At 56.4% G+C, this 90,816-nt stretch carries 80 protein-coding genes and 4 tRNA genes (1 of these 84 running past the window's edge); 29 read left to right on the forward strand and 55 right to left on the reverse strand.

The window, feature by feature from the left end; all coding sequences use genetic code 11:
• Together pgl and zwf are read right to left on the reverse strand one after the other, a co-directional pair.
• Nucleotides 1-612, reverse strand: the 5' portion of a protein-coding gene (gene pgl / locus ACN0XM_RS11140) for a 6-phosphogluconolactonase (RefSeq protein ID WP_417567001.1). It extends 108 nt beyond the left edge of the window; only the first 612 of its 720 coding nucleotides appear in the window; the start codon lies at nt 610-612; the stop codon falls past the left edge of the window.
• Nucleotides 599-2,074 (reverse strand): glucose-6-phosphate dehydrogenase, encoded by a 1,476-nt coding sequence (gene zwf / locus ACN0XM_RS11145; RefSeq protein WP_417567002.1) that lies wholly within the window; start codon nt 2,072-2,074, stop codon nt 599-601. The genes pgl and zwf overlap by 14 nt, the downstream gene beginning before the upstream one ends.
• A 211-nt stretch (nt 2,075-2,285) precedes the next feature.
• Here zwf and ACN0XM_RS11150 point away from each other — a divergent pair, with 211 nt between their 5' ends.
• Entirely contained in the window at nt 2,286-3,158 is an 873-nt protein-coding gene (locus ACN0XM_RS11150) for a MurR/RpiR family transcriptional regulator (protein WP_417567003.1), read from the forward strand.
• A gap of 144 nt (nt 3,159-3,302) precedes the next feature.
• On the opposite strand, the gene ACN0XM_RS11155 is transcribed toward ACN0XM_RS11150, so the two are convergent.
• From ACN0XM_RS11155 to ACN0XM_RS11200, 10 genes are all read right to left on the reverse strand, one after another.
• The gene (locus tag ACN0XM_RS11155) at nt 3,303-5,150 is read right to left on the reverse strand and encodes a SurA N-terminal domain-containing protein (protein WP_417567004.1); all 1,848 of its coding nucleotides are present in this window, start codon (nt 5,148-5,150) and stop codon (nt 3,303-3,305) included.
• Nucleotides 5,151-5,306: 156 nt separating this feature from the next.
• On the reverse strand, nt 5,307-5,579 hold the full coding sequence (locus ACN0XM_RS11160) for an HU family DNA-binding protein (protein ID WP_008174603.1): 273 nt from the start codon (nt 5,577-5,579) through the stop codon (nt 5,307-5,309).
• A gap of 238 nt (nt 5,580-5,817) precedes the next feature.
• Complete coding sequence (gene lon, locus ACN0XM_RS11165) at nt 5,818-8,235, reverse strand: endopeptidase La (protein WP_417567005.1); 2,418 nt, start codon at nt 8,233-8,235, stop codon at nt 5,818-5,820.
• A gap of 161 nt (nt 8,236-8,396) precedes the next feature.
• On the reverse strand, nt 8,397-9,680 hold the full coding sequence (clpX, locus tag ACN0XM_RS11170; protein WP_417567006.1) for an ATP-dependent Clp protease ATP-binding subunit ClpX: 1,284 nt from the start codon (nt 9,678-9,680) through the stop codon (nt 8,397-8,399).
• Between the two features lie 76 nt (nt 9,681-9,756).
• On the reverse strand, nt 9,757-10,392 hold the full coding sequence (gene clpP, locus ACN0XM_RS11175) for an ATP-dependent Clp endopeptidase proteolytic subunit ClpP (protein ID WP_417567007.1): 636 nt from the start codon (nt 10,390-10,392) through the stop codon (nt 9,757-9,759).
• Nucleotides 10,393-10,563: 171 nt separating this feature from the next.
• On the reverse strand, nt 10,564-11,868 hold the full coding sequence (gene tig / locus ACN0XM_RS11180) for a trigger factor (RefSeq protein WP_417567008.1): 1,305 nt from the start codon (nt 11,866-11,868) through the stop codon (nt 10,564-10,566).
• 240 nt (nt 11,869-12,108) lie between these two features.
• Nucleotides 12,109-12,193: transfer RNA gene (locus ACN0XM_RS11185), tRNA-Leu, on the reverse strand.
• Between the two features lie 79 nt (nt 12,194-12,272).
• Nucleotides 12,273-12,348: transfer RNA gene (locus ACN0XM_RS11190), tRNA-His, on the reverse strand.
• A gap of 106 nt (nt 12,349-12,454) precedes the next feature.
• A tRNA-Arg gene (locus tag ACN0XM_RS11195) sits at nt 12,455-12,531 on the reverse strand.
• A gap of 32 nt (nt 12,532-12,563) precedes the next feature.
• Nucleotides 12,564-12,640, reverse strand: a tRNA-Pro gene (locus ACN0XM_RS11200).
• Between the two features lie 231 nt (nt 12,641-12,871).
• Between ACN0XM_RS11200 and folD the strand changes: the two genes are divergently transcribed.
• Complete coding sequence (gene folD / locus ACN0XM_RS11205) at nt 12,872-13,729, forward strand: bifunctional methylenetetrahydrofolate dehydrogenase/methenyltetrahydrofolate cyclohydrolase FolD (protein WP_417567009.1); 858 nt, start codon at nt 12,872-12,874, stop codon at nt 13,727-13,729.
• A 140-nt stretch (nt 13,730-13,869) separates the two neighbouring features.
• Here the strand turns inward: folD and ACN0XM_RS11210 are convergent, their stop codons facing one another.
• The 3 genes from ACN0XM_RS11210 to ACN0XM_RS11220 all read right to left on the reverse strand — a co-directional run bounded on the left by ACN0XM_RS11210 (nt 13,870) and on the right by ACN0XM_RS11220 (nt 19,265).
• Nucleotides 13,870-16,050 (reverse strand): malate synthase G, encoded by a 2,181-nt coding sequence (locus tag ACN0XM_RS11210; RefSeq protein WP_417567010.1) that lies wholly within the window; start codon nt 16,048-16,050, stop codon nt 13,870-13,872.
• Between the two features lie 150 nt (nt 16,051-16,200).
• Nucleotides 16,201-17,589 (reverse strand): cysteine--tRNA ligase, encoded by a 1,389-nt coding sequence (gene cysS / locus ACN0XM_RS11215; RefSeq protein WP_417567011.1) that lies wholly within the window; start codon nt 17,587-17,589, stop codon nt 16,201-16,203.
• Nucleotides 17,586-19,265 carry a glutamine--tRNA ligase/YqeY domain fusion protein gene (locus ACN0XM_RS11220; RefSeq protein ID WP_417567012.1) on the reverse strand — a complete coding sequence of 560 codons (1,680 nt, stop codon included), beginning with the start codon at nt 19,263-19,265 and terminating at the stop codon, nt 17,586-17,588. The genes cysS and ACN0XM_RS11220 overlap by 4 nt, the downstream gene beginning before the upstream one ends.
• Nucleotides 19,266-19,403: 138 nt before the next feature.
• Between ACN0XM_RS11220 and ACN0XM_RS11225 the strand changes: the two genes are divergently transcribed.
• Nucleotides 19,404-19,913, forward strand: coding sequence for a peptidylprolyl isomerase (locus ACN0XM_RS11225; protein WP_417567013.1), 510 nt, complete (start codon nt 19,404-19,406; stop codon nt 19,911-19,913).
• Nucleotides 19,910-20,635: a UDP-2,3-diacylglucosamine diphosphatase gene (locus ACN0XM_RS11230; RefSeq protein ID WP_417567014.1), complete on the forward strand. Its 726-nt coding sequence runs from the start codon at nt 19,910-19,912 to the stop codon at nt 20,633-20,635. The genes ACN0XM_RS11225 and ACN0XM_RS11230 overlap by 4 nt, the downstream gene beginning before the upstream one ends.
• A 38-nt stretch (nt 20,636-20,673) precedes the next feature.
• Here ACN0XM_RS11230 and ACN0XM_RS11235 read toward each other — a convergent pair whose 3' ends face one another.
• From ACN0XM_RS11235 to ACN0XM_RS11255, 5 genes are all read right to left on the reverse strand, one after another.
• Nucleotides 20,674-21,471, reverse strand: coding sequence for an amino acid ABC transporter ATP-binding protein (locus ACN0XM_RS11235; protein WP_417567015.1), 798 nt, complete (start codon nt 21,469-21,471; stop codon nt 20,674-20,676).
• Between the two features lie 11 nt (nt 21,472-21,482).
• A complete protein-coding gene (locus tag ACN0XM_RS11240) occupies nt 21,483-22,568 on the reverse strand; it encodes an ABC transporter permease subunit (RefSeq protein WP_417567016.1) in 1,086 nt (361 codons plus the stop codon).
• Nucleotides 22,568-23,755: an amino acid ABC transporter permease gene (locus ACN0XM_RS11245; protein WP_417567017.1), complete on the reverse strand. Its 1,188-nt coding sequence runs from the start codon at nt 23,753-23,755 to the stop codon at nt 22,568-22,570. Before ACN0XM_RS11245 ends, ACN0XM_RS11240 begins: the two co-directional genes overlap by 1 nt.
• 91 nt (nt 23,756-23,846) lie before the next feature.
• A complete protein-coding gene (locus ACN0XM_RS11250; RefSeq protein ID WP_417567018.1) occupies nt 23,847-24,872 on the reverse strand; it encodes an amino acid ABC transporter substrate-binding protein in 1,026 nt (341 codons plus the stop codon).
• A 263-nt stretch (nt 24,873-25,135) separates the two neighbouring features.
• Nucleotides 25,136-26,035 carry a hypothetical protein gene (locus ACN0XM_RS11255; RefSeq protein ID WP_417567019.1) on the reverse strand — a complete coding sequence of 300 codons (900 nt, stop codon included), beginning with the start codon at nt 26,033-26,035 and terminating at the stop codon, nt 25,136-25,138.
• A 447-nt stretch (nt 26,036-26,482) separates the two neighbouring features.
• Here ACN0XM_RS11255 and ACN0XM_RS11260 point away from each other — a divergent pair, with 447 nt between their 5' ends.
• Nucleotides 26,483-27,046, forward strand: a complete 564-nt coding sequence (locus ACN0XM_RS11260) for an outer membrane beta-barrel protein (RefSeq protein ID WP_417567020.1) — start codon at nt 26,483-26,485, stop codon at nt 27,044-27,046.
• Nucleotides 27,047-27,186: 140 nt separating this feature from the next.
• On the opposite strand, the gene ACN0XM_RS11265 is transcribed toward ACN0XM_RS11260, so the two are convergent.
• The 3 genes from ACN0XM_RS11265 to ACN0XM_RS11275 are packed head-to-tail and all read right to left on the reverse strand — an operon-like array spanning nt 27,187 to nt 30,382.
• Nucleotides 27,187-28,395 carry an ABC transporter permease gene (locus tag ACN0XM_RS11265; RefSeq protein ID WP_417567021.1) on the reverse strand — a complete coding sequence of 403 codons (1,209 nt, stop codon included), beginning with the start codon at nt 28,393-28,395 and terminating at the stop codon, nt 27,187-27,189.
• Complete coding sequence (locus tag ACN0XM_RS11270) at nt 28,392-29,135, reverse strand: ABC transporter ATP-binding protein (RefSeq protein ID WP_417567022.1); 744 nt, start codon at nt 29,133-29,135, stop codon at nt 28,392-28,394. Before ACN0XM_RS11270 ends, ACN0XM_RS11265 begins: the two co-directional genes overlap by 4 nt.
• Nucleotides 29,132-30,382, reverse strand: a complete 1,251-nt coding sequence (locus ACN0XM_RS11275; protein ID WP_417567023.1) for an efflux RND transporter periplasmic adaptor subunit — start codon at nt 30,380-30,382, stop codon at nt 29,132-29,134. Before ACN0XM_RS11275 ends, ACN0XM_RS11270 begins: the two co-directional genes overlap by 4 nt.
• A 152-nt stretch (nt 30,383-30,534) precedes the next feature.
• On the opposite strand from ACN0XM_RS11275, the gene ACN0XM_RS11280 reads away from it, so the two are divergent.
• Nucleotides 30,535-31,407 carry an ion transporter gene (locus ACN0XM_RS11280; RefSeq protein WP_417567024.1) on the forward strand — a complete coding sequence of 291 codons (873 nt, stop codon included), beginning with the start codon at nt 30,535-30,537 and terminating at the stop codon, nt 31,405-31,407.
• A gap of 33 nt (nt 31,408-31,440) precedes the next feature.
• Here the strand turns inward: ACN0XM_RS11280 and ACN0XM_RS11285 are convergent, their stop codons facing one another.
• The 3 genes from ACN0XM_RS11285 to ACN0XM_RS11295 form a co-directional block, all read right to left on the reverse strand.
• Entirely contained in the window at nt 31,441-31,833 is a 393-nt protein-coding gene (locus tag ACN0XM_RS11285) for an acyl-CoA thioesterase (protein WP_417567025.1), read from the reverse strand.
• 60 nt (nt 31,834-31,893) lie between these two features.
• On the reverse strand, nt 31,894-33,480 hold the full coding sequence (locus tag ACN0XM_RS11290) for a PQQ-dependent sugar dehydrogenase (protein ID WP_417567026.1): 1,587 nt from the start codon (nt 33,478-33,480) through the stop codon (nt 31,894-31,896).
• Between the two features lie 114 nt (nt 33,481-33,594).
• The gene (locus ACN0XM_RS11295; RefSeq protein WP_417567027.1) at nt 33,595-34,365 is read right to left on the reverse strand and encodes a ferredoxin--NADP reductase; all 771 of its coding nucleotides are present in this window, start codon (nt 34,363-34,365) and stop codon (nt 33,595-33,597) included.
• Nucleotides 34,366-34,509: 144 nt separating this feature from the next.
• Here ACN0XM_RS11295 and ACN0XM_RS11300 point away from each other — a divergent pair, with 144 nt between their 5' ends.
• Entirely contained in the window at nt 34,510-35,394 is an 885-nt protein-coding gene (locus ACN0XM_RS11300; RefSeq protein ID WP_417567028.1) for a LysR substrate-binding domain-containing protein, read from the forward strand.
• A gap of 7 nt (nt 35,395-35,401) precedes the next feature.
• Here the strand turns inward: ACN0XM_RS11300 and ACN0XM_RS11305 are convergent, their stop codons facing one another.
• On the reverse strand, nt 35,402-36,007 hold the full coding sequence (locus tag ACN0XM_RS11305; RefSeq protein ID WP_417567092.1) for a tRNA-(ms[2]io[6]A)-hydroxylase: 606 nt from the start codon (nt 36,005-36,007) through the stop codon (nt 35,402-35,404).
• A 196-nt stretch (nt 36,008-36,203) separates the two neighbouring features.
• Here ACN0XM_RS11305 and ACN0XM_RS11310 point away from each other — a divergent pair, with 196 nt between their 5' ends.
• Complete coding sequence (locus ACN0XM_RS11310; RefSeq protein WP_417567093.1) at nt 36,204-38,798, forward strand: bifunctional aconitate hydratase 2/2-methylisocitrate dehydratase; 2,595 nt, start codon at nt 36,204-36,206, stop codon at nt 38,796-38,798.
• A 198-nt stretch (nt 38,799-38,996) separates the two neighbouring features.
• Here the strand turns inward: ACN0XM_RS11310 and ACN0XM_RS11315 are convergent, their stop codons facing one another.
• The 5 genes from ACN0XM_RS11315 to ACN0XM_RS11335 form a co-directional block, all read right to left on the reverse strand.
• Complete coding sequence (locus tag ACN0XM_RS11315) at nt 38,997-39,491, reverse strand: universal stress protein (protein ID WP_417567029.1); 495 nt, start codon at nt 39,489-39,491, stop codon at nt 38,997-38,999.
• Nucleotides 39,492-39,535: 44 nt separating this feature from the next.
• Nucleotides 39,536-40,864: a TRAP transporter large permease gene (locus ACN0XM_RS11320; protein ID WP_417567030.1), complete on the reverse strand. Its 1,329-nt coding sequence runs from the start codon at nt 40,862-40,864 to the stop codon at nt 39,536-39,538.
• A gap of 23 nt (nt 40,865-40,887) precedes the next feature.
• Nucleotides 40,888-41,403, reverse strand: a complete 516-nt coding sequence (locus tag ACN0XM_RS11325; RefSeq protein WP_417567031.1) for a TRAP transporter small permease — start codon at nt 41,401-41,403, stop codon at nt 40,888-40,890.
• Between the two features lie 4 nt (nt 41,404-41,407).
• A complete protein-coding gene (locus ACN0XM_RS11330; protein WP_417567032.1) occupies nt 41,408-42,445 on the reverse strand; it encodes a TRAP transporter substrate-binding protein in 1,038 nt (345 codons plus the stop codon).
• Nucleotides 42,446-42,568: 123 nt separating this feature from the next.
• Nucleotides 42,569-42,955: a 5-carboxymethyl-2-hydroxymuconate Delta-isomerase gene (locus ACN0XM_RS11335; protein WP_417567033.1), complete on the reverse strand. Its 387-nt coding sequence runs from the start codon at nt 42,953-42,955 to the stop codon at nt 42,569-42,571.
• Between the two features lie 310 nt (nt 42,956-43,265).
• On the opposite strand from ACN0XM_RS11335, the gene hpaH reads away from it, so the two are divergent.
• From hpaH to ACN0XM_RS11385, 10 genes are all read left to right on the forward strand, one after another.
• Complete coding sequence (gene hpaH, locus ACN0XM_RS11340) at nt 43,266-44,069, forward strand: 2-oxo-hept-4-ene-1,7-dioate hydratase (RefSeq protein ID WP_417567034.1); 804 nt, start codon at nt 43,266-43,268, stop codon at nt 44,067-44,069.
• A gap of 24 nt (nt 44,070-44,093) precedes the next feature.
• A complete protein-coding gene (gene hpaI, locus ACN0XM_RS11345) occupies nt 44,094-44,900 on the forward strand; it encodes a 4-hydroxy-2-oxoheptanedioate aldolase (protein WP_417567035.1) in 807 nt (268 codons plus the stop codon).
• A 32-nt stretch (nt 44,901-44,932) separates the two neighbouring features.
• A complete protein-coding gene (locus ACN0XM_RS11350; RefSeq protein WP_417567036.1) occupies nt 44,933-45,601 on the forward strand; it encodes a fumarylacetoacetate hydrolase family protein in 669 nt (222 codons plus the stop codon).
• A 3-nt stretch (nt 45,602-45,604) separates the two neighbouring features.
• On the forward strand, nt 45,605-46,387 hold the full coding sequence (locus ACN0XM_RS11355; protein WP_417567037.1) for a fumarylacetoacetate hydrolase family protein: 783 nt from the start codon (nt 45,605-45,607) through the stop codon (nt 46,385-46,387).
• Nucleotides 46,388-46,405: 18 nt separating this feature from the next.
• Nucleotides 46,406-47,941 (forward strand): 5-carboxymethyl-2-hydroxymuconate semialdehyde dehydrogenase, encoded by a 1,536-nt coding sequence (gene hpaE, locus ACN0XM_RS11360; RefSeq protein ID WP_417567038.1) that lies wholly within the window; start codon nt 46,406-46,408, stop codon nt 47,939-47,941.
• 83 nt (nt 47,942-48,024) lie between these two features.
• Complete coding sequence (hpaA, locus tag ACN0XM_RS11365; RefSeq protein ID WP_417567039.1) at nt 48,025-48,933, forward strand: 4-hydroxyphenylacetate catabolism regulatory protein HpaA; 909 nt, start codon at nt 48,025-48,027, stop codon at nt 48,931-48,933.
• 73 nt (nt 48,934-49,006) lie between these two features.
• Nucleotides 49,007-49,450, forward strand: a complete 444-nt coding sequence (hpaR, locus tag ACN0XM_RS11370; RefSeq protein ID WP_417567040.1) for a homoprotocatechuate degradation operon regulator HpaR — start codon at nt 49,007-49,009, stop codon at nt 49,448-49,450.
• Nucleotides 49,451-49,583: 133 nt separating this feature from the next.
• A complete protein-coding gene (locus ACN0XM_RS11375) occupies nt 49,584-50,816 on the forward strand; it encodes a multidrug effflux MFS transporter (protein ID WP_417567041.1) in 1,233 nt (410 codons plus the stop codon).
• Between the two features lie 144 nt (nt 50,817-50,960).
• Nucleotides 50,961-51,887: a 3,4-dihydroxyphenylacetate 2,3-dioxygenase gene (gene hpaD, locus ACN0XM_RS11380; protein ID WP_417567042.1), complete on the forward strand. Its 927-nt coding sequence runs from the start codon at nt 50,961-50,963 to the stop codon at nt 51,885-51,887.
• A 59-nt stretch (nt 51,888-51,946) separates the two neighbouring features.
• Nucleotides 51,947-53,848: an FAD-binding monooxygenase gene (locus tag ACN0XM_RS11385; RefSeq protein ID WP_417567043.1), complete on the forward strand. Its 1,902-nt coding sequence runs from the start codon at nt 51,947-51,949 to the stop codon at nt 53,846-53,848.
• A gap of 76 nt (nt 53,849-53,924) precedes the next feature.
• On the opposite strand, the gene ACN0XM_RS11390 is transcribed toward ACN0XM_RS11385, so the two are convergent.
• The 15 genes from ACN0XM_RS11390 to ACN0XM_RS11460 all read right to left on the reverse strand — a co-directional run bounded on the left by ACN0XM_RS11390 (nt 53,925) and on the right by ACN0XM_RS11460 (nt 68,742).
• Entirely contained in the window at nt 53,925-54,671 is a 747-nt protein-coding gene (locus ACN0XM_RS11390) for a sulfite exporter TauE/SafE family protein (RefSeq protein WP_417567044.1), read from the reverse strand.
• The gene (locus ACN0XM_RS11395) at nt 54,668-56,800 is read right to left on the reverse strand and encodes a TRAP transporter permease (RefSeq protein ID WP_417567045.1); all 2,133 of its coding nucleotides are present in this window, start codon (nt 56,798-56,800) and stop codon (nt 54,668-54,670) included. Before ACN0XM_RS11395 ends, ACN0XM_RS11390 begins: the two co-directional genes overlap by 4 nt.
• 32 nt (nt 56,801-56,832) lie before the next feature.
• The gene (locus ACN0XM_RS11400; protein WP_417567046.1) at nt 56,833-57,840 is read right to left on the reverse strand and encodes a TAXI family TRAP transporter solute-binding subunit; all 1,008 of its coding nucleotides are present in this window, start codon (nt 57,838-57,840) and stop codon (nt 56,833-56,835) included.
• Nucleotides 57,841-58,086: 246 nt separating this feature from the next.
• Nucleotides 58,087-59,577 (reverse strand): sodium/proline symporter PutP, encoded by a 1,491-nt coding sequence (gene putP, locus ACN0XM_RS11405; RefSeq protein WP_417567047.1) that lies wholly within the window; start codon nt 59,575-59,577, stop codon nt 58,087-58,089.
• A gap of 304 nt (nt 59,578-59,881) precedes the next feature.
• Nucleotides 59,882-60,661: an AraC family transcriptional regulator gene (locus ACN0XM_RS11410; protein WP_417567048.1), complete on the reverse strand. Its 780-nt coding sequence runs from the start codon at nt 60,659-60,661 to the stop codon at nt 59,882-59,884.
• Nucleotides 60,662-60,762: 101 nt separating this feature from the next.
• Complete coding sequence (tmk, locus tag ACN0XM_RS11415) at nt 60,763-61,404, reverse strand: dTMP kinase (protein ID WP_417567049.1); 642 nt, start codon at nt 61,402-61,404, stop codon at nt 60,763-60,765.
• The gene (gene mltG / locus ACN0XM_RS11420; protein WP_417567050.1) at nt 61,401-62,471 is read right to left on the reverse strand and encodes an endolytic transglycosylase MltG; all 1,071 of its coding nucleotides are present in this window, start codon (nt 62,469-62,471) and stop codon (nt 61,401-61,403) included. The genes tmk and mltG overlap by 4 nt, the downstream gene beginning before the upstream one ends.
• Nucleotides 62,472-62,476: 5 nt before the next feature.
• On the reverse strand, nt 62,477-63,301 hold the full coding sequence (pabC, locus tag ACN0XM_RS11425; protein ID WP_417567051.1) for an aminodeoxychorismate lyase: 825 nt from the start codon (nt 63,299-63,301) through the stop codon (nt 62,477-62,479).
• Between the two features lie 2 nt (nt 63,302-63,303).
• Nucleotides 63,304-64,551: a beta-ketoacyl-ACP synthase II gene (gene fabF / locus ACN0XM_RS11430; RefSeq protein ID WP_417567052.1), complete on the reverse strand. Its 1,248-nt coding sequence runs from the start codon at nt 64,549-64,551 to the stop codon at nt 63,304-63,306.
• 130 nt (nt 64,552-64,681) lie between these two features.
• Nucleotides 64,682-64,915, reverse strand: a complete 234-nt coding sequence (gene acpP, locus ACN0XM_RS11435) for an acyl carrier protein (RefSeq protein ID WP_012136033.1) — start codon at nt 64,913-64,915, stop codon at nt 64,682-64,684.
• 134 nt (nt 64,916-65,049) lie between these two features.
• Entirely contained in the window at nt 65,050-65,793 is a 744-nt protein-coding gene (gene fabG, locus ACN0XM_RS11440) for a 3-oxoacyl-ACP reductase FabG (protein WP_417567053.1), read from the reverse strand.
• Nucleotides 65,794-65,811: 18 nt separating this feature from the next.
• Complete coding sequence (gene fabD, locus ACN0XM_RS11445) at nt 65,812-66,750, reverse strand: ACP S-malonyltransferase (RefSeq protein WP_417567054.1); 939 nt, start codon at nt 66,748-66,750, stop codon at nt 65,812-65,814.
• 112 nt (nt 66,751-66,862) lie between these two features.
• Nucleotides 66,863-67,864, reverse strand: coding sequence for a phosphate acyltransferase PlsX (plsX, locus tag ACN0XM_RS11450; protein ID WP_417567094.1), 1,002 nt, complete (start codon nt 67,862-67,864; stop codon nt 66,863-66,865).
• Between the two features lie 43 nt (nt 67,865-67,907).
• A complete protein-coding gene (gene rpmF / locus ACN0XM_RS11455; protein WP_070966024.1) occupies nt 67,908-68,087 on the reverse strand; it encodes a 50S ribosomal protein L32 in 180 nt (59 codons plus the stop codon).
• 100 nt (nt 68,088-68,187) lie between these two features.
• Nucleotides 68,188-68,742: a YceD family protein gene (locus ACN0XM_RS11460; protein WP_417567055.1), complete on the reverse strand. Its 555-nt coding sequence runs from the start codon at nt 68,740-68,742 to the stop codon at nt 68,188-68,190.
• Between the two features lie 138 nt (nt 68,743-68,880).
• Here ACN0XM_RS11460 and ACN0XM_RS11465 point away from each other — a divergent pair, with 138 nt between their 5' ends.
• Nucleotides 68,881-69,498 carry a Maf family protein gene (locus ACN0XM_RS11465; RefSeq protein WP_417567056.1) on the forward strand — a complete coding sequence of 206 codons (618 nt, stop codon included), beginning with the start codon at nt 68,881-68,883 and terminating at the stop codon, nt 69,496-69,498.
• Here ACN0XM_RS11465 and ACN0XM_RS11470 read toward each other — a convergent pair.
• Genes ACN0XM_RS11470 through rluC form a run of 3 tightly spaced genes read right to left on the reverse strand, consistent with a single transcriptional unit; the run spans nt 69,495 to nt 72,292 of the window.
• Complete coding sequence (locus ACN0XM_RS11470) at nt 69,495-70,538, reverse strand: S49 family peptidase (RefSeq protein WP_417567057.1); 1,044 nt, start codon at nt 70,536-70,538, stop codon at nt 69,495-69,497. The two genes, ACN0XM_RS11465 and ACN0XM_RS11470, sit on opposite strands and share 4 nt — an antisense overlap.
• A gap of 48 nt (nt 70,539-70,586) precedes the next feature.
• Nucleotides 70,587-71,234, reverse strand: coding sequence for an HAD family hydrolase (locus tag ACN0XM_RS11475; RefSeq protein WP_417567058.1), 648 nt, complete (start codon nt 71,232-71,234; stop codon nt 70,587-70,589).
• The gene (rluC, locus tag ACN0XM_RS11480) at nt 71,231-72,292 is read right to left on the reverse strand and encodes a 23S rRNA pseudouridine(955/2504/2580) synthase RluC (protein WP_417567059.1); all 1,062 of its coding nucleotides are present in this window, start codon (nt 72,290-72,292) and stop codon (nt 71,231-71,233) included. Before rluC ends, ACN0XM_RS11475 begins: the two co-directional genes overlap by 4 nt.
• A 595-nt stretch (nt 72,293-72,887) precedes the next feature.
• Here rluC and rne point away from each other — a divergent pair.
• Nucleotides 72,888-76,031, forward strand: coding sequence for a ribonuclease E (gene rne / locus ACN0XM_RS11485; protein ID WP_417567060.1), 3,144 nt, complete (start codon nt 72,888-72,890; stop codon nt 76,029-76,031).
• Nucleotides 76,031-76,573 (forward strand): YecA family protein, encoded by a 543-nt coding sequence (locus ACN0XM_RS11490; RefSeq protein ID WP_417567061.1) that lies wholly within the window; start codon nt 76,031-76,033, stop codon nt 76,571-76,573. The genes rne and ACN0XM_RS11490 overlap by 1 nt, the downstream gene beginning before the upstream one ends.
• Here ACN0XM_RS11490 and ACN0XM_RS11495 read toward each other — a convergent pair.
• Nucleotides 76,570-77,448, reverse strand: coding sequence for a PHP domain-containing protein (locus ACN0XM_RS11495; RefSeq protein ID WP_417567062.1), 879 nt, complete (start codon nt 77,446-77,448; stop codon nt 76,570-76,572). The genes ACN0XM_RS11490 and ACN0XM_RS11495 overlap by 4 nt on opposite strands.
• Before the next feature lie 131 nt (nt 77,449-77,579).
• Here ACN0XM_RS11495 and ACN0XM_RS11500 point away from each other — a divergent pair, with 131 nt between their 5' ends.
• The 3 genes from ACN0XM_RS11500 (at nt 77,580) to ACN0XM_RS11510 (ending at nt 78,970) form a co-directional block, all read left to right on the forward strand.
• Complete coding sequence (locus tag ACN0XM_RS11500; protein WP_417567063.1) at nt 77,580-77,879, forward strand: YciI family protein; 300 nt, start codon at nt 77,580-77,582, stop codon at nt 77,877-77,879.
• Between the two features lie 124 nt (nt 77,880-78,003).
• A complete protein-coding gene (locus ACN0XM_RS11505; protein ID WP_417567064.1) occupies nt 78,004-78,675 on the forward strand; it encodes a TIGR04211 family SH3 domain-containing protein in 672 nt (223 codons plus the stop codon).
• Nucleotides 78,676-78,679: 4 nt separating this feature from the next.
• Nucleotides 78,680-78,970, forward strand: a complete 291-nt coding sequence (locus ACN0XM_RS11510) for a PilZ domain-containing protein (RefSeq protein ID WP_417567065.1) — start codon at nt 78,680-78,682, stop codon at nt 78,968-78,970.
• 55 nt (nt 78,971-79,025) lie between these two features.
• Here the strand turns inward: ACN0XM_RS11510 and rraA are convergent, their stop codons facing one another.
• Nucleotides 79,026-79,505, reverse strand: coding sequence for a ribonuclease E activity regulator RraA (gene rraA, locus ACN0XM_RS11515; protein ID WP_417567066.1), 480 nt, complete (start codon nt 79,503-79,505; stop codon nt 79,026-79,028).
• Between the two features lie 32 nt (nt 79,506-79,537).
• Nucleotides 79,538-81,910 carry a phosphoenolpyruvate synthase gene (gene ppsA / locus ACN0XM_RS11520; RefSeq protein ID WP_417567067.1) on the reverse strand — a complete coding sequence of 791 codons (2,373 nt, stop codon included), beginning with the start codon at nt 81,908-81,910 and terminating at the stop codon, nt 79,538-79,540.
• 171 nt (nt 81,911-82,081) lie between these two features.
• Here ppsA and ACN0XM_RS11525 point away from each other — a divergent pair, with 171 nt between their 5' ends.
• The gene (locus ACN0XM_RS11525) at nt 82,082-82,897 is read left to right on the forward strand and encodes a pyruvate, water dikinase regulatory protein (RefSeq protein WP_417567068.1); all 816 of its coding nucleotides are present in this window, start codon (nt 82,082-82,084) and stop codon (nt 82,895-82,897) included.
• Between the two features lie 76 nt (nt 82,898-82,973).
• Here ACN0XM_RS11525 and ACN0XM_RS11530 read toward each other — a convergent pair whose 3' ends face one another.
• A complete protein-coding gene (locus ACN0XM_RS11530; protein WP_417567069.1) occupies nt 82,974-85,898 on the reverse strand; it encodes an insulinase family protein in 2,925 nt (974 codons plus the stop codon).
• Between the two features lie 100 nt (nt 85,899-85,998).
• Between ACN0XM_RS11530 and ACN0XM_RS11535 the strand changes: the two genes are divergently transcribed.
• From ACN0XM_RS11535 to ACN0XM_RS11545, 3 genes are all read left to right on the forward strand, one after another.
• Nucleotides 85,999-86,460 carry a hypothetical protein gene (locus ACN0XM_RS11535; protein ID WP_417567070.1) on the forward strand — a complete coding sequence of 154 codons (462 nt, stop codon included), beginning with the start codon at nt 85,999-86,001 and terminating at the stop codon, nt 86,458-86,460.
• A 114-nt stretch (nt 86,461-86,574) separates the two neighbouring features.
• Complete coding sequence (locus ACN0XM_RS11540; RefSeq protein WP_417567071.1) at nt 86,575-87,894, forward strand: PEGA domain-containing protein; 1,320 nt, start codon at nt 86,575-86,577, stop codon at nt 87,892-87,894.
• Nucleotides 87,895-87,946: 52 nt separating this feature from the next.
• Nucleotides 87,947-89,038 carry a response regulator gene (locus tag ACN0XM_RS11545; RefSeq protein WP_417567072.1) on the forward strand — a complete coding sequence of 364 codons (1,092 nt, stop codon included), beginning with the start codon at nt 87,947-87,949 and terminating at the stop codon, nt 89,036-89,038.
• On the opposite strand, the gene ACN0XM_RS11550 is transcribed toward ACN0XM_RS11545, so the two are convergent.
• A complete protein-coding gene (locus ACN0XM_RS11550; RefSeq protein ID WP_417567095.1) occupies nt 88,998-89,654 on the reverse strand; it encodes a nucleotidyltransferase family protein in 657 nt (218 codons plus the stop codon). The genes ACN0XM_RS11545 and ACN0XM_RS11550 overlap by 41 nt on opposite strands.
• A gap of 111 nt (nt 89,655-89,765) precedes the next feature.
• Here ACN0XM_RS11550 and ACN0XM_RS11555 point away from each other — a divergent pair, with 111 nt between their 5' ends.
• Nucleotides 89,766-90,617, forward strand: coding sequence for a 6-pyruvoyl trahydropterin synthase family protein (locus tag ACN0XM_RS11555; protein WP_417567073.1), 852 nt, complete (start codon nt 89,766-89,768; stop codon nt 90,615-90,617).
• Nucleotides 90,618-90,816: the final 199 nt, after the last annotated feature.

Below are 90,816 nucleotides of genomic sequence, written 5' to 3' on the forward strand. Positions count from 1 at the left end.
CTCACCCTTGAGATGCAAAGCAATGAATCGGGCCTCCCTCAGGGGTGGCAAGGTCAGGGTTATGCGCTTCTGGGGCTGGGACGCAGGCGTCGCAGCAGAAACCATTTCCTGGCATTCCGGATTCATGGCGTGGACCAGTTCTGGGGCGTCCGGAAACAGGGAGGCGGTGTGGCCGTCGTTTCCCATGCCCAGAACCAGCACGTCCAGTGGCAGGGCCAGGCCTGCCAACTCGGCCTTCACTGCTTCAAGCCCCTCTGCAGGCGTCGCGCCGGGTTGTTTTAGTGACAGGAAATGCGCCGAGGCCGCGTGGCTCTGAAGCAGATTGTCCTTCACCAGACGGGCATTGCTCGCAGGGTCGTCTTCGTCTACCCAGCGCTCGTCCGCCAGCAAGACGTCTACCCTGCTCCAATCAAGGCCCTTTTCAGACAAAGCCTTGAAAAACAGCAGGGGCGTAGAGCCCCCGGAAACAACAAGACTTGCCCGGGGCGCATCTTTCAGGCGGATAACGAGAAAGTCAGCAACAGCGTCAGCAAGATCAATAGCAACTTCCTCCGGGGTTTCACCGAACCGCGCCTGAACGCCTTCAGGCAACCGCAGATCAGACGTCCTCATACCAACTCCTTCCATCCCGTGTGATCATGGCGATGGAGGCGACGGGCCCCCAGGTTCCGGCAGCGTAGCGCTTGGGTGGTTCGCCACCGTCTCTCCAGTTCTTGATAATCTGATCCACCCAGCGCCAGGCGTACTCCACTTCGTCCCGGCGCACAAACAGGTACTGGTTACCTTTCATAACCTCCCAAAGCAGACGCTCATAGGCATCAGGAATGCGGTCTGTATCGAAGGTTTCGGAGAAGGTCAGCTCCAGCGGGCCCTGGCGCAGGCGCATGCCCTTGTCCAACCCCTGGTCCTTGGTGAGAATCTTCAGGGACATGCCCTCATCCGGCTGCAGGCGGATAATCAGCTTATTGTTAGCCAGGTGCTTCTGGTCCGGATCAAAAATATAGTGCGGCGCCGGCTTGAAGTGGATGATGATTTGCGAAAGCTTCTCGGGCAGGCGCTTACCGGTCCGAATATAAAAAGGCACCCCGGACCAACGCCAGTTATCAATCTCGGCTTTCAGGGCTACGAAGGTTTCCGTGGCGCTGCCCTTGTTCGCGCCCTCCTCTTCCAGGTACCCGGGAACAGGTTTTCCGTTACTGGTCCCCGCGGTGTATTGGCCGCGGACCACGTAACTTTCCATCATGTCCGGGGTAATCTGGCGCAGTGCTTTGAGGACTTTTACTTTTTCATCCCGGATGCTGTCCGCAGACAGATCCGAAGGCGGGTCCATGGCAATCAGACATAGCAGCTGCAGCAGGTGATTCTGGATCATATCGCGAATCTGGCCGGCCTTGTCGAAATAGCCCCAGCGGCCCTCGATGCCGACACTTTCCGCTACCGTTATTTCCACGTGAGAAATGTGGTTTTGGTCCCATTGGGATGCAAACAGGTTGTTGGCAAACCGCAGGGCAATCAGGTTCTGAACCGTTTCCTTGCCCAGATAATGGTCAATCCGGAACAACTGATTCTCGTTGTAGACCTCACCCAGCTCATCGTTGATCACTTTTGATGACTCAAGGTCATGCCCGATTGGCTTCTCGACCACTACCCGGGTCTTTTCGGTGCAGCAGCTGGCTGACCGAAGGTTCCTGGCGATAACGCCGTACATGGAGGGCGGCGTCGCCATGTAGACGATGAGTTCATTGTTGGCGTCATCACGCCACTCGTTAAGCACACTGAAACCCTCAGGATCAGCGAAGTCCAGAATCTGGTAATCGACCCGCTTTAGAAAGGTTTCTGCTACTGTTGCGTCGAACTCTGCCGGTTTCACATGCTGCTTCAGCTTTTCGAGCAACTGTTTGCGCACGGTTTCGGTATCCGCATCGCTACGGGCAATTGCAAGCACCCGACTGCCATCCGCCAGCAGGTTCGCACGCTCGAGCTGGTACAGCGCAGGAAACAGTTTGCGCTGGGCGAGGTCGCCCAGCGCTCCAAATAGCATCAGGTCACAACGGGTAGTAATCTTGTTGACCATTGGTTCCTTCTCTTTGGTGGGCAGCCCGGGGAACAATCGGCCGGGCAGAGTTTAATGTAGTAATTTTAAACAAATAATGACATTCAAAAACGGTTTTTCCAAGAAAAAACTGAGATTCGTGATACTTTTACTACCCCAAATGCCGCAAAAAAGCGGTATAATCAGCGCGCTTTTACGATAACGACCGCCCAAGATTCAGGGAGTACCATTGATGGCCGCGAACCAGGCGCACCGTGACGACAACCTGCTTGAGGACATCCAGTCCCGGCTGGACAGCCTTAACAAATCCGAGCGAAAAGTGGCAGAGGCCATTCTCCGGGACCCAAGTGCGGCAACCCGTTACAGCATAGCCGCCCTGGCCAGGGCGGCGGATGTCAGCGAGCCCACAGTTAATCGTTTCTGCCGGGGCTTCTCGGCCACCGGGTTCCCGGACTTCAAGATCCGCCTGGCACAGAGCATTGCTACTGGTACCCCTTACATCGGTCAGAATATCGAACCCGATGATACGGTTACTGAATTCGCCGACAAAATCATGCTCAGCACCATTGCCAGCCTGGATAAGGCGCGGCAAGCACTGGATCCGAAAGCGTTGGCCACCACCATCGACTATCTGATCCAGGCCAAGCAGATAAATTTCTTCGGCATGGGCGGCTCGGCGTCTGTGGCACTGGACGCCCAGCACAAGTTCTTCCGCTTTAATATTCCCGTGATGTCCTACGATGACGCGCTGATGCAACGTATGGTTGCCGCGGGCTCCAACGTCGGTGATGTTATCGTGCTGATCTCCTACACCGGCCGGACCCGGGAAACGGTCGAGATTGCCCAGCTGGCGCGCGCCAACGGCGCTACTGTAATCGGCATCACAAACCCGGATTCACCCCTGGCGGAAATATGTACGGTGGTATTGGGTGTTACCGCGCCGGAGGACACCGAGGTCTACATGCCAATGTCGTCACGCATCATTCACCTGACCGTTATCGATATTCTGGCAACCGGCGTAACCCTCAAGCGCGGCGCGGATTTCCTCGGCCATCTGAAGAAAATCAAAGAAAGTCTCAAGCCCACCCGATTCCCGCCAAACTAGTCCTCAGCGGCGACAAATAAAGGCCTGGCCCCGAAAAGGCAACCGGTCCACCCAAAAAACAAAAAGGCCCGGGCAGGATGCGCCGGGCCTTTTGTTTCATGCGAGGCGCCAGACGGCACCCTTTCTTGCCACTGACACTGAACCCTACGGGCGCTCTACTTCGGCACGATTCCTCAGGAACTGCTGATAGGAGGCATACTCCCTCTGCCCCTCAAGCGATGCCAGGAAATCTCGAAGCTGGTTTAGTTCCGTGCTGTCCTCAGCGACTTCGCCGTCTTTGACCGCTTCGAGTGCAATGACGGAGGCCGCATTCGACGCCACCGTTTTGCCGTACCGGGCTTCTCCTTCATCCGGACGCGGCAGCGAAAACGCTTGCTGAATAACAGCCGGGGCTGCGTCGGAGGAATTTCTGGCCAGGTTCTCGAAGCTGGACCATTCCTCCTCGCTCTCAATCGGCTCTCCCGCCTCAAGACTCGCTATGATGGCATCCGCTCTTTCCACCAGGGCCTCACGGGTCTTGCGCTGTTCCAGCGTCGCACGGATGCTCTCACGAACCTCTGCCAGAGGCAGCTGCTCCGCCTCATGGTATTCGCGAACCCGTGCCACCACGGACGCATCGTCGCCCACATCAATCAGCTCGGTATTGTAACCAGCCTTCAGCACATCCTCAGAGAACAGCTGCCGGACCAGGCCCTGGTGATCAAAGGGTGGTTGACCGCCCTCCCGCGTGATGGCTTTGGCTTCACGCACTTCCAGTCCAAGTTCCTTTGCAGGCCCTTCCAGATCGTCCGCCGCATAGGCCGAATCCGCAAGCTGGGCTCGAACCTCGGCAAAACGCTCTCGCGCCTTGTCACGGGCCAGCTCGCGACGCAGCTGATCTTCAATCTCCGACAGTGGCGGTACCTCGGACTGACGGACATCCTCCAGACGGATCAGATGGACCCCGAATGAGGTACGAACCGGATCGGAGATTTCACCCTCCTCAAGTGCAAACAGTGCTTCTTCAAAGGCTTTATCGTAAATGCCCCGACCGGCATAGCCCAGGTCCCCACCTTGTTGCGCCGAGACGGTATCGATGGAGAATTCCTTCGCCAGGTCAGAAAAAGCCTCCCCGTCCCCCAGACGCTCCTTGATGGTTGCCATGGTCTGGTCGGCCTCGCTGCCCTCCTCGATCAGGATATGGGAAGCACGGCGCTCCTCACTGGCCAGATCGGCGGCACGTTGTTCGTAGTAGGCCTGGAGTTCCTCGTCGCTGATATCTATATTCTCAGCCAAGGCCCCGAGGGAAAGCGTGATGTACGCCGCATCCACCCGTTCAGGCTGCTGGAACGCACTTGCGTTCTGCTGGTAGAACTCCTCAACATCAGAATCGGTCACTGAAACGTTGCTTGCAACCGCACTGGCAGGAATGTCTAAAACCCTGAAACTCCGGGTCTGATTCTGGATACGTAAAAGCTGGCCTGCATTCTCATCCGCGACAACTGCGCTCTGGATAATGCCTGTCCTGATCTGGTTGAGAACATATTGCTTCCGCATTGCCTCACGGAACTCTGCGACACCCATCCCCATGTTGCGAACCGTGGCAACGAACCGATCACGATTGAACTGACCATCTACCTGAAACTGGGGCATCTGGGTAATCAGCGCGTCAATGTCAGCGTCGTTGAGCGCAAGACCCTGAGCATTGGCATCCTGAATCAGGACCTGCTCCCGGATCAGGGAATCGAGAACGTCTTTACGAATCTGGTCTTCATTGAGCAAGGACGGATCGGGGCTTTCCATTGCGGACAGCCGGCGCTGGCTTTCCATCTGGACCACGCGGAGAAACTCCCGCTCAGTAATATCCTCGCCATTGACGGTTGCCACTTCAGGCTCGCCAGAGAATCCGCCGATAATGGCGTCCATTCCCCAGATGGATAGCGACAAAATCAAAAGACCAACAATGATCTTGGCAATCGTGCCCTGGGCATTTTCCCGAATATCTTGAAGCATGTTTCTCCCGAATCCCTGTTCAAGGTCGTGCAGTGTTGTTGGTTTCAGCGTGCTGTTACGGGCCGGCTTAACGTAAAAAGGCGCACCCGGTTCGGAATGCGCCTTAAATTCTTCTTGGGCGGCTCCCTGTGACAGGAACCACCGGCGAAAGAACCGTTACTTAACGGCGTCTTTCAGGGCCTTGCCTGCTTTGAACCCAGGCACTTTGGAGGCCGGAATCTTGATCTCGGCACCAGTCTGCGGGTTACGACCGGTACGAGCAGCACGCTCTTTAACTGAGAAGGTACCAAAACCGATCAGAGTTACTTGATCGCCTTTCTTCAAGGCACCAGTGATGGAGTTGGTCATTGCGTCCAGAGCACGGCCAGCGGCGGCTTTGGAGATATCTGCGGACTCTGCAATTGCATCGATAAGTTCGGACTTGTTCACACTAAACCCCTTCGATTTCAGGTTGAAGATGTTATAGGTTGGTTTGTTTTTTCTCGGACGTTCTCGACTATCGCATAAGCGGTCAGAGAATTCCATTCTTCAGTTTTCTTATTCCTTGCGGCATTAAACCGGTGATTGGAATAGGCACTTACTGCGCGGGAGCCCTTGGTATTGGCTGCTTCACGGCGAAACAGTTATACCAATGGGCTCTCTGGCGTGTCAACAACTCATCAAGGCTTTAATGTGTATTTATGCGTTCGGACGCATCGCCTTCTTCATCGCGCGGCTTGCCTGAACCGGTTTCCGGTGATGAATCCTCGACCCGCGGCTCCGGCGGATAAGCCAGTGCAATGTCCAGAACTTCATCAATCCATTTCACCGGGCGAATCTCGAGAGATTCCTTGATATTATCAGGTATCTCCTTGAGATCCCTGACATTTTCATCCGGAATAATAACCGTCTTGATGCCTCCTCGATGCGCTGCCAGAAGCTTTTCCTTAAGCCCGCCAATGGCCAGTACGCGCCCCCTCAGGGTAATCTCACCGGTCATGGCAACGTCGGCTCGAACCGGAATTTTGGTCAACGCAGAAACCAGTGCCGTACACATGCCAATACCAGCACTCGGGCCGTCTTTTGGCGTTGCGCCCTCGGGAACATGGACATGAAGATCATGTTTTTCATGGAAGTCATCGGCAATTCCAAGGCCCGGCGCCCGGCTACGAACCACCGTCAACGCAGTCTGAATCGACTCCTGCATGACATCGCCAAGGGAACCGGTTTTGACCACACGGCCCTTGCCCGGGGTCAGCGCGCACTCAATATGAAGAAGCTCACCGCCCACCTGGGTCCAGGCCAGACCGGTCACCTGGCCGATCTCGTTTTTCTCCTCCGCCAGGCCGTACTTGAACTTCTTGACCCCTGAGTAGTCCTCAAGCATCTCTGGCGTAACCTCAACAGAGGCCTTGTCGCCACTCTCAACGTGATTACGCACCACCTTTCGACAGATCTTGGCGATCTCGCGCTCCAGGCCGCGAACGCCTGCTTCCCGAGTGTAGTAGCGAATCAGGTCCCGAAGCGTTTCCTCCGGCAATTCCAACTCGCCCTTACGCAGCCCATTGGCCTTGATCTGCTTGGGCAGAAGGTAACGCAGAGCGATGTTAACCTTCTCGTCCTCGGTATAACCCGGAATACGGATAATCTCCATCCGGTCCAGCAAAGCCGGCGGAATGTCCATGGAGTTGGAGGTACACACAAACATCACATCGGAAAGGTCGTAGTCTACCTCCAGGTAGTGATCGTTGAACGTGTGATTCTGCTCCGGATCAAGCACCTCAAGCAGAGCAGACGCCGGATCACCTCGGTGATCCATGCCCATCTTGTCAATTTCATCAAAGAGGAACAGCGGGTTCTTCACACCGACCTTCGACAGTTTCTGCAGGAGCTTGCCCGGCAGCGCGCCAATGTAGGTTTTTCTGTGGCCGCGAATCTCCGCTTCATCACGCACACCACCCAACGCCATACGGGTGTATTTACGGTTAGTAGCACGGGCAATGGACTGTCCGAGTGAGGTTTTACCGACACCGGGAGGGCCGACCAGACAAAGTACTGGGCCTTTCACCTTTTTCACACGGCTCTGAACGGCCAGGTATTCCAGGATGCGCTTCTTCACCTCATCCAGGCCGTAATGATCCCTGTCCAGAATCTCGCGGGCTTTCTCGATGTCGTGACGAACACGGCTGCGCTTTTTCCAGGGCACCGCCAGCATCCAATCGATGTACCCCCTGACCACGGTGGCTTCCGCAGACATGGGTGACATCATCTTCAGCTTGCTCAGCTCTGTTTCTGTTTTCTTGCGAGCCTCCTCAGGCAGACCAGCCTCTTCCAACTTCTGCTCAAGCTCTTCGAAATCGTTATTACCCTCACCCAGGTTACCCATTTCCTTTTGGATAGCCTTCATCTGTTCGTTCAGGTAGTACTCGCGCTGACTGCGCTCCATCTGCTTTTTCACACGGCCACGAATACGCTTTTCAACCTCAATCAGGTCGATCTCGCCATCAAGCTTGCCAAGCAACAGATCTACTCGCTTACGGATATCCAGCGCCTCCAGGAGCTCCTGTTTCTCCGGAATACGCATCTCCAGATGAGCGGCCATGGTATCGGCCAGGCGCTCAAGTTCCTCTATGCCGGTCAGGGCATTGGACACCTCTGAAGGTACTTTTTTGGAGAGCTTCACGTATTTCTCGAACTCGTCCATCAAGGTCTTGATGAGGACCTCTTCCTCACGCTCCGGCAGACTCTCTTCATCCATCAGAACGGCGGCGCCTGCAAGGTACTCGCCTTCAGTGATGTCACTGATGGTAGCGCGGGCGTTACCCTCAACCAGCACCTTTACGGTGCCATCCGGCAGCCTGAGCATCTGCAGAACGGTGGCCAGGGTACCCATATCAAATACATCCCTGGGGCCCGGCTCATCGGTGGAAGCATCCTTCTGGGCAACCAGAAGAATTTCCTTGCTTCCCTCCATCGCGGCTTCCAACGCCTGGATGGATTTTTCTCGGCCCACAAACAGGGGGACCACCATGTGCGGAAACACCACTACATCTCGCAGCGGGAGCAGCGGGTATTCGTGCACAACATTTTCGGGTATCCGGGTCATAGGAAATCCTCTGACAATATTTCTTTCAGCATATCACTCTTCATTGGGGCGACCGTGGAAATTGCAATCTTTTTACCAAACGACACAGGGCAGGAATATCTGGAAACAAAACGCGAAAAGGGGCGTTATCGCCCCTTTTCCGTTCGATCGCTGAGCAAAGTTCAATCTTCTGGAACTGCCTTGGCGTGATCGCTGCTCGCGTAGATCTTGAAGGGTTCGGAATCCCCGTTTATCACGCTCTCGTCAATCACAACCTTGATCACGTCGTGCTCAGACGGGATCTGGTACATGGTATCCAGAAGCGTCGCTTCCATGATCGACCGCAATCCTCGGGCACCGGTTTTCCGCACCATCGCCTTCTTGGCAACCGCCCGCAACGCATCGTCCCGGAAATCCAGCTCGACTCCTTCCATATCAAACAGCTTCTGATACTGCTTGGTCAGGGAGTTCTTGGGCTCGGTCAAGATCTGAATCAATGCTTCCTCATCAAGCTCGTTTAGCGTTGCAACCACCGGCAGACGGCCAACGAACTCCGGAATCAGGCCGTATTTGACCAGATCCTCGGTCTCCACGTCCTTGATGATATCGCCGGTGTTCTTGGCATCGTCCTGGCTGGCCACGGAGGCGGAGAAGCCAATGCTGTTCTTCTCAGTCCGCTCACGAATAACCTTGTCCAGCCCGGCAAAGGCACCGCCACAGATGAACAGCATGTTGCCGGTATCGACCTGCAGGAATTCTTGCTGCGGATGCTTGCGACCTCCCTGGGGCGGAACCGAGGCAACGGTGCCTTCGATCAGCTTCAGCAACGCCTGCTGCACACCTTCGCCGGAAACATCCCGGGTAATAGAAGGGTTATCAGACTTGCGGGAAATCTTGTCGATCTCATCAATGTAGACAATACCCCGCTGGGCCTTGTCGACATCGTAATCGCATTTTTGCAGAAGCTTCTGGATGATGTTCTCAACATCCTCACCCACATAACCTGCCTCGGTCAGCGTTGTCGCATCGGCAATCGTGAAAGGAACATTAAGCATGCGCGCGAGAGTTTCTGCCAGCAGGGTCTTACCGCTACCGGTCGGACCAATCAGCAGAATGTTGCTCTTTCCGAGCTCGACATCACCCTTGCCTTCCCCATAACGAAGGCGTTTGTAGTGGTTGTAAACCGCAACCGATAGCACCACTTTGGCACGATCCTGACCAATCACATACTCGTCGAGGGTAATGCGGATCTCGGCCGGTGTAGGAAGGCGATCGCTCGGCTCTTCCTGCGCATTCTCCTGGATTTCTTCCCGGATAATGTCATTGCACAGGTCGACGCACTCGTCGCAGATGAACACCGAAGGCCCTGCAATGAGCTTACGGACTTCATGCTGGCTCTTTCCACAAAACGAGCAGTAAAGCAACTTGCCGTTATCGTCGCCTCTGCCGTTTCTTTCATCTGCCATTGAAATACCTCTGATCTCGTTTTGCCAGCGTTACAGCCTGATACGCCGGCCAAGTATGATGCGATTACTTCCAGTATTATTTATTCGGTACGCGCTTATCAAGTATAGAATCAATCAGCCCATACTCTTTCGCCTGCGTCGGATCCATGAAGTAATCACGGTCAGTGTCCTTGGCAATAGTCTCCAGATCCTGCCCGGTATGATGGGCCAGGATTGAATTTAGTGTATGCCGGATCTTGAGAATCTCGCGAGTGTGAATCTCGATATCGGTCGCCTGCCCCTGGTAGCCGCCCAGCGGCTGGTGGATCATCACCCGGGAGTTGGGCAGGCACGCACGCTTGCCAGCAGCGCCACCGGCGAGCAGGAACGCGCCCATGCTGGCTGCCTGACCAACGCAAAGTGTAGCCACATCCGGCTTGATGAACTGCATGGTGTCATAGATGGACATCCCCGCAGTCACAGAACCACCCGGGCTGTTGATATAAAGGTGAATGTCCTTGTCCGGATTTTCTGATTCAAGGAACAGGAGCTGCGCCACAATCAGGTTCGCCATGTGATCCTCTACCGGACCTACCATGAAGATCACCCGCTCTTTGAGCAGACGGGAATAAATATCGAACGACCGCTCTCCGCGAGCCGTCTGCTCGATAACAATCGGTACCAGTCCGGAACTGGTGACCATTGCGGGACCATCAATTGGTTTCTGCGTCATGATGCGCCTGAACTCCTTATGGACTATAGGTCGTGGACTCGTGCCACGGCAGTTTCAGTAATGTTGTACCCCGTACTTTGCCAGCAGCAGCCCCAGATGAAAACAGCCGGGCATGCCGGCTGTTTGTGGGATCGGCCAACCGGGCCGGAATTGATCCGACCCACGGTCAAATCAGCGCTGGGGTTGACCAGCCTGCACGGCCTCTTCGTACTTGACCTTCTTCTCTTTCACGTCGGCTTGTTCAAGCACGTGGTCAACAACAGCATCCTCCAAAACAGAGGACTCAATCTGGGATTTCTGCTCCGGACTGCTGTTGAAGTGTGCAACAACCTCTTCAGGCTGCTCATACGTAGACGCGATTTCCTGGATCTTTTCATCCACTTTCGCCGGGTCTGCTTTCAGGTCATTCTTCTTGACCACTTCCTGGAACAGGAGCCCGGTCTTCACGCGGCGCTCAGCCTGCTCTTGAAAAATTTCCTTCGGCAGTTGCTGGAAATCAACCTGGCCACCGAAACGCTGGACCGCGTCCTGGCGCAGACGATCAATCTCCTGGTCCACCAGGGCAGCCGGGATGTCCAGCTGAGTGGTTTCAAGCAGTCCGTCAACAACGTCGTTCTTAACCTTGTTCGCGACCGCCTGTTTGAGCTCCCGCTCCATGTTCTTTTTGACTTCTTCACGGAACGCCGCTTCGTCTTCGGCATCAATACCGAATTTCTTGAAGAACTCGGCATCCATTTCCGGCAGCTGGGGCTCTTCTACCTTATGGATCTTGATTTCAAACTTTGCCGGCTTACCTGCCAGATCCTCGTTGTGATAGTCCTCCGGGAAGGTCACTTCGATTTCCAGGTCTTCACCGGCCTTGCCGCCGATGATGGCCTTTTCGAAGCCAGGAATCATCTGACCAGAACCGAGAGTCAGGCGATGGCCTTCAGCCGAGCCACCCTCGAACTCTTCACCGTCAATAGTTCCTTTGAAATCGATGGTCAGCACGTCCTTGTTCTTGGACTTGCGCCCGACTTCTTTCATGGTGGCCTGCTGACGTCGCAGGTTGTCGATCATGTTGTCGACGTCTTTATCGGTGATCTCCGAGGTCAGCTTTTCAACTGGAATCTTGCTCAGATCACCCAGTTCGATTTCCGGAAGAACTTCGAAAATGGCGACGAACTCAAGGTCCTTGCCCTCTTCCATTGTCTTCGGCTCAAACTTCGGCCAGCCTGCCGGATTGATATCCTGCTCCTGCAGTGCCTTGATGTAGTTGTCGCGCATTACCTCGCCGACGATTTCCTGGCGGACGCTGTCACCGAAACGACGCTTGACCACGCTCATGGGCACCTTACCCGGACGGAAACCATTAAGGCGCACGGTACGCGCGGTTTCCTGCAGGCGTTTCTGGACCGCCTGGTCGATTTCCTGGGCGGGCACACCAATCGTCATGCGACGCTCGATGTTGGAGGTCGTTTCAACAGACACTTGCATGGAAGATCCTCAAATTACAGGTTCGGTATGTGAATGAAATTAAACCTAATAGTCCGGTTTGGGGGAAATTCCCGCAAAGGACCGAAAATTAAAAGCCGGTAGTTTATCATGCTTTGCCCCGCCGAGAGAATCACCTGACAAAGCACTTTGAACTGCATCTCTGATAAGACCGGAAAACCACTAAAGATCAGAGTTGGGGACGAAACCGGAAAAAGAAAGGCGAAATGACAAAAGAAAGGGTGGTGCGCGAGGAGAGACTCGAACTCTCACGGGTTGCCCCACTGGAACCTAAATCCAGCGCGTCTACCAGTTCCGCCACTCGCGCACAACGGGATGAAGAATCACCGACGGCTAGACTGCCACCAATACATTCAACAAACGCGGAAACAAACCAAAAAGAAAAGTGGGGTGGACGAAGGGGATCGAACCCTCGACCGCAGGAGTCACAATCCTGAGCTCTACCAACTGAGCTACGTCCACCACATAGGGACATACCTTTCGGTACCTTCCTTCTGACGACTGAGTCGTCAACATTTCAACTTTGCCGGTTACGGTCGCTCCGGCGCGGACCAAGCCGACGACTTGATGGCGCGCCCGGCAGGACTCGAACCTGCGACCACCCGCTTAGAAGGCGGGTGCTCTATCCAGCTGAGCTACGGGCGCTTGACCGTTCGCCCACCTGAACATTCAGAAAATGGTCGGGGTAGAGAGATTCGAACTCCCGACATCCTGCTCCCAAAGCAGGCGCGCTACCAGACTGCGCTATACCCCGATTAAACTGAACAACAAGTGCTTCAGCAAAGTTGGCGCGCATATTACCGGCGCGGGCGGGTCCCGTCAACACGGAATTTTAAATTCCCCGAGACAACAACTCCCAAGCGGAAAAATACCGCCACAAAAGCGCCCCCTGCGCAGGCCACGCGCGCCCCAATTGGAGTTCTGACGGAAGCATGAGACAATGCCCGGCCTCCAATTTACCGATGCCCAAGCGACAAGACGAGACATGACCGCCAAACTGATCAACGGAAAAGAAATTGCCGCCGAAGTAAGACAGCAGGTCGCCATTGGCGTGGAAGCCCGCAGACAGCAGGGACTTCGAGCCCCGGGACTTGCCGTGGTCCTGGTTGGCGACGATCCCGCCTCTCATGTATACGTAGGCAACAAACGCAAGGCCTGTGATGAAGCCGGGATCCTCTCCCTGTCCTATGACCTGCCGGCAGACACCTCCCAAGAAGCTCTGGAGGCACTGATAGACGAACTGAACGAGAATCCGACCGTAGACGGGATTCTGGTGCAACTCCCCCTCCCCGACCATCTGGACGCCGACCCCATTCTGGTCAAGATCCGGCCAGACAAGGATGTGGACGGCTTTCACCCCTACAACATTGGCCGGCTGATGCAGCGCAAACCTACCTTGCGCCCCTGCACTCCTGCGGGCGTCATCACCCTGCTCGACAGCATCGGCACGCCTTACAAGGGCCAGCACGCCGTGATTGTGGGCGCCTCCAACATTGTCGGGCGGCCAATGAGCATGGAACTGCTTCTTAAGGGCGCCACCACAACCGTTTGCCACCGGTTCACACCGGATCTGGAAAAGTTTGTCCGGGAAGCGGACATTCTGGTGGCAGCCGTTGGCAAACCCGGCCTGATCAAGGGAGAGTGGGTGAAGCCAGGCGCAACAGTGATTGACGTGGGCATCAATCGGATGGAAGACGGCAAACTGCATGGCGACGTGGATTTCAAGGCTGCATCTGAGAGGGCCGCCTACATCACGCCGGTTCCGGGCGGTGTCGGACCCATGACCATTGCAACCTTGCTGCAGAACACCCTGTACGCGGCGGACGTGCTACACAGGGACTGAAGGTCCCAACTGCCCGATTACAGCTTCGCCTGATCTAACTTACTAAGAGCACAGACATTGGGGTAGGTCGGATTAGGCAAAGCCGTAATCCGACAAGCCACAAAAAACCCCGCCGCAGCGGGGTTTTTTGTGGCCAGAGCTTACTGTCCGTATTTGGCCTTCGCCTTGAGACGGTAGGCGTGGAGGAGCGGCTCGGTATAACCGTTCGGCTGCTCGCGACCCTTGAGAACCAGATCCAGTGCTGCCTGGAAGGCCACACTGTCATCAAAGTTACCGGCCATCGGGCGATATGCAGGATCTCCGGCGTTCTGCTTGTCGACCACTGCTGCCATCCGCTTCATGGTTTCCATGATCTGGTCTTCTGAGCAGACACCATGGTGCAGCCAGTTGGCGAGCAACTGGGATGCAATCCGGAGGGTGGCACGGTCTTCCATCAGGCCCACATCATTGATATCGGGCACTTTGGAACAGCCAACACCCTGATCAATCCAGCGCACAACATAACCGAGAATACCCTGGGCATTGTTGTCCAGCTCCTGCTGGATGTCTTCGGCGCTCAGCGCAGATGGATCTTCCATCACCGGCACCGTCAGGATGTCATCCAGGGCAGCGCGGGGGCGGCTTTCCAGCTCTTTTTGAACATCAGCCACACTGACTTGATGGTAATGGGTGGCATGCAGGGTCGCGGCAGTGGGAGACGGAACCCAGGCGGTGTTGGCGCCAGCTTTCGGGTGACCGATCTTGGCTTCCAGCATGCCCGCCATCAGATCCGGCATGGCCCACATGCCCTTGCCAATCTGGGCAACGCCACGGAAACCGGTCTCCAAACCGATGTCGACGTTCCATTGCTCGTAGGCATTGATCCAGGTTGCCTGCTTCATCGCGCCTTTGCGAATGAATGGACCCAACTCCATAGAGGTGTGAATCTCGTCACCAGTGCGGTCCAGGAAGCCGGTGTTGATGAACACAGCGCGCTCCCTTGCGGCATGGATACAGGCCTTCAGGTTAACCGTGGTACGGCGCTCCTCGTCCATAATGCCGACTTTCAGGGTAAAGCGCGGCATACCGAGAGCGTCTTCAACGCGACCAAAGAATTCGTTGGTGAAAGCAACTTCTTCAGGGCCGTGCATCTTCGGCTTCACGATGTACATGGAGCCCTTGGTGCTGTTCTGGAACTTGCCACTGCTCTTCATGTCGTGAATGGCAATCAGCGAGGTGATCAGGCCATCCATCAGACCTTCCGGCACTTCGCTACCGTCTTTCAGCAGGATGGCCGGGTTGGTCATCAGGTGGCCGACGTTACGGATAAACATCAGGCTGCGACCCTTCAGGCTCAGCTCACCGCCATCCGGTGCGTTATAGATACGGTCCGGATTCATCTTGCGGGTCAGCTGCTGACCACCCTTCTCGAAGGTTTCCTGCAGGTCGCCCTTCATCAGTCCCAGCCAGTTGCGGTACGCCAGTGCCTTGTCGTCAGCATCCACGGCGGCTACCGAGTCTTCGCAGTCCATGATGGTGGTCAGTGCAGATTCCATCAGTACGTCTTTGACGTTAGCGCCGTCGTCTTTGCCGATCGGATGGCTGGCGTCAATCTGGATCTCGAAGTGCATGCCGTTCTTGACCAGCAGCACGCCGGTGGGCGCATCCGCGGCACCGGTGTATCCAACAAAGCCGGCCTCGTCTTTCAGACCAGTGGACTCACCGTTCTGCAGCTTGACAACCAGCTTGCCGCCTTCAACCAGGTACCTGGCCGCGTCCTTGTGACTGCCAGTGGCCAACGGCGCTGAGCTGTCGAGCAGGTTGCGGGCCCATTCGATGACCTTGGCACCACGCACCGGGTTGTAACCACGGCCTTTCTCAGCGCCGTCTTCCTCGGAAATTGCGTCGGTGCCGTAGAGGGCATCGTAGAGGCTTCCCCAACGCGCGTTCGCGGCGTTGAGAGCAAAGCGGGCATTCATGATCGGAACCACCAGCTGCGGGCCGGCCATGGTGGCCACTTCCGGGTCCACGTTGGAGGTGGAGATCTTGAACTCGGAGGGCTCGTCTACCAGGTAGCCAATGTCTTTCAGGAACGACTTGTACTCGGCCATGTCCAGCTTCTGGCCCTTGTGGTCGCGGTTCCAGCTGTCCATTTTCTCCTGGATCGAATCGCGCTTGGCCAGCAATTCACGGTTGCGCGGCGCCAGCTCGTTCACGATCGTGTCAAATTCTGCCCAGAATTTATCGGCATCGATTCCGGTGCCCGGAATCGCTTCGTTGTTTACGAAATCATACAGATTCTTTGCGACCTGAATGCCGCCGACTTGTACGCGTTCTGTCATTGTTGTCTGCCTCAGTGGGTTACATTTCCCGACTCCCCCTTCGCCTTGAGGGGGCATTCTAATTTGTGCGCCGCATTGTAAGGGAAAATCCTTACAAGATCATTCCTGCAAGCGCAAAACTGGTCTGACCAATCACCGTTAATTCGAAACTCAAACCCGCCGCCAACTCGTGCCCTCGCGGGAGTCATCCAGAATAATGCCTTTTCCCGCCAGCTCGTCGCGAATTCTGTCAGCCTCGGCAAAATCCTTTGCCTTACGGGCATCCGCCCGGGCCTGGATCAAGGCCTCAATGCTTTCAGCGCTGAGCTCACCTCCGCCGCCCCCCTGGAAAAAGGCCTCGGGATCCTGCTGCAGCAGGCCAAGCACACCACCCAGCCTGACCAGCACCGTGGCACTGCGCTTCGCTTCCTCTTCACGCCCGTCCCGGCGATGCTGATTGATCTCGTTGGCGACAGCGTGCAGCACAGCAATAGCGCCTGCGGTATTGAAATCATCATCCATCGCTTCGGCAAACCGCTGGTCATGCTCTGTTTCCGGCACATCCGCCGCTTTCGCGGGCACAATGCCACGCAGCGCATGATAAAGCCGGGTAAGCGTTCGACCGGCCTCGGCCAGGTTTTCCTCAGAATAGTCCACCTGGCTCCGGTAATGACTGGAAACCAGGAAGTAGCGAACCACTTCCGCAGGGTATTTTTCCATAATCTCGCGGATGGTGAAGAAATTACCCAGAGATTTGGACATCTTCTCCTTGTTTACCCGAATGGCACCCGCGTGCATCCAGGTATTTACGAAGGCATGGCCGGTGGCGCATTCGGATTGGGCAATCTCGTTTTCATGGTGCGGGAACAACAGATCGGGGCCGCCGCCATGAATATCGAAAGTGTCCCCCAGGCAGGAGGTGGACATGGCCGAACACTCAATGTGCCAACCGGGTCGGCCATCACCCCAGGGTGAAGGCCAGCTGACTTCCCCTGCTTTGGCCGCTTTCCAAAGGGCGAAATCCGCCGGGCTACGCTTGGCTTCCTGAACATCGACCCGGGCACCCGCCAGCAGATCTTCCAACTTCTTCTTGCTGAGCTTGCCGTACCCATCAAAGGAATCAACGGAAAAATACACATCACCGTTAGCAGCGGCATAGGCATGCCCGCCAGAGATCAGCTTGTGGATCATCGCGATGATTTCGTCGATGTACGCGGTGGCCCGGGGCTCCTCATTGGGAGACAGCACACCCAGGCGTGCCTCGTCTTCGTGCATGGCCTGAATCATGCGTCCCGTAAGTTCATTGTAGGGCTCACCGTTTTCATCCGCCCGGCGCAGAATCTTGTCGTCGATATCGGTGATATTGCGAACGTAATCCACCTCATAACCGCGATGGCGCAGGTAACGGGTGACCACATCAAATGCCACCAGAACCCTTGCGTGGCCCAAGTGGCAGTAGTCGTAGACCGTCATGCCACAGACGTAGATCCGCACCTTCCAGGGCTCAATGGGCCGGAACTCTTCCTTCTGCTGGGTCAACGTGTTGTAGATGCGGATCACTTGCCCCCCTTACCCCAGGAATCCCTGAGCGTTACGGTTCGGTTGAAAACCGGCCGGCCGGCGCTGGCGGTGTGATCCTGGTCACAGAAGAAATAACCCTCCCGTTCGAACTGGTATGGCAGCACGGTAAGAGGCTCTAGCAAACTCTTCTCAACCCGGGCACCCTTGAGAACGACCAGAGATTCAGGGTTCAGATGATCCATCAGATCACCGTCCTTATCGCTGTCCGGCGATTCATGGTTGAAGAGGCGGTCGTACAGGTTGATATCCGCTTCCACACTGTCCGTCGCAGACACCCAGTGAACAACGCCGTTCGGCTTGTAGCCTTCAGGATTCACACCCAGGGTATTTGGATCGTATTCGCACTTGAGCTCAACAATCTCGCCACTGTCGTCTCGAATAACTTCCCGACACGTCATCACGTAGCCGCCCCGCAAGCGTACCGCCTGATCCGGTGCCAGCCGCTTCCATTTGCGCGGAGGCTCCATTTCGAAATCCTCGCGGTCAATAAAAAGGGTCTGGGTCCAGGGCACTTCGCGCTCGCCCATTTCCGGATTTTGAGGGTGCACCGGGAGCGTCAGGGTCTCACTCTGATCGGCCGGGTAATTAGTCAGCGTCACCTTCAGTGGACGCATCACACACATGGCGCGCGGGGCCCGATTGTTCAGGTCTTCCCGGATGGCATGCTCCAGCATGCCCACATCCACGGTGCCGCCAGCCTTGTTCACGCCGATCATGTCGCAGAAGGTGCGAATGGATTCGGGTGTATAACCGCGCCGGCGCATACCGGAAATAGTGGGCATCCGCGGATCATCCCATGAGTCGACAACACCTTCGTCCACCAGACGCTTGAGCTTGCGCTTGGAAGTAATGGTGTAATTCAGGTTCAACCGCGCAAATTCGATCTGGCGCGGATGGCACGGGGCGGAGATGTTATCGAGAACCCAGTCATACAGCGGCCGGTGGTCTTCAAATTCCAGGGTGCACAGGGAGTGGGTGATCCCCTCCATGGCATCGGAAATCGGGTGGGTGAAATCGTACATCGGGTAGATGCACCATTTGTTACCGGTCTGATGGTGCTCAGCGTAACGGATACGGTAAAGAATCGGATCCCGCAGGTTAATGTTCGGCGACGCCATATCAATCTTGGCACGCAGAACCAGCTCTCCATTCTGATATTTGCCGTCACGCATGTCGCGGAACAACTTCAGGCTCTCTTCAACGGGACGGTCCCGGTACGGGCTGTTTCTGCCCGGCTCTTTAAGGCTACCCCGGTACTCGGCCATTTCGTCGGCCGACAATGCGCACACGTACGCCTTGTCCCGGGTGATCAACTCTTCAGCGAAATTATAAAGGGCGTCAAAGTAATCCGAGGCGTAATGCACGTCTCCGGCCCATTCGTAGCCAAGCCACTCCACATCCTGCTTGATGGCATCAATGTATTCCTGGTTTTCTTTTTCCGGATTAGTGTCGTCAAACCGCAGGTTGCATTCGCCGGAAAAGGTTTCGGCGATACCAAAGTTCAGGCAGATCGATTTGGCGTGACCAATGTGCAGGTAGCCATTCGGCTCAGGCGGGAAACGGGTAACCACCTTCCCGGTGTGTTCGCCGCTGGCGATGGCGTCTTCGATCAGGCTCTGGATAAAGTTGTGGGCTTTCTTCGACTCGGCGCTCATACAATCTCTGTTAAAGGGGAGTGAATCTTAAACCGCGTATTATACTCACAAATCCTCGCCGGACTCATGCATAGCGGGAAACTCTTGAGTACAATGGGGGCCTTTAACGCAATCAACCTCTCTGAACAGGAAACCCTGATGATTCTGCTGACAACCAACTACGGTGACATCAAGCTGGAACTTGATTACGACAAGGCTCCGGAAACCGCCAAAAACTTTGAACAGTACGTTCGCGATGGCTTTTACGATGGCCTTGTCTTTCACCGTGTGATCAGCAACTTCATGATTCAGGGTGGCGGCTTTGAGCCGGGAATGACTCCGCGCAAAACCCGGGACTCGATTCAGAACGAAGCAGACAACGGGCTGAGCAACATGCAGGGAACCGTTGCCATGGCCCGCACCATGGACCCCCATTCGGCCACCGCACAGTTCTTCATCAATGTTGAAAACAACGGCTTCCTGGACCACACCGCCAAGAACGCGGAAGGCTGGGGTTACTGCGTGTTCGGCAAAGTGGTTGAAGGCATGGAAACGGTGAATGCCATTCGTGCGGTGCGGACCACCATGCGCGCTGGCCATCAGGACGTTCCGGCGGATGACGTGGTCATCGAGAAAGCGAAAGTTCTGGAGGACGGGGGCGCAGCGTGACCACGCTGTTTATCTCGGATCTTCACCTGGAAGAGTCACGCCCGGACATCACTGAGGCGTTTCTGGCTTTTCTCGATGAAAAAGCGGCTGGGGTAGAGCAACTCTACATCCTTGGCGACTTTTTCGAGGCCTGGATCGGTGACGATGAACGCACCCCGCTGCAGGAACAAGTTGCTGCCGCCCTCCGCACAGTAAACGAGAGCGGCACCAAGATCTTCCTGATGCATGGCAACCGGGATTTCCTTATCGGAGAGGATTTCTGTAATCGTGCCGGAGCCACTCTGCTGAACGACCCTTCCGTGATCGATCTCTATGGCACCCCCACCCTGCTGATGCACGGCGATAGCCTTTGCACCGCCGATGTGGAGTACCAGAAGTTCCGTGCCAACATGCGCAATCCCCAGTGGCAGCAGATGATTCTTCAGCGGCCCCTGAAAGACCGCCAGCAGATGGCCCGCCAGCTGCGGGAAATCAGTATGGCGAAAAATCAGGGCAAGGAAGAGTTCATCATGGACGTAACGCCAGGCGAAGTGATCCGGGAAATGGAGGTCCACGGTGTGCAGCGCCTGATCCACGGGCACACCCACCGACCTGCCGTGCACGAATTAACCGCCAGTGGCGAACCGGCAAAACGAATTGTTCTGGGGGACTGGGACAAAAACGTCTGGTGGCTCGAAGTCCGGCCCGGCGAGGAACCGGCGCTGCAGAAACACCCGTTGTGATAAGCGTAAGGCCGGACCGTAATCCGGCCTTACTGGCTTCAGTGCTGCAATATCTGTTCGAGGAATTTCCGGGTTCGCGGCTCTTTCGGGTTCGAGAAGAACTCCTCCGGCGGTGCCTCCTCCACAATCTCGCCCCCGTCCATGAAGATCACCCGGTCTGCCACGGTTTTGGCGAAGCCCATTTCATGGGTAACACAAATCATGGTCATGCCACTTTCCGCCAACTCCACCATGACATCGAGCACCTCCTTAATCATTTCCGGATCCAGCGCCGACGTGGGCTCATCGAACAGCATGATCTTTGGCTTCATACACAAAGCCCGGGCAATGGCCACACGCTGCTGCTGACCGCCTGACAGCTGGCCGGGGTATTTGTTGGCCTGGTCCGGTATTTTCACCCGCTCCAGATATTCCATCGCTGATGCCTCCGCCTCCCTGCGCGGAATTTTCCTGACCCAGATGGGAGAGAGACAACAGTTCTCCAGAACCGTGAGATGCGGGAACAGGTTGAAGTGCTGAAACACCATTCCAACTTCCCTGCGAACGCTGTCGATCTGTCGGACATCGTCTGTCAGTTCCACATCATCGACAATAATCTTGCCCTTCTGGTGCTCTTCCAGGCGGTTGATACAACGGATAAAGGTCGATTTCCCGGAGCCGGAAGGGCCACAAATAACAATCCGCTCACCCTGTTTAACGGTAAGGTTGAGGTTCTGGAGAACATGAAATTCCCCGTACCATTTGTGCATTCCTTCGACCCGGATGATATCGGGCTTCTGACCGGCCTGCCCGGCAGATGAGGTTTGCGCTTCGGAATTCTGAGTTTGTTCTGTCATAGGGTTACCCATCAGGATTTATGACCGGTGTCGAGTTTGCGTTCAAGCTTCTGACTGTATCTCGATATTCCGAAACAGAAGATCCAGAAACAGAAGGCCACGAAGACGTAACCTTCCACGGCAACGTTCTGCCAGGCGGGATCTGTCACCGTGGATTGCACCGTCCCGAGAATATCGAAAAGGCCGATAATCAGCACCAGAGTGGTGTCCTTGAACAACGCTATAAACGTGTTAACGATGCCGGGTATGACCATCTTCAGCGCCTGGGGCAGAATTACCAGTCCCATCCTGCGCCAATACCCGAGCCCCAGCGCACTGGCCGCCTCATACTGCCCCCTCGGGATTGCCTGCAAGCCGCCTCGTATGACTTCTGCCATGTAAGCGGACTGCCAGAGCGTAATGCCGATCAGCGCCCTTGCAAGCTTTTCAAAATTGACACCCTCGGGAAGAAACAGCGGCAACATCACCGACGCCATGAACAGCACGGTAATCAGCGGAACGGCCCGCCAGACTTCAATGAAAACGACACATAGGCCGCGAATGATAGGCATCTCGGAGCGACGCCCCAAGGCCAGAAGAATACCGATGGGCAGCGAGGCGATAATCCCGATGTACGCGAGAATAAGCGTTAGCATCAGGCCGCCCCATTTCGTGCTCTGAACCTCCTCAAGTCCGAACGACCCTCCCGGTATCAGGAAATACCCAACGAAAGGCAGGCCAAAGATACCGAACAGCCCCAGCCACTTCCGGCCCGGAAATCCCTCGATAAACTGAGGGACAAAGGCAATGGCAAGCAGCAGGAACATGACATCTACCCGCCATTGCAAGACGTCCGGATAAAACCCGTAGATAAAGAAGTTCAGGCGCTGGCTGATGAACAGCCAGCAAGCTCCAGCGCCGGTACAGTCTTTCGCATCACTTCCAACAAAGGTCGCATCGAGGAAGAACCAGTTGAGCAAAGGCCCGACGCTCGTCACGATCAGATAGGCCACCGCCACAGTCAGTATCGTGTTGTACCAACCGGAAAACAGATTCTCTCGCATCCATTTGACGGGCCTGAGCGCTTTTTTGGGTGCCTTCATGGTTGACTCGGTCATCATCGCTCCTTAATGGCCACAGCCCGGTTGTATATATTCATGAACAGCGAGATCAGCAGACTGATCGTGAGATACACCGCCATCGTCATTGCGACAACTTCCACGGCCTGTCCGGTCTGGTTCAGTGTCGTACCCATAAATACAGCAACCAGATCGGGATAGCCGATAGCTGTAGCGAGCGAGGAGTTTTTGACAAGATTCAGGTACTGGCTGGTCAATGGCGGAATGATGACTCGCATGGCTTGCGGGATAACGACCAGCCGCAGGGTCAGTCCGCTCGGCAGCCCAAGAGCTTTGGAGGCTTCTGTCTGCCCCTTGCTGACAGACAGGATGCCGGACCGCACGATTTCAGCAATGAAACTGGCTGTGTAAAGAGAAAGCGCAATCCAGAGCGCAGCCAACTCTGGAATAATGGTCACCCCGCCGCCGAAGTTAAAACCCTTGAGCGCAGGCAGTTCCCATTCGAGGGGGCGACCAGCCACCAGGAAAGCAATCAGTGGGACAAGTACCAGAATCGCGACACTTACCTTGAACGTCGGAAAGATCTGGCCAGTGGCCAATTGTCTTCTCTTGGCCCATGCCCGGATACCGACCACGGATGCGATGGCAACGACAATGCCCCCCCATACAAGTCCGAAACCATCCTGGGTGAGCGGCTCCGGCAAATAAAGCCCCCGGTTATTGAGAAACAGTGTTCCGCCAACGTCAATGCTCTGTCGGGGGCCGGGCAAATTGCTGAGAACGGCGAAGTACCAGAAGAAAATCTGCAGCAGCAACGGGATATTCCGAATGACCTCGATATAGACGAGCGCCATCTTGGCTACCAGCCAGTTGCTAGATAGCCGAGCAACGCCAATCACAAAGCCGAGAATCGTTGCGGCGATCACACCCATCGCTGAAACAAGTAGTGTATTGGTCAGGCCGACCCAGAAGGTCCTGCCGTACGACATGGTCGCATCGTAAGGCACCAAATGCATGATGATACCAAAGCCGGCGGTTTCCTTGAGAAAACCGAAACCGGTACTGATACCACGGCTTTCCATATTGGAAAGTGTGTTGTCGACAAGTACCCATCCACCCCAGAAAACCAGGCCAATGGCGATGACCTGAAAGAAAATCGAGCGGACTCGTGGGTCGTACCAGGGCTTTGGCCCTGAAGGTCTGGTGTCAATTGTTTGTTTTTTCATGAAGTTTCCTGAAGAGCTTCCCTGCGGATTACAGCATCAGAGATCACAGCGGAGCCTCCTCACCAGAGGCCCCGCTGCATGCTTTCAGGTTTTAACGAACGGGCGGCGCGTAAAGGATACCGCCATCGGTCCACAGCGCGTTGATACCACGATCCAGGGCAAGCGGAGTATCCGGTCCGACGTTGCGATCATACATTTCGCCATAGTTGCCCACTGTTTTTACCACCTTGTGGCCAAAATCATCAGGCAGTCCCAGTTTGGCCCCCATATCCCCATCCGTGCCCAGCAGGCGCTGAATGTTCGGGTTGTCGGATTTGAGCATATCATCAGCATTGGCGCTGCTAACACCAAGTTCCTCGGCGTTGATCTGAACAGCAAGCACCCACTTCACGATATTGAACCATTGGTCGTCGCCTTGGCGCACAACCGGGCCCAGCGGCTCCTTGGAGATAGTGTTCGGCAGGATCTTTGCGGAATTCGGGTCGGACAGCTTCGAACGCAAGGCTGCCAACTGGGAACGGTCCGAGGTCAAGACGTCGCAGCGACCGGCGGCGAAGCCCTGAACGGTCTGCTCTGAGGTATCGAACACGATCGGCTTGAACTCCATGCCTTTGGCACGGAAGTAGTCTGACAGGTTCAGCTCGGTCGTGGTGCCGGCCTGGATACAGACAGTGGCGCCGTCGAGCTGTGTGGCATCATCCACCCCGATTCCTTTGTTGATCAGGAAGCCCTGGCCATCGTAGTAGTTGACGCCCGCAAAGTTCAGGCCCAGCGATGCGTCCCGTGTCAGTGTCCAGGTGGTGTTTCGTGAGAGCATATCGATCTCACCCGACTGCAGCGCAGTGAAGCGCTCTTTGGCGGTCAGCGGTGTGAATTGAACGGCACTTGAATCACCGAAGATGGCCGCTGCAACTGCGCGACATGTATCTACGTCAATGCCGGTCCAGTTGCCTTTCTCGTCAGGCTGGGAAAATCCCGGCAGGCCACTGGTTACTCCACACTGGAGGTGGCCTTTTTCTTTCACACTTTCCAGCGTGGTGGCCGCCATGGCACCTGTGGTTACAAACGTGCCCATTGCCAGAGCAATACCCAGGGCAATCGATTTCGTCTTTCTCATTGTCTTAGTCTCCGAACATCTGTTGGTTTTGTCGCAACGAGTCTGCCCAGCAAGTTGTGAGCCATGCACTACAAACCAATGATTTATATTGTTTTTATCCACCACCAGAGCGCTTCCGACCAATCTGGTTAGCGGTGATGGTGTTTCATGCACTACTACAGTGCCGTCGTTGCGGCCCCATGCGCCAAGAAAAGGCAACATTAGAGACCGTGCTCTATAAAAGTAGAACAATGTTTGGGAAATTAACTAATTTTTATAAGAAATTAATTGGATATTTTGAAGTCGGCAGGCTCTTTGTACGTTTCGAGGCGCTTCAACCAGCCCGGCAGCCAACGTTCGCGCTCAATGGAATCTTCAGCGTTCTGTGCCCTGCGAGTCAGTACCTGCCGGGCCGCCTCCTGAAATTGCTTAATGGCCGGTTCTTCCGGGTTGCCAGACATGGCCATCAGCACCTGTAACAGGCCCCAGCCTTCGCCTTTATAGCGTTCCGTCTGCGCAAGTCCCTCTCCTTTAAAATTGACGTAATCCATGAGGGCGTACACCCCGCCCGGTGTCTGACTGAGGGCTTCAAGGCGGGCGGCAATGTCATCCTTCCGTTCTGCGGGGGCTGCATCGATCACATCCGCCAACGATTTTCTGGCCCGGCGAAATATGAACTCCGCCTGAAGACCCTGGGTGCCTGCCAGAAACTCCCTCAGCTCTGCCATTTCAGGCGAATCAAGGACTGCGAGAAAAGATTGCCTGTTTGCCCAGGGGGCATCAAATGGCTCGACGACTCTCAGCCACTCGGGAATGCTCACCTGGCGCTGCCGCATGTACTCAATCAGGGCCGGAAAGCTTTCAACGAATCTCCCATCAACACCCTGCGGATACCAGATAAAGTGCCCGATCCCCAGAGATGGGAAAGCCTCACCCTCGTTCCAGTGGACAAGACACTCGAAACGCCCCGCGCACTCGTTTAGAAATATTTGCTGACCGACCCAATCCATCTGAGCGGGCTTGAGGACGAGGGAAACATCTGCACGCGATGCCGACGCGGCAGTTTCAGTCTCTTCTGCTAACTGACTGAATTCAGGAGACTCATCCTTTTCGGGACCCGAATCGCAACCGGTCAGAATGACGGAAGAGAGAAACAGAATCAGCGGGAAGCATTTTTTAACCAATCAATCACCTCATAGACATGATCGTCCGGCGCAAACACCGGACAGAATAACTCCTGAATTTCGCATCCTTGGCAATAATCGAAACGCACCCGTTCAGCTCACGCCCTCAAGGTTAAACAGGGGAGGCTCCGACGACCGGTGTCGGGGTATCTCCCGGGATCCTTGTGGCGATTATTTTCTCCTTAGACTTGCACGGTTGTACCACGATGACCGGCTAGTGGTTCGGCGAAGTCAATTATGGATCATTTCCGCTTCTCGATAATGACTGTTCACTTAACGATCTTTAAGACTTCTTGAAACTGGTCCATCAGCCGAACGCCGAGTTTTCGAATTATTTCAAATTATTACAAAGTAGTTACCGAGTAATGCATTTCAATTATATAGAGTCACGCACCGGACTGTGCATTGCCCGGTCCTGCAGTCAAAAAACTGAAAAAAGGATGTTTTATGAAAAACGCATTGATTTGCTCAGCTCTGTGCGCCGCACTGGCGTCCGGCACTGCCCACGCGGATAACCAGGGTACCTCCAGCTCCAACGGTCTGACCACTAACGATCTGGTCGCAAATGGCTATGCGGAAGCACGCCTGGGTTTTGCCGATATGGGTCTGAGCGATGATGCCATTGTTGTCGCAGGTACATTCGGCACGGCTCTGGACCAGGTTTTGCCAGGCCTGGGTGCTGAGGCAGAACTGACGCTGACTGCCGCGGATGCCGAAGCCAGCTATTTTGGAGAAACCTTCGAAGCCAGCTACTTCGGCCTCGGAGGCTACGCCACCTATACTCTGAGCCTGGATGAGCAGATCAGGGGGCTGGAACTTCTGGGTAGGGCCGGCCTGGTTTACGTGGATGCTGAAGTTGACACCGCATTCGGCTCGGCTGGCGATTCCAACATCGAACTCGGCGTGGGCATTGGCGCCCGCTACAACCTGCAAAACAACCTGGCCATTGTCGGCCGCTTCGACACCTACGACATTGATGTCCTGAGCATTGGTGCCACCTACCGGTTCTGATTATTCTCCAGAACTGTCGGGCCCTGTTTCAGACAGGGCCCTGAAAACCCCGTCAATTCATAACGTGCATTTATCGCTGAATCCGGGTTCAATTTCGAATTTGAACACTCTCGTTTCAGTTAGTTGCATCTCTGGGCGGGCTATTCATGCCGCAGCGCATCAATGGGGTTGAGCATGGCAGCTTTCCGCGCCGGGAAGTATCCGAAGATAACGCCAATCGCCACGGAAAAAGTAAACCCGACCGCCATAACCGCCGGCGAGACGACAAAGGGCATATCCAGCCGCCAGGTAACCAGCCAGGTTCCCCCTACGCCCAGAACGAGGCCTATGATGCCGCCGAGCGTCGAGAGCGCAATGGACTCTACTAGAAACTGGGTCAACACATCACGGGCCTGCGCACCGATGGCAAGGCGAATGCCGATCTCCCGCGTACGCTCTGTGACCGATACCAGCATGATATTCATGATGCCGATTCCGCCAACCAGCAGGCTGACCGCCGCAATCGCACCGAGCAGAACCGTCAGGGTGTTGGTGGTACTTTCCAGGGCCTGGGCGATGTCCTGGGTATCCCGGACATAGAAGTCATCGGCGGCGTCAGCAGAGGCACTGCGGCGCTGTCTCAGCAGGGATTCAATCCGTGTCTGGACCACGCCGGTCGAGCCATCCACCTGGGCAGACACGTAAATCGCATCAACATCGAGCTCGCCTACCAGCCGTCGCTGTACCGCCTTGACCGGCATCAAGATGGTTTTGTCCCGATCCTGACCCATGGTCTCACCCTTCTCTTCCAGCACGCCAATTACCCGGCAGGCCGTCCGCCCTACCCGAATATTTGACCCTAATGGTTCCTGACCCAGGAACATTTCCTCGATCAGTGTTTTGCCGATAATGCACACGGCAGCGCCGGAAGACAGCTCGCTGGGCTCAAACCCTCGACCGTAATCCAGGTAATGGTTGCGTACGGCAAAATACTCGTTGGTGGTGCCGATTATTGGGACCGTGTCATTAACATTACCTATGACAACAGTGGCGCGGGTATTAAGCGCGGGAGCCACAAGTACGCCGTCTACCTCGTTGCTGATGGCCTCTGCATCGGCCAATTCGAAGTTCTCCGCACTGGTTCGGACTCCACCGGGGCCCCGCTGGGCGGAGCCCGGCATAACAAACAGCAGGTTGGAACCGATGCTGGCGATCTGTTCAGTGACACTGCGGGTGGCTGACTGTCCCAAGTGTACCATAGCGACCACGCTCGCAACCCCGATAATGATGCCGAGGGTGGTCAGGAACGAACGCAGCTTGTTGCGGGCAATGGCCTGCACCGACATACCCAGGGTGTCCAGAGCCCTCACGGGATAACCTCCGCAGGCGCGCCATCCCTGACCAGCTTGCCATCGGTGAAAAACAGCACCCGGTCGGCATACCTGGCGATTTCAGGCTCATGGGTCACCATGAGGATGGTAATTCCACGTTGTTCACGGATGGAAACCAACTCCTTCATGATCTCTCCGGCCATCACAGTATCCAGGTTGCCCGTGGGCTCATCCGCCAACAGTACCGGCGGTTCGGTTACCAGAGCCCGGGCGATCGCCACCCGCTGCTGCTGGCCGCCGGAGAGCTGGGCAGAGGTCGCATTGACCCGCTCGGAAAGGCCAACGTTCGTCAGTGCCTGCATCGCCAACTGACGGCGCCGGGCCGGCCGCACCCCTTCATAGATCAGTGGCAGCTCGACATTGCCCAAGGCACTGACCCTGGGCAACAGGTTAAAACTCTGAAACACGAAACCCATGAAATGGCGACGTAACAGGGCCAGCTCGTCCTGGTCCAGGCGACCGACTTCCACGCCCCGGAACCAGTATTCACCAAAGGACGGTACATCGAGGCAACCGAGGATATTCATGCAGGTGGACTTCCCGGAACCCGAGGGCCCCATGATGGCGACGAACTCCCCGGCGCGGATAGTCAGGCTCACACCATCCAGGGCGCGAACTTCCGTAGGGCCACTACCGTAAATCTTGAAGATGTCGTGCATCTGCACTACAACAGGTGCCTGTCCCGCCTGAAGAACTCCTGATGAACTCTGATCATTCATGGCGCTGCCGTCTGTATTCCGGTGACCACTGTGTCTCCCTCGGCCAACTCATCACCGGTCAGTTCCGTAAACCGGCCATCAGATGCCCCCGTCCGCACCACCATCCGGGTGGGCTGCCCATCACGCATTACCCACACAGTGTTTGAAGGCCCGAGTCGATTACCGCCGGCCCGGGCGCCGGGGTGACTGAACAGCCCTCCGCCACCGGCATCGGCCTCAGGTGGTGTGAAACGGAATGCCATGTTGGGAACCCGGAGAACATCCTCACGCCGTCCGGTTTCGACGGTGGCGGTTGCTGTCATGCCCGGTCTGAGAAGCCCTTCGCTGTTATTGACGGACAGCACAGTGGTGTAGGTGACCACATTGTTCTCAACGGCAGGGTACAGATGAACCTTGAGCACTTTGGCGGAAAACTCCCTTCCGGACCAGGCATCGACAGTAAAGGTCGCGTTTTGCCCCGCCTCCACCAATCCGACATCCGCCTCATCCATAGAGACATGCAGTTCCATTTCTTTCAGGTCCTCCGCCAGCAGAAACAGGACCGGTGTCTGGAAGCTGGCCGCCACGGTATTGCCGGGCTCGATACTGCGCTGTAGAACAACACCGTCGATGGGCGAACTGATCACAGCTTTTTCAAGCCGGGTCCGAGCCTGGGACACAGATGCGTCAGCCTGCCGCACTGATGCCCGTGCATAAGCCAGCTTGGCTTCTGCGCGTTTGCGAGCTGCCATGGCAGCATCCAGTTCCGCCTGGGCGGAAGTGCCCCGCTCACGCAATGCATTGACCCGGCGCTCATCTACCCTGGATTCCTGAAGCGTGGCCTCAGCCTCCGCCACGGATGCCTGGGCCAGCGCAAGCTGCGCCTCGGCCTGTTCCAGGGCAACTTCCAGTTCATCGGTATCAAACAGAGCAAGCACCTGACCTTCGGTAACCTGGTCATTCTCATCGACCAGGACCCGGGTAATCAGGCCCGAAATCTCGGCACCCACCGAAACCTCGCTTTTGGGCTCAAGACTTCCGGTTGCGGTGGCCGTCAGCACCATGTTGCCCCGGTCCAGTCGGTGGGTCTGCCACAGCACTTCTTTGTCATCCGGCCACAGCCACCAGCCAGAGAGGGCTAAAAGTACCAAGAGCACAATCAGCCAGGCCAACCTGCTTGCCCTTCCCCGCTTACGCTCCGATCGGATAATACGATTGACCTCGACAGCCATTTCTTGCTGTCGGCTTGAGTCCTTTCCCTCTTGCATCAACCGATCCCCCAAACCGGAATAACACGCGTCACTGAGTTGAGTCCCTTCATGGTGCCTCCTTCGCAGAAAGTATGTTGACGGGGAAACCCACCGCTCTCTAGAGTTTAGAGGAGTTCAGACACCGTTTGGTGAAATGGAGACCTAAAAGAATGCCAAGCCTTGAACCCGCACAGCTGGGGCTGCGCACCCGGCTTTTCAAATTGCTTTTCGAATCCGAAAGCCGCGCGGCCAAGGCTTTTGATATTGGTTTGGTCCTACTGATTTTCATCAGTGTCGGGATTGTCATGCTCGACAGCATAGACAGCTACCACCAACGTTATGGGGACCTGTTTTTCTACACGGAATGGGGCATCACCATTCTCTTTACGATTGAGCTGGCTCTGAGAATCTACTGTTTGCAGAAGCCCTGGCTCTACCTGAAAAGCTTCTATGGCATCATCGACCTTCTGGCGATCTTGCCGTCATGGCTGACCCTGATCGTGCCCGGTTCCCACACCCTGATTATCGTCCGAATGCTCCGGGCATTGAGGCTGTTCCGGGTGCTTGACATGATGATTCTGGAGGGAGAGAAGAGGCTCCTGCTCGACGCCATGATACGGAGCCGGCATCAGATCCTTCTGTTCCTGTTTACCGTATTGATGGTTGTGACTATCTTTTCCTCCATTCTTTATCTGATCGAGCCCGCCGAAGCCGGGTTTACCAACATTCCGACCGCGATTTACTGGGGCATTGTCACGCTGACGACGGTCGGCTACGGAGACATAACACCGGTTACACCCCTGGGACAGTTTATATCGGTAGCGATAATGCTCACCGGCTATTCGATCATTGCACTGCCTGTGGGCGTCTTCTCCGCCGAAGTGATCCGGGCCTTGCGTGAAGAGCGCTATTCCCGTGAATCCTGCCCCGGATGCGGAAGGGATCGACATGAACGGGACGCTCGTTATTGCAAATTCTGCGGTACCTGGCTCGATGAAGATACGATTGATCCGCGCAAAAAGGCAGAAAGTCCCGCAACCTGAGGCTCCGGGCTTCCGTGCATCGGCTTGCATGCCTCAATCCATCAGATGCTCGGACAGTGCTGACCTGATCTCATCAGGAATAGGCAAGGCTTTTTCTGCGGCGTAATCAAAATGAATCAGGACGGCCACACCACGGGCAACCTGTTTGCCATTCTGCCAGGCCTCCTGAACCACGTGGCAGGAGCTGTTGCCGATTTTGCCAATCCCGGTGCGAATTTCCACCGGCATATGCCAGTAACTCTGTGCCTTCAGGTCAATCTCCAGCCGAGCGAGGATCAGCGGCCAGGTGTCAGTTTCCAGGGTGGGATGAAAAATCTGGAAAATCGGCGTTCTGGCCTGTTCAAACCAGACTGGCAAGGCGGTGTTGCTGATGTGCCCAAGGGCATCGGTATCGCTGAAACGTGGTTCCAGTTCAAGATGAAACATCGTGACTCCCCTATTTCCAAAACCACGTACTATACACTGATGGAGGAGCGGGGCCCGACTCTAAGACTGAGGCAAGATGCGCAACACCCGGCCCTCGGGGCTGTCTGTCAGCAGATACACCGCACCCTCCGGGCCGCTGACCACATCGCGAATTCGTTCGTTCAGTTCTTTGAACAAGGTTTCTGAATCCTTTGCCCGTAACCCATCCAGCTCAACCCTGTGCACGCTCCGGTCCGCAAGCGCCCCTACCAGAAGACTTCCTCGCCATGCCGGAAACAGATCGCCCCAATAGCGGGTCATTCCGGACGGTGCGATGGAAGGCGACCAGTAGAGCAGGGGCTGCTCCATGCCTTCGCGTTCGGTAAACGGACTAACCAGGGCGCCGGTATAATCAATCCCATGGGTAATTACCGGCCAGCCATAGTTATTTCCGGGCTTGATCAGGTTGATTTCATCGCCGCCCCGGGGGCCGTGCTCATGGGCAATCAGCCTGTCCTCAACCGGATCATAGAGAAGCCCCTGAACGTTGCGATGACCGTAACTGTAGATTTCCGGCAGCACTCCTTCGCGGCCGAAGAAGGGATTATCACCCGGGACGATTCCGTCAGGATTCAACCGGACAATCTTACCCAGATGACTGGACAGGTCCTGGGCCCGCTCGCGGAAATCAAACCCGTCACCCAGAGTAACCACCAGAGTGCTGTCCGGAAGCCAGGCCATCCGGCCACCGTAGTGCGCGTTTCCGTATTTGGCTGGGGTGGCCCGGAAAATCTCGGTGACACCCTCCAGCGCTTCTCCTTCGAGCCTGCCCTTCGCAACACACAGATGATTAGCGGAACGCGTACCACAAGCGTAGCTCAGGAAAATCATCCGGTTCTCTGAAAACTCCGGGGACAGCACCACCTCGAAAAGCCCTGCCTGACCGTCGTTGAACACAGCGGGCACTCCGGTTATCGGGGCTTCCAGCAAACGGCCTGCGTCAGAGATTCTCCTGAGCCGGCCGGGCCTTTCTGTGACCAGGGCGCCGCCCGCCGGCAGGAAAGCCAGGGACCAGGGGCGCTCGAGGCCGGAAGCGACCGTCTCGACGGAGTAGTTCATCTCCGACTGGGCTTTGGCGGAACCATAGGGCCATGCCACCCCGACTACCAGACAACACAGCGCCATCGACGTGGCCGAATGGCTACCCTCAGAACGAAGCCGGGATGCCGATAGTCGGGCAAACAGCCAACCGGCCAAAGCTGCGGTGCCGAGCATGGCAGCCAATCCAGCCTGGGAACGGGTTGCCGCGATCAACGTCGGCATGGGTGCAAGGGCGTCGGCAGCCGCCAGGGCGGCCCAAAGCCCGGCGGCCGCAGCCAGGGCGAACACCAGTCCGCGAACGTGCGGTCCGGTAACCCGCAATACTCCGGCGGCCACAGCCTGTGAGGGCAGGAACGCCGCCCCGAAAAGAATCGCGTAGACCGGGCCGAAATTGAGCAGGTCATGGGCGGTTGCAAACAGGCGAGTAGCCATATCGATCGGTATCCCCAACTCCTGAAGAGCAAGCATGTTCAGCTGGGTCTGGACTACCGATCCAAGGATCACTCCGGCCATCAGGGCGGCCAGAAAACCCAGTAAAATTCGCCCTATTCCCTGTCTGCCTTTCATTGGAAGTCTCTCCGAAAGCTTTCCCGTTTCTACGACTGATCCTGTTAGATACAAGCATAAAAAAACCGGAGCATCACGCTCCGGCTTCATTCAGGGACTGAGTAGTGGCGTTATTTACTGCTCCACAAACGCCCGTTCGATAACGTAATGCCCCATGTCGCCACCCCGAGCTTCCTTGAAGCCCATTTTGTTCAGGATGGCGCAGGTATCCTTGAGCATGCTTGGGCTGCCACAAATCATGAACCGGTCGTTTTCCGGATCGAAATCCGGCAGGCCCAGATCACGGGTAATCTTCCCGGTTTCCATGGCATCCGTCAGCCGGCCACGGTTGCGGAAATCCTCACGGGTGACAGTCGGATAATAGACCAGCTTGCCTTCGACCATCTCACCGAAAAACTCGTTCTCCGGAAGCTCCTCGATTTCCTTCTGGTAAGCAAGTTCTGACTGGTAGCGCACGCCGTGAGTCAGGATCACTTTGTCGAATGCCTCATAGACTTCCGGATCCTTGATGATACTCATGAACGGGGCGAGCCCGGTACCGGTGCTGATCAACCAAAGATTCTTGCCCGGCAGAAGATTATCCAGAATCAAGGTGCCGGTAGGCTTTCGGCTCACCAGAATTTCGTCTCCCACCTGGATCTTCTGAAGGCGGGAAGTCAGTGGGCCATCCTCAACCTTGATTGAGAAGAACTCCAGCTCTTCCTCATAATTGGCGCTGGCAATACTGTAGGCACGCATCAAGGGCTTACCTTCGGTTTCCAGACCAATCATGACGAAATGCCCGTTCTTGAAACGAAACCCTGGATCCCGGCTTGTGGTGAAGCTGAACAGGGTATCGTTCCAATGATGGACGCTGGTAACTTTCTCTTTAATCAGGTTGCTCATGTAAACCTCTTGCCTGTTCGTTCCGCGTGTTACGGCCGATTTTTCAATTTTGGATTGCCCTAAGTGTAACCCGGCACTAACCTATCGGGAAAATGGGATATTCTCATAACCTTATTCGAGCAGGTCGATTTAGAGCGAAATGTCATGAAATACAGTTTTCGACAACTGGAAGTCTTTCTGGCTGCGGCCCATTTCCAGAACATCACCCGCGCTGCCGAGTCCCTCGCCATGTCTCAGTCCGCAGCCAGCAGTGCGCTTAAGGAGCTGGAAAACCAGTTTGATATCCAGCTGTTTGACCGCGTTGGCAAACGCCTTCAACTGAACGAGCTCGGTCGACTCTACCGGCCAAAGGTTGAAGCCGTCCTCGCCCAGTCCAATGAGCTGGAGCAGGCGCTCAGCAAACACACGGAAGTCGGTGCCTTGAAAGTGGGCGCGACACTTACCATTGGAAACTATCTGGCCGTAGGTGTCATGGCCCAATACATGAATACCCCTACCCGTCCGCGAGTCGCCCTGGAGGTTGCCAACACGAGCACGATCGCCAGAAGGGTCAAGGATTTCGAGCTGGATATCGGGCTGATCGAGGGGGAACTTCAGTCGTCGGAACTGGACGTCATTCCATGGCGAGGCGATGAACTGGTCGTTTTCTGCTCACCCAGCCACCCTCTGGCCAGCAAACATTCGCTGACCGATAACGATCTTCGCGATGCCACCTGGATCATGCGAGAACAGGGCTCCGGCACACGGCAGAGTTTCGAAAGAGGGATGCACGGTCTATTACCGGACCTGAACGTACTTCTGGAACTGGAACATACAGAAGCCATCAAGCGCGCGGTTGAAGCAGACCTTGGCATTGGTTGCCTGTCCGACGTTGTTTTGGCCGACGCCTTCAAACGTGGAAGTCTGGTTCCTCTGGCTGTGCCGGAGCACCGCCGTTTTGACCGGCAGTTCTACTTCATCCTGCACAAGCAGAAATACCGCAGTGCTGGGATTGACGCCTGGATCGAACTTTGTCGGAAGCTTGAATGAAAACGGGTCAGCTCACCGGCCCGCTGTGAAACCGGAACTCGGTGTCCGGCTCTTCAATCAGCACCTTTTCCAGCGCCAAAAACTCAGCGACGCGTTCGTCCACTGGGCCGGAGGCCGCCTGCTCAGCAAGCTTGAGATAATCCTGAAAGTGCCGCGCCTCGGATTTCAGGAGGCTGGTGTAGAAGTCTTCCAGCTTCTCATCGAGAAATGGCGCCAGTGCCGCAAACCGTTCACAGGAGCGCGCTTCGATAATAGCGCCCACTATGAGAACATCCACAAGGCGGCCGGGATCTTCTGAGCGAACTTCCTGTCTTAGACCGGCAGCATAGCGAGCCGGTGTCAGGTGGCAATACTCCACGCCTCGTTTGTTCATAATCGCAAGTACCTGCTCAAAATGCCTTAGCTCCTCGCGGGCCAGCCGCGACATTTTGTTCAGCAACTCAGTGTTGTCCACATACCGGTACATCAGGCTGAGCGCGGTCGATGCGGCCTTTTTCTCACAATGGGCATGATCGATGAGCATCACGTCCTGGTTGGCCAGGGCGTTGTCGATCCATCCTCGTGGGGTCCGGCACGGCAGAAAGTCGTGAATATCTTGCAGGGCGTTATTCATGGCGTCATTACGGTGGTTGCTTTGCGGCCCGGGAGTATAACGCATCTAACAGATCGCTCCGACCTCTGTCCAACTTAACTTTATAAGGGGTTTCCTATAGAATGCTGCGCCAGTTTACGGCCTTTTCCGCCATAAAACTCCCGCCGGGCATTGACGCCCACGGCGCGGGACATTCCAACTGATGAGGGTCCATATCGTGTTAGAAGCCTACCGTGAACACGTTGCCGAACGTGAAGCCTTGGGTATTCCTCCCAAGCCACTGAACGCAGAGCAGACTGCCGCTCTGGTTGAGCTGCTGAAAACCCCGCCAGCGGGTGAGGAAGAAACCCTGGTTTACCTCCTGGAAAACCGCGTTCCGCCGGGTGTGGACGAAGCGGCTTATGTAAAAGCCGCTTTCCTGTCTGCCATTGTCAAAGGCGAAGCCGCTTCTCCGCTGATCGACAAAAAGAAGGCCGTTCAGCTGCTGGGCATGATGCAGGGTGGCTACAACATTGCCACTCTGGTTGACCTTCTGGACGACAGCGAACTGGCCGAGCTGGCCGGAAAAGAACTCAAGCACACGCTGCTGATGTTTGACGCGTTCAACGACGTTAAGGAAAAGATGGACGCCGGCAACGCCGTCGCCAAATCCGTGGTTGAGTCCTGGGCCAATGCCGAGTGGTTCACCAACCGGAAAAAGGTTCCCGAAAGCACCAAAATGGTGGTGTTCAAGGTTACCGGCGAAACCAACACCGACGACCTGTCTCCGGCTCCGGACGCCTGGTCCCGCCCGGATATCCCGCTGCACGCCCGCGCTGCCTATAAAATGGAACGCGACGGCCTGAAGCCGGAGGAGCCCGGCGTCACTGGACCCATGAGCCAGATCGATGAAATCAAAGCCAAGGGCCTGCCGGTTGCCTTCGTAGGTGACGTCGTCGGTACTGGTTCCTCGCGGAAGTCCGCCACCAACTCGGTGCTGTGGTTCTTCGGTGACGACATCCCGGGCGTGCCTAACAAGCGTGCCGGCGGTATCTGTATCGGTAACAAGGTTGCCCCGATCTTCTTTAACACCATGGAAGACGCCGGCGCCCTGGTATTCGAAGCGCCGGTCGACAACATGAACATGGGCGACGTCATTGAAGTCCGTCCTTACGACGGAAAGATCCTGAACGAAGCCGGCGAGACCATCTCCGAATTCGATTTCAAATCCGACGTGATTCTGGACGAAGTTCAGGCCGGCGGCCGTATCCCGCTGATCATCGGCCGCGGCCTGACCGCCAAGGCCCGTACCGCACTGGGTCTGGGTGCAACGGATATCTTCCGTCTGCCGAACGACCCGGAAGCAGGCACCAAGGGCTTCACGCTCGGCCAGAAGATGGTCGGCAAGGCCTGCGGCCTGGAAGAAGGCACAGGCGTTCGTCCTGGCACATACTGCGAGCCGCACATGACCACCGTCGGCTCCCAGGACACCACTGGTCCGATGACCCGTGATGAATTGAAAGACCTGGCGTGTCTGGGTTTCCAGGCGGATCTGGTAATGCAGTCTTTCTGCCACACAGCAGCCTATCCGAAGCCGGTTGATGTGGAAATGCAGCACACCATGCCGGACTTCATTCGCACCCGAGGCGGCGTTTCCCTGCGCCCGGGCGACGGCATCATCCATTCCTGGCTGAACCGCATGCTGCTGCCGGACACCGTGGGTACCGGCGGTGATTCCCACACCCGTTTCCCGATGGGCATTTCCTTCCCGGCCGGTTCCGGCCTGGTGGCGTTTGCCGCTGCTACCGGCGTTATGCCGCTGGATATGCCGGAATCGGTTCTGGTCCGTTTCAAGGGTGAAATGCAGCCGGGCATCACGCTGCGTGATCTGGTGCATGCCATTCCGCTGTATGGCATCAAGCAGGGCATGCTGACCGTTGAGAAGAAAGGCAAGATCAACGAATTCTCCGGCCGCATCCTGGAAATCGAAGGGCTTGAGCACCTGACCGTTGAGCAGGCATTCGAGCTTTCCGATGCTTCCGCCGAGCGCTCCGCAGCCGGTTGCACCATCAACCTGTCTGAAGAGTCCGTGGCTGAGTACCTGCGTTCCAACATCACGATGCTGCGCTGGATGATTGCCGAAGGTTACGGCGATCCGCGTACCCTGGAGCGTCGCGCCCAGCAAATGGAAGAGTGGATTGCGGATCCCAAGCTGATGCGTGCCGACAAGGACGCCGAGTACGCCCACGTGGTAGAAATCGATCTCGCCGAGATCAAAGAACCCATCGTGTGCTGCCCGAACGATCCGGACGACGCCCGCACCCTGTCCGAAGTGGCTGGCGACAAGGTCGACGAAGTTTTCATCGGTTCCTGCATGACCAACATTGGTCATTTCCGCGCCGCCGGTAAGCTGCTGGCACAGAACAAGGAGCCCCTGAAAACCCGTCTGTGGATGTCCCCTCCCACCAAGATGGACCAGGCCCAGCTGATGGAAGAAGGTTACTTCAACATCTACGGCACCGCCGGTGTTCGTACCGAAATGCCGGGCTGTTCTCTGTGCATGGGTAACCAGGCCCGCGTGGCAGCCAAGAGTACCGTGCTGTCCACCTCCACCCGTAACTTCCCGAACCGCCTGGGTGATGGTGCCAACGTGTACCTGACCTCTGCGGAACTGGCAGCGGTTGGTGCGGTCCTGGGCAAACTCCCCTCCGCCGCGGAGTACATGGAGTACGCCAAGGACCTGAACAGCATGTCGAAAGAGATCTACAAGTATCTCAACTTCGACCAGATGGAGAACTACACCAAGAAGGCCGCCGAAGCGAACGTTGCCTAAGCACTGACCTTTTCGGTTCAGCTCCACGAAAAACGCCAGCCTCCGGGCTGGCGTTTTTTGTCGACTAATACAGTACAAGTCTTATCAGAATTGCAGCCACGATAGGCAGGGCAACCCACTTCATCCACTTTGCGCTCTACTCGCCCATATTTACCCTTGCCGCAATAAAGGCTACCGAGACATTACTAACGGCCAGCATCAGCCCCCCACCAGCGGCACGATCAGCACCGGACGCTTGGAGTGAGTCAGCGTCTTGGTCGCGGTAGAGCCGATCAGAGCCTGCCCCAGCGCGCTGTGCTTGCGGGTACCCATAACGATCACATCGGCATTCATCTCGTCGCCGACTTCAAGGATTTTACGCCAGGGCGTGCCTTCCTCAATGCGCGCCTCAATGTTCTTCAGGCCTAACACTTCGTGCTCTTCCAGCTCTTCCTCGCAGAAGCACTCTATCCGCCCGCGGATCTTGGCGGTCAGCGCCTCAACGCCCTTGTGCAGCATCTCGTCGAGCTCTTCTTCTTCCATCATGTTACTCAGTACACTACGTGCGGTACCCGACAGGGACTCGATCACATAAAGGTAAGTGATCTGAGCGCCGGAGTAGTGACCACACAGGCTGACCGCTGCACGGAATGCCGGACGTGAACCTTGCTCAAGATCGGAGACATATAAAATCTTTTTAACATCATGGAACATTGTTCTTCTCCTCTATCCATCCGGGACAGGTATGGCTGTACCGCTCAGTGGTACAGCAGCTCCGGCAAAAACAGTGCTATCTGAGCAATGAACACAATCAGTGCCAAACGCACAATATCGGCACACCAGAACGGAGTAACACCCTTGAAGATAGTGCCCGTTTTGACATCTCTCAAAACGGCACTGAGCACAAAGACGTTCATACCCACGGGCGGCGTGATCAGACTGATCTCAGTCACGACAACGACAACTATGCCGAACCACACCAGATCGAAGCCCATACTCGCCACCAGCGGATAAAATACCGGCACTGTCAACAGGATCATCGACAGGCTCTCAAACACCATCCCAAGCACAATGTAGATACCCAAGATTGCCAGAATCACGACAATCGGCGCCACATCCAGCACAGTCACGAACCCCAGCAGCATGTCAGGAAGCCCGGCCCGGTTAATAAAGTCCGAGAAAATCAGCGCCCCTATCACCACGGCAAACAGCATTGCAGAAGTACGCGCTGTATCCGCCAGTGTTTCGAATAGCGTGGACCAAGTGAGGCTGCGTCGGGCGAGGGCAATCAGAAAAGCGCCACCGGCACCAATGCCCGCCGCTTCCGTCGGCGTGAAGACACCCAGATAGATACCGCCCATGACGACAGTAAACAACAGCAATACGCCCCAAACTCCTTTCAGCGCGCGCAAACGTTCCGGCCATTGGGCTTTCTCACCTGCGGGTCCGGCGCTGGGGTCACGCCAAACCACATAACGGACCGCGACCATATACATGACCATGCCGAGGATGCCCGGAATGAAACCGGCGGCGAACAGCTCACGGATCGAGGACTCGGTCAGCAGACCGTAAATTATCAGAATCACGCTCGGCGGAATCAGGATGCCCAGAGTGCCGCCAGCAGCTATAGAAGCGGTGGCCAAAGAGTCGGCATAACCGTATTTGCGCATCGGTGGCATGGCCACCTTGCCCATGGTCGCGGACGTTGCCAGACTGGAGCCACAGATCGCCGAGAAACCACCACAGGCTACCACCGTTGCCATTGACAGTCCGCCTTTGCGATGACCGAGAAAGGCATTGGAAACATGGTAAAGTTCCTGGGCCAGGCCCGAACGGGTCACCAGGTTACCCATCAGCACGAACAACGGAATTACCGACAGGCCATAATTCTGGACCGTATCGATCACCCGGTTCGACGCCATCGACAGGGCGCCCCGCCAGCGGAAATCCATGAAGTTGTTCAGGTCCAGCCCCATCAGAAAAGCGAAGCCAAAGAAACCGACCAGACCCATGGCAAAGGCAATCGGCACCCTCAGAACCAAAATCATGAAAAGGAGAACGGCAAAGCCGGTCAGCACGACGGTCATAGAATTTTCCGTAACTGATTGGTTTATTTTTTAGGAGTGAACAGGATGCGATAAACGCCGAGCGTTATCACCGCTGCGGCGGTCAACCAACTCATAATGGCGATGTACTCGGCCATATAACCACTGGGCAGGCCAAGAAATTCCGTCACAACACCACGCCGGATCGACCTCTCGCCAAGCTCAAAGATACGTACCGCAAGGAAGTACATCGAAGAGGAAATAATCAGGGCCGAAACCAGTCCAAGAACCTTCAACACCGTTTGCCCCAGCACATTGTCCAGCAGATCCACTACGATATGCCCGCCCCGATAAGTGATAACCGGCATCGCCGCGAATACCATCAGGGCAAGACCGAGTCTGGTGAGCTCTGTGGCCCCGGGAACGGGACTGTTGAAAAGATAGCGACCGGCCACGTCCAGGCAGGTAGTCAACATAAGCAGGAAGAGAACTGACGCTGCTACAACCTCCAGAAGGAAGACCAGCCACTTGGCTGGCCCCTTCTCCCTATAATGCCTGTTAACCCATTTAGCGAGAGACATGCATTTACTCCTGGTGCTCACGCTCATACTCACGGGCAACGGTCCGCAGCTCTTTTAGCGCTTGCCCGGCCTTCGGGGCACGATCAGACACGCTCTGGATCCACTGTTCATCCATGCCCTGAATCAGCTTCTGGAAGTCCTGCGCCATCTGATCGCCTTCCTTAACCCGGATGATGTTGACACCAGCTTCCTCCGCAGCCTTCAGGCCCTCGTCATCAATACGATCCCAGGCGCGTCCGGCCAGGGCGGACAGTTTTTCACCCGATACGCTCATGATCGCCTCGCGATCCTTGGGGTCCAGCTTTTCCAGGAAGTATGGATCGATGAACATGGAAAAACTGCCGAGGTACATGCCTCCAGGGAGCATGGTGACGTTGGGCGCCACCTCCTTGAGGCGCAGGGTCTTCTGCTCGCCCATGGGGAGGAAGGCACCATCGATCACCCCCTGCTGCATCATTTGATAGACTTTTGGGGCTGGCGCTGAAACCGGAGTCACGTCCATTCGCTTGCCAAGCTCGGTCTGGACGCCACCGCCAATGCGAATCTTCTTGTCCTTGATCTGGTCGAAGGACGTGATTGGCTCAATGGACTGGATATAGCCCGGACCGTGGGTAAACATGCCCAGGAGGGTCAGGCCTTCAAACTCGCCGGAGTCCATGAAGTACTTGTTATACACCCGCCAGAGTGCCACGGAACCCGCCTCGGCTCCTACACCAAGGCCCGGCAATTCCACGATCTGGGGCAACTTGAAACGGCCCGGAACGTAACCGTGGTAACTGAATCCGGCGTTGACGACACCGTCCTCTACCAGCTGGAACATGGTTTTCGGGTGGCCCAGATCGTTTTCGATTTCAACCTTAACCCGTCCTTCCGTTGCCTCTTCGACCCATTTGGCCCATGTCGGCCAGACTACGGCGTTTTGTGGGTTGGTCGGCGGCAACCAGGTCCCGACGTGCAACGTCGTGGCGGCGAAAGCACTGCCGGATATCGCCAGCCCCAATGAAAGGATGGCGGCTTTGGTAAAGAGCTTTGTTGTTGTCATAACGGCCTATCTCCTGATTATTTTGTAGTTATCGCTTGCATTGCCGCGGCCCGGGGAGCCCTCACGAACGTTCCAGATGTTGCCACTGCTGGCCTCATGGCATTCGCCCGCTTCGGACTCCCCTCAGGTATCCGCGAACAGTGGATGAATGTTGTTCTTGTTGAATTTGAGAACGGGATCCAGCTCCGTCATCTCGAATGAAATCTGGCAGTAGCTGGTATCAGTGACCGGCTTCATCCAATCGCACAGAATGTCGAACACCCGCCTGGCGACTTCCTTTTTCAGCACCATATCCCGGCCATGGCCAATTTTCAGAGTCAGGTTGAGGAAGGAGAAATCTTCCCTGCCATCTGCGACCCGGAAGTCGTCGCAACGAATAGCACGACTACGAACGCCACCAATGGGGAAAGCCCCGGTAGAGACAACGTATTCGTGTAAACGTGAGAACAGCGACTGGAATTCCAGACGGTCGTGCAGGTTTCCTGAATACTCGACGATGAAATGAGGCATAGGATGAGTCCCGGATAGTAGGTTCATCGTTGTTACTGGACATCCCCGGCAACATCTGCAACACAGGGACTACCCAGAATCTAATTAACATATTAAGTTTTGTCAAATCGGCTCCGAAAATGAAATCAGGCCGGGAAATCGGCGTCCAGCAACCTAAACCGGACTCTTGACTTAGTTAATATGTTAACTAAAATATCAGAATCATCGGCAGGACCCAGCGCTCGTTCCGGTCTCTGGACTCGAGCTACTGCAACCCGTGACGGACCACCGCCCGTTCATCCATCCGACAACAAAAAGGTGCATTACACGCATGTTGACGAAAGATCAGATCGAAACGGCTGCTGACCGCCTATACCAGGCTGAGACCAACCGCAAACAGATCCCGGCCCTCACGCTTGAGCATCCGGACATGACTATGGAAGAGGCCTATGCCATCCAGAAGGCCTGGGTAGACAGGAAGGTGGCCGAAGGCCGAAAGGTAATGGGCTACAAGATTGGCCTGACCTCTCGTGCGATGCAGATGTCCTCCAATATTGATGAGCCGGACTATGGCGTTTTGCTTGATGACATGCTGTTCGAAGACGGCGCCACCATCAAGGCATCCGACTTCCTTGATCCTCGCATAGAGGTCGAACTGGCCTTTGTGCTGAAAAAGCCACTGTTCGGCGATAACGTCACGATTTTCGATGTGATCAACGCAACCGACTACATCATCCCGTCACTCGAGCTGATCGCGGCCCGCTGCCTGCGCACCGATCCGGAAACCGGCTACACACGCAAGGTCTACGACACTATTTCGGATAATGCCGCCAACGCTGGCATCGTTATGGGGGGCCGCCCCATTCGCCCGATGGACATCGACCTGCGCTGGGCCGGCTGCATGCTGTACCTGAACGGCCAGATCGAAGAAACCGGCCTGGCCGGTGGCGTTCTGGGAAATCCCCTCAAAGGCATAACCTGGGTCTGCAAGCGCTTCGCGCCTCACGATGTTGGCCTCGAACCGGGTCAGGTCATACTGTCCGGCTCGTTCACCCGCCCCGTTCCGGTAAAGGCCGGCGATACTGTGCATGCAGATTTCGGCTCTCTGGGTGGCGTCACCCTGAACTTCGAATAACCAGGCCGCACAGAGGGAACAAACATGGAACTACCCAAAAACCGGTTCAAACAGGGCTTGGCCACCGGGGAAACCCAATATGGGCTCTGGCTGGGCCTGCCGGACAACAGCGCGGCCGAAATCGCAGCCGTCGCCGGCTTTGATTGGCTGCTGATCGATGGAGAGCATGCTCCGTTCGACTTGCGCACCATCATGTCTCATCTTCAGGTGATGGCACCCTACGACGTCGCCCCTATCGTACGCTGTGTTGAAGGCAATACCGCATTGATCAAGCAACTGTTGGATATCGGTGTACAGACGCTGCTGGTACCAATGGTAGAAGACGCCGAGCAAGCGAAACAGTTGGTTCAGGCGGTTCGTTATCCGCCGGACGGCATTCGCGGCCTGGGCACCTCGCTGGCTCGCGCGGCCCGCTGGAATCAGATACCAGGCTACCTGAAGAAGGCCAATGACGAGATCTGCCTGATCGTACAGGTGGAAACCGCCAGTGCCATGGAACACCTCGATGAAATTCTCGCCATTGAAGGTGTCGACGGCGTTTTCATAGGACCATCCGACCTGTCCGCATCCATGGGCTTCATAGGCGACGCAGGCAATCGGGAGGTGGTAGACGCCGTCAACCAGGGCCTCAGCAGGATACGTGCTGCGGGCAAATATGCCGGTCTGCTCTGCCTCGACCCATCCCTGGCGGAAAGCTACGTCCGGCAAGGAGCCGATTTCGTCGGTGTGGGCGTCGACACTATGATCCTAGCCAATGAAACCCGAAAGCTGGCGCAGCGCTTCAAACAAGGCGCCCCGGTTCAAGACGACAAGCCTCAGGCCGGCTATTGATCAATCGCGACCACCACAAGAAAAGGTTAATCATGACAGCAAACACCCTGGTTCACAGCAAGCTGGTCTGCGTCGCACTGAACGACAAATCCCAGTTGACTGCTCTGGAGGGGATCTTCAGCGAAGCCCCCTACAACAAACCACCAACCCACCCGGTGCTGTATTACAAGCCTCGCAACACCTGGAATGTTGATGGCGCTGAGGTGGAATGGCCCAAGGATTTCGACGGCAAAGAGGTTCCAGCCATGGCAGTTGGCGCCAGCCTGGGCGTGGTCATTGGCCACGAAGCCTGCCGCGTCAGTCAGGCGGAAGCGCTGGATTATGTCCGTGGCTACACCATCGTCAGCGATTTTTCGCTGCCGGAGGAAAACTACTTCCGTCCCGACATCAAGGGCAAATGCCGGGACACTTCCGCGCCGGTTGGCCCGGAGATTGTCCCGGCCGACACCATCGCCAACCCGGATGCGCTCACGGTCACCATCCGCATAAACGGCGAACAGAAGAGCACATTTGCACTGGCTGACATGGAGCGCAGCGTTGCCGAGCTGATCAGCACGATCTCTTGGATTATGACCGTGCAACCGGGTGAGGTCATCGCCGTCGGCTTTGCCGGTGACCGTGTTCCAGTCAACAGGGGTGACAGAGTGGAAGCAACCATTGAGGGTATCGGCACCCTGACCAACACACTGGGAGGTGCCTGAGCCATGAGACACGCACGTATCATTTTTGAAGGCCGCGAGCTGGATATCGACATTGACGCCAGCGATCGCATTACTACCACCGACGGCCAGGAGCTGAACGTGGCTCTGGATTCTGCCGACATCACCTGGCTCCCGCCGGTAAAGGAGCCGGGCACCATCTTCGCACTGGGTCTGAACTACGCCGACCACGCCACCGAGCTGGCGTTCGAACCTCCCAAGGAACCGCTGGTATTCATCAAGCATGCCAACACCCTTACTGGGCACAAACAGGTCAGCTACCGCCCCGACAACATCAAGTTCCAGCATTACGAGTGCGAACTGGTGGCGGTGATCGGCAAATCCGGCAAGAACATCAGGCGCGAAGATGCGATGGACTTCGTCGCCGGCTACACAGTATGCAACGACTTCGCTATCCGCGACTATCTGGAGAACTATTACCGCCCCAACCTGCGGGTAAAGAGTCGAGATTCCCTGTTGCCAATGGGACCGTGGATTGTCGACCGGGAGGACGTGAAAGACGCCAGCAACCTGCGTCTGACCACCAAGGTCAACGGCAAGATCACCCAGGACGGCTCCACCAGGGATATGATCTTCGACGTTCCCTTTCTGGTCGAGTACCTGAGCAAGATCATGACCCTGAACCCGGGTGACATGATCGCCACCGGCACCCCGCATGGTGTGGTCGACATGCAACCTGGCGACACCGTCGTCTGCACTATTGAAAACATCTGCTCACTGGAGACACGCATCGTCTCCGAAAAAGAGTACTACGGTGATAAATACTGAGCCTTCAGGAGAATGATCATGAGCGATACTAAAGCGACCAACCTGGAACGTGCCCAGCGCTACCTGGAACGTTTCAGGAACCACACCACCGGCCACTACATCAACGGTGAGTTCACGCTTGGCAATGGCGGCAAGGAATACGACAACATCACGCCCACCGACAACACATCCATCGGCAAGATCATGGCCGGTTCCACCGACGATATGGATGCCGCCTGCAAGGCCGCCGAAAATGCCTTTGAAGCCTGGGCCGCTACACCGGGCGCCGAACGCAAGCGGCTGCTGAACAAATTCGCCGACCGACTTGTAGAGCGTGCCGACGAAATCGCCCTGGTCGAATCCATGGACTGCGGCCAGGCGATCCGTTTCATGAAAAAGGCAGCCGAACGCGGTGCTGCCAACTTCCGATTCTTCGCTGACAAGGCGCCGGAAGCCCAGGACGGTCTCGCCCTCCAGCAGCAGGAACACACTAATTTTACCGTACGCAACGCGATTGGCCCGGTGGGCATCATCACGCCCTGGAATACGCCGTTCATGCTGTCTACCTGGAAGATCGCTCCGGCCCTGGCGGCAGGCTGTACCGTTGTCCACAAGCCGGCTGAGTTGACGCCCCTGAGTGCCTACATCCTGGCAGAGATCGCCGATGAAGTTCTGCCGAAGGGAGTCTGGAACATGGTCAACGGCTTCGGCGAGAGCGTTGGCAAGCGAATGACCGAACACCCGGCAATCAAGGCCGTGGCCCTGGTAGGAGAGTCCGCCACTGGCTCCCATGTTATGCGTCAGGGTGCCGACACCCTCAAGCGCATGCATTTCGAACTGGGAGGAAAGAACCCGGTCATCGTGTTTGACGACGCCCACTTCGATCGAGCGCTGGACGCAGTTGTGTTCATGATCTACAGCCTCAACGGCCAGCGCTGTACCTCGTCCAGCCGTTTGCTGATCCAGAGTGGCATTCGTGACAAGTTCATGGCCGCACTGGAGCAGCGGGTTCGCAACCTGAAGGTCGGTCACCCGCTGGACCCGAACACCGAAGTCGGCCCCCTGGTACACAAAGAACACTACGACAAAGTCCTGAGCTATTTCGATATCGCTAGTGAAGATGGAGCCAACATCGCCGTCGGCGGCAAGCGCATCACCGAGGCGAACGGCGATCTGGACCCGGCCGGCAACTACCTGGAGCCGACTCTGTTCACCGACGCAACCAGCAAGATGCGCATCGCGCAGGAAGAGATTTTTGGACCGGTACTGACCACGATTACCTTTGATACCGAAGAAGAAGCTATCGCGATCGCCAACGATACGGAATACGGTCTGTCCGGCTACATCTGGACCGAAAACACCGGTCGGGCCATGCGCATGGCCCGACACGTCGAAGCTGGCATGCTTTGGGTGAACTCCGAGAACAACCGCAACCTGCCGTCTCCGTTCGGGGGCACCAAGATGTCCGGTATCGGCCGTGACGGCGGTGACTGGAGCTTCGACTTCTACATGGAAACCAAGAACGTCTGCATCGCGCACGGCACTCATCGTGTGCCGCAGCTTGGCAAGGGCTGAATGCGGAGCCCTGGCCAAACCAACCGAACCCCGTGTCGATTCACGGGGCTCTGGTTCCGTAAAGCTTTTGCGATATTCGCCCCATGAGCGACGCCAATGATACCGAATGGATTCCCAACATCATCCTGGGACAGGACTACGACAGGCGCTATCTTGATGCGCCTATTCATTATGATGTGCTGGAAAACCTGGCCGCTTTCTATGGCCGCGACATGCCGGTGCACCGCCACGCTCAATATGTTCAGATCCACTATGTCGATCATGGCACGATCGATTTTCTTATTGACCACAAAGTCTATGAAGTCATTGGGCCCAGCTGTTTCTATACGCCAGCGTCCACTCCCCATTCGTTCCGCACCGATCCCGGCGCCCGCGGGCACGTTCTGACGATTCATCAGTCCCTGGTATGGCAACTGATGCAAGACAATGCCAGTCCCGAAATCAATACCAGCCTCACTCAGGCAATCTGTCTGGAGCACGACCGGCTTCCTGACGAACAGAAAGCCCTGTGGAGGCGGCTCGCCCGCGTCCTGGAAGATATCCAGCTGGAATGGTCCGGGAATCAGGCAGCAAAGGACCTGGCGCTGATGAGCCTGGTGCGGCTGTTACTGGTCAACCTGGCCAGGCTCTCTTCCAAACGGTCGGCCAGCAGAACCGTCAATAATGAGAACCTGCGACTGTTCCATCGTTTCACCGAAATGATTGAGGAACACTACCAGGAGCAGTGGCATCTGCCCCGCTACACCGCGGAAATGGCGATTTCAGAAAGCCGGTTGAACCAGACCTGTCAGCGGATTGCCAACAGGCCCCCGAAGAAGCTGATTCACGACAGAGTGATTCAGGAAAGCAAGCGGCTGCTCATCTTCAGCAATTTTTCCAGCAACGAGATCTGCTACCAGCTTGGCTTCTCCGATCCTGCCTACTTCTCACGCTTCTTCAAGAAGCACACCGGTATGACCACCCAGCAATTCCGCAAGCAGACGGGATACTAGACATTCCTTAACACATTAATAAAATAGCCTATTACTCCTTTTGGCAACGACTAGCCGAATTCCCAGAGACCGGATGACTAAGGTTACCTATTTCATGCGCAAGTTTGATGACTCGCTTCCCCTCCGGCTACTCAAGGCCCGCGAGGCCGCCATGGGCTTTTTCCGCCCCCTGCTCCAGGAAATCCCACTTACCGAACAGCAGTGGCGTGTCATCCGGGCGCTCAATGAATTCGAGGAACTGGAATCGAAGCAGCTGGCGGAACTGTGCTGTATTCTCAGCCCGAGCCTCACCGGAATCATAAACCGGCTTGAACAGCTGGGTTACATCAACCGCCGCAAGTCAACGGAGGATCAGCGCCGAACTCTGATCAGCCTGACCGACAAGGCCAAGGAAATGTTCGCGACTATGAGTCCTCGCCTTGAGGCACGCTACCAGGAAATGACGGAGCGTTTCTCCCAAGAGGACATGGAAAAGCTGGAGGATTTGCTGATCAAGTTCTGTGATGTGAAGCCCTGAAGGCTCTTCCTCCGCCACCGATCTCCAGACATGAAGGCGTTGACATTAGATAATATATTAACTAAATTATTATTTAATATGTTAACTAAATCAGGGCGGCCGGACACGTTCGCCCTCTGAGACAGTGTCGAAAATGATTGCTGATAACCCGGTGCGTACACCGTCCATCGCCCTGATGACGCTGATTGCAATGGCGAGTCCTCTGGCACTCAACCTGTTCGTGCCAGCCATGCCGGACGCGGCCCGGGAGCTGCAGACCGATGTAAGCGTGATTCAGCTGACCTTTACGGCTTACCTGTTCACGCTGGCATTCGGCCAGTTATTGTCCGGCCCGCTGGCCGACCACTTCGGCCGTCGCCCGATCCTGCTCGGGGGACTGGTCTTCCACACACTCGGGAGCCTGCTGGCTGCACTTGCACCCGATGTAATGCTCCTGATCGCCGGCCGCGTACTGCAAGCACTCGGTGGCAGTGCCGCTATGGTAATGGCACGCACGATTATCATCGACATCTATGGTCGCGAGGGAGCCTCCGCCCGAATGGGTTATGTCGTCATGGCAATTGCTTCTGCCCAGACAATCGCCCCGACAGTCGGCGGCTTTCTGAACCTCTGGGCGGGATGGAATTCCATTTTCTATGTTTCCCTGGGCATGGGCGGCGTCGCGCTACTTGTCGCCACGCTGAAGTTGCCGGAAACCTGCCGTGTGAGAAGCGAAAGTCTGCGGTTGGGGCCGGTCATCCAGCGTTACGCCAGTGTCTTCAACTCGGGGGGGTATATTGGCTATGCACTCTCCACCACCTGCATCGCCGCGGCATTCTATATCTTCGTTGGCACCGCACCCTATATCGTCGACGGCCTCGGTGGTAACTCCGCGCTGTTTGGCTCCTGGTTCCTGGCTGTTTCGCTGGCATTTATGGCAGGCAGTTTCTTGTCGACCCGGTTGGCCATGCACGCCAGTATCGATCAGGTGCTGTGGTTAGGTAATGTGCTCTCGCTGACCGGCGCGCTGACACTGCTGGGCTTCACGCTTGGTAATACTCTGACCTATGCCACGCTGTTTCTTCCGATGGCGCTGGTAACTTTCGGCCGCGGATTGAGCCAACCCAATGCCCAGTCCGCTGCGATCAGCTGTTCGCCAACATCCGCAGCCACCGCCTCTGGACTGATGGGGTTCATCCAACTGTTGGCGGGCGCCATGATTGCCCAGCTGATGCCGTTGCTGCTGGGCGAAGGCGTGCTACCGATTGCCGCTTGCATCTTCCTGGCAACTGTGGCTGCTCTCGGTGCCCACTATTACGCGATAAGTCGCCATCGCAGCCCGGAAGCAGCGCTTGAGGTAGGAAAAACCGAAAAATGCAATTTTTAAGGTGAATACTGCATTTCCTGTTACGGAGGAGCCGAGAATAATTGAGTTACAGAAGCTGGAACCAAGCGCTGTCACTCAATATCAACAGAATGACACTGTTTAACCCGATGCACCCGAAGCTTTCAACAACAAAAGGAAACTGTCATGGGAAAACTCGCGCTTGCCGCTAAAATCACGCATGTACCATCCATGTATCTATCCGAGCTGGACGGTCCGCAGAAGGGCTTTCGCCAAGCGGCCATTGACGGTCATATCGAGATCGGCCGCCGCTGCCGTGAGCTGGGCGTGGACACCATTGTCGTATTCGATACCCACTGGCTGGTGAACGCCAACTACCACATCAATTGTGGCGCCCACTTCAAAGGGAATTATACCAGTGGTGAACTGCCCCACTTCATCTCCAATATGAAGTTTGAATATGACGGGAACCCTGAGCTGGGCAAACTCCTGGCCGCCGAATGCAATGCTCAGGGCGTGGAAACACTGGCCCACGACAAGACCACCCTCGATCCTGAGTACGGCACTCTGGTGCCGATGCGCTATATGAACGAAGACCGCCATTTCAAAGTGATCTCGGTCTCCGCGCTGTGTACCGTGCACTACCTGAATGACAGTGCCCGTCTGGGCTGGGCAATGCGCAAGGCAATCGAAGAGCACTACGATGGCACCGTGGCCATTTTTGCCAGCGGCTCCCTGTCTCATCGCTTTGCCCAAAACGGTCAGGCTCCGAAGTTCGCCACCAGGACCTGGTCACCATTCCTGGAACGCCTGGATCACGATGTGGTTCGGATGTGGGAAAACGGCGAGTGGCAAGACTTCTGCGAAATGCTACCCGAATACGCCGTAAAAGGTCACGGTGAAGGCTTTATGCACGACACCGCCATGCTGCTGGGCGCACTGGGCTGGTCGGAGTATGACCAGAAAGCGGAAGTACTGACACCTTACTTCGGCAGCTCAGGGACTGGCCAGATTAACGCCGTATTCCCGGTATCTCAAGTCAGCGGCGACAAGGTTCCTGCTCCGCAGGCCTCAGTCACCGAGTCTTTTATTCCCGGTTCAAGCCGGATCTGACGGTAAACCGGTCTCAGTATTAGCCGGCCGGACCCAGAAAACAAAAAGGAGAAGTAACAATGCAGTTTCACCATCACGGCTACGTATCCAGCGACCCGAGAATCGAGGAGGCGTCCGGTACGGGTATTGATCGTCCCGAAACGCTGCCGGATCTTGTGGATGTTCTTATCGTCGGCAGCGGGCCAGCTGGCATGATTGCCGCCGCTCAGTTGGCGAAGTTCCCGAACATCACTACCCGTATCGTCGAGAGGCGCTCCGGACGACTGGAAATCGGCCAGGCCGACGGGATTCAGGCACGCAGTGTAGAGACATTCCAGGCGTTCGGTTTTGCCGAAGGAATCACCTCCGAGGCCTACCGTATTACCGAGATGGCCTTTTGGGCCCCAGACGCCGATAATCCGTCGCACATTACCCGTTCCTCGGTGGCGCAGGATGACCCCACCGGTGAAATCAGCGAGTTTCCCCATATAATCGTCAACCAGGCCAGGGTTCTCGATTACTTCGCCGAGTTCGCAAGAAACGCTCCTGCCCGGCTGGCCGTCGACCACGGTCTGGAATTCGTGGGGCTGGCGATTCACGATGGCGAGGACTACCCCGTCGAAGTAACATTGCGCCATACCGCGGGCGATAAAGAAGGCCAGGAGTGCACGGTGAAAGCCAAATACGTCGTCGGTTGCGATGGAGCGCACAGTCGCGTTCGTGAATCGATTGGCCGCAAGCATATCGGCGCGGTCTCGAATCATGCCTGGGGTGTCATGGATGTGCTGGCCAGCACGGACTTCCCGGACATTCGCACCAAGTGTGCCATTCAGTCATCAACCGGTGGCAGTATTTTGCACATTCCCCGGGAAGGCGGTCACCTGTTCCGGATGTACGTCGACCTCGGTGAAGTCGCCAAGGATGATAACCACCAGGTACGCCAGACTACCCTGGAAACCACCATCGCCAAGGCCAACCAGATCCTGCACCCGTATACCCTGGAAGTGAAACACTGTGCCTGGTACACCGTCTATGAGGTTGGCCACCGAGTCACCGACAAATTCGATGACGTCCCCCCCGGCGAAGAGGGCTCCCGGAGTCCGCGGGTCTTCATCACCGGTGACGCCTGCCACACCCATAGCGCCAAAGCTGGTCAGGGCATGAATGTGTCCATGCAGGACGGTTGGAACATCGCCTGGAAGTTGGGCCATGTACTTTCCGGCATCGCGCCCGAATCTCTGCTCGATACCTATTCGAGTGAGCGTCAGGTTGTCGCGCAGAACCTGATTGATTTTGATCGGGAATGGTCGACCTTGATGGCCAAGCCCGCCGAGGAGTTTGACGATCCACAAGAACTGGCGGATTTTTATGTCAAAACCGCTGAATTCCCGGCGGGCTTCATGACCGAGTACCAGACGTCGATGATCACTGGCACAACAGAACACCAGAACCTGGCCACCGGCTTCCCGGTTGGCAAGCGATTCAAATCGGAGCGGGTAATTCGGGTTTGTGATGGCAATGATGTCCACCTGGGTCACCATGCCACCGCTGACGGTCGTTGGCGGATTTACGCCTTCGCCGATAGCGCCCGCCCAGGGGAGGACTCCCGTTTGTCCGCTTGGGCGGAGTGGCTATTCAGCTCACCCGACTCACCGGTTGTGAAGTACACTCCGGAGGACTCTGACCTTGACAGCCTCTTCGACGTAAAGGTGATCTACCAACAACCCCATGGCGAGGTCGAATTCGGCCCGAAAATCCCCGCCATTTTCGCGCCGAAGGTGGGGCCCTTCCAAGTAACTGACTATGAAAAAGTCTACTCCATCGACCCGGAGGTCCACATTTTCGAAACGCGCGGTATCGACAGAGACGGGGCCGTTATCGTCGTTCGACCTGACCATTATGTTTCGCAGGTGCTCTCATTGAGTGACGTTGATGAGCTTGCCAGTTTCTTTGACGGGACCCTGCACCGCCGTTCCCGGTGATGATAGGCATTGAATGGTATAGCAAAACGGTGAAGCTGGGCCAGTTTGGTCCAGCTTCACCGGGCCGGGCTGTAAACTAGTAAGCGATAAGCCGGACCAGAATAGCCGCCACCATCACCAGGGTGATCCACTTGACCCACTGCGCACCCTTTTCGCTCAGATTGACCCGCACCGCAATGAAAGCACCGGTGATATTGCCAAGCGCCAGCGTCAGCCCCATGCCCCATCGAACTTGATCACTGATCGCAAAGATCACCAGAGCCGGCAAGGTATAGAGCAGCACAATAGCGACCTTGAAGACGTTTACCTGGCGCAGATCAATCCTCAACATGCGGTACAGGACCACCAGGAACAGCGCACCGACACCGACCTGGATGAAGCCACCATAGACACCGATCAGGAACATGGCCAGGTAGATTACCGGACCAAGCCGTTCCGGCGTCAGCGGACGGGTGTCCAGTTTCGGCTGTGGCAGCAGCATGAAGATGGATGCGCCGATCATGGCGACCACAAGCACGAACTCGAAAACCGCGTCGGCAACCCAGGTCGCCACCCATGCTCCCAACAGCGAGCCCAGCACCGCCGGCACCGCCAGATGCAGACTCACCACCAGGTTGCCATGCCCCATTCGATGAAAGCTACCTACCGCCGTGATGCTCTGGAGGGTAATGGCAACCCGGTTTGTGCCGTTTGCCACCTGGGGTGGCAAACCGAGAAACATGAGCAGCGGCAGGGTCAGCATTGACCCGCCGGCAGACAATACGTTGATGAATCCGGCAAGACCACCTAGAGCAAGGAGGGCCAGAACCTCTACAACTGTCATAAATCCGCCCGGGCAGTCTGAACCAATGCCGACGAAGCTTTGCCTCGACGAGCGCTCCAGACCAGAACCGCCACAAAGATGACCAAGCCGGCGCCATCGAGCAGAATCTGGCCGTGGGGCCAGAGCATGAGCGCACCGATCGGGAACATCACCAAGCGGACCAACAGAGGGAGTTGATGTTCAAGGTAGCCCTCAAGGCCTGCGATGATGGCGTAGATGCCAAAGAGAGCAAAGCAGAACACCCGGACCATTTCGGTAAAATCCCCGGTGATCAGCGGCGAATAGGCAAACAGCAGCGGCACGATGTAGAGCCCTTTGGCCAGCTTCCAGGCGGTAAATCCGGTACGCATCTGCGGGGTTCCGGCAATCGCTGCTGCTGCGAACGCGGTCAGGCATACCGGCGGTGTCACGTTGGAATCCTGAGACAGCCAGAAAATGATCATGTGCGCTGCTACCAACACCATCGACAAGGTAGCGGGAGACAGCGCCTGCTCCAGCAACTGGGTGCTGAAGGTGTCTGGCACCACTGCCAGAAGTTGCTGGGCAGTAGCGAGGTCCATGGGAGCGTTCAGCAAAGCCATTTTATCCGGGGCTGCCAGCATGAAGATGGCTTTCGCCTGCTCCGGCAGATTGCCGTTCATCAGCAGTTCCAGTAACTGACTCTGGGCAATCAGGCTATAGATTGCAGGCGCTGACAAAGTCGCCAGTACGATGTAGGCGGCTGTGACCGGCAAGCCCATACCCAGGATCAGTGATGCCAGGGCCACCAGCAAAATGGTGATCACCAGGCTGCCACCGGCCCATTCGGTAATCATCAGAGAGAAGGTATTACCTATGCCGGTGGTAGAGACAACCATCACAATCAGGCCAACGGTGATCAGGAGAATCGCCGTCGTGGTTATGTTCCTGGCTCCCATGACCAGTGCGTCCAGGATGTCCCTGACGCCCATCGGGTGCCTGGACAGCCGTGAGGCAACAATAACCGACAGAATGGCGATACCGGCGGCGTAGGTGGGCGTGTACCCGTAAATGAGAGCGGCGATCAAAACGACCAGGGGCAACAAAAAGTGCCAGCCGTCTTTCATGACGTCTTTCAGGGAGGGCGCCTCTTCGTCTTCCAATTTCACCGCGTGACTGCGCTTGGCCTCAATCCGGACGAACATGCCGACCGAAATGAAGTACAGCAGAGCGGGCAACGCTGCCACACCGATAATGGTCAGGTAGGACACCTGAGTGTACGACGCCATAATAAACGCCCCCGCCCCCATCACCGGAGGCATCAGCTGCCCCCCGGTGGATGCCGCCGCCTCAACGCCAGCAGCAAAACGGGCCGGAAAGCCTGCCTTGCGCATCAGCGGGATGGTGATCACCCCGGTCGACACCGTATTCGCCACGCTGGAACCGGAAACCGACCCCATCAACCCGGATGCGAAGACAGCCACGAAGCCCGGACCACCAACAAACCGGCCGGCGGCGCAGCGGGCCAGCTCAATAATAAAGTCACCTGCGCCGGACTTGACCAGAAAGGCACCGAACAGGATAAACATGAACACGTAAGTCCAGGAAATCCGGGCGATCGAGCCAAGCATGCCCTGCCCCCCGAGATAGGAGCGGAACAGTACCGTTTCCCAGGACAGACCAGGGAAATTGAAGATGCCATCGATATACTGGCCCCACCAGGCCACATAGGACAGGGCGACCATACACAGCAGTGGGATGAACCAACCCACAGTCCTGCGGGCAAACTCCAGAATCAGAGCCACAGCGGCGATGGAGACGATCCAGTCCGCTGTATTGAAATTAACCCCGCGCTGGTAAAGATCATCCTCAAACAGAATGAGATAAAAGGCGCAGGCCAAGGCGACCAGGCCAAGCACCACATCCACACCAAGAACAAGGCGCTGGCCGGTGGCCGACCTGGCCTTCAGCATGGGTGTGGTCAAGGTGCAGATCAGACCGAACAGGCCAAAGTGCAACGCCGATGTCCACAACTCAGAAAGTGTGGACAGGGTATTGAAATACAGGTGGATCAACGAAGCGCCAATGGCAAGCCAGAAAATCACCGGCCCGATCAGCCGGTGATCCAGTCTTTCAGCTGCTTCACTAACGCTTTCGTCGCGAACCTCCACCGGAGATCCGCTCGTTTTCCCCTCCGCCACGGTTACTTGGCGATCAGTCGATCAGGAATTGTCAGCCCCTGTTCCTGATAAAACCGTGCTGCGCCCGGATGCAGCGGCATGGGTAGCCCGGCAATGGCTTTTTCCAACGCCATCGCCTTGGTAGCAGGATGGATATTGTTCAGGAACGGCAGGTTGGCGTAGATGGTTTTCGTGATCTGGTAAACGTCCTCCTCGGAAACGTCTGCCCGTACCGCAAGGATGTTGGGCTGGGCAATCGTTTCAATTGCCTCGTCCTGATTCGGGTAGGTACCCGCCGGGATGGTGTACGGAGTCCACAGCTCGAAATCACTGTTCACCTCGGCCAGCTGTTCGGCGGTGAACTTTAGGGTGGTAATCTCGCTACCCATGTTGGCATAGGCTCGGGTAACGGCGGATGCCGGGACACCGGCCGGGATGTTCATGCCATCAATGTTGCCGTTCTGAAGCGCATCTGCACTGGGGCCATAGCCGAGATAGGCCAGGTCAATCTTTTCAAGATCAATACCCACATTGCCCAGGATAAAACGCCCGGATCCCTCAGTGCCGGAGTTCCGGGCTCCGATGGAAAAGCTTTCGTCGTAAAGATTGGTCATATCGGCAATGGTGCCGGTTTCCGCCAATTCTTTCGAAACCACAAAGTGTTCAACGTTTTGCCAGAGCATGGACACCGAGCGGAGGTTCTTGTAGGCCTTAGGAACCGGACCGGTACCGTTCCAGGCGTATGCGCCATAAAGCCCCTGGAGAATACCAAACTGTATCTGATCCTCGTCCATCAGTTTGAGATTCTCGCCGGAACCGGCCGAACTGATGGCAGACACGGAAATATTGGTCTTGGGCTCCAGCTTTACCTTGATCAGTGTGGAAAGGGCAACGCCCACGGGGTAATAGGTGCCCCCGGTTGTCGCGGTTCCCATCACGTAGTTGCCTTCCGCCTGCACCCCGGAAGAAAAAGAAAAGATGGCGGCTGCGAGCACGCCCACGGAGGATTTCAAAAATCGGTTCTTGGTCATAACCCTATGTCCTTTCGTCATTTTTATTGTCCGCAACTGAGATGTAACCATACTAAGGTAGCGGTTTGAACAGGGATCTACCAGTTCATGCAGCCAATTCTAGACCTTGGTATTAGTCTCAATCTGCTCCGCTGATCATTGAAACTCCAAATGCAACAAACCCCCGCCGGTGGGCGAGGGTTTGTTAGCAGTAACAGGGCTCCTTTCGGAACGCTGTCGTTTTTGTTGGCGCTCTACGCCTTTGGATTAACGGGTGATGTGTTGGTACTCATTAGCATCGGAAGTAGCGAGACTCACCACCATGATAGCGATCCAGGAAGCAATGAATCCAGGAATGATCTCGTATACGCCCGGACCACCCATGAACTCTCCGTTCCAGCCCAGAGAGATCCAGATCATAACGGTGGCGGCACCCACAACCATACCCGCGATGGCACCAGCGCCGTTCGCGCGCGGCCACATCAGCGACAGGATAATCAGGGGGCCAAACGCCGCACCAAAGCCTGCCCATGCATTACTAACCAGAGCCAGAACCTGTGAGTTCGGGTCAGACGCAATTACAGCTGCAACCAGACCAACCAGTACAACACAAATCCGGCCAACAAATACGCACTCCTTGTCGGCGGCTTCCTTACGCAGGAACAGGCGATAGAAGTCTTCAGTCAGTGACGATGAAGACACCAGAAGCTGACTGGAAATGGTGCTCATCACGGCTGCAAGCAGGGCCGCATAGAGGAAACCAGTGATCAGCGGATGGAATAGCAGGTTCGACAGAATGATGAAGATGGTTTCGGGATCTTCTACATCCAATCCATTGCGAATTGCATAAGCCCGGCCGAACACACCAAGAGAGATTGCGCCAATCAGGGAGATAGTCATCCAGCCCATACCAATGTTACGAGCGATAGGCACATCTTTCAGAGTACGGATTGCCATAAACCGCACGATGATGTGGGGCTGACCGAAATAACCCAGGCCCCAGGTAACCGCAGACAGCCAACCTATAAAGGTCAGCCCCTCTGTCCACGACAGCAGCGCGGGATCAACTTCATTCAGGGTCTGGGAGGCCTGGGCGTAGCCGCCGCCGCCTTCACCAAAGAGTACAACCGCCGGCATGATCACCAGCGCCAGCATCATGATGCAACCCTGCACAAAATCCGTCATGCTCACGGCCAGGAAGCCACCAACAACGGTGTAAGCCAATACAACACCCAGCGTGATAACGATACCCACTGCGTAGTCGCTCAAACCACCGAAATTGAAGATTCCGGCAAACGCGCTTTCAAACAGCTTGCCGCCAGCTACCAGGCCGGACGCCGTGTAAACCGCAAAGAAGATAACGATAACGATGGCCGACACCGTGCGCAGTGAAAGCGCCTGTGTCGGAAACCGGTTAGCCAGAAAAGACGGAATGGTTATCGCATTGCCGTAGTGAACTGTCTGTTCACGAAGACGTGGCGCCACCAGCGTCCAGTTAAAGAACGCCCCCACCAGCAGGCCGATACCAATCCAGGCCGAACCCAGGCCCGACGCAAACAGAGCCCCGGGTAACCCCAGAAGCAACCAGCCACTCATGTCCGAAGCGCCGGCCGAAAGCGCGGCCACCTTTGGACTGAGCGCTCGCCCACCCAACATGTAATCTTCAGATGAAGACGTAGCTCTGCGCATCGCATAAACGCCGATGGCGATCATGAGCGCAAAATAAAGAAATAGACTTATCCAGACACCAATAGCCATAAGGCTCCTCCGGTTTAATGAGTCGGATTAGATCCGCTCGCGAAGCACAGAGCCGACCGAACGCCGGCGTGCTGTACCGTTCTTCTTGTACACCCGAATCCCATCCTGATTGGAGCAAGGCAATACACTGAGAAGGCACTCCATAAATATAGTTAACCATCCAGGGTTTGCGACAGCTGCCTTGAGCAATTGCGCCAGACGGGCCTCCAGCTGCTGTAAGTTAGTATTACTACGGATCCAAGGCTTACGAAATCCTACGATTCTTTTACAGAATCCTACGGTACTATCCTAAACACGGGCCATGTCAGGCCACTTCCTCTCGGAATTGCAATCTGGAAGGTGTCGTACCCTTATACTTTCGCAAAGCATTGGTCAGTGCGCTCTGGGAAGAAAAGCCGGTTCGATAACTGATTTCGGACACCGAGAGAGAGGTGGAGGCCAACAAGTCAGCCGCCTGCTCCAGGCGGGTCCGCAACAGAAACTGGTGGGGTGTAATGCCAGCCGCTTCCTTGAAGACCTCATGGAACCGGCTGACACTCAGGCAGGCTTCTCCAGCCATGTCTTCAACCGTAATCTTGCGGTGGAGATTTTTGAGGATATAACGCCGAACGGCTTCAGGGCTGATGTTGTATCGATTCGGGAATCTGGCATGCCGGTCATTGATCCGGTCAGCCATGCAGTAAAGAATACTTGCTGCCAGATGCTGTTGAAGGGTGATGTTGTCTGGTGCGCGATCAAACTCGCCAGCAGCAAACTGGACCAGCCCCTGAAGGCGGCTATCCATCTGCAGGGTTCGCGGCTTTTCAAACACCCGCATCATCCGTTCGTAATCAGCATGAGCTGGTGTATTGATCGCCGGAGTCAGCGGGTCAAGATTAATGACCAGGACATGATTCTTATCATCACCACAATAATCATGTCTGGCCTCAGTCGGAACGAAACAGGCCTTCCAAGTGTCGAGATGAGACCCAGCCCCATCGACGCTCAGTTCAGCTTCTCCCCGCACACCGACAACAATCTGATGATGTTCATGTTTGTGCTGATGAGCGGCTATCGGAAGTTTCAGAAGTTTCGTATTGAGCATTAAAACTGCCGGCTTTTAATTGAGAATGTGCATCAATTAAAGCAGATCGTTACAAGAAGTGCACGAATGGCGGGGAGAGCTTCCGTCAATCCCGGCACATCTCAGAGCGAGCCGGATGCCCTGAACAGCCCCGTTAACACTTTGGAAACGCTCTCAGACACCTCCTCCAACGGAAGTGCCGCATTAATCACATGATATCTGGATGGCTGTGCAACAGCTCTCTCCAGATAGGCTTCCCGGATTCTCTGGAAGAATTCCAAGTCTTCCTGTTCAAAACGGTCCAGCTCTCCTCGCTTTCGAGCCCTGGCCATTCCGGTTTCAACGGGGGCGTCCAGAAGCACAACATGATCAGGGCGTATCTCACCCTGCACCAGGGTTTCCAGAAGGGCGATCCGTTCAACCGGTACCCCTCTGCCACCACCTTGGTAGGCAAATGTCGCGTCTGTAAAGCGGTCACACAGGACCCATTGGCCCTGAGCCAGAGCCGGCAGTATGCGATTGTGAAGATGCTGAGCGCGCGCTGCGAACATCAGGAGAAGTTCCGTGGTTTCGTTAACCGGTTCATCCCTGGGCGACAGCAACAACTCTCGAATGGCCTCTGCCATGGGCGTCCCACCAGGTTCCCGAGTCACGATAAAGTCTACACCCAGGCACTTCAGCGTTGTTGCGGCATTGGCGAGCTGTGTCGACTTACCAACCCCTTCGGTGCCTTCAAATGTGATGAACTTTCCCCGACCGCTCATCCCGCCCCCCCATCATTACCAGATGAGCCGTCTTCCGGCGCCGGCGAAGACCGGTAATCCTGGCGACGGTTGAGCTGAAACGCCCGCACCGCCTTCTGGTGTTCGGTGAGTGTACGGGAAAATTTGTGGGAGCCATCGCCACGAGCGACAAAATACAGTGCATCGCCGTCATCCGGGTGCAGCGCTGCATGAATCGAGTCTCGTCCCGGCAAGGCAATCGGCGTGGGAGGGAGACCATCAATACGGTAGGTGTTATAAGGCGTATGGGTACGCAGGTCTTTCCGCCCGATCCGGCCCTTGTAGCTGTCGCCCATGCCGTAAATGACGGTGGGATCGGTCTGGAGCCGCATTCCCTTTTGCAAACGGCGAACAAACACACCCGCAACCTGGTCCCGCTCGCCGGGTGCGCCGGTTTCCCGCTCCACAATGGAAGCCATGATCAGGGCTTCATAGGGGTTATCGTAGGGTAAACCCTCCTCGCGGGCCTCCCATTCCTCCGCCAGAACGGTTTCCATCTTGCTGAAGGCCCTCTTCAGAACATCCAGATCCGTCTCATTACCTGTAAAGGCATAGGTGTCTGGGAAGAACCGGCCCTCAGGATGTTCTCCTTCCGCTCCGACGGCAGACATGATCTGCTCGTCAGTCCAATCGCCTGTTACCTGCTGCAACCGCTCAGCGCGCGCTAGCGCTTCACGCATCTCCCGAAACGTCCAGCCCTCAATGAACTGCACATACCAATGCTTGATGTCCCCGGACACCATGAGGCTCACCATGGCTTTCGGGCTCATGCCATCGAGAAACTCATAGTCGCCGGCCTTGATATGGGCCTGATCCGGGAAGAGGCGGCCGTAGAGCCTTAACCACAAGCTTTGCCCGACCAGCCCCTGCGACTCCAGTCTTTGAGCCACGGCGGTGAATGAGGCCCCCTGGGGAACGTTAAAAAGCACCGGCTCTTCTAGCGCCACGGGTTCTTCAAGACCCTGAAGGCCCTGCCAGACCCACAGCCCGGTTCCAGCCGAGATCAGCATGGCAAGACAAATACACGCAAGCAATAACTTCTTGAGCAAACGATTTATTCCAGTGTTTCGAGAGGATTGAAGATTGTCGCAAGTCCGCTATCGACAGGCAAATCATGGCCGGCAATAGTGCGAACCGGAACAATACCGAGAACGCTGTTCAGGAGGAACAGGCCCTGACATTCCGGGCCCAGCACGTCTTCGACCGTTATCGGCTTCTCAGCCACCGCCTCCCCTCTTTGCCTCAGGCGCTCCAACAGCCACTGGCGAAGAACTCCGGCAACGGCCAGACTGGCAGCCGGCGGCGTCACCCAGACATTTTTCTTTCGAAGCAGAAGGTTGGTCCGGGTACCCTCCACGAGGTTGCCGTCGCTGTCAGACATGATAACTTCGAATAAGGACTGACCAAGCTCGGCGGCAGCCATCACCTGCTCAAGCCGGTTCAGAGATTTGATGCCGGCAAGCAAAGGATTGACCGTCACAGGCACTCTTGAGAAATCAACCACAACTCCAGAGGCATCAGGTGCGGGAGGCCGTGGCGACGCCGACACAAGCAGGTTAGGCACCATTCCTGGCTCCGGACGGTAACCACGTCCGCCCCCACCACGGGTTAGGGTAAGCTTGAGAATCCAGCCATCATCCGTGAATCGTTCAGAGAACCTTTGGCCCGCCTGGGTACAGACGGACGCTAGCTCACCGCGCGAAACGTTAATGCCAAGTCTTCTGGCATCCCTCACCATGCGCTCAAGGTGTCGGGAAAGAAGAACACCTTTGTGCCCGACCATGCGGATGGTTTCGAACAGACCGTCGCCATAGGCCAGTCCACGATCATCCGCCGGCAGTCCCCCCTCTTCTGCCCAAAACAGGCGAAAAACGGCCATGGTCAGTCTTCGAAGCGACGGAAAATCAGGGTTCCGTTAGTACCACCGAATCCGAAGGAGTTGGACAAAGCCACCCGCACGTCCGCCTTACGGCTGTGGTGGGAAACGAAATCCAGATCGCAGCCGTCATCGGGATTGTCGAGATTGATGGTCGGGGGTAACACCCCATCGCGGATCGCCAACACCGAAAAGATCGCCTCGACCGCCCCTGCGGCACCAAGCAGGTGCCCGGTCATGGATTTCGTGCTGCTCATGGCAAGTTTGTCGGCATGGCCTTCGAATACCCGTCGGACAGCAGCCACTTCCGCCACATCCCCGACCAGGGTTGAAGTGCCGTGGGCATTGATATAATCGATTTCATCCGCCTTCAGGCCGGCATCCCGGATCGCATTCACCATAGAGCGGGCCGCACCTTCGCCAGTCTCCGGCGGTGCGGTAATGTGGTGGGCGTCGTCACTCATGCCAAAGCCGACAACCTCACCATAAATTGTGGCGCCTCGTTGCTTCGCGTGTTCGAGCTCTTCCAGAACGACGACACCCGCACCGTCACTCAGTACAAACCCGTCCCGATTTTTGTCCCAGGGCCGGCTTGCCCTGGTGGGTTCGTCGTTGCGGGTAGAAAGTGCCCGGGCGGCAGAGAATGCCGCCATTCCGGTGCGCGTTGTTGCCATTTCGGAGCCACCGGCCAGCATCACGTCGGCATCCCCGTAAGCAATGGTACGGGCCGCGTAGCCGATATTGTGGGTGCCAGTGGTACAAGCGGTAACGATAGCGATATTGGGACCACGGTAGCCGAAACGAATCGCCGCATTACCGGAAATCATGTTGATCACAGAGGCGGGCACGAAAAAAGGCGAGACTTTGCGAGGGCCGGATTTGTCCATGGTCAGAACGCTTTTCTCGATGTACTCGAGACCACCGATTCCGGATCCGATGGCGATCCCCACTCTTTCTCGATCAAGTTCCTCAAAGGCCTCAAGACCACTGTCATCTACCGCTTGCTGGGCGGCAATGAGGCCATAATGAATAAAGGCATCAAGCTTTCTGGCGTCTTTGACCGAGAAGTAAGGGTCCATATCCAATTCGCGGATAGCACCCCCGATCCGGGTGTTGTAACCAGACGCATCAAAACGGTCGATCATTCCGATCCCGCTGCGCCCTGCCCGGATACCTTCCCAGGATGACTCCACGTCATTTCCCAGAGGAGACAGCATGCCCACGCCTGTGATAACAACTCGCCGTTTAGTCATAACCCCTTGCACCTGATCTTGTCCGTATAAATCCAAACCCGAATTGAATCTGATTTACAGCCAATAAAAAAGCCGTCCCCTGATGTTTCACAAGGACGGCTTTTTGCCTGGCGTTCTTAAATGCAGAGTATCAGGTGTGGGCGACGATGTAGTCGATCGCGTCCTGAACACTCGCCAGCTTCTCAGCTTCCTCGTCCGGAATCTCGGTTTCAAATTCCTCTTCCAGGGCCATAACCAGCTCAACGGTGTCCAGTGAGTCAGCGCCAAGATCCTCTACAAAAGAAGATGAGTTCTGAACCTCGGACTCTTTTACGCCCAACTGCTCACAAACGATCTTCTTAACGCGCTCTTCAACTGTACTCATAATGTCCTCACTTTGTGTGTCAACCAAGCAACTCAAGTGCTGCCAGTTTAGTTTAAACCCTACCTGCAAACAAGCAGGGATTCTGTCAAACATGTTGTGCGACAAGGAGTTGCGCACAGGCTCCGGAACGAAGCTTATCCCATGTACATTCCGCCGTTTACGTTGATGGTTTCACCCGTCACGTATCCGGCGGCATCTGACGCCAGGAAGGCAACCACGGCTGCCACTTCTTCCGGCTCACCCAGACGACCCGCGGGTATGATTTCCAGCATAGCCTCGCGCTGCTTGTCGTCCAGTTTTTTCGTCATATCCGTGTCAATAAATCCCGGCGCCACGCAATTTGCGGTAATACCCCGGTTCGACATTTCCTTCGCCAGACTTCGGGTAAAACCCTCCACCCCGGCCTTGGCGGCGCAGTAGTTACCCTGCCCGGGATTCCCCATACCTGCAACCACTGAACTGATATTTACAATCCGACCCCATCTCGCTTTCGCCATTCCACGAAGCACCGCTTTGCTGGTGCGATAAACGCTGGACAGGTTGGTTTCCAGAACCGATGCCCAGTCCTCGTCTTTCAGGCGCATCAGCAGGTTATCGCGGGTAATGCCAGCATTGTTGACGAGAATCAGCGGCGCACCGGATCTTTCGGTCAGCTCCTTCAGTCCTGCCTCGATACTGGCGGGGTCCGCCACATTCATAACCATGCCGTAGCCCTTTAGCCCGGCCGACTGGAGATCGTTGGTGATGGATTCGGCACCGCTGGCACTGGTGGCGGTTCCTATGACTTCGGCGCCTTGCTCGGCTAGTGCACGGGCAATCGCCTGGCCAATTCCGCGGGTCGCACCGGTTACCAGTGCAATTTTACCTTCCAGAGACATGAATCACTCCCTTTCGTTTCAGGATTGGCCGAAGGCGTCGAGCGCCTTCGCCAGCGAGTCCGGATCTTCAATACTGTGAACCGCCAGAGTCCGGTCAATACGCTTTGCCAGTCCGGCCAGAACCTTACCGGTACCGCACTCGACCGTCACTTCCACACCGTTACTCACAAGGACACGAACGGAATCCGTCCACAGGACCGGCGAATAGAGCTGCTTCAGAAGATTGGCTTTCAGCTTAGCGGATTCCGTCTCGGCCGTGGCATTAACATTTTGGATAACCGGGATGACAGCATCATTAAAGCGCACATCCTCCAGTGCTTTCGCCAGCTCCTCCGACGCACCCTTCATGAGGGCACAATGGGACGGAACGCTGACCGGCAACGGCATCGCCTTGCGTGCGCCTTTTTCCTTACATGCCTCAATGGCCCGCTCGACGGCAGCGGCCGAACCGGCTATCACCACCTGCCCGGGCGCGTTGAAGTTCACCGCCGAGACCACGTCGCCCTCAGCGGCGCTTTCACAGGCAGCGACGACGTCATCATCCTCAAGACCGAGGATCGCCGCCATCTTGCCTTCCCCTGCCGGCACCGCATCCTGCATGAGCTCACCACGAAGGCGAACCAGCTTTACGGCCTCAATGAAGTCAAGGCTCTCCGAGGCGACCAGAGCACTGTACTCACCCAGACTGTGACCGGCGAGGTAATCCGGCTTGCTGCCGCCTGCCACAAGCCACTGGCGCCACAGGGCGACACTGGCCGTCAGCAGTGCAGGCTGGGTGATCGTGGTTTTGTTGAGCTCCTCCGCCGGCCCTTTCTGGCACAACTGCCAGAGATCATAGCCCAGGGCATTGGAAGCCTCAGCAAAGGTCCTGTTGATAATAGGCCAAGCTTCAGCAGCCGCCGAAAGCATGCCAACGGATTGTGACCCTTGTCCGGGGAAAATAAAGGCTGATTTCATAAGCGGGATCTTATCGTCATTAGGGGGTTACGGGAGATTAGCCAATAGTACAAGTTAAGCCGATTTTCCGCGAATGCGTGGTCGGATTTGGACAGACTTTAGTCTCAGGCGATCAAAGCATGAGATCGTCAAGGCGCTCATTGATGCGGCGGGGCACTTCCAGTTCAACTTCCCGGACCGCCTGACGAATGGCCGAAAGCATGGCCCGCTCGTTGGCGTTACCATGGCTCTTGATAACGACGCCCTGCAACCCGAGCAAACTTGCGCCATTGTGGCGGGAGGGATCCATCAACTGCAGTAGGCGGCCAATAATCGGCCTGGCCAGCAGACCCACCACCCTTCCGTAAAGGTTCCGGGTGAAAGCCTGCTCCATCAACTCAATCAGGAGGCCAGCAACGCCTTCCCCGGTTTTGAGGGCGATATTCCCGACAAACCCGTCACAGACCACCACATCCGCCACATCCCGGAACAGGTCGCTGCCCTCCACGTATCCGATGTAATTGATGGTGTCACACTGGGCCAGCATGTGAGAAGCCAGACGGACCTGCTCATTACCCTTGATTTCTTCTTCCCCGACATTCAGCAAGGCCACCCGGGGCTCCGCCTGCTGGCAGATAGCCGAGGCCATCAGGGAGCCCATCAAGGCGTACTGGTAAAGGTTTTCCGCAGTTGAATCGACATTGGCACCGAGATCGAGGACGTGACAGCGCCCGCGGAGAGAGGGAATCAGTTTGGCGATGGCCGGCCGCTCAATGCCCGGATACATGCGAATTATGGAACGGCCAAACGCCATCAGGGCTCCGGTGTTCCCGGCACTGACACAGCCCTGGGCCTCACCGTCACGAACCAGGCCAAGGGCAATGGCCATGGATGAGTTCTTCTTGTGCCGAAGGGCATGGGAAGGGCGCTCATTCATGCGTACCACATCTGCCGCCTCCACAATACGGATTCTGGCATGCCCCTCACGCAACAAAGCCTCAAGCTCGCTCCGGATTCCCACCAGAACGATGCTCAAGGCTTCGTTTTCGCGCACCGCTCGTAACGACGCAGCAACCACTACAGTGGCTCCTCGGTCGCCACCCATGGCGTCAATCGCGATGGTGACCGGCTTCACCGCCCTGCCATCCGATTCTGTGCGATTCATAGCGACGACGGGATTACTCGTCGCGCGCTTCGATTACCTGCTTGCCACGGTAGAAACCGTCTGGAGACACGTGGTGGCGAAGATGAACTTCGCCAGTGGTCGCGTCGGTGCTCAGAGCAGCAGTACTCAGAGCGTCGTGTGAACGGCGCATGCCACGCTTGGAACGGGTTTTACGGTTTTTCTGTACAGCCATGATTATGCTCCTGACCTGTTAACGTAAACTTTAAATTACCTTGAAAGTAACGTGTGTTCGTTTGATGCGCGCCGACCTCCCGAAGGAAACCCGCGCCCGGCTAATGCTTTGTCTTCTTGAGATCCGCCAGTACGCTGAACGGGTTCTCGCCTGGCTTTCTCACCGGCTTTGCCGCAGAGCCGTCGGGCTCGTAAGCCTCCAGATCTTCCCGAGCCGGACATTCATTCCGATCGTGAAGCGGGAACGCTGGCAGAACAAGCAATAGCTCGTCTTCTGCCATTGACCAAAGATCTGCGCTGAAATCATCGGTCAGGTAAGGCTCAAGCTCATTTGGCAGCTGTTTCGCCTGTTCATCGCTCGTTACCAACCCCAGCTCGAACCGGGAAACCAGCGTCACTCCCATGGAGCCCATACAACGCTGGCACTCCAGCTCTACCGGAGCCTCCAGTTCACCTGAGACAACGCGACGACGTTCACTGTCCATATAAAAGGACAACGTCACCCGACACGCAGCATTCTCCGAAAACCCCAGAACAGCTTCTCGGAAACGGCTAAGCCCGCTGAGGGGAATGATTCCCTCCAGAGTGCTGTTTTGTTCCGCCAACCGGTAAGGATCGACAGATTTTGGTAACTCGGCGTTTGACGCTTTTGACATAGGCGCGCAATTTTAGGGGCGCAGCCCTCTACTGTCAAAGACTTCATTGCTTTTTGGACAGGGGTTCCCGTGCAGATAGGGGTAATTTACGATAAACGGACGCCAGTTCTTCCTCCCGACCCTCCAAGGACAATACACATGATGCCAAAACCCCTGCTGCTAGCCTCGTCGTCCCCCTACCGCAGGGTGCTGCTGGAACGACTCGGCCTACCCTTCAGTTGCGCCAGCCCCGATATCGATGAAGCGCCCATTCAGGGCGAAACCGGGGAGGCGCTGGCAACTCGCCTGGCGGAGACCAAGGCCAGAGCCCTTACAGAGCACTTTCCCGGCCACTGGATTATCGGATCGGACCAGGTGGCCTGTCTGCCGGATGGCTCCGTACTTAGCAAGCCCGGCAATCACAAACAGGCAACGAACCAGCTACGCCAGAGCAGTGGCCACCGAGTCCTTTTCCTGACGGGCCTCGCACTGCTGGACGCGGACTCAGGAAAACTGGAACGTCACTGCGAGCCTTTCACAGTTCACTTCCGACACCTGGCCGACGAAGAAATCGAAGCCTATTTGCGACGGGAACAACCCTACGACTGCGCCGGTAGCTTCAAGATGGAGGGCCTGGGCATCACCCTGTTCGAAGCATTGGAAGGCCGAGACCCGAACAGCCTCATCGGGCTACCCCTGATCGCCCTGAACGAAATGCTGCGCCGCTGGGGCCGGAATCCCCTGCTGGAAAATCAGCCGGATGTAGCCCCTCATTAACGAAGCTCCAGACGGGACTCCACCAGCTGGCTGGCGAAGCCCGCGCCGAAGGCAACGCCCAACTGGTCAATGATGTCCTGGAAGGGCGATTTGTGGCGACTGTAGTCCACAAGCTTTTCCTGACCGACAACCTGCCTGGCAACATGGGAAGCACTACCCAGACCATCCACCAGGCCAAGCTCTAACGCCTGGTCGCCACTCCAGACCAGACCACTGAATAGACGCTCGTCATCGGCCAGTCGCGCCCCTCTTCCCCTCTTTACCGCCTCAATGAACTGCTGGTGAGTATTTTCCAGCACGCTCTGCCAGAAAACCACTTCTTCTTCCTGCTCTGGAGAAAAAGGATCAAGGAAGGCTTTATTCTCGCCCGCCGTGTACAGGCGCCTATCAACGCCAATCTTTTCCATCACCCCGGTAAAGCCGAACCCACCGGCGACAACACCAATGGAACCGACAAGGCTGGCGCGATTCGCGTAAATCTCATCGGCAGCCGCGGCGATATAATAAGCCCCGGAAGCGCCGATGTCGGAGATCACCGCATACACTTTCTTTTCCGGGTATTCGCCGCGCAGGCGCTTTATTTCATCGTATACGTACCCCGCTTGAACCGGGCTTCCGCCGGGGCTATTAATCCGAAGAATCACCGCCACCGAGTTTGGCTCCTCAAAAGCGGAACGAAGCGAGCCAACAATGTTGTCAGCGCTCGCCAGTTCATCTGCCGCTATCGGGCCGTTGATCTCTACCAGGGCGGTATGCCTACCCGAAACACTTTCCAGTGTGTCCCCAAACGGAACCTTCAGCATGAAAAGCAAAGCAATCAGATAACCGAAGGTAAGAAACTTGAAAAAAATCCCCCACCGGCGGCTTCGACGCTGCTCGGCCTGGAGCGACATCACCAACTTCTCAATCAACCTCCAATCCCGACCGGACTCCGGCGGCAGTTTTGGCGATTTGCGGCCAAATAACGGCTTACCTTCCTTTTCAGGCTCTGCCGGCTCATCTCCCCACTCAGGGGGCTTATCGGAATCCCAGTCGCTCATTTGCTCATCCTGTCAGCAACATCCATTAAATTGGCCAATCTGGCTTGCTCAGAGCCCCAGCACCCGGCGCAGGTCGGGAACGGTATCAACTATGGCATGGGGCGAATAGTCACCCAGAACATCGCGCTTGTGTACGCCCCACTCGACACCAACGGAAGGCATTCCGATACGCTGAGCCATTTCAAGGTCATAGCGGGTGTCGCCGATCATTACCGCCTCGGCCGGCTCAATTCCGTAGAAATTCAGTATCTGCTCGAGCATTGCCGGATCTGGCTTTGACCGGGTTTCGTCCGCACATCGAGTTATCTCGAAGTGACCGCCAAGACCACTGGAAACCAGGGCCGAATCCAACCCCCTACGGCTCTTTCCCGTCGCCACGGAACACCGGCGACCAGAACGGCGAAGGTCAGCAACCACATCCGCCATTCCCGCAAACACATCCTGGGGCGTAGTGGTCTTGCTGAAGAAGTAACCTGCATAGCCCTCCCGAATGCTATTCATCTCGTCGCGACTAATGCCCGGATAAAGTTTCTCCAGCGCTTCGACCATACCAAGACCAATTATATCCCGGTAGGCCTCACGCTCCAGAGCCGGGTAACCCAGTTCGGTTGCCGCCTGATAAAGGCTGTCCGCGATGTGCTCGACAGAATCCACCAGCGTTCCGTCCCAGTCGAAAATAACCACACTGACCTTCATTGACCTGTCCCTTTAAGGCGTGCCTCAAGCTTTATAAGCACATCGTTGAATGCATCGTCGTAGGGCGCCTCAAGGCGCATAGCCTCTCCCGACACCGGCAAGGTAAATTCGAGAGCCCTGGCATGAAGCATAAGCCGCTGCCCGCCAATCGCCCTGAACGCTTTAAGGCTGACATCATCCATATACTTGTCGTCGCCTGCAATCGGATGACCCGCCCACGCACTGTGAACCCTGATTTGGTGGGTTCGCCCCGTTATCGGTGAGGCCTCCACCAGGCTGTAGCCCTGGTATCGCCTGAGACAACGGAAGGTAGTCAACGAAGCCTTCCCCGTTTCGTCAACCCTGACCCGACGCTCACCATTGGGCATCTCATAACGCAAAAGGGGGGCGTCAACCCGGTCAACACCGGCCTGCCAGTCACCGACCACCAACGCGTGGTAGTGCTTTCTGATCCGTTTCTGGCGAAGTTCGTCCTGCAGATAACGCAGCGCAGACCGCTTCTTGGCCACCATGACCAGTCCGGAGGTGTCGCGATCCAGCCGGTGCACAAGTTCCAGGAACTTTGCCGTCGGCCGGGCCGAACGCAAGACTTCAATCAAACCGAAACTGAGGCCGCTGCCGCCATGAACGGCAATCCCGGAGGGCTTGTTGACCACCAACATCTGTTCATTCTCGAAAATGACCGCAGCCTCGATGACCCCCTGCACCCGGGAGCCGGGTGCGACCTGATCCGGCTTTTCCTTGCGAGTCACAGGCGGAATCCTCACCTGATCACCGGCTTTCAGCCGGGTGTCTGGCTTTACTCGACCCTTATTAACCCGAACCTCGCCCTTTCTGACTACCCGGTAGATGATACTTTTCGGCAGGCCCCGAAGCTGAGCCAGAAGAAAATTATCCACCCTTTGGCCTTCATTATCCTCATCCACAGTGACCCACTGCACACCCTGGCGAACCTCTCCGCGGGGAACCGCCTTTTCGCCACCCTCTGTCCTGGGTGATGGTGCCGCCCTGTCGGGCCGGGCTTTGGCTGGCTTCTTGTTCGCGAGCTTGCGGGACATGAACTTCCTATCATAGCGACATGAATGCAGGATTGAACGGCAACCTGAATACTGTTATATTCCGGCGTGCTCTGTCGTTTGTCTACGGCCTGACCAACTCAAGTCAGAAGCCGGAGCGGCAGAAGTATACCGACACTATTCGAGAGTTTGAACGCCGTGCACCCAATCACTACCGGGAACGGCGAAGTAAATGCTCCCGGAGTACCAGGCCAGATCTTCGAAAGACTGAAACCTGTCCTCGGGAGAAGTAAAAACCGCGCAGAAAACCGCGGGCGACATCGCGAAGAATCATTGCCACGCAGGGCCGGGCCGTCCAGCTTACGAATACGACGTGAGACCCAGGCACCTGAGTGAACTTGAAAACGGATAACATGCGTCAACAGACACGAACCTTACACGACCTCTCCCTGCCTTCAGGCAGCCGGATCGTCGGCGTTGGTCTCAGACCGAAAGGATCACACCCCAGAAGGGTCTGATTCGTCTGGCCGCCGGTCCGCCCTTGATGTAACAGGGCCCACGGCACGCACATCCTGCTTCGCTGATGCGATCCCCTCTGGTTTTCTGTCAAACTAAACGACAGGAACTCTTTCTTTCCATGAAAAGAATGCTTATCAATGCAACTCACCCTGAGGAGTTGCGCGTAGCTCTGGTTGACGGCCAGCGTCTGTTCGATCTCGATATCGAATCCAGCTCCCGCGAGCAGAAAAAGGCTAACGTATACAAGGGTCGCATTACCCGCGTTGAGCCCAGCCTCGAAGCAGCCTTCGTTGATTTCGGAGCTGATCGCCACGGATTTCTGCCCCTGAAGGAAATCTCCAAGGAGTACTTCAAAAAATCTCCGGGTCAGATTGAAGGCAAGGTCAACATCAAGGATGTGGTCTCCGAGGGTCAGGAAGTAATCGTCCAGGTTGACAAGGAAGAACGCGGTAACAAGGGCGCGGCCCTGACGACCTTTATTTCCCTGGCCGGACGCTACCTGGTGCTCATGCCCAATAATCCCCGTGCCGGCGGCATTTCCCGCCGCATTGAGGGTGACGAGCGGGCCCAGCTCAAGGACGCCATGAACGATGTCCAGGTGCCGAAATCCATGGGCATCATTGTGCGCACCGCCGGCATTGGACGAACCACCGAAGAACTCCAGTGGGATCTGGATTACCTGGTTCAGTTCTGGGAAGCCATTTCCCAGGCCGCTGGCGAACGCAAGGCGCCATTCCTGATTCACCAGGAAAGCAACGTTATTATCCGTGCCGTACGTGACTACCTCCGCCAGGATATTGGCGAGGTTCTGATCGACTCTGACAGCGTATATGAGGACGTACTGAACTTCGTCCGCGCAGTAATGCCAACGTTCGAGAACAAGATCAAGCTGTACAAGGATGAAATTCCGCTGTTCAGCCGTTATCAGATCGAAGGCCAGATCGAGACTGCATTCCAACGGGAAGTGAAGCTGCCTTCCGGCGGCTCAATTGTTATCGATCCGACGGAAGCACTGGTATCCATCGACATCAACTCCTCCCGTGCCACCAAAGGCCACGACATTGAGGAAACTGCCCTTCAAACCAACCTGGAAGCGGCCGAAGAAATCGCCCGCCAGCTACGCCTGCGTGATATGGGCGGCCTGATTGTCATCGATTTCATCGATATGACCCCGGCCAAGCACCAGCGGGAAGTCGAACAAAAGATGCGTGAAGCCCTGGAAATTGACCGGGCTCGGGTTCAGGTTGGCAAGATCTCGCGATTTGGTCTGCTTGAGATGTCCCGTCAGCGTCTGCGCCCCTCCCTCGGGGAGACGCGCAGTGAGGTTTGCCCTCGCTGCGAAGGCCAGGGCACCATCCGGGGCATTGAATCCCTTGCCCTGAGCATCATGCGCCTGATCTATGAAGAATCCTCGAAAGACAAGACCGGCGAAGTGCGGGCCATTGTGCCTGTGTCTGTTGCCACCTTCCTCTTGAACGAAAAGCGCAAGCAGTTGGCCGATATTGAAGCTCTGCAGGAAGTCAGCATCGTCGTAGTTCCTGTGCCTCACATGGAAACACCGCACTTCGAAATCGTTCGGATGCGCGACGATGAAACAACGCCTGAGCATATTTCCAGTCACCAGGTGGCGCAGGAATACAGCGAGCGCGAGGAGGAAATCTTCGAAGCTCCGGCTGCAGAAAAACCGGTTCGTGAACAGGCAGCGGTAAGGGCGATTCGCCCCAGCGCACCCGTACCTACGCCGGCACCAAAGGCAGCTGAAGCCGCCGAGCAGGATGAAGGCCTTTTCCGCCGCCTCGGACGCAAGATTGCCTGCTTATTCAGTGGAGAAGAAGAACAGCAAACCGAGACCAGCGAAAAAAGCAGGACTCAGCGCGAAGATCACCGCAATCAGGGCCGCCAGGATCGTCGCAAATCCCGCGTTGCCCGTGGTGACGACCAGCGCTCCGGTAGCAACCGCAGCGGCAACGAACGTCGTCAGAGCGGTCCCCAAAGTCGTGGCGAGGATAACCGTGGGCGCAATCGCAATCGCAGCGATGATCAGAACCGCGGAAACCAGAATCGCCAGAGCCCGGAGAACAAGGACACTGACAACAAAGCCGACACCAAGGGCACTGACAACCGCCGGGATAGCCGCCGGGACAATCAGGGCCGCGGGCGCAACAAACCACAGCGGGACCAGAAGGATAACCGGGACCAGAAGGACAGCAGCCCACAGGAAAGCGCCGCCAAACCAGCCGGAGGCGAAAAACCCGCATCCGACGAAAAGCGCCGCAAGCCCCGCCGTCAGCGCAGTCGCGACGGTTCTCCGGCAGAAAATCCGGCCTCCACGCCGGCAGACCGCAAGGCTGCCCGCAGCGAAAAACACCAGAAGGATACCCAACCGGAAGTCAGCTCTGAAGGCGACAAGCCTGAGGTAAAACCCGAGCAACCACGGGATAACCGTGAAAAGGCTGCGACAAAACCTGAAAGCAAGGCAGCCGCGCCAATTCAGAAGGACGAGCCGAAGCAAGATCAAAAGCAGGGTCCGGCGGACCAGCCCGCTGTTTCCGAAGCGCCTTCTGACAGCAAGGTCCCAGAGCAGCCAAAAGAAGCAGCGAAGGCCGTTGACCAGCCAACCGGGAAGTCCGGCGGCGCTGCCGAGGCCGAGACGAACGTCGAGACACCTGAAAAGACAGACGACAAGAGCGGCAAGCCTTCAGCTGCGGACCAAAAGGCCTCCGTTGCCGATGAAGAGCCATCAGCGCGTAGAGAGCCATCAGCGGCCAATAAAAAGCCCTCTGCTCCGGAGAGAAAACCGGCAGCTGAAAGCGCTGACCAGGCCCCGAAAGTCGAGTCAGAAAAGAAGGCCGAAGCTGAAACAAAGCAGCCTGCTAAATCTGCAAGGAGCTCAGAAGCATCGGCCGCCAAAGAAGCGCCTGCGGCTAAAAGGGCACCTTCGACCAAAGAGGCAACGGCTGCCAAAGAAACGCCAGCCGCAGAGCAAGCCCCGGCTCCTGGTGAACAGCAGCAAGCGCCTGAAGAGCCGGCGCCACAACCTGCCGCTCCGAAGGCAACCCCGGAAGATCAGTCCGAACTGAAGTCGGCTCCGGTCACCGACGAGCAGCCTGGGGCTGAATCCGCGAAGAAGGACGAAACTCCTGACACGACAGCAACCAAGGCTCCTGTCACGCCAGGACGTGCCTACAACGATCCAAGAGAAGTCCGTAAGCGCCAGAAGGCAGCGGAAGAGGCCAAAAAGGCCGGGAGTGACACTAACTGATGTTATCGAACTCTGACATTGAAGCGCTGGAAGACATCCTTTTTGCCGAACCCTGGGGCGATGATGCCCTGGATTTCTTCGGCTTCCACGGAGTAGTCTGCGCCAGCGTCGTCGGCCCGGTTGAATTGAGCGCGGAAGACATCTTCCGCCTCGCCACGGGTATCGACGAGGCACCCGATGGCGGGATCCCTGAGGTATTCATGCGCTGTGCCAAGCAGCTGGCCGGAGATATGGTCAAGGCCCTGGATATGGGTCAGGCTCTGGAATTACCGGAACCAGAAGATGGCGATCCCATGAACGCACTGGAGAACTGGTGTGCCGGGTTCGTGGACACCTTCCTTGAACACGAGGAAAAGTGGCTGGACGCTGCGAGCGAAGAGGAAACCGCCGATCTGATGGTTCCCATGTTGACGCTGTCAGGGCTGTTTGATGACGAGGATTTTCAGAACGTTCGCAACAGCGACATGCTGTCCCGGCAAATGGCCGATGCCATTCCAGATTCGCTGACCGATCTGTATCTCCTGTTCCACGCGCCGGATTAAACCGGCGCAGGGTTCAGAATTGGTTGTCTGAAAGAATGCCAGACCGGCTCAAGCCCGTCTGGCATTTTTGTAATGCGGCCTAGCTCACACCAGGGCGCTCCAGGAAAGTGAAAATCACTGCCCTGAGACGCCAGTAATCCTTCCCGTCGGCACAGCTCCGCAAGAAATCCCAGGTCTCCGCTGGACTGCCCCGACGTGGAAACCTCAATCGCCCGCCCTTCGGCCCTCCGGAAATCGGCCGTCAAATCCCGGAGCTTGGTAGCCGTTAACTGGTATTTCCGTGGATGGGCGAGAACGGCAATTCCGCCTGCCTCGTTAATCCAGCGAACCACTTCCGGCAGTTCCGGCCAGTAAGCTTTTACGTCACCGGCCTTGCCGTTACCCAGGTAACGCTTGAACGCCTGCGCGGCGTTACGCACTAAACCTTCGCTGGTCAGGACCTCGGCAAAATGGGGGCGGCCCGGAACGTCGCCGCCTGCAGCAGCTGTTGCCTGCTCAAGCAGATCATCAATACCAAGCTTGCCCAGGCGTTCGGCAATCATCCTTGCCCGGGCCCAGCGATTCTCGTTCTGCTGCCCCAGAGCGGCACGAAATCCGGCGTCGTCCGGGTCGAAGTCCAGCCCAACAATATGAATGTTTCGACTTTTCCAGATACAGGACAGTTCCACCCCTGGAATCAGGGTAACACCGTGCTTCGCTGCCGCGTGGCAGGCTTCGGCGAACCCGCCAATGGTGTCATGATCCGTCAATGCAAGGTGAGTGACACCACGCTCAGCCGCACGTTCAAGCAGCGCTGACGGTGAAAGCGCACCATCTGATGCGGTACTGTGGCAATGCAGATCAATGCACAAAACCGGGTCTTGCGGTATAGTCACGAAACATCCTGAATCAGCGGGTAACGGGCGATATGCCATGGCCGGACAGTGTACCAGCCATCCTTGGCGCTACACGACTGCTGATTATTTATCAGCCAGAAACGTTTAAGAACTTCAATCCGGAGAGCTGAATGTACTACGCCATTATCAGTGAAGATGTCGAAAGCAGCCTGTCCCTGCGCCAATCTGCGCGACCCGCGCATATTGAGCGCCTGCAAGCACTTAAGGCGGAAGGCAGGTTGCTTGTTGCAGGCCCGCACCCTGCTCTGGACACACCGGAGCCGGGTGACGCCGGCTTTACCGGCAGCCTGGTAATTGCAGAGTTCGACTCCCTGGAGGCAGCCCAGTCATGGGCCGATACCGACCCCTACATTGAGGCCGGCGTATACGAGAAGGTTATTGTGAAGCCGTTCAAGGCCGTTTTGCCGTGACCACTTTCGTTGGAGCATGAGTTTATTGTAATGATGGCTCGCTTGCACAGCCGGGCATCTGTGACAGAATTGCGCTTTTAATCATGCACAGACTTCATCCAGAGAATTTCAGGGAACGTAACCAGTGACGCTTTTTCGTCTCGCGATCAGTATGTTGTTTGTAGTGTCGTCAATTGCCGTTGCCCAGGCGAAAACGGTCTGGGTGGACGATCAGTTGTACCTTCCGGTGAGGTCTGGCGCAGGAACCCAGTACCGTATTATCGAGAATGCTGTGCCTAGTGGAACGCCCTTGGAAGTGCTTGATGCCTCCGATTCGGCGTATACCAAGGTCCGCACCCCAAAAGGTACAGAGGGCTGGGTCTCCAGCCAATATCTGAGCGAAACACCCATCGCCGCCGACCGTCTCAGGACCGTCAACCAACAACTCGAGAACACTCGAGCGGAGCTCGCCCAAGCAAAAGAGCAGCTCACCCAGGTTACCAACGAGCGGGACGCTCTCGAAAACTCAGAATCGACGCTCTCCAATCGCTCCCAGGAACTCCAGGAAGAGCTTCAGCGTATCAAGAGCATCGCCTCCGACTCGATCAACCTGGCTCGCCGGAACCGCGAACTCCTTGAGGAAAACCAGAAGATCCGCAACGACCTTGAGGTCCTTACCGCGGAAAATGAACGTCTCGAAGCCAGCAAGGAGTATGACTTCATGCTACTCGGCGCCGGCCTGGTCCTCGGCGGCGTGATGCTGGCACTGATTATTCCGATGCTCAAACCAACAAGAAAAACTGACAACTGGGCCTGATGCCATGAAGGATTACTCGGAAAAGCGCGACTTTCACCGTATGCAGGTGAACTCGGAAATCGAAATTACCGACAGCCACGGCAACAGGTTCACCGGCGTCTGCCGCGACCTGAGCGCGGCCGGCATGCAACTCTATGTCGGTCGAGAGGTAACCGTTGGCGAGGAGCTGCAAACCGTCCTCCATCCCACAAGCGATCAGTTTCCTCCACTGGAGACGGTATGCGAAGTCGTTCGGTGCGAGCCGGACGGTGACGGCTTCCTGCTCGGAACGAACATAAGTGAAGTGACTCGCTGAATGCAAAACGGCGGCCATTGGCCGCCGTTTCTCTTGTTGCGAGATCGCTTCTAGCTCAGACCAGAGGCTTCTCCGAAACAATAATGCCGTTATTATCGGCATAGACGTAATGACCGGGGTGAAAGGTTACGCCGTGGAAGGTAACCGGCACATTCAGGTCCCCAAGGCCACGTTTTTCACTTTTCCGGGGATGAGTTCCCAGGGCCTGAACGCCCAGCGCGGTGTTACCTATCTCGTCTACGTCCCGAACGCAGCCGTAGATAATCAGGCCGGCCCAGCCGTTGCTGGCTGCTTTCTCCGCCAGCATGTCACCCAGCAGTGCATGGCGCTTTGAGGCACCACCGTCCACCACCATGACCCGACCATTGCCGGGCTGGCCAACCTGCTCCTTCACCACGGAATTGTCTTCAAAGCATTTTACGGTAACTATCTCACCGCCAAAGGCCTTGTTGCCGCCGTAGTTGTTAAAGCCGGGCTCTACAACCTGCACTTCCGGAAATTCATCGCACAGGTCCGGGGTAATAATCTGCGTCACTTTGTCGCTCTCCTCTATCCTGGAAAATGAACTCAGTCGATCTTTTCGTCGGCCAGGAAGAACCAGGTATCCAGCACCGAATCCGGATTCAGGGAAACGGAATCGATACCCTGATCCATCAGCCACTTGGCCAGATCCGGGTGATCAGAAGGACCCTGCCCGCAAATACCGATGTATTTATCGGCCTTCTTGCAGGCCTGAATGGCACTGGCCAGCAGTGCCTTGACTGCGTCGTTACGTTCATCAAACAGGTGGGCAATGATGCCGGAGTCCCGGTCCAGCCCCAGGGTAAGCTGGGTCAGATCGTTGGAGCCGATGGAGAAGCCATCAAAATGCTCCAGGAACTGATCGGCCAGAATCGCATTGGCCGGCAACTCACACATCATGATGACACGAAGGCCGTTCTCACCCCGCTTCAGACCATTCTCCGCCAGCAGGCTAACCACTTGTTCTGCTTCACCAACGGTGCGGACGAACGGTACCATCACCTCAACATTGGTCAGGCCCATCTCGTTGCGGACCTTTTTCAGGGCGCGGCATTCCAGCTCAAAGCAATCGCGGAAGGTTTCGGAGATGTAGCGGGATGCGCCCCGGAAACCCAGCATCGGATTTTCCTCGTCCGGCTCATACAGGGTGCCTCCAATCAGGTTGGCGTACTCGTTGGACTTGAAGTCCGACAGCCGCACAATGACTTTTTTCGGCGCGAACGCGGCGGCCAGGGTTGAAATGCCTTCCACCAGCTTGTCGACGTAAAAATCGACCGGTGACGAATAGCCCGAAATGCGCTTTTCCACGGTCTGCTTGATGTCCCGGGGCAACCCGTCAAAATTCAGCAGGGCCTTGGGGTGCACGCCAATCATCCGGTTAATGATGAACTCCAGGCGAGCCAGGCCAACGCCTTCGTTGGGCAGCGCCTGGAAATCAAAGGCTCGGTCCGGGTTGCCGACGTTCATCATGATCTTGAACGGGATATTGGGCATGGAATCGACGGTATTTTCCCTCAGCTCGAAGTCCAGGGAGCCTTCGTAAATCAGTCCCGTGTCGCCCTCGGCACAGGAAACCGTCACTTCCTGGCCATCGTTTAAGATCTCAGTTGCATCACCGCAACCGACCACCGCCGGGATACCCAGCTCACGGGCAATAATGGCGGCGTGACAGGTACGTCCGCCCCTATCCGTCACAATGGCGGAAGCCCGCTTCATAACCGGCTCCCAGTCCGGATCGGTCATGTCAGTCACCAGCACGTCACCGGCCTGCACACGGTCCATTTCCTTGATGCTGGTAATGATCTTCACCGGGCCGCTGCCGATCTTATGGCCGATACTGCGACCTTCGACCAGCACGTTGCCGGTTTCGTTCAACAGGTACCGTTCCATCACGTTGGCGGAGGTGCGGCTCTTGACGGTTTCAGGGCGGGCCTGAACGATGTAGATCTTGCCGTCGTCACCATCCTTCGCCCACTCGATATCCATGGGTCGCTGGTAGTGTTTCTCGATAATCACCGCCTGTCGGGCCAGGTCTTCCACCTCGGCATCGGTAATGCAGAAGCGATTGCGCTCGCCCGGCTCCACCTTCACTGTTTCCACAAGCTGACCCTCGCCGGGGCTGGTGTGGTAAATCATCTTGATGGCTTTGCTGCCCAGATTGCGGCGCAATACCGCCGGGCGGCCGGCCTCCAGTGTCGGCTTGTGAACATAGAATTCATCGGGGTTCACGGCCCCCTGTACGATGGTTTCACCGAGGCCGTAAGAGGCCGTCACAAACACCACATCCCGGAACCCGGATTCGGTGTCCAGTGTAAACATAACGCCACTGGCGGCGGTCTCACTGCGCACCATTTTCTGGATGCCCGCTGAGAGGGCGACCAGCTTATGATCGAAGCCATGGTGAACACGGTAAGAAATGGCCCGGTCGTTGAACAGAGAAGCAAACACTTCCTTAACTGAGGTGCGCACCTGCTGCAGCCCAACCACGTTCAGGAAGGTCTCCTGCTGGCCGGCGAACGAAGCGTCGGGCAGATCTTCTGCGGTCGCTGACGAACGCACAGCAACGGCCATATTTTCGTTGCCGTCCTGCAAGGCCGCGAACGCCTCTTTCAATGCGTTTTCCAGAACATCCGGGAACGGGGTATCAATAATCCACTGGCGAATCTTCGCACCTACCCGGGCCAGCTCGTTGACGTCGTTGATGTCCAGGGCATCCAGAACATTGTCGATCCGATCTTTCAGGCCGTCTTTGGCAAGAAATTCGCGATAGGCATGCGCGGTCGTGGCAAAGCCACCGGGAACGGTGACACCGGCGTTGGCGAGATTACTGATCATTTCGCCGAGAGAGGCGTTCTTCCCGCCCACCCGGTCGACATCCGACATTCCCAGGTGATCAAACCAGATAATGTAATCTTCCAAAGCACGTCTCCCTTGAGTCTGTGAAGCAAAGAGCAAAACCGGGTCAGCGGTATCAGGCAGTAAAAGCAGGCAATATCCACTGCGGGGTCTCGAACTTGGCGTGTATGATACTGTAACCTGCGGAAATTACCTAGGGAACCACCCGCTGAATACGGAACCGGACGATACACCATGAGACGCACTGCTTTTTTCATTTCCGACGGCACCGGCCTGACCGCCGAAGCATTGGGGCACAGTCTTCTGGCCCAGTTTGAGAAGATCGAGTTTGAACGGGTGACCGTCCCCTACATTGCTGACGAAGAAAAAGCCCGGGAAATGGTCACTCGCATCAACAAGGCAGCCGAGACAGACGGTGCCCGCCCACTGGTCTTTGACACCATCGTGAACAGCGACATTCGGGATATCATCTCCACAGCCGAAGGTTTCATGGTGGATATTTTCGGAACCTTTCTCAATCCCCTGGAGCAGGAACTTCAGTCCTCCTCCTCCTACACCGTCGGGAAATCCCATTCCATCAATAACGAGGGCAGTTACGAGCGACGGATCAAGGCGGTCAATTTTGCGCTGGATAACGACGACGGTGCCAGGACAAGACATTACGATGAAGCGGACCTGATTCTGGTCGGAGCCTCTCGAAGCGGAAAAACCCCGACCTGCCTGTATCTGGCGCTGCAATACGGGGTCAAGGCGGCAAACTACCCGATTACCGAAGAAGATCTGGAGGATCAGCAGATCCCGCCCGCCCTGAAACCCCACAAGGAGAAAATCTTCGGCCTGACCATCGATCCCGAGCGCCTCGCCACCATACGCAATGAGCGCCGCCCCAACTCGCGCTACTCGTCGATCAAGCAGTGCATGCACGAGATTGAGGAAATCGAGCTGATGTACCGGCGGGAACGCATCCCCTATCTGAATACCACGGCGTATTCAGTGGAAGAGATTTCGACGCGGATCATGGTGAGCACAGGGCTGAAGCGGAATCGCTGAAGGGACTGGAACGACGAGGCAGATGAAAAGGTCGTCTGCCCCACTTTCCATCGGACCCCGGCGTTGCACTTAGACTCTACAGTTCCTGAACACCCAGACCGAGCTTCTCGACCCGAGCCCTGTTCTCAGGACTGGTCACAACCGCAATACTCGCGTTTTCGGGCACCAACCAGGTCTTGGCGACCCGCTTGATATCGTCCAGGGTGACCGCCAGAACACGCTCTCGGAACCGGGCCCTCTGCTCAGGCGTGCGACCAAACAGCTTGTTGTGGAATGCATGGCGGGCTGCGCCGGCGGGAGAGCGGGGCCGGTCAAGCTGGCCGATGACTCCGAGGATGGACTCCTCAAGCTCCTGGTATTCGTGATCGGTCTCCTGCAACCAGGTTAGCGCCTTGTCGAAATCCTCCAGCGTTTCTTCAAGGCGGGGATCCCGGTAAGAGAAGAACCGGAAGGCTCCGTTCACGCTGTCCTGCCCGGCACCGCCACCGTATGCACCCCCCTTCTCTCGGATTGTACGGTGCAGGTAGCCGTTACGCAGGAAACCACCGAGCACCGTCAGCGCCGCTGCATCGGGATGGTCCACCGGCACGGTGCTGTAGGCCTTGGCACAGAAGTTCACTTGCGTAGACGTCAGCCAGGCCTCACGGGTGGTATAGCTGACCGGTTTCATCTTCCAGTCAGAGTTGGCGGCCGCAGATGCACTCTGCCAGCAGGATTTAAGATCGTCGACCATGGCAGGAAGCTGCTCTTCCTCGCCAATTACCAGGAACTCCCGCCCCTGATCAGTGATTTTCTTATGGAGGGCTGCCAGCTTCTCGCACAGAGACACAAGTTCTTGCGGATCTTTCAGGGCCTGATCCAGCTCCTTGGTACCCCGAATACCGGCCAGCCCCCCGAGCCGGAATGACAGCCAGGCACCTGGGCTCATGCCCTGTGACGCAGCGCCCATTGCCAGTGCATGACCACTGCCGGTGACTGCCTGCTCGCGACGGGCACGAACCTGGGCAATGATTTCCCGAATCCGCTCTTTCTCGTCAAAGCGGGCATCGCTGTAGACGTCACGGAGCAGACGGGTCAATGCGGCACGGTTCCGGGACAGAGCCTTGCCATTGAATATGATGTAACCGGACAGATCCTGCACATCGTCGATACGGCCCTTGGCACTGAACGAAGCGCCAATGCCACCGGATTCCGCGGAAATGCGGTCCTGCATCTGCAAATAGTCCAGCTCCCCACAACCCACTTCGGAGATCAGCGTGGTGTAATACGGCACCAGAAGCAGCTCTTCTTCAGTGAGCGCCGGCACCGGCACCACCACCTGCTCATAGATCAGCCCATTGGTCCCACGGGCATAGACCGTAGCAGAAATATCGCCGTCGTAACGGCCTTCGGGCTCCGGCATCTGCAGGGGCACATCGGACAAGTCAACCTTTGGAAGAATGGAATCGTCGTCCTTGTGCATCTGCCGCTCTTCAAGGGCATTTGCCCGCTCGACAATCATTTGCACTTCATCCTCGGTCAGCTCTTCCTTGCGACGGGCCAGCGCCTCCCGGATGGCTTCCTGACGACGGCTTTCCAGCTTTTCGTCCGGTCGCAGGGTGAGCGTCACCCTGTGTGGATTGTCCAGCAGCTTTTTGCGAATCAGGCCGGGCACATACCCGGGATCCTGGATTTTCTCCCGGAGTGTCGCCAGCACCGGCTCCAGGTCGAGCAGTTCCACAGGGTCGCCGCCATGGACCATGGGAGCAATTGCGCTCATGATCAGCTGCAGCCCATAAGGAGCATGATCGCCAGCGATCTCACGCTGATGCAGCTCCAACTGATGCAGGATGGCTTCCAGCCGTTCCTGACTGACACCTTCCTCGGCCACTTTGAGCAGCGTGGCCTCAATCAGTGCCTCCAGCTCCCTGTGTTTTTCAGGCTCGCTGCCTTCAATTCCGCACACGAACGTCATCTCGCGGTTAGAATCCTCCAGGCCACACATGGGCGAAGGCGCATGGCCCAGATCGGTGGTTTCCAAGGCACGCATCAGGGGCGAGGCACTGTTTTCCAGAAGCACCGCAGATAGAAGCTGGCCTTCCAGGTTCTCCTGCAGGTCAAAGCTCTGCCCCAGCAGCCAGCCAACAACGATGTGTGTCTTGTTGTCTGTACCTTCGCCTTCGTTGACCGCATAGCCCTGCTCGACTCGTACCGGCGAAAACATGCGCTTTTCATCACGAACTGGCAGATCGATGTCGAGCCGGTCAAAGCGCTTTAGCGCCAGCTCCTCGAACTTTTCGTGGTGCTCCCGGGCGGGAATATCTCCGTAGGTGGCAAAAATCGCGTTGCTGGGGTGATAGTGGTGACGATAGAACTTCGTGAGGTCATCGTAGGTCAGGTCGACAATATGGTCCGGTTCACCACCGCTATTGTAATGATAGGTGGTGGTCGGAAAGAGGTGACTGCTCAGATTCTGCCATAACTGGGACGTAGGCGAACTCATGGCGCCCTTCATTTCATTGTAGACAACGCCCCGGTAGACCAGATCGGTGGAGGGATCGTCCGGTTTATCGAACTCCAGGCGGTGGCCTTCCTGGGCGAAATCCAGCGGATCCAGCTTGGAGAAAAACACGCAGTCCAGGTACACCGTCAACAGGTTATCAAAGTCTTTCCGATTCATGCTGGCAAAGGGATACGCGGTCCAGTCGCTGCTGGTAAAGGCATTCATAAAGGTATTCAGCGACCTCCGGATCATCATGAAGAACGGATCGCGCACCGGAAAACGTTCGCTGCCACAGAGTGCGGTATGCTCCAGAATATGGGCGACACCGGTCGAATCCATTGGAAAGGTACGTAGCGCCACGAAGAAGACGTTCTCGTCGTTATCTGCTGCCAGATGCAGGTGCCGAGCCCCGGTTTTCTTGTGGCGGTACTCCTCGACATCAATATTGAGCGTGTCGATCCGGTGACTGCGAAGCTTCTCAAAGGCCGGATGGGTTGCGTTGTCGATCACTGCAGCCATTCAAACTATCCTGTCTTTAAACAATTGGAGAATTGTAGGGTAACACGTAGTATCGATTATCATGCATCACTCCCGTAGCGATAAGGTATCCCGCTAATCCATGACGACACCTGCATTTAAAACCAAGGCTGTTGATGCCCCCGAAGTCGCTGCCTACTGGGTAGAACGACGCCGTTACCTCGACCGCATACGGAAAGTGCCGGAAATCAGGCAGCGTTTCTGGCGGGAAGTGGCCATCTACCTGCTCCGCAGGCTGCTCTGGTCATTCGGATTTTTCCCGATATTCCTGACGTTCTGGATTCCGTTCGTGATGGCCAGCTTCAACCCTGTCGTCCTGGCATCCGATCTGATTCCGCTGCTGGAGGAATTTGTTAACTCCAACCCTGAAGTCCAGGCAACCACCCTCAGCACCCTTTTGATTGCCTGGGCGTCGGTCGGGTTTTTCTTCCTGGTATTTGATTTTGTGCTTACCCCGTTCAAATCGCCCTATGAATACGAAGCCGATGTGTACATGAGATCATGGGAACAGCTCAACCATGACCAGCTTCCGGATAAAGTGTGATTTGGCCTGCATTCTCGTTAACTCCAGACACTTTCTGTTACATAACGTTGCACTCACTGGTTAAGATGAAGCGGTAGACAGAATTTCGAGAATGCAGGATTAAGAGGTTCCGCCATGGTCGATTTCAGACCACTTCTGTTCATAAATGCCCTGGCACTTATGTTGCTGGTCACCGCCGGATTCGCATCGGTCCGGGGCGAACTGCAGATAACAGAAACCTTCGAACCGCCCACTGTGGACCAAGCCGCCGCCACCGAAGCTGCCTCCGCCGGCGCGCCGCCAGCAAAAGCACCGGTTGAACCGGAACCCCAAAGTACAGTGCAACGCGACACAGAAGCCCGCCAGCCCATTGTCGATACCACTCCGTTTACCGTGGAACCCATGCCGGAGAAGCCCACGGTTCTGGCGGTCGCCGAACCGCCCTCGGCCATGGCAACCCGCACGGACACCGCTCCGGCGGCACAAAGGCAGGCGCGCACCAAGCCCGGGAAGCAACCGGCAACCACAGGCACGCTGGTACTCCGCTCCAACGTTGTGGGTGACCAGGTCACCGTCAATGGCAAGGATTACGGTGCAACCCGCCTGGACCTGGAACTGGAACCGGGCCGATACGACGTCACCATCAGTAAGACCGGCTTTAAACCCTGGATCCGGTCCGTTGCGCTGGAAGCCGGACGCGAAATGACGCTGGTCGGCGAGCTGAAGGCCTACACGACCGTGAATTACCGCAACGGCACCTGGATCGGCGGCGTGCGCACCGGCGACGGCACCTATGAAGGCTCTGATGGCCTGCGCTATGAAGGGCATTTCGTGAATAGCGAGTTTGATGGTCCGGGCACCGCCTGGTACCCGGATGGCAGCCGGTACGAAGGCGAATGGTCGGGTGGCAAACGCAACGGCGAAGGCGTATGGCGCAGCGCCGATGGCGCCCGCTACTCCGGGGAGTTCAGAGACAATGAGTTCAATGGCAAAGGCACACTGACGCTGGCTAACGGGAATATCCTTACCGGCCACTGGCAACAGGGGCAACTCAATGGCCACGGTTCTCTGACCACTGCCGACGGCATGCTCTATGTCGGCGGGTTCCGTAACGATGAGTTCCATGGCACTGGCACCCTCACCTATCCGGACGGACGCCATTATGAGGGCGAATTTTCCAACGGCTCCTTCCACGGCTCCGGCTCCGAGGTCTTTGCCAATGGCAAGAAATATGAGGGCCAGTACATCGAAGGAAAGTTTCACGGCAACGGGCTGTTAAAGAACCCCAACGGCAGCTCCATCGAAGCCACTTTCCGTCATGGCGAGCCCTACGGACAGGTTCGCCTGACCACGGCGGCAGGGGAAATATTCACTGCCCGTACAACTGAACCCGGTGTTTGTTATCGGGACAAGAGCTACCGGGCCACCGAGTGCCCGAAACTGGAAGGCTGGTAATCACGTCGGCCTGACAACAAATGCGTTTGCAGTACACGATTGAGGTAGTGACATGGCGATCAAGAACGCTCTGCTGGTAGACGACTCCAAAGTTGCACGATTTGCCCTGAGCAAATTGCTGGAAAGTCGTGATATGGAAGTCAACATGGCTGGCTCGGCGGAAGAGGCCCTGGATTTCCTGAACAGTCATGGCCGCCCTGATGTCATCTTCATGGATCACCTGATGCCGGGCATGAACGGCGTGGAGGCCACCAAGGCCATCAAGGGCAATCCTGAGACAGCGGGCATACCGATCATCATGTGTACATCAAAGAAATCCCTGTCCTTCATGGAGGAAGCAAAGACCTTTGGCGTCTACAACATCCTGACCAAGCCGCCCCAGACCGATGGCCTCAGTCAGGTTCTGGATCAGCTGGCCAGTGATGTCACCAGGGGCACTCTGCCCGAACCACCGGCCGAGACGGCAGCCCCAACGGAAGAGGACGGCCTGCCGAATGTGCCTGCGGATGCCTCGGTTGAGCTGTCACCGAAAACCGGGGATTCCGCAAATCGGGGCAGCGCCCAAGCCAATGTTGTACCACTAACCAGCGACCTCATTGAACAGATTGCTCGCTCCGCTGTTAAAACGCATATCAACAACCGGCTACATGAACTGCTCAGTTCCCTGTTTGATGAGCAGTTTGACCACCTCAAACGGGTGCTGGACGAATCCCGCAGCAAACAGGAGACTGCGATTGAGGAGCGCCTCAATGCCGTTTCCAAAATGGTCGAGGAGCGCACGAAAAATCTGCGGGATGACGTCGTCGCCGAAGTCAATCTGAACGTCGGCAGCGAGCTTGCGGTGCTGAAGAATGAGCTAAAAAGGAACTCAGGGTTTACCGGCGAGCACATGGCGGAACTGAAGGATCACATCACCAGTGTCCAGACCATCGATACGGAGTTCTGGCAGACACTGCAGTCCGAGGCGATTCAGCAGGCCCACGAGATCTCCCGGGAAACTGCGGAAGACATTGCCCAGCGCACGATTGACCTGTTCGTTGCCCAACAGCGGTCGGCGTCGTCCCGGGTCTATACCACAGGCCTTGCCGTCAGCCTCGGCATCTTCAGCGTGGGGATTGCCTGGCTGACCGGCCTGTTTGGCTGAGGAACCTTCTGATTCTGTGCCAGTCTGCCGGGGTGTCCACATCATCATGGACCCCCGGTATGTCCACCCGGGTTGCCCTCACCTCCGCCAGCAGCCGCCCGGCTCCACAGTCACCTTCCAGGTCGAGCACCAGGGGCCACAACCAACGAGGCAGGTAGGCTGGAACACCGGGCCGGCTGCCGTAATCCGCTGCGATAGGTTGCTCAGGAACATAGCGTGCGGCATTCCCGAACGCCTTCAGGGCATTCAGGTCCAGCAGTGGCTGGTCTGCCAGCAGAACAAAGACGCCCTTTACTGTTGGTCCCAGACTGCGAATTCCGGCCGCGAGCGATGCCGACAATCCCTCATGCCAGTCTGGCGCTTTCAGCCATAGCGAAGGTTGTCTGTGGCACCGGAAACGAATCAACGGGTACCAGGCGCCGTAAACTACCCGGACATCACGACTTAATAGCCGGCCCTGGGCAATGGCGGCGTCCAGCAGGATTTGTTTGCCCTCATTGCCACCAGCGCCGAGGGGCAGCAGCACCTTGGGCCGGCCAAATCGGCTTGAAGCACCGGCAGCCAGTATCAGTGCCGGAAATTCCTGATCGTTGATTGGTCTGCGGAAGTTTATGATGGTGTGCCCGTTATCGAGAAGTTATGGTGCCTGGCACTTAGCCAGACTGCTGTAACCGGGGATTTTTGCTAGAATCCGCTCATCAATCAACCATACCCGTCCGGAAATTTGATGAACCATCTGTTTGTAGACAACCTGACCGTTATTGATTTCGCGTATCTGGACCCGACAAGGGGGCTGGTGGGCGAAAGCTGGATTGCGGATGTGGTGCTTGGCGGTGAACTGGATGACCAGGGCATGGTGTTCGATTTCAGCAACGTGAAACGCACCATCAAGCGGGTGATCGATGAGCGCGTCGACCATCGCCTGGTGATACCCCGGGGCTATCAGGGCCTGTCCTGGCGCGAGGAACAACCAGACACCTTCACCTGGGCGCTGACGGATGGCAGCCAGATTGTTCACCGCTCACCCGACGAAGCCATCGTCTGGCTGTCGGCAGAACGGATCGTACCTTCTGCGGTGGCTGGCCTGCTGGAACAGGAAATCAAGGCCGTGCTTCCGGCGAATGTAACCTCCGTGGAGATCCATCTTCGGGAAGAGGAAATCGACGGCGCCTACTATCACTATGTGCATGGCCTGAAAAAGCATCTTGGTAACTGCCAGCGCATCGCCCATGGCCATCGCTCTCCCATTCGTATTGATCGCAACGGGCACCGGGATTATGACCTCGAGCGGCGATGGGCGAAGCTCTGGCGGGATATTTACGTGGGCTCAGAGGAAGATGTGGTGCGACGCCATGTGGGCGATGACGGGGTCCGGTACGTTACTTTCGAATATGAGGCCAATCAGGGAGAGTTTGCGCTGACGCTGCCGGAGGAGCGGGTTTACATGCTGGACACCGATACCACGGTGGAGCTTATTGCCGCGCATATTGCCGACAAGCTGAAGGTGGAGTTTGCTAGCGATGCTATTCGGGTCAAGGCCTATGAAGGTGTGGGCAAGGGGGCGATTGCCTCCCGCTAGCAATGGTAGCCTGCCCAGTTTGGCGAGGTGCAACCGGTGCCCAGATTTCCCTTAAGACACAAAAAAACCGCCCGAAGGCGGTTTTTTTGATGGCTTTCCGGTGGACTAAACCGTTAAGCCGTATTGGCGTCCCCTAGGGGGTTCGAACCCCTGTTGCCGCCGTGAAAGGGCGGAGTCCTAGGCCACTAGACGAAGGGGA

This window comes from Marinobacter sp. (assembly GCF_048269445.1).
Lineage (GTDB): Bacteria > Pseudomonadota > Gammaproteobacteria > Pseudomonadales > Oleiphilaceae > Marinobacter.

What these genes read in the sequence shown, in the direction of transcription:
- zwf (WP_417567002.1), bottom strand. Translation starts at nt 2,074, where the DNA reads ATGGTCAACAAGATTACTACCCGTTGTGACCTGATGCTATTTGGAGCG.
- ACN0XM_RS11150 (WP_417567003.1), top strand. Translation starts at nt 2,286, where the DNA reads ATGGCCGCGAACCAGGCGCACCGTGACGACAACCTGCTTGAGGACATC.
- ACN0XM_RS11155 (WP_417567004.1), bottom strand. Translation starts at nt 5,150, where the DNA reads ATGCTTCAAGATATTCGGGAAAATGCCCAGGGCACGATTGCCAAGATC.
- lon (WP_417567005.1), bottom strand. Translation starts at nt 8,235, where the DNA reads ATGACCCGGATACCCGAAAATGTTGTGCACGAATACCCGCTGCTCCCG.
- clpX (WP_417567006.1), bottom strand. Translation starts at nt 9,680, where the DNA reads ATGGCAGATGAAAGAAACGGCAGAGGCGACGATAACGGCAAGTTGCTT.
- clpP (WP_417567007.1), bottom strand. Translation starts at nt 10,392, where the DNA reads ATGACGCAGAAACCAATTGATGGTCCCGCAATGGTCACCAGTTCCGGA.
- tig (WP_417567008.1), bottom strand. Translation starts at nt 11,868, where the DNA reads ATGCAAGTGTCTGTTGAAACGACCTCCAACATCGAGCGTCGCATGACG.
- folD (WP_417567009.1), top strand. Translation starts at nt 12,872, where the DNA reads ATGACCGCCAAACTGATCAACGGAAAAGAAATTGCCGCCGAAGTAAGA.
- ACN0XM_RS11210 (WP_417567010.1), bottom strand. Translation starts at nt 16,050, where the DNA reads ATGACAGAACGCGTACAAGTCGGCGGCATTCAGGTCGCAAAGAATCTG.
- ACN0XM_RS11220 (WP_417567012.1), bottom strand. Translation starts at nt 19,265, where the DNA reads ATGAGCGCCGAGTCGAAGAAAGCCCACAACTTTATCCAGAGCCTGATC.
- ACN0XM_RS11225 (WP_417567013.1), top strand. Translation starts at nt 19,404, where the DNA reads ATGATTCTGCTGACAACCAACTACGGTGACATCAAGCTGGAACTTGAT.
- ACN0XM_RS11235 (WP_417567015.1), bottom strand. Translation starts at nt 21,471, where the DNA reads ATGACAGAACAAACTCAGAATTCCGAAGCGCAAACCTCATCTGCCGGG.
- ACN0XM_RS11240 (WP_417567016.1), bottom strand. Translation starts at nt 22,568, where the DNA reads ATGACCGAGTCAACCATGAAGGCACCCAAAAAAGCGCTCAGGCCCGTC.
- ACN0XM_RS11245 (WP_417567017.1), bottom strand. Translation starts at nt 23,755, where the DNA reads ATGAAAAAACAAACAATTGACACCAGACCTTCAGGGCCAAAGCCCTGG.
- ACN0XM_RS11250 (WP_417567018.1), bottom strand. Translation starts at nt 24,872, where the DNA reads ATGAGAAAGACGAAATCGATTGCCCTGGGTATTGCTCTGGCAATGGGC.
- ACN0XM_RS11260 (WP_417567020.1), top strand. Translation starts at nt 26,483, where the DNA reads ATGAAAAACGCATTGATTTGCTCAGCTCTGTGCGCCGCACTGGCGTCC.
- ACN0XM_RS11270 (WP_417567022.1), bottom strand. Translation starts at nt 29,135, where the DNA reads ATGAATGATCAGAGTTCATCAGGAGTTCTTCAGGCGGGACAGGCACCT.
- ACN0XM_RS11275 (WP_417567023.1), bottom strand. Translation starts at nt 30,382, where the DNA reads ATGCAAGAGGGAAAGGACTCAAGCCGACAGCAAGAAATGGCTGTCGAG.
- ACN0XM_RS11280 (WP_417567024.1), top strand. Translation starts at nt 30,535, where the DNA reads ATGCCAAGCCTTGAACCCGCACAGCTGGGGCTGCGCACCCGGCTTTTC.
- ACN0XM_RS11285 (WP_417567025.1), bottom strand. Translation starts at nt 31,833, where the DNA reads ATGTTTCATCTTGAACTGGAACCACGTTTCAGCGATACCGATGCCCTT.
- ACN0XM_RS11290 (WP_417567026.1), bottom strand. Translation starts at nt 33,480, where the DNA reads ATGAAAGGCAGACAGGGAATAGGGCGAATTTTACTGGGTTTTCTGGCC.
- ACN0XM_RS11295 (WP_417567027.1), bottom strand. Translation starts at nt 34,365, where the DNA reads ATGAGCAACCTGATTAAAGAGAAAGTTACCAGCGTCCATCATTGGAAC.
- ACN0XM_RS11300 (WP_417567028.1), top strand. Translation starts at nt 34,510, where the DNA reads ATGAAATACAGTTTTCGACAACTGGAAGTCTTTCTGGCTGCGGCCCAT.
- ACN0XM_RS11305 (WP_417567092.1), bottom strand. Translation starts at nt 36,007, where the DNA reads ATGAATAACGCCCTGCAAGATATTCACGACTTTCTGCCGTGCCGGACC.
- ACN0XM_RS11315 (WP_417567029.1), bottom strand. Translation starts at nt 39,491, where the DNA reads ATGTTCCATGATGTTAAAAAGATTTTATATGTCTCCGATCTTGAGCAA.
- ACN0XM_RS11320 (WP_417567030.1), bottom strand. Translation starts at nt 40,864, where the DNA reads ATGACCGTCGTGCTGACCGGCTTTGCCGTTCTCCTTTTCATGATTTTG.
- ACN0XM_RS11325 (WP_417567031.1), bottom strand. Translation starts at nt 41,403, where the DNA reads ATGTCTCTCGCTAAATGGGTTAACAGGCATTATAGGGAGAAGGGGCCA.
- ACN0XM_RS11330 (WP_417567032.1), bottom strand. Translation starts at nt 42,445, where the DNA reads ATGACAACAACAAAGCTCTTTACCAAAGCCGCCATCCTTTCATTGGGG.
- ACN0XM_RS11335 (WP_417567033.1), bottom strand. Translation starts at nt 42,955, where the DNA reads ATGCCTCATTTCATCGTCGAGTATTCAGGAAACCTGCACGACCGTCTG.
- hpaH (WP_417567034.1), top strand. Translation starts at nt 43,266, where the DNA reads ATGTTGACGAAAGATCAGATCGAAACGGCTGCTGACCGCCTATACCAG.
- hpaI (WP_417567035.1), top strand. Translation starts at nt 44,094, where the DNA reads ATGGAACTACCCAAAAACCGGTTCAAACAGGGCTTGGCCACCGGGGAA.
- ACN0XM_RS11350 (WP_417567036.1), top strand. Translation starts at nt 44,933, where the DNA reads ATGACAGCAAACACCCTGGTTCACAGCAAGCTGGTCTGCGTCGCACTG.
- ACN0XM_RS11355 (WP_417567037.1), top strand. Translation starts at nt 45,605, where the DNA reads ATGAGACACGCACGTATCATTTTTGAAGGCCGCGAGCTGGATATCGAC.
- hpaE (WP_417567038.1), top strand. Translation starts at nt 46,406, where the DNA reads ATGAGCGATACTAAAGCGACCAACCTGGAACGTGCCCAGCGCTACCTG.
- hpaA (WP_417567039.1), top strand. Translation starts at nt 48,025, where the DNA reads ATGAGCGACGCCAATGATACCGAATGGATTCCCAACATCATCCTGGGA.
- hpaR (WP_417567040.1), top strand. Translation starts at nt 49,007, where the DNA reads ATGACTAAGGTTACCTATTTCATGCGCAAGTTTGATGACTCGCTTCCC.
- ACN0XM_RS11375 (WP_417567041.1), top strand. Translation starts at nt 49,584, where the DNA reads ATGATTGCTGATAACCCGGTGCGTACACCGTCCATCGCCCTGATGACG.
- hpaD (WP_417567042.1), top strand. Translation starts at nt 50,961, where the DNA reads ATGGGAAAACTCGCGCTTGCCGCTAAAATCACGCATGTACCATCCATG.
- ACN0XM_RS11385 (WP_417567043.1), top strand. Translation starts at nt 51,947, where the DNA reads ATGCAGTTTCACCATCACGGCTACGTATCCAGCGACCCGAGAATCGAG.
- ACN0XM_RS11390 (WP_417567044.1), bottom strand. Translation starts at nt 54,671, where the DNA reads ATGACAGTTGTAGAGGTTCTGGCCCTCCTTGCTCTAGGTGGTCTTGCC.
- ACN0XM_RS11400 (WP_417567046.1), bottom strand. Translation starts at nt 57,840, where the DNA reads ATGACCAAGAACCGATTTTTGAAATCCTCCGTGGGCGTGCTCGCAGCC.
- putP (WP_417567047.1), bottom strand. Translation starts at nt 59,577, where the DNA reads ATGGCTATTGGTGTCTGGATAAGTCTATTTCTTTATTTTGCGCTCATG.
- ACN0XM_RS11410 (WP_417567048.1), bottom strand. Translation starts at nt 60,661, where the DNA reads ATGCTCAATACGAAACTTCTGAAACTTCCGATAGCCGCTCATCAGCAC.
- tmk (WP_417567049.1), bottom strand. Translation starts at nt 61,404, where the DNA reads ATGAGCGGTCGGGGAAAGTTCATCACATTTGAAGGCACCGAAGGGGTT.
- pabC (WP_417567051.1), bottom strand. Translation starts at nt 63,301, where the DNA reads ATGGCCGTTTTTCGCCTGTTTTGGGCAGAAGAGGGGGGACTGCCGGCG.
- fabF (WP_417567052.1), bottom strand. Translation starts at nt 64,551, where the DNA reads ATGACTAAACGGCGAGTTGTTATCACAGGCGTGGGCATGCTGTCTCCT.
- acpP (WP_012136033.1), bottom strand. Translation starts at nt 64,915, where the DNA reads ATGAGTACAGTTGAAGAGCGCGTTAAGAAGATCGTTTGTGAGCAGTTG.
- fabG (WP_417567053.1), bottom strand. Translation starts at nt 65,793, where the DNA reads ATGTCTCTGGAAGGTAAAATTGCACTGGTAACCGGTGCGACCCGCGGA.
- fabD (WP_417567054.1), bottom strand. Translation starts at nt 66,750, where the DNA reads ATGAAATCAGCCTTTATTTTCCCCGGACAAGGGTCACAATCCGTTGGC.
- rpmF (WP_070966024.1), bottom strand. Translation starts at nt 68,087, where the DNA reads ATGGCTGTACAGAAAAACCGTAAAACCCGTTCCAAGCGTGGCATGCGC.
- ACN0XM_RS11460 (WP_417567055.1), bottom strand. Translation starts at nt 68,742, where the DNA reads ATGTCAAAAGCGTCAAACGCCGAGTTACCAAAATCTGTCGATCCTTAC.
- ACN0XM_RS11465 (WP_417567056.1), top strand. Translation starts at nt 68,881, where the DNA reads ATGATGCCAAAACCCCTGCTGCTAGCCTCGTCGTCCCCCTACCGCAGG.
- ACN0XM_RS11470 (WP_417567057.1), bottom strand. Translation starts at nt 70,538, where the DNA reads ATGAGCGACTGGGATTCCGATAAGCCCCCTGAGTGGGGAGATGAGCCG.
- ACN0XM_RS11475 (WP_417567058.1), bottom strand. Translation starts at nt 71,234, where the DNA reads ATGAAGGTCAGTGTGGTTATTTTCGACTGGGACGGAACGCTGGTGGAT.
- rluC (WP_417567059.1), bottom strand. Translation starts at nt 72,292, where the DNA reads ATGTCCCGCAAGCTCGCGAACAAGAAGCCAGCCAAAGCCCGGCCCGAC.
- rne (WP_417567060.1), top strand. Translation starts at nt 72,888, where the DNA reads ATGAAAAGAATGCTTATCAATGCAACTCACCCTGAGGAGTTGCGCGTA.
- ACN0XM_RS11490 (WP_417567061.1), top strand. Translation starts at nt 76,031, where the DNA reads ATGTTATCGAACTCTGACATTGAAGCGCTGGAAGACATCCTTTTTGCC.
- ACN0XM_RS11500 (WP_417567063.1), top strand. Translation starts at nt 77,580, where the DNA reads ATGTACTACGCCATTATCAGTGAAGATGTCGAAAGCAGCCTGTCCCTG.
- ACN0XM_RS11510 (WP_417567065.1), top strand. Translation starts at nt 78,680, where the DNA reads ATGAAGGATTACTCGGAAAAGCGCGACTTTCACCGTATGCAGGTGAAC.
- ACN0XM_RS11525 (WP_417567068.1), top strand. Translation starts at nt 82,082, where the DNA reads ATGAGACGCACTGCTTTTTTCATTTCCGACGGCACCGGCCTGACCGCC.
- ACN0XM_RS11530 (WP_417567069.1), bottom strand. Translation starts at nt 85,898, where the DNA reads ATGGCTGCAGTGATCGACAACGCAACCCATCCGGCCTTTGAGAAGCTT.
- ACN0XM_RS11535 (WP_417567070.1), top strand. Translation starts at nt 85,999, where the DNA reads ATGACGACACCTGCATTTAAAACCAAGGCTGTTGATGCCCCCGAAGTC.
- ACN0XM_RS11540 (WP_417567071.1), top strand. Translation starts at nt 86,575, where the DNA reads ATGGTCGATTTCAGACCACTTCTGTTCATAAATGCCCTGGCACTTATG.
- ACN0XM_RS11545 (WP_417567072.1), top strand. Translation starts at nt 87,947, where the DNA reads ATGGCGATCAAGAACGCTCTGCTGGTAGACGACTCCAAAGTTGCACGA.
- ACN0XM_RS11555 (WP_417567073.1), top strand. Translation starts at nt 89,766, where the DNA reads ATGAACCATCTGTTTGTAGACAACCTGACCGTTATTGATTTCGCGTAT.